Raw genomic sequence first — 115,343 nt, 5'->3', positions numbered from 1 at the left:
CGGTCTCTACAAGCAGGGGAATGGTGGCTTTGACCGTGGCGATGGTTTGAGCGTCGAGCATAGCAGCTTCCTTAAATGTTATCCTATTGATGCATTTAAAATGCATCTTATATAAATAACCCTGCTATGTAAATGGTTCTTTATCACTTTGCCGCAAAGCAGTTACAACATGAAGAATTTGCATCACAAACCTGAAAAGAAATCCGTTGATAATGTTTGATGCGTTATTGCTCAAAGCCTTGTGTGCTGTGGAGCCAATCGTTTGCGTAAAATCCTTTGTCAAGACCTGTTATCACAGAATGATTCGGTTATACTGTGGGCCGCTGTCCATCAGGACCGCCTTTTTAGGCCAAAATTTTATCGTTAGCTGAGTCAGGAGATGCGGATGTTAAAGCGTGAAATGAACATTGCCGATTATGATGCCGAACTGTGGCAGGCTATGGAGCAGGAAAAAGTACGTCAGGAAGAGCACATCGAACTGATCGCCTCCGAGAACTACACCAGTCCGCGCGTGATGCAGGCTCAGGGTTCCCAGCTGACTAACAAATATGCCGAAGGTTATCCGGGCAAGCGCTACTACGGTGGCTGCGAGTACGTGGATATCGTTGAGCAACTGGCTATCGACCGCGCGAAAGAACTGTTCGGCGCCGACTACGCTAACGTGCAGCCGCACTCCGGCTCGCAGGCTAACTTTGCCGTCTATACCGCTCTGCTGCAACCAGGCGATACCGTGCTGGGTATGAACCTGGCGCAAGGCGGCCACCTGACCCACGGTTCCCCGGTTAACTTCTCCGGTAAACTGTACAACATCATTCCTTACGGTATCGATGAGTCCGGTAAAATTGACTACGAAGACATGGCGAAGCAGGCCCAGGAGCACAAACCGAAGATGATCATCGGTGGCTTCTCCGCTTACTCCGGTATCGTTGACTGGGCGAAAATGCGTGAAATCGCTGACAGCATCGGCGCTTACCTGTTCGTCGATATGGCGCACGTAGCGGGCCTGATTGCCGCCGGCGTTTATCCGAACCCGGTTCCGCACGCCCACGTTGTTACTACTACCACCCACAAAACCCTGGCGGGTCCGCGCGGCGGCCTGATCCTGGCGAAAGGCGGTAGCGAAGAGCTGTACAAGAAACTGAACTCCGCCGTGTTCCCAAGCGCGCAGGGCGGCCCGCTGATGCACGTTATCGCCGCGAAAGCGGTGGCGCTGAAAGAAGCGATGGAGCCAGAGTTCAAAGTTTACCAGCAGCAGGTTGCCAAAAACGCCAAAGCGATGGTGGAAGTGTTCCTGAACCGCGGTTACAAAGTGGTTTCCGGCGGTACTGAAAACCACCTGTTCCTGCTGGATCTGGTAGATAAAAACCTGACCGGTAAAGAAGCTGACGCCGCCCTGGGCCGCGCCAACATCACCGTTAACAAAAACAGCGTACCGAACGATCCAAAGAGCCCGTTCGTGACTTCCGGTATCCGTATCGGTTCTCCGGCTGTGACTCGCCGCGGCTTTAAAGAAGCGGAAGTGAAAGAGCTGGCTGGCTGGATGTGCGACGTTCTCGACAATATCAACGACGAAGCTGTTATTGAGCGCGTCAAAGGTAAAGTGCTGGATATCTGCGCTCGTTTCCCGGTTTACGCGTAATCTTGCCGCGTTAAGATAAAAAAGGCCGCGATTGCGGCCTTTTTTGTGTCTGCTGGTTATCGACGGTCCAGCGAAATCGAACCTGGTCCGGTTATCGCCAGCAGCAGGAAGGCCCCGGCGATACTGACGTTCTTATAGAAGTTAATCATATTCGGCAATACCGCATCGCCGGTCATATCCCAGTAATGATGGCCGATAACCGCCGTACCCAGGGTGTAAAAGATAAAGATCACCGCCAGCGGGCGGGTGAAGAAACCTAAAATAATCAGAATAGCGGCGGGTACCTCCATGATGACCGCGATGATCGCCGCCAGCGTCGGCATCGGCGCGCCGGAAGAAGCCATATATTGTACCGTTCCGCTAAACCCCATCAGTTTCGGATAGCCAAAAATAATGAACAGCAGCACGATCGCAATACGTGCGATTAACAGCAGAACAGGGCGGGAAGAGCCAAAGTCAAAATAGCGTAGCGTGTTCATAATCAGTCCTTTATCACAGGCGTGTGATCTAAACGTAATACACATTTTTACTCCCCGCCACGCTGGGAAAATAATATTGTTGCGCCTCGTTGAGCGGCGATTAAGCCGATACGAGGGAAGCGCTCTGATGCCCGGTTATCGGATTTTTTTTCATACTGCCCGCCATGTCGCACACTCATCGCGTGACAAGGCTCACGATTTTAAGAGAAATGTACTTAACGACCATGAAGATAGTGAGACATGGGTTTGCTCAGTATGCGCTTTATCGCCAGACTAGAGCTTCCATTCGGGAGGGAATCATGGTCTTGCACTCCACGCGCTGGCTGGCGCTAAGTTACTTCACCTACTTTTTTAGCTACGGTATTTTTTTACCATTCTGGAGCGTCTGGCTGGCAGGCGTTGGCCTGACGCCCGAAACCATTGGCGTGCTGCTCGGCGCCGGGCTGGTGGCGCGTTTTCTGGGCAGCCTGCTAATTGCGCCGCGGGTCAGCGATCCTTCTCGTTTGATTAGCGCCTTGCGTATCCTGGCGTTGCTGACGCTGCTGTTTGCTCTCGCCTTCTGGGTCGGCGGGCAGGTGGCCTGGCTGATGGTGGTCATCGTCGGATTCAACCTCTTTTTCTCGCCGCTGGTACCCTTAACCGATGCGCTGGCCAACACCTGGCAAAAGCAGATCACCATGGATTACGGTCGGGTGCGGTTGTGGGGATCGATTGCTTTTGTCATCGGTTCTGCGCTGACCGGCAAGCTGGTGAGTCTGTTTGATTACCGGGCGATCCTGTTGTTGTTAAGCCTGGGCACCGCTTCGATGCTGTTGGGCATGCTGCTGAAACCTTCAGTGATGCCGCAGGGGGAGAGCCGCCATCAGGAGGCGGCCGGACTACCGGCGTGGCTTAGCCTGGTGCGGCAAAGCTGGCGTTTTCTAGCCTGCGTCTGTCTGTTGCAGGGGGCGCACGCCGCCTACTATGGCTTCAGCGCGTTATACTGGCAGCAGGCCGGTTATTCTGCCTCCGCCGTCGGTTATTTATGGTCGCTCGGCGTCGTCGCCGAAGTGGTGATTTTCGCCTTGAGTAAAAAAGTGTTCCGTCGGTTTAGCGCCCGCGACCTGCTGCTGCTCTCGGCGGTGTGCGGGGTGGCGCGCTGGACGATTATGGGCTGGACGACCGCGCTGCCATGGCTACTGGTCGCGCAGATCCTCCACTGCGGAACGTTTACCGTCTGTCATCTGGCGGCCATGCGCTATATCGCCGCGCGGCAGGGAAGTGAGGTTATCCGCCTGCAGGCCGTTTACTCGGCGGTGGCGATGGGCGGCAGCATCGCGGTGATGACGGTGTTTGCTGGTTTCCTCTACCAGCACCTGCATCAGGGCGTCTTCTGGGTGATGGCGCTGGTGGCGCTACCGGCGCTGATCGTGCGACCGAAGGCGGTGAGCGCCTAATCCTCAAGCATTTTGCAAATCTGCTGCCGCTGGTGATCGCTAAAATTCTCTTCAGCATGAAACAGCGGCGGCGAAAACAGCGGTAGCGCGGTGGTGTAAGGCGTGACCACTAAGGTCACATCCTTCGGCGCGCCTTGTTGCTGAAACTGAGTCACGCTTAAGTATTTAATATTCAGCGGCAGCAGCGTTAATTCCCGCAATTGCATTTCCAGCGCCTGTTCCAGTTCGCTATTTTCCCGCGTCAGCAGCACCACCTGCTTTTCATGCAGGTCGGCTTTTTGCATCAACCACGCGCCGAAAATCACCGCGATTAAGCTGACCTCTTCCTGATTAAATTGAATATGATAGGCCGTTTCGAAATCGCGTAATGCCTCCTGGGTGGTACGCATCAGGCGCGGATACAGGCGTCCGATCTCCTCCGGTAAAGCGTTATCAATACCGATGGCGAATACGCTGCGGTTCAACGCCTGCGAAAGATGGATATAGAGCTGGTCACTCAACCCTTGTTCATCGCTGAATGGCCGTCCCGCCAGATCCTGGAAACGATGGATCAAGCGGGAGATCGCCAGATGCAGGCGTCTGTCCTGTTGATGACCGTCGTGAATGGGATCCGGGGTTTTCAGTAACATAAACAGCAGGGTCAGGAAAAGTTGTTCGCCGGCGTGGGGCGTGGCGCTGACCCGGCGCTGCCAGTGGCGGACGATTTCGGCGGCGAGGTTAAATTCCGCCGCGGCCTGCGCCCAGTTGCGCTGCTCACGGGTGAAATCCGGCGACTGGCCCAGATGATGTTGTAGCAGGCAGTACTGAAGATACAGGCGCAGGAACTGACCGTCCCGGCAGTCGAACTGCCGATTGAGCGCGCGAGCGCAGCGATTCACCAGCGCCTGAAGATTGGTATCATCATATAAGGTTCGCGCGATACCCTGCTGTTTAAGCTGCGTTTTTAACGCCGGGGTAAAATGGTGATGAACGAAATGCGGGCACAGGCGTAGCCCACGCCGGAGAGCGTGCAGCAGGCACAGGCGTTGATCGAGCGCGGCGCCTTCAATCCGATAGCTGCCGTCCATCTGCGACGCGAGAGTCAGTCGATGATAACGCTGAATTTCGCGCCCCGTCTCCGCGATATCCTGTTGGGCCGTCGCCTCATCCACCTGGTTGAGCCTGACCAGCTGTTGCGGCGTGACGGATTGTCCCGGAAGATAGAACATCAGGAGCACCTGGCTACGGCGCTGTGGACTGGAAAGCGCAGATGGTGGTTCAATCACTGTCATCATCTGGTAAGTTCCAGTTAGGGTTTCAGCTAAGAATAGCCAAAGGATGCAGGGTGAGCAGGGCGGGCCGCGGCCTTTAGATCAGGATTGCTGGCGAAGTTCACAGAATTTTTCACGCGAGGAACAGATGAAGAAAGTGAAACACTGCGTCGGTGCGGCATTTTTCATGGTTTTATCATTGTCAGCCGTTGCGCATCCGCACAGCTTCATTAATTTGCAGAGTGAAGCCGTGGTGAATGACGGTCTGTTGACCGGTTTTAAGATGCGCTGGACGATGGACGAAATAACGTCAGCAGATCTGCTCTATGATGCCGGCAATGCAAAGGCGGGCAGCGAAGTATGGAAAAAACTGGCGGCGGAGGTCATGGCCAACGTACTCGGCCAGCACTACTTCAGCGAGCTGTGGCATAACGGCCAGCGGGTGAAGTTTGCTAACCGCCCGGATGGTTACGGCCTTGCGCGTAGCGGGCTGCAGGCGGTACTTACCTTCACCTTGCCGTTGGCAACACCGCAACCTGTTGCCGGACAAACCTTTACTTTATCCACCTTCGATCCGACCTACTACGTCGATATGTTTTATGAGCAGGATAGCGATTTTTCGTTGCCTGCCGCGCTGCGGGCCTCCTGCAAGGCCACGGTAATGACGCCGAAACCCAACGACAAAATGTTGTCTTATGCGCAGTCGCTCGATAAAGAGGACGCGCCGCCGGAAGATATGGAACTGGGTAACTACTTCGCCCAGAAGGTGACCTTGACATGTCAGTAGTCTTTACGCCGCGAGCGCGGGCGCCGCGCTGGAAATCACTCTGGCCGCTGGCGCTGTTTCTGACGCTGACCGTCGTGGGCGGTATCTGGTTGTGGCTCGCCTGGCCGCAGGTACTGTTGCAAAGCGCGGTCTGGCAGCGTTCACTGAATCTTGAGCTCAGCCAACTGCTGCAGGCGGTGGCGGATAATCCGTCAGCGGCGGGGCTGTCACTGCTCGGGTTCAGTTTTGTCTACGGCGTACTGCACGCGCTTGGCCCCGGTCACGGAAAAATCGTGATTACCACCTGGCTTGCCACCCATCCCTCAAAGTTGAAATCGAGTATTGCGCTGACGCTGGCGGCATCGCTGTTGCAGGGAATGGTGGCGATAGCGCTGGTGGTGGTGGTATTGACGCTGCTGCAGCTTCCGGCGCGTCAACTGCATCTCAGCAGCTTCTGGCTGGAGAAGGGGAGCTATCTGCTGGTCGGCGCATTGGGGCTTTTACTGTGCTGGCGGGCATTGAAAAAACTGCGAGTCTTGCTGCGGCGGCCAACGTTTACCGTTTTTACCCCGCATCACGTCCATGATGAACATTGCGGCTGCGGCCATCAGCACCTTCCGGCGCCGGATCAACTACAGAGTGGCGACGACTGGCGCGCCAGGCTGGCGATTGTACTGTCGATGGGCATGCGTCCCTGCTCGGGAGCGATTATGGTGCTGCTGTTCAGCAAGGTAATCGGCGTCTTTGGCTGGGGCATGGCTGCCGCGCTGGTGATGGCGGCGGGAACGTCGCTGACCATAAGCGGGCTGGCGCTGTTGGTGCATGGATTCCGCCAGTTGGCTATCCGCCTGAGTCGTCATCAGGCGCCGGCGATGTGGAAACAGGTTGGCTGGGCGACGCTGGCGCTGGCCGGCGGCGTGGCGCTATTGACGGCGGCTGTCGTGATGTGGAGTAGCGCGATCCCGCCGGGCGGCGGCTTGCGGCCGTTTTAGGGTATAAAAAAAGGAAGCCGCGGCTTCCTTTTTACATTCAGTGAGAAATTAACGCTTCAGCGCTTCGCTCAGTTGCTCGCGCATGTTCGCCAGCATCGCTTTCACGACGCGCGGGTTACCGGCTACGATGTTGCCGGTCAGCATATAGTTATGACCACCGGTAAAGTCGCAAACGATGGCGCCTGCTTCACGAGCGATCAGTTCACCAGCGGCGAAATCCCACGGTTTGAGGGCGATTTCAAAGTAACCGTCAACGCGGCCAGCGGCAACGTAGGCCAGATCCAGCGCGGCGGAACCAGTGCGACGGAAGTCAGCGCACTCGGTGAACATGTTGCCGAGGATGTTCATGTAAGCGGTAGCGTGCTGCTTCGCTTTGAACGGGAAACCGGTGGCGATGATAGTACCGTCGAGATCGCGAGCGTTGCTGCCGCGCAGACGGTAGCCGTTCAGCTGCGCGCCCTGGCCGCGGGTGGCGGTGAACAGTTCATTACGCATTGGATCGTAAACCACCGCGACTTCAGTACGGCCTTTAATGCGTACGGCGATGGAAACAGAGAAGTGTGGCAGACGTTTAACGAAGTTGGTGGTGCCATCCAGTGGATCGATAACCCATTGAATATCCTGATCTTCACCAGCGTGCTCGCCGCTTTCTTCGGTGATGATGGTGTGCTGTGGGTAAGACTTGCGAATGGTTTCGATAATAATCGCTTCTGCGGCTTTATCGACGTTAGTCACAAAGTCATTGCTGCCTTTCTGGCTGGTTTCTACGGAATCTGGCGTTTCGTAGTGCTTGGCAATTAAATTACCCGCCTTGCGCGCTGCGCGCACGGCAATGTTCAGCATCGGATGCATCGGTATCTCTCACTGGATGTTAAAGAACGGGAAAAAACGGCGCATATAGTAACAGCGAATTCTGCTTATGTCTCCGTTTTATGTTAGCATGCACGAATAATCTTTAGCCGAAGAACCATAATGCTGCAAAATATTCGAATCGTACTGGTAGAAACCTCACACACCGGCAATATGGGCTCCGTTGCCCGCGCGATGAAAACCATGGGCTTAACTAACCTGTGGCTGGTCAACCCGCTGGTGAAACCTGATTCCCAGGCCATCGCGCTGGCCGCTGGCGCCAGCGATGTGATTGGCAACGCGCAGATCGTCGATACCCTCGATGAAGCGCTGGCGGGCTGTAGCCTGGTGGTTGGCACCAGCGCGCGCTCCCGCACGCTGCCGTGGCCGATGCTGGATCCGCGCGAATGCGGTCTGAAAAGCGTCGCCGAAGGCCAACATGCGCCGGTCGCGCTGGTCTTTGGCCGCGAGCGCGTTGGCCTGACTAACGACGAACTGCAGAAATGCCACTATCACGTGGCGATCGCCGCCAACCCCGAGTACAGCTCGCTGAACCTGGCAATGGCGGTGCAGGTTATCGCCTATGAAGTGCGAATGGCCTGGCTGGCGACTCAGGAACAGGCGCAACCGGCGGTTGAACATGAAGAAACGCCGTATCCGCTGGTCGATGATTTAGAACGTTTCTACGGCCACCTTGAGCAGACGCTGCTGGCGACCGGTTTTATCCGCCCGAATCATCCGGGACAGGTGATGAACAAGTTGCGTCGCCTGTTCACCCGCGCGCGTCCGGAAAGCCAGGAGCTGAACATCCTGCGCGGGATGCTGGCGTCTATTGAGCAGCAGAATAAAGGTAAGTAAGCGTGTTAACGCCGGATGGCGCTTCGCTTATCCGGCCTACGAATCTGTTGTAGCCCGGGCGAGGCCTTTGGCCGACCCCGGGAGCGGCTCGAAATCAATAACGGCACGGAAAGCCAAATACCTGACTAAAACAGTCAAGTAAATAGTTGACCAATTTACTCGGGAATGTCAGACTTGGCCCTGCTATGCAATACCCATATTAATAAAAAGCCCGGGCAGGGGCGAGTTTGAGGTTAAGTAAGACATGAGACTGACATCTAAAGGGCGTTATGCCGTGACCGCAATGCTTGACGTTGCGCTCAACTCTGAAACGGGTCCGGTTCCGTTGGCAGATATTTCAGAGCGTCAGGGAATTTCGCTTTCCTATCTGGAACAGCTGTTCTCTCGCCTGCGTAAAAATGGTCTGGTATCCAGCGTTCGTGGACCAGGCGGCGGTTACCTGTTAGGTAAAGAAGCTGGCAGCATCGCCGTAGGCGAAGTGATCAGCGCCGTAGACGAATCCGTTGACGCCACCCGTTGTCAGGGTAAAGGCGGCTGCCAGGGTGGCGATAAGTGTCTGACCCACGCGCTGTGGCGCGATCTGAGCGAACGTTTGACCGGTTTCCTCAACAACATCACCCTGGGCGAACTGGTGAATAACCAGGAAATCCTCGATGTTTCTGGTCGTCAGCACAATCATGAATCTCAGCGTACTACGCGTTCTCAGGACGCCATTGACGTAAAACTGCGCGCCTAGCACGAGGCTTAGTTTCAGCTTGCGGCTTACGGGCTGCAAGGTGAAACGGCAGGGTAGATAGCAATAATAAAGATTTTCAGAATCAGGCCGGGATGTTGAAGCATCTCGTGTACTCGGTCGTACATCAAGCCGGTTGCCTGGTTCCTTGCATTGAGTGATGTACGGAGTTTAAGAGCAATGAAATTACCGATTTACCTCGATTACTCCGCAACAACGCCGGTGGACCCGCGTGTTGCCGAGAAAATGATGCAGTTCCTGACCCTGGACGGGACCTTTGGTAACCCGGCCTCACGTTCTCACCGTTTCGGTTGGCAGGCTGAAGAGGCGGTAGATATCGCCCGTAATCAGATTGCCGAACTGGTCGGCGCCGATCCGCGCGAAATCGTCTTTACCTCCGGCGCAACGGAATCCGATAACCTGGCGATTAAAGGTGCAGCCAACTTTTATCAGAAAAAAGGCAAGCACATCATCACCAGCAAAACCGAGCATAAAGCGGTACTGGATACCTGCCGTCAGCTTGAGCGCGAAGGTTTTGAAGTGACCTACCTTGCTCCGCAGAGCAACGGTATTATCGATCTGAAAGAACTGGAAGCGGCGATGCGTGACGACACCATCCTGGTTTCCATCATGCACGTGAATAACGAAATCGGCGTGGTGCAGGATATCGCTACCATCGGCGAAATGTGCCGCGCCCGCGGTATCATTTACCACGTTGACGCCACCCAGAGCGTGGGCAAACTGCCTATCGATCTGAGCCAGCTGAAAGTTGACCTGATGTCCTTCTCCGGTCACAAAATTTATGGCCCGAAAGGTATCGGCGCGCTGTACGTACGCCGTAAGCCGCGTATCCGCATCGAAGCGCAGATGCACGGCGGCGGTCACGAGCGCGGCATGCGTTCTGGCACCCTGCCTGTCCACCAGATCGTCGGTATGGGCGAAGCTTACCGTATCGCCAAAGAAGAGATGGAAAGCGAAATGGCTCGCCTGCGCGGCCTGCGTGACCGTCTTTGGAACGGCGTGAAAGATATGGAAGAAGTCTATCTGAATGGCGACCTTGAGCAGGGCGCGCCGAACATTCTCAACGTCAGCTTCAACTATGTTGAAGGCGAGTCGCTGATTATGGCGCTGAAAGACCTGGCGGTTTCCTCCGGTTCAGCCTGTACTTCCGCGAGCCTTGAGCCATCCTACGTGCTGCGCGCATTAGGCATGACTGATGAACTGGCGCACAGTTCTATTCGTTTCTCTTTAGGTCGTTTTACTACCGAAGAAGAGATTGACTACACCATCAAGCTGGTTCGTAACTCCATCGGCCGTCTGCGCGACCTTTCTCCGCTGTGGGAAATGTTCAAGCAGGGCGTGGATCTGAACAGCATTGAATGGTCACATCACTAATTCGGCACCGATAAGGAGAATTCATCATGGCATACAGCGAAAAAGTCATCGATCATTACGAAAACCCGCGCAACGTCGGCTCTTTCGACAACAGCGACGACAGCGTCGGTAGCGGTATGGTTGGCGCGCCGGCGTGCGGCGACGTCATGAAGTTGCAGATTAAAGTCAACAATGAAGGTATCATTGAAGACGCGCGCTTCAAGACCTATGGCTGCGGTTCCGCTATCGCTTCCAGCTCCCTGGTCACCGAGTGGGTGAAAGGTAAATCGCTGGACGAAGCGCAGGCTATCAAGAACACCGATATCGCCGATGAACTGGAACTGCCGCCGGTGAAAATTCACTGCTCTATCCTGGCGGAAGACGCGATTAAAGCCGCGATTGCGGATTACAAAAGCAAACGTGAAGCAAAATAATTAAGAGTTGAGGTTTGTTATGTCGATTACCTTAAGCGACAGTGCAGCAGCGCGAGTCAATTCCTTCCTGGCGAACCGCGGTAAAGGCTTTGGCCTGCGTCTGGGGGTAAGAACCTCCGGCTGTTCAGGCATGGCTTATGTACTGGAATTTGTTGACGAGCCGGCGGCAGAAGACACCGTGTTTGAAGACAAAGGCGTGAAAGTCGTGATCGACGGTAAGAGCCTGCAATTCCTCGACGGCACTCAACTGGACTTCGTCAAAGAAGGCCTTAACGAAGGGTTCAAATTTACTAACCCGAACGTGAAAGATGAGTGCGGTTGCGGCGAAAGCTTTAACGTATAATCGGTAATCCCCAACCCCACCGCGGTCACGCCGCGCGTGGGGTTTTCGTTTAGATGCATGACCCTGAGGTTACTATGGACTATTTCACCCTCTTCGGGTTACCAGCCAGCTATACCCTCTCGCTCGAACAACTGGCTGTCCGGTATCAGGATCTGCAGCGCCAGTACCATCCGGATAAATTTGCCAGCGCGCCCGCTGCGGAACAGCTGGCTGCGGTTCAGCACTCCGCCACCATTAACCAGGCCTGGCAGACTCTGCGTCATCCGCTGACCCGTGCGGAATATCTCCTTTCGCTGCACGGCTTTGACCTCGCCAGCGAGCAGCACACCGTCCGCGACACCGCGTTCCTGATGGAGCAGCTGGAACTGCGCGAAGAGCTCGATGAAATCGGCCAGGCGAAAGACGAAGCGCGGCTGGAAGCTTTTATCAAACGGGTAAAAGCGCTGTTTGATACCCGCCATCAACTGATGGTTGAACAATTGCAAAACGAGACCTGGGATGCGGCGGCTGATACTGTACGCAAGCTCCGTTTTCTCGATAAACTGCGCAGCAGTGCTGAAGAACTCGAAGAAAAACTGCTCGATTTTTAATTTTCGGAAGCAATTATGGCCCTATTACAAATTAGTGAGCCTGGTCTGAGCGCCGCGCCGCATCAGCGTCGATTGGCGGCAGGTATCGACCTTGGCACCACCAATTCTCTGGTTGCTACCGTGCGTAGCGGCCAGGCCGAAACTCTGCCCGATCATCAAGGCCGCTACCTGCTGCCGTCGGTCGTGAACTACCACGCCTCGGGGCTGACCGTCGGCTATGAAGCCCGGCTGAATGCCGCTCAGGATCCGGTGAACACCATCAGCTCGGTGAAGCGAATGATGGGGCGTTCCCTCGCCGATATTCAAACCCGCTATCCGCATCTGCCGTATCAGCTGCAGGCCAGCGAAAATGGACTGCCGATGCTCCAGACCGCCGGCGGCTTGCTGAATCCGGTGCGGGTCTCCGCCGATATCCTCAAAGCGCTGGCTGCCCGGGCGACCGAAGCGTTGGCGGGCGATCTCGACGGCGTGGTCATTACCGTTCCGGCCTATTTCGATGATGCTCAGCGTCAGGGAACCAAAGACGCGGCGCGTCTGGCGGGCCTGCACGTGCTGCGTCTGCTCAATGAGCCGACCGCGGCGGCTATCGCCTACGGCCTCGATTCCGGCCAGGAAGGGGTGATTGCGGTTTACGATCTCGGCGGCGGTACCTTTGATATCTCCATTCTGCGCTTAAGCCGCGGGGTGTTTGAAGTGCTGGCGACCGGCGGCGATTCCGCTCTCGGCGGCGATGATTTCGACCATCTGCTGGCCGACTATCTGCGCGAGCAGGCAGGTCTCAGCGACCGTAGCGATAACCGCCTGCAGCGTGAGCTGCTGGATACCGCCATTGCGGCGAAAATCGCCTTGAGCGATGCCGACGTGGCGCACGTTGAGGTCGGCGGCTGGCAGGGCGATATCAGCCGTAGCCAGTTTAACGATCTGATTGCCCCACTGGTAAAACGTACTCTGATGGCCTGCCGTCGCGCGCTGAAAGACGCCGGCGTTGAAGCGCAAGAAGTGCTGGAAGTGGTGATGGTTGGCGGCTCCACCCGCGTGCCGTTGGTGCGTGAGCGCGTTGGCGAATTCTTTGGCCGTACCCCGCTGACCTCTATCGACCCGGACAAAGTCGTCGCCATTGGCGCGGCGATTCAGGCGGATATTCTGGTCGGCAACAAACCGGACAGCGAACTGCTGCTGCTTGATGTTATCCCGCTGTCGCTTGGGCTGGAAACCATGGGCGGCCTGGTAGAGAAAGTGATCCCGCGTAATACCACCATTCCGGTGGCCCGGGCGCAGGAGTTTACCACTTTCAAAGATGGCCAAACGGCGATGTCTATTCACGTGATGCAGGGCGAACGTGAGCTGGTGCAGGATTGCCGCTCCCTGGCGCGTTTTGCGCTGCGCGGTATCCCGGCGCTGCCGGCGGGCGGGGCGCATATTCGCGTGACCTTCCAGGTTGATGCCGACGGTCTGCTGAGCGTCACGGCGATGGAGAAATCGACCGGCGTGGAAGCCTCAATCCAGGTGAAACCGTCTTACGGCCTGACCGACGGCGAAATCGCCAACATGATTAAAGATTCGATGAGCTACGCCGAACAGGATATTCAGGCGCGTATGCTGGCTGAACAGAAAGTCGAAGCCGCTCGCGTACTGGAGAGCCTGGAAAGCGCGCTGGCCGCCGACGCCGCGCTGTTAAGCGCCGCAGAGCGTCAGGTTATCGATGCCGCCGCGGAGCAGGTTCGCACCGCCGCGGCAGGCGAAGATGCCGACGCGATTAAAGAAGCCATTAAAAATATCGACACACAAACCCAGGAATTCGCCGCACGCCGCATGGACCAGTCGGTCCGCGCTGCGCTGAAAGGCCAATCCGTGGACGAGGTTTAAAATGCCAAAAATTGTTTTTCTGCCCCACCAGGACCTGTGCCCGGATGGCGTAGTTGTGGAAGCTGAGAGCGGTGAAACCATTCTGGATGCGGCGCTGCGTAGCGGTATCGAGATTGAACACGCCTGTGAGAAATCCTGTGCCTGCACCACCTGCCACTGCATCGTGCGTGAAGGTTTTGACTCGCTGGCGGAAAGTAGCGAAGATGAAGACGACATGCTGGATAAAGCCTGGGGGCTGGAACCTGATAGCCGTCTGAGCTGCCAGGCGCGCGTCACCGACGAAGATCTGGTCGTTGAGATCCCACGTTACACCATCAACCACGCACGCGAGCACTAATATGGCACTGAAATGGACCGACAGCCGCGAAATCGGCGAAGCCTTGTATGACGCTTACCCGGATCTCGACCCGAAAACCGTTCGCTTCACCGATATGCATCAGTGGATTTGCGACCTGGAAGAGTTCGATGACGACCCAAACGCATCCAATGAAAAAATTCTGGAGGCGATTCTGCTAGTCTGGTTAGACGAAGCCGAATAATTTTCGCCTCAAGCGGAAAAATTTTAACGGGCTGCCATAGGGTGGCCCGTTTGCTAATAAGGATAAAGATAATGACCGAAGCCATGAAGATTACGCTTTCTACTCTGCCTGCCGATGCGCGCTGGGGAGAAAAAGCGACCTGGAGTATCAATAACGACGGTATCGCCTTACATCTCAACGGTAAAGACGACCTGGGGTTAATCCAGCGCGCGGCGCGCAAAATTGACGGCATGGGGATCAAGCACGTCGCCCTGAGCGGCGAAGGCTGGAACACCGATCGCGCCTGGGCCTTTTGGGCCGGCTATAAAGGGCCGAAAGGTCAGCGCCAGGTCGAATGGCCAACCCTGGACGACGCGCAGCGCAGCGAGCTGGATAACCGCCTGACGATCATCGATTGGGTTCGCGACACCATCAACGCGCCGGCAGAAGAGCTGGGGCCAGAACAGCTGGCGCAGCGCGCCGTCGATCTGCTGTGCGGCGTGGCGGGCGAAAAGGTCAGCTATCGCATCACCAAAGGCGAAGATCTGCGCGAGCAGAACTATCTTGGCCTGCATACCGTTGGCCGCGGCTCCGAGCGCCCGCCGGTCCTGCTGGCGCTGGACTACAACCCGACCGGCGATAAAGACGCGCCGGTATACGCCTGTCTGGTCGGCAAAGGCATCACCTTCGACTCCGGCGGCTACAGCATCAAGCAAAGCGCCTTTATGGATTCGATGAAATCCGACATGGGCGGTGCGGCCACCGTGACGGGCGCGCTGGCTTTCGCCATTACCCGCGGTCTGAACAAACGTGTGAAGCTGTTCCTGTGCTGCGCGGATAACCTGATTAGCGGCAACGCTTTCAAGCTTGGCGATATCATTCATTACCGCAACGGTAAAACCGTTGAAATCATGAACACCGACGCCGAAGGTCGCCTGGTGCTGGCGGATGGCCTGATCGACGCCTCGGCGCAGAAGCCGCAGCTGATCATCGATGCCGCCACCCTGACCGGTGCGGCGAAAACGGCGTTGGGTAACGACTACCACGCGCTGTTTAGCTTTGACGACGCGCTGGCGAATCGTCTGTTGGCGAGCGCGCAGGCGGAAAATGAAGCCTTCTGGCGTCTGCCGCTGGCCGAATTCCACCGCAACCAGCTGCCGTCTAACTTCGCTGAACTGAACAACACCGGTAGCGCGGCGTATCCGGCCGGCGCCAGCACCGCGGCGGGTTTCCTGTCCCACTTCGTGGAAAACTACCACCAGGGCTGGCTGCATATTGACTGCTCTGCGACTTACCGTAAAGCTGCGGTTGAACAGTGGTCGGCGGGTGCGACTGGCCTTGGCGTGCGCACTATCGCTAATCTGCTGACGGCTGAGTAATGGCCTTGCCGGGTGGCGCTACGCTTACCCGGCCAGGAAAACCGTAAGCCCGCGCGGACGGGCGATTTTTGAAGTAGCGAATCTATGTCTGATACTAAAAATGAATTAGAAACTCTGCTGGAGAAGGCGGCGACCGAGCCTGCCCATCGTCCGGCATTTTTCACCGCGCTGCTTGAGGCCACCGTGTGGGTGCCGGGTAGCGCGGCTGACGGCGAGCAGATTGTCGAAGATAGCGCCCTCGATCTACAGCATTGGGAAAAAGAAGACGGCACGTCGGTTATTCCGTTCTTTACCTCGCTGGAGGCGCTGCAGCAGGCGGTAGAAGACGAACAGGCTTTCGTGATGATGCCCGCCCGCACGCTGATGGCGATGACGCTGGGCGAATCGCTGTTCCTCAACCCGAAGCTGCCGAGCGGCAAAGAATTTACCCCGCGGGAAATCAGCCATCTGCTGGGTGAAGAGGGCAGTCCGCTCAGTACCCAGACGGTACTGGAAGGCGGTGAAGCGCTGCTGCTGTCTGAAGTCGCCGAACCGCCGGCGCAGATGGTGGATTCGCTGACCACGCTGTTCAAAACGCTGAAGACCGTCAAGCGGGCGTTTCTGTGCTCGATTAAAGAGAGCGCCGACGCGCCGGCTAACTTGTTGATCGGGATTGAAGCGGAAGGAGATATTGAATCCATTATCCAAACCACCGGCAGCGTGGCCACCGATACCTTGCCAGGCGATGAACCTATCGATATTTGCCAGGTGGTAGAAGGCGAGAAGGGCATCAGCCACTTTATGATTGCCCATATTACGCCGTTCTATGAAAAACGTTGGGGCAGCTTCCTGCGCGATTTCAAACAGAACCGGATTATTTAAAGCCTGCCGGGTAGGGCGCAGCCACTACCCGGATATTTTACCTTTACTGCGCCGGCTCGATCGGCAAATCCGTTCTCGCTCCCCATTCACTCCACGAGCCATCGTACAGGCACACGCCGTTGACGCCGAGGGTGGTCAACGCCAGTACCACTACTGCCGCCGTTACCCCGGAACCGCAGCTGGCGATAATCGGTCGGGCAAAATCAACGCCCTGACGCTTAAAGATATCGTTCATCTCATCAACGGTTTTCAGTTCGCCATTAATCACCAGCTCGGTCCACGGGACGTTAAGCGCGCCGGGGATATGCCCGCGGCGTAAGCCTGGACGCGGTTCATCCGCCAGCCCGTTAAAACGCGCCGCCGGACGGGCATCAACGATCTGCGCCGATCCTTCGTGGCTGACCAGCAGTACATCGGTTAAGCGTTTGATCACCTCCGGATCGAAGTTCACCTCAAATTCGCCTTCCGGCAGGTCGGGTTCGCCTTTCTCCAGCGGCAATTCATCACGGCGCCAGCCTTCGAGGCCGCCGGCGACAATTGACACTTTTTCGACGCCGAAGGTACGTAGCATCCACCAGGCGCGCGGCGCTGAGAACAGATTGCCTTCATCATAAACCACCAGGTGCTTATCGCTGTTGACGCCAAGCTCGCGCATCGCCACGGCGAAGGTTTCCGCACGCGGCATCATATGCGGCAGCGGGCTGGTGTGGTCAGACAGCGCTTCGATATCAAAAAAAACCGCGCCGGGGATATGCCCGTCGCGGTATTCCGCCGCCATATCGCGCAGCGCTTCCTGACCCGCCGGCGCCATCCGCGCATCAAGAATTTGAATCTGCGGGTCATCAATATGTTCCGCCAGCCAGTCGGCCGCAACAAAGAATGAGGTGGACATGAGTGCCTCCGTTTTATTATCGATCAATGAATTGTCGGCGTTTTATAAAGGGCTGACAAGTTAAGGTCGCGGGAGTGGGGAGGTGGTCACGTAGTTTCCCGATTCATCGGTGGTTTCTATGCTGGTAGCTGTTGAGAATCGCCGCGATGACGCATAATAGAACGTTATTGATTGCATCAGGCTCTGGGCCGAGGGGTTAGAAGGATGAAACCATTTCGTTTAGCGGCGCTATCGTTAGCGCTCCTTACCGCGCTCTCATTAAGCGGCTGCGATAACAGCGGTGAACCACAGGCCGTATCGGCGGCCGATAAAGGCGCCGCCGATAGCGCGAAAAAGCCGGATAGCGCGCAGCTGGCGACGTTAAAAGAAAAAAGCCAGGGCAAGGCTTTGACGTTGCTCGACGCTTCTGAAGTGCAGCTAGATGGCGCAGCGACGCTGGTGCTGACCTTCTCCATTCCGCTCAAACCGGATCAAGATTTCTCCCACAGCGTCCATCTGGTCGATAAGAAAAGCGGCAAGGTTGACGGCGCGTGGGAGCTGGCGCCGAATCTCAAAGAGCTGCGTCTGCGCCACCTCGAGCCAAAGCGTGAATTGATCGTCACTGTTGACCCAACGCTCATTGCCCTCAATGACGCCACCCTCGGCAGCTCTTTTGAAAAAACCATCGCTACTCGCGATATCGCGCCGAGCGTCGGTTTCGCCAGCCGCGGTTCGCTGCTGCCGGGGAAAGTGGTCGCCGGGCTGCCAGTGATGGCGCTGAACGTCGACAATGTCGATGTTAATTTCTTCCGTATCAAGCCGGAATCACTCTCGGCCTTCGTCAGTCAGTGGGAATACCGTAACTCGTTAAGCAATTGGGAATCTGACGAACTGTTGAAGATGGCCGATCTGGTTTACAGCGGGCGCTTCGATCTCAACCCGGCGCGTAATACCCGTGAAAAGCTGCTGCTGCCGCTTAACGACATCAAGCCTCTCCAGCAGCCGGGCGTCTATGTGGCGGTGATGAATCCGGCCGGTCATTACAGCTACAGTAATGCGGCAACGCTGTTCACCCTCAGCGATATCGGCGTCTCGGCGCATCGCTACCACAACCGGCTCGATGTCTTCACCCAGAGCCTCGAAAATGGCGCCGCGCAGTCGGATATTGAAGTGCAACTGCTAAACGCCAAAGGGCAGACGCTGGCGCAGGCGAAAAGCGATAGCCAGGGCCATGTTACTCTGCAAACCGATAAAGAAGCGGCGCTGCTGCTGGCGCGTAAAGACGGGCAGACGACGCTGCTTGACCTTAAACTGCCGGCGCTGGATCTGGCGGAGTTCTCCATCGCTGGCGCCCCTGGCTTCAGTAAACAGTTCTTTATGTTTGGCCCGCGCGATCTCTATCGCCCGGGGGAAACGGTTATCCTTAACGCGCTGTTGCGCGACGGCGATGGTAAACCGCTGGCGAAGCAGCCGGTGAAGCTGGAAGTGGTGCAGCCGGATGGCCAGGTGATTCGCTCTGTGATGAGCAAACCGGTCAATGGCCTGTATCAGTTTACTTATCCGCTCGACAGCGGCGCGGCCACCGGTATGTGGCACATTCGCGCCAGCACCGGCGATAATCAACCCCGCGAGTGGGATTTCCACGTCGAAGACTTTATGCCCGAACGCATGGCGCTGAATCTGACGCCGCAGGCCGCGCCTATCGCCCCGGATGCCGACGTCGCCTTTAGCGTCAGCGGCGCTTATCTCTACGGCGCGCCGGCCAGCGGCAATCAGCTGCAGGGCAAACTGTTCCTGCGTCCGCTACGCGATGCCGTCGCCGCGCTGCCGGGCTTCCAGTTCGGCGATATCGCGGAAGAAAACCTCTCCCGTAGCCTCGATGAAGTCCAGCTGACGCTGGATGAAAAAGGCCATGGCGAAGTGACCACCGCGAGCCAGTGGCAGGATAGCCATTCGCCGCTGCAGGTCGTGTTGCAGGCTAGCCTGCTGGAATCCGGCGGCCGTCCGGTGACCCGTACCGTACAGCAGCCGATCTGGCCTGCCGAGGCACTGCCGGGGATCCGTCCGCAATTTACGCTGAAGGACGTTTACGACTACCGCACCGATACCACGGTGAAACAGCCGGTAGTCGATGAAAACAGTAACGCCGCGTTTGACATCGTCTATGCCGATGCCAAAGGCGAGAAAAAAGCGGTCTCCGGTCTGCAGGTGCGGCTGATCCGCGAGCGTCGCGACTACTACTGGAACTGGTCCGATAGCGAAGGCTGGCAGTCGCAGTTCGATCAAAAAGATCTGCAGGAGGGCGAAACGTCGCTGGATCTGCAGGCCGGGCAGACCGGTAAAGTGAGTTTCCCGGTAGAGTGGGGCTCGTATCGTCTGGAGGTGAAAGGGCCGGATGACGTTGTCAGCAGCGTGCGCTTCTGGGCGGGCTATAGCTGGCAGGATAACAGCGAAGGCACCGGCGCGGCGCGTCCTGATCGCGTAACGATGAAGCTCGACAAACCTGGCTATAAACCGGGCGACACCATCAAGCTGCATATTGCCGCCCCGGCGGCGGGTAAAGGCTACGCGATGGTCGAATCCAGCGAAGGGCCGCTGTGGTGGCAGGAAATTGACGTCCCGGCGGAGGGCATGGATCTGTCTATTCCGGTGGATAAAGCCTGGAATCGCCACGATCTCTACCTCAGCACGCTGGTGGTTCGCCCCGGCGATAAATCGCGATCGGCGACGCCGAAACGCGCGGTCGGCCTGCTGCATCTGCCGCTGGGCGATGAAAACCGCCGTCTGTCTTTGGCGCTGGAAGCGCCGGAGAAAATGCGCCCGAATCAGCCGTTGACGGTGAAAGTGAAGGCCAGCGTTAAAGAGGGCGAGGTGCCGAAACAGGTTAACGTTCTGCTCTCGGCGGTGGATAGCGGGGTGCTGAATATTACCGATTACGCTACGCCGGATCCGTGGAACGCGTTCTTCGGCCAGAAACGTTACGGCGCGGATATTTATGACATCTACGGTCAGGTGATCGAAGGGCAAGGGCGATTAGCCAGTCTGCGCTTCGGCGGCGATGGCGACGAGTTAAAACGCGGCGGCAAACCGCCGGTTAATCACGTGACGATCGTCGCTCAGCAGGCGCAGCCGGTAGTGTTGGACGATCGGGGTGAAGGCTCGGTGACATTACCCATCGGCGATTTTAACGGCGAGCTGCGGGTGATGGCGCAGGCGTGGACGGCAGACGACTTCGGCAGCAGCGAAGATAAAGTGGTGGTAGCCGCCCCGGTTATCGCGGAACTAAATACCCCACGTTTCCTCGCCAGCGGCGACGCCACGCGTCTGGCGCTGGATCTCAGCAATCTGACCGACAAACCGCAAACCCTGCAGGTACATCTTACCGCCAGCGGGTTGGTCACGTTGACCGAGGGCCAACTGCCGCCGGTACAGTTGGCGCCGGGCGCGCGCAGCACGCTGTTTGTGCCGGTGACCGCGTTAGCGGGGTTCGGCGATGGTCAGGTCAACGCCACTATCAGCGGTCTGAGCCTGCCGGGCGAAACCTTCGCGCCGCTGCAAAAACAGTGGAAAATCGGCGTACGTCCGGCATTCCCGGCACAGACCGTCAATAGCGGCGCGGTGCTACAACCTGGCGAAAGCTGGCAGGCGCCGGCGGCGCAGAGTCAGGGGTTTGCCCCGCAAACGCTGCAGGGCCAACTGCTGCTCAGCGGTAAACCGCCGTTGAATCTCGCCCGCTATATTCGCGAGCTGAAAGCCTATCCTTATGGCTGCCTTGAGCAGACCGCCAGCGGCCTGTTCCCTTCTCTGTACACCAGCGCGGCGCAGCTAAAAGCGCTGGGCATCAGCGGCGATAGCGATGAGAAACGCCGCGCGGCGGTCGATGTTGGTATCTCGCGCCTGCTGCAGATGCAGCTGGAAAATGGCGGCTTTGCGCTATGGGATAAAGCCGGCCCGGAAGAGTACTGGTTGACCGCCTACGCCATGGACTTCCTCGTCCGCGCGGGTGAGCAGGGCTATAGCGTGCCGGTCAACGCGATTAATAAGGGCAACGAGCGCCTGCTGCGCTATCTACAGGAACCGGGTTTGATGACCGTGCGCTACAGCGACGATGCCCAGGCCAGCCGTTTTGCCGCTCAGGCATATGCCGCGCTGGTGCTGGCGCGCCAGCAAAAAGCGCCGCTCGGCGCCTTGCGTGAAATCTGGAGCCGTCACGAACAGGCGCGTTCTGGATTGCCGCTGCTGCAACTCGGTATTGCGCTGAAAACCATGGGGGATGCGCCGCGCGGCGCAGAGGCCATGAAGCTGGCGGTTACCACGCCGCGCCAGGATGAGAATCGCTGGCTGGGCGATTACGGCAGCCAACTTCGCGATGATGCGCTGAAGCTGGCGCTGCTGGAAGAGAATAAGCTGCTGCCAGAGGTGCAAAACCAGCTGTTGAGCAGCTTGTCGGAAGAGGCCTTCGGTCAGCGCTGGCTGTCGACGCAGGAAACCAACGCGCTGTTCCTTGCCGGGCGTACGCTTGCCGACCTGCCGGGCAACTGGCAGGCGCAAACCTCGCTGCAGGCGGAGCCGCTTGCCAGCGACAAAGCGCAAACCCGCAATCTCGACGGCGATCGGCTGGCGGCGCTGCAGGTGACGAATACCGGCAATCAGCCGCTGTGGCTGCGCCTCGATAGCAGCGGTTATCCGCAAAGCGCGCCACAGCCGGGCGGCAACGTGTTGGGGATTGAACGTGCTATTTTCGATACCCACGGTCAGCAGAAATCGCTGACTTCGCTGCGCAGCGGTGAACTGGTGCTGGTCAAGCTGGAGGTGACCGCCAAACGTAACGTTCCTGACGCGCTGGTGGTCGATCTGCTGCCGGCGGGACTTGAGCTGGAAAACCAGAACCTGGCTAATAGCAGCGCCAGCCTGCAGGAGAATGGCGAAGCGGTACAAAACCTGCTTAACCAGATGCAGCAGGCGGATATTCAGCATATCGAGTTCCGCGATGACCGCTTTGTCGCCGCCGTCGCCATCAATGAAGGTCAGCCGGTGACGCTGGTCTATCTGGCGCGGGCGGTGACGCCGGGCACCTATCAGGTTCCGCAACCGCAGGTGGAGTCGATGTATGTACCGCAGTGGCGGGCGACCGGAACGGCCAGCGGCCCGCTTACCGTTACGCCGTAAATGCGCGCATTACCTCGCATAAAACGCCGCTGGCGCTGGCTGGCGGCGTTTATTTTTCTGCTGTGGTTAGCGGTGCTGCTGGCCGATCGTCTGTGGCCGCTGCCGCTGCATGAAGTCACCCCCGCCCGCGTGGTGGTAGCGGAAGACGGCACGCCGCTCTGGCGCTTTGCCGATGCGCAGGGCGTCTGGCGTTATCCGGTCACCATCGCCGACGTTTCGCCGCGCTATCTGCAGGCGCTCATTCAGTATGAAGACCGCTGGTTCTGGAAACATCCGGGGGTCAATCCCTTCGCGGTGCTGCGTGCCGCCTGGCAGGATCTCACTTCCGGGCGGGTGATTTCTGGCGGCAGCACGCTCACCATGCAGGTCGCGCGTCTGCTCGACCCTCATCCGCGCACCTTCGGTGGCAAGCTACGCCAGCTATGGCGGGCGCTGCAGCTGGAGTGGCATCTGTCAAAAAGCGAAATTCTTACCCTGTATCTGAACCGCGCGCCGTTTGGCGGCACCCTGCAGGGGATCGGCGCGGCTAGCTGGGCTTATCTTGGTAAACCGCCCGCTCAGCTTAGCTACGGCGAGGCGGCGCTACTGGCCGTGCTGCCGCAGGCGCCGAGCCGTTTACGCCCGGACCGCTGGCCGCAGCGGGCGCAGGCGGCTCGCGATAAGGTGCTGGAGAGGATGCTCAGCCAGGGCGTCTGGCCGCAACGAGCGGTACAGGAAGCGATGGAAGAGCCGGTGTGGCTTTTTCCGCGGCAGATGCCGCAGCTGGCGCCGCTGTTTGCGCGCCGGGTGCTGGCGACAAGCGGTGATGAAAAGGTGACGACAACGCTCGATGCCGGGCTCCAGCGGCAGCTTGAAGATCTGGCGATGAACTGGAAATCACGTCTGCCGCCGCGCAGCTCACTGGCGATTGTCGTCGTCGATCACACCGATATGAAAGTCCGCGGCTGGGTGGGATCGGCGGATATCCGCGATGATAGCCGCTTCGGCCACATTGATATGGTCTCGGCGGTGCGCTCGCCGGGGTCGGTGCTGAAACCCTTTATCTACGCGATGGCGATGGATGACGGGCTGATTCACCCGGCATCGCTATTACAGGATGTGCCACGGCGCTTTAGCGATTATCGTCCAGGTAATTTCGACAGCGGGTTTCATGGCCCGGTGAGCGCCAGCGAGGCTCTGGTGCGTTCGTTGAATCTCCCGGCGGTGCAGGTGCTCGAAGCCTATGGACCAAAACGCTTTGCGGCTAATTTACGCAATGCCGGGCTCCCTCTGATGCTACCCGCCGGCGCCGAACCGAATCTGTCGCTGATCCTCGGCGGCGCCGGAGCGAGGCTGGAAGATATTGTCGCGGCATATGGCGCCTTCGCCCGCCATGGCAAGGCGGCGCGGCTGCGCATGAAGCCCGACGACCCGCTGGTGGAAAGGGCGCTAATGTCGCCAGGCGCGGCGTGGATCACCCGGCGGATATTGGCAGGCGAAGCCCAGCCATTACCCGATGCGTCGCTGCCGCAGGCGGTGCCGCTGGCGTGGAAAACCGGTACCAGCTACGGTTATCGCGATGCGTGGGCGGTAGGCCTCAACGCGCGTTATTTGATTGGCATCTGGACCGGACGGCCAGACGGTACGCCGGTGGTGGGGCAGTTTGGTTTTGCCAGCGCCGTGCCGCTGTTAAACCAGGTCAATAATATGCTGCTGGCGCGTCCGTTAATGAGCCGCGGCGGGCTGCCGGTCGACCCGCGTCCGCAGTCGGTGAGCCGCGGCACTGTCTGCTGGCCCGGCGGGCAGGATCTGCCGGTTGGCGATAGTAACTGCCGCAGGCGTTTAGCCAGCTGGCTTCTGGACGCCAGCCAGCCGCCGACGCTGCTGCTACCGGGTCAGGAGGGCGTGCGCGGTATCCGCTTCCCGGTCTGGCGTAACGCAGCAGGAGAAAGGGTCGCCGCGGATTGTCCGGGCGCGACAGAAACTTCTGTTGATGTCTGGCCGCTGCCGCTGGAACCCTGGCTGCCGGTTAGCGAGCGCCGCCGGGCGCGGCTGGGTACGGCATCGAAGGCGTGTCCGCCGCTGCAGACTCAGGATGCCGCGCCGCTGGTGCTTTCCGGCATCCGCGAAGGCGCAGTGATAAAACGACTGCCGGGCGAGGCGCGGGTGATGTTACCCGTACAAACGAGCGGTGGGGAAGGGCGACGCTGGTGGTTTATTAACGGCGAACCATTAGAGGCAACAGGCGTAAGAACGACAATTACGCTAGATAAACCCGGCGAGTGGCAACTGGTGGTAATGGATGAGGCAGGGCAAACGGCGGCCGCTAATTTCACCCTACAATAAACAGGGTAAATCTGTTGTTGGCGGTTTGTGTTGCTAATACTCATCTTATTTTAACAAAATGTTACCTTCATCCGTAGGCATCGCCGACGTTGCTCATTATAATGCGCGCCAGGCCATACGATCGTATGTGCAACAACAGAACATTTAATTAGAGGTAATCATGGCTATTGAACGTACTTTTTCCATCATCAAACCAAACGCGGTGGCAAAAAACGTTATTGGCAGCATCTTTTCTCGCTTTGAAGCTGCAGGGTTCAAAATCGTCGGCACCAAAATGCTGCATCTGACCGTTGAGCAGGCTCGCGGTTTCTATGCTGAGCACGAAGGTCGTCCGTTCTTTGACGGTCTGGTTGAGTTCATGACCTCCGGCCCGATCGTGGTTTCCGTACTGGAAGGCGAAAACGCGGTTCAGCGTCACCGTGACCTGCTGGGCGCCACCAACCCGGACAACGCCCTGGCCGGTACCCTGCGCGCTGACTACGCTGACAGCTTCACCGAGAACGGCACCCACGGTTCCGACTCTGTAGAATCCGCTGCTCGCGAAATCGCGTTCTTCTTTGCTGAAGGCGAGGTTTGCCCGCGCACTCGCTAATCTCCTGCGTCTTTCACGCCACCGCTTTGTTGGCTTCATTCGCGCACCCCGGTCACATAGTTATCTATGCTCCCGGGGATTTGCGAACTCGCCGCCTCGCGGTGACCTGAAATACTTTGGAGATACGCCCCTCGTCTTTTCGACCGTCGCGGCGTTGGCCTGACAATCGAAAAGCCTTAGAGGATTAAGTACGCAGTTACAGATTTTTTTATCATTGCTTTGTGCAAACGTGGCAATGATGCGCCAGAATTTGTAGAATATAGCGCCCCCGGACGAGCAGTCGCTCTCCGGGGCGTTTCTTTTTCAACCCACCTGGGGCCATAACGTGTAATAACGAGGCCGGAAAAATTATGTCTGAACAAATTGTCACACCTGATACCGCCGCTCTGACGGTGCCGAATAAAGATGCCAAAATCAACCTGCTGGATTTAAACCGTCAGCAGATGCGCGAGTTTTTCAAAAACATGGGCGAGAAGCCTTTCCGCGCCGATCAGGTGATGAAATGGATGTATCACTACTGCTGCGATGACTTTGATGAAATGACCGACATCAACAAAGTCCTGCGCGGCAAACTGAAGGAAGTCGCCGAGATCCGTGCGCCGGAAGTCGTTGAAGAGCAGCGCTCCAGCGACGGCACCATTAAGTGGGCGATTGCCGTTGGCGATCAGCGCGTTGAAACGGTATACATCCCGGAAGAAGACCGCGCCACGCTGTGCGTCTCTTCACAGGTTGGCTGTGCGCTGGAATGTAAATTCTGCTCCACCGCTCAGCAAGGCTTCAACCGTAACCTGCGCGTTTCCGAAATTATTGGCCAGGTCTGGCGCGCGGCGAAAATCGTCGGCGCGGTGAAGACTACCGGCGTGCGTCCAATTACCAACGTGGTAATGATGGGCATGGGCGAGCCGCTGCTGAACCTCAACAACGTCGTTCCGGCGATGGAAATCATGCTGGATGACTTCGGTTTTGGTCTCTCCAAACGCCGCGTGACCTTGTCTACCTCCGGCGTGGTGCCGGCGCTGGATAAACTCGGCGACATGATCGACGTTGCGCTGGCGATTTCTCTGCACGCGCCGAACGACACCATCCGCGACGAAATTGTACCGATTAACAAAAAGTACAATATTGAGACCTTCCTGAACTCGGTGCGCGGCTATATTTCGAAGTCCAACGCCAACCAGGGTCGTGTGACTATCGAGTACGTCATGCTGGATCACGTCAACGACGGTACCGAGCACGCCCATGAACTGGCGGCGCTGCTGAAAGATACGCCGTGCAAGATCAACCTGATCCCATGGAATCCGTTCCCGGGCGCGCCGTACGGCCGTAGTTCTAACAGCCGTATCGATCGTTTCTCCAAAGTGCTGATGGAATATGGTTTCACCACCATCGTGCGTAAAACCCGCGGCGACGATATCGATGCTGCCTGCGGCCAGCTGGCGGGCGACGTAATCGACCGTACCAAACGTACGCTGCGTAAGCGTATGCAGGGCGAAGCGATCGACGTGAAAGCCGTCTGATAAGTTATGCAGCGCACAGCTTTCGCTGCGCGCTGCATAAATATGTCGAATTGCCAGGCGAAATACGCTGATTCGGTTAATAATTACGGTGCGTTTTTGTCGACTTTGAGGCAGTATGTAGCGGTACAACAACCGCTTAGCATTCAATATTGATAAGTCTCTGTGATAGTCGCCCGGACAGCCTTATACTGTCGGTTGACGTTGAGCAGTGTCTCGCGGCGCAGGCTCTTTCCCGCGCTGAACTTTAAATTTCACGTACCAGTAGTTGTAGCGAATGAATACTGAAGCCACTCAAGACCATCAAGAAGCAAACTCTACGGGCGCGCGCCTGCGTAACGCCCGCGAACAACTCGGACTCAGCCAGCAAGCGGTGGCTGAACGCTTATGCCTGAAGGTTTCCACGGTTCGTGATATTGAAGAAGATAAGGCGCCAGCCGATCTCGCTTCGACCTTCCTGCGTGGCTATATCCGTTCCTACGCTCGCCTCGTACATATTCCGGAAGAAGAACTGCTGCCGATGATGGCGAAGCAAGCGCCGATTCGCGCCGCCAAAGTGGCGCCGATGCAGAGCTTCTCGCTGGGTAAACGTCGCAAAAAACGCGACGGTTGGCTGATGAGCTTTACCTGGCTGATTTTGTTTGTGGTTATCGGCCTGAGCGGCGCATGGTGGTGGCAAGACCACAAAGCGCAGCAGGAAGAGATCACCAGCATGGCCGATCAATCCACCAGCGATCTGAACAGTAGCGATAGCGGCAGCCAGTCAATTCCGCTGGATACCAGCTCGGCGAATAACGCGCCGGATACGACGGCAGCCAATGCCAATAGCGCGCCGGTCGATACCTCCACCGCACCTGCGCCAAGCGCGCCAGCGGCGACCTCCGCGCCGGTGGATAACAACGCCGTGGTCGCTCCTTCGCAGGCTAACGTTGATACCGCCGCCGCCGCGCCGGCTGCGCCAGCCCCGACCTCCGCATTGCCGACCGATCAGGCGAATGCCGCGACGACGGCTTCCGCTCAGGATCTGGTGATGAACTTTAGCGCCGATTGCTGGCTGGAAGTGAGCGATGCGACCGGTAAGAAACTGTTCAGCGGCCTGCAGCGTAAAGGCGGGAACCTGAACCTGAGCGGTCAGGCGCCGTATAAGCTGAAAATCGGCGCCCCGGCTGCGGTACAAATTCAGTATCTGGGCAAACCAGTCGATTTGAGTCGTTTTATCAGAACTAACCAGGTTGCGCGTCTGACCCTTAATGCCGAACAATCACCGGCGCAGTAACAGACGGGTAACGCGGGAGATTTTTCATGCATAACCAGGCTCCAATTCAACGTAGAAAGTCCAAACGCATTTACGTTGGTAATGTGCCGATTGGCGATGGGGCTCCCATCGCCGTACAGTCGATGACCAATACTCGCACCACCGATGTGGCCGCGACGGTAAATCAAATCAAAGCGCTGGAGCGCGTAGGCGCGGACATCGTCCGCGTTTCCGTCCCGACGATGGACGCAGCGGAAGCTTTCAAGCTCATCAAACAGCAGGTCAACGTCCCGCTGGTCGCCGATATCCACTTTGACTACCGTATCGCGCTGAAAGTCGCGGAATATGGCGTTGATTGCCTGCGCATCAACCCTGGCAACATTGGTAACGAAGAGCGTATCCGCATGGTTGTGGACTGCGCGCGCGACAAAAACATTCCTATCCGCATCGGCGTCAACGCCGGTTCGCTGGAAAAAGATCTGCAGGAAAAATACGGCGAGCCGACGCCGCAGGCGCTGTTAGAGTCCGCCATGCGTCACGTCGATCATCTCGATCGTTTGAACTTCGATCAGTTCAAAGTTAGCGTAAAAGCCTCAGATGTCTTCCTCGCTGTTGAATCCTATCGTCTGTTGGCGAAGCAGATCGATCAACCGCTGCATCTCGGGATCACTGAAGCCGGCGGCGCGCGTAGCGGCGCGGTAAAATCCGCGATCGGTTTAGGTCTGCTGCTGTCTGAAGGGATCGGCGATACCCTGCGCGTGTCGCTGGCCGCCGACCCGGTGGAAGAGATCAAAGTTGGCTTCGATATCCTGAAGTCGCTGCGCATCCGTTCTCGCGGTATTAACTTTATCGCTTGCCCGACCTGCTCGCGTCAGGAGTTTGACGTCATCGGTACGGTGAACGCGCTGGAGCAGCGTCTGGAAGATATCATCACTCCGATGGATGTTTCGATCATCGGCTGTGTGGTTAACGGCCCTGGCGAAGCGCTGGTTTCCACTCTCGGCGTCACTGGCGGCAACAAGAAAAGCGGCCTGTACGAGGACGGCGTTCGCAAAGACCGACTGGACAACAACGACATGATCGACCAGCTGGAAGCGCGTATCCGTGCGAAAGCCACCATGCTGGATGAAGCGCGTCGTATTGAAGTTCAGCAGGTTGAAGCAAAATAACGTGTTGGGAAGCAATACGCTTCCCGTGTATGATTGAACCTGCGGGCGCAAGGCGCCGGGGTTCATTTTTATATATAAAGAGAATAAACGTGGCAAAGAACATTCAAGCCATCCGTGGCATGAACGATTATCTGCCGGGCGAAACCGCTCTCTGGCAGCGCATTGAAGGCTCACTGAAGCAGGTGCTCGGTAGCTACGGTTACAGCGAAATTCGTTTGCCGATTGTAGAGCAGACCCCGTTATTCAAACGCGCGATCGGCGAAGTGACCGACGTGGTTGAAAAAGAGATGTATACCTTCGAAGACCGCAATGGCGATAGCCTGACGCTGCGTCCGGAAGGAACGGCGGGCTGCGTACGTGCCGGCATCGAACATGGTCTGCTGTACAATCAAGAACAGCGTCTGTGGTACGTGGGGCCGATGTTCCGCCACGAGCGTCCGCAGAAAGGGCGCTACCGTCAGTTCCATCAGATTGGCGCGGAAGTCTTTGGCCTGCAGGGCCCGGATATCGACGCTGAGCTTATCATGTTGACCGCGCGCTGGTGGCGCGAGCTGGGCATTTCCGATCATGTCAGCCTTGAGCTGAACTCCATCGGTTCGCTGGAGGCGCGTGCCGCCTATCGCGACGCGCTGGTTGCCTATCTGGAACAATTCAAAGATAAGCTCGATGAAGACTGCAAACGCCGCATGTATACCAATCCGCTGCGCGTGCTGGACTCTAAAAATCCGGAAGTGCAGGTGCTGCTGAACGATGCGCCGGCGCTGGGCGATTATCTGGACGACGAGTCCAAAGAACACTTCGCCGGTCTGTGCGCGCTGCTCGACGCCGCTGGAATTCGCTATACCGTCAACCAGCGCCTGGTGCGCGGGCTCGACTATTACAATCGCACCGTATTTGAGTGGGTCACGACCAGCCTCGGTTCGCAGGGTACCGTCTGCGCCGGCGGCCGTTATGACGGTCTGGTAGAGCAGCTTGGCGGACGCGCAACGCCGGGCGTTGGCTTTGCGATGGGCCTGGAACGTCTTGTTTTACTGGTTCAGGCAGTCAATCCGGAATTTAAAGCCGATCCTGTTGTCGATATATACCTGGTAGCCTCCGGTACCGATACTCAGTCCGCAGCAATGCGTCTGGCTGAGCAGGTTCGCGATGCGCTGCCCGGCGTTAAGCTGATGACTAACCACGGCGGCGGTAACTTTAAGAAGCAGTTCGCCCGCGCTGACAAGTGGGGCGCGCGGGTCGCGCTGGTGGTCGGTGAGTCAGAAATTGCTGACGGAAACGTGGTAGTGAAGGATTTACGCTCAGGTGAGCAAACTACCGTAACGCAGGATAGCGTTGCCGCGCATTTGCGCACACTTCTGGGTTAATTTCCCGGAAACTATTAGTCAGGAGAAGGACTGCGTGGAAACTTTCAACAACGAAAACGAGCAGGTCGACGCCCTCAAGCGTTTCTTTGCCGAGAACGGTAAAGCGCTGGCCGTCGGGGTGATTTTAGGGATCGGCGCGCTGGTTGGCTGGCGCTACTGGACTTCCCATCAGCTGGATTCGGCCCGGGATTCCTCTCTGGCCTATGAGAATGCCATTTCCGCGCTGAAGTCAGGTTCGCCTGAAACCCTGACCGCAGCGGAGAAATTCGCCGCCGACAGCAAAAACACCTATGGCGCGTTCGCATCGCTGGAGCTCGCGCAGCGTCTGGTCGATAAAAACGATCTGCAGGGCGCGGAGAAGCAGCTGCAACAAGGGCTGGCGGCCGCCTCTGACGATAACCTGAAATCGGTTATCAATATGCGTCTGGCCCGCGTACAGCTGCAGCTTAAGCAGCCGGATGCGGCGCTGAAAACCCTGGAAGGCATTAAAGGCGAAGGCTGGACCGCTATCGTTGCCGATTTGCGCGGTGAAATTCTGCTGAGCAAAGGCGACAAGCAGGGTGCCCGCGCGGCCTGGGAAGCAGGCGTGAAAAGCGATGCATCGCCAGCGCTCAGCGAAATGATGCGTATGAAAATAAATAATTTGTCCATCTGAGAGGGACTCGATGCAATTGCGTAAATTACTTTTGCCAGGGCTGCTTTCCGTCACCTTACTGAGCGGTTGCTCGCTGTTTAACAGTGAAGAAGATGTGGTGAAAATGTCACCTCTGCCGACGGTGGAAAACCAGTTTACGCCGTCCACGTCCTGGAGCACTTCAGTTGGCGATGGTATCGGTGATTTCTATTCCAACCTGCACCCGGCCTTTGCCGACGGCGTTGTGTATGCGGCTGACCGTAAAGGCACCGTGAAAGCGCTGCACGCTGAAGACGGTAAAGAAGTCTGGTCGGTGAACCTGGCGGAAAAAGACGGGTGGTTCTCGCGCGCCCCGGCGCTGCTCTCCGGCGGGCTGACCGTTTCCGGCGGCCACGTTTATGTTGGTACTGAAAAGGCGCAGCTGTTCGCGCTGAATACCAGCGACGGTACCGTCGCGTGGCAGAGCCGTGTGGCGGGTGAAGCGATTTCTCGTCCGGTCGTTAGCGATGGCATGGTACTGGTGCATACCAGCAACGGTCAGCTGCAGGCGCTGAACGAAACCGACGGCACGGTAAAATGGACCGTGAACCTGGACATGCCTGCGCTCTCCCTGCGCGGTGAGTCCGCTCCGGCCACCGCTTATGGCGCGGCGATTGTCGGCGGTGACAACGGTCGCGTCAGCGCCGTGCTGATGCAGCAAGGGCAGATGATTTGGCAGCAGCGTATTTCTACGGCCACCGGCCCGACTGAAATCGACCGTCTGAACGACGTTGACACCACGCCGGTTATCGTTAATGGCGTTGTTTATACGTTGGCTTATAATGGCAACCTGACCGCGCTGGATCTGCGCAGCGGCCAGATTATCTGGAAACGCGAACTGGGTTCTGTGAACGATTTCATCGTTGACGGCGACCGTATCTATCTGGTCGATCAGAATGACCGTCTGCTGGCGCTGACCACCGATGGCGGCGTAACGCTGTGGACCCAGAGCGATCTGCTGCACCGTCTGCTGACTTCTCCGGCGCTGTATAACGGCAGCCTGGTGGTAGGCGACAGCGAAGGTTACATGCACTGGATTAATCCGGAAGATGGCCACTTTGTGGCGCAGCAGAAAGTCGATAGCTCCGGTTTCCTGACCGACCCGGTTATCGCCGACGGTCGCCTGCTTATCCAGGCCAAAGACGGTACGCTGTATTCGATCACGCGTTAACTCGCGCGGTAGTATCGCTTTAATAAACGGCTCCTGACAGACAGGGGCCGTTTTGACTTTTTAAAAAACCTCGTAAAATGAGGTTGTATTGCAATTTGTATGAGGCATTTAACATGATACCTGTGGTCGCGCTTGTCGGGCGCCCTAACGTTGGAAAATCCACGCTCTTCAACCGCTTAACGCGCACTCGTGACGCGTTGGTCGCGGATTTCCCGGGGCTGACTCGCGACCGTAAGTACGGTCGTGCTGAAGTGGAAGGCCGCGAATTTATCTGTATCGATACCGGCGGTATCGACGGTACGGAAGAAGGCGTGGAAACCCGGATGGCGGAACAGTCTCTGCTGGCGATTGAAGAGGCCGACGTGGTGCTGTTTATGGTTGATGCGCGCGCGGGCCTGATGCCGGCGGATTCCGCGATCGCCAAACATCTGCGTTCTCGAGAAAAACCGACCTTCCTGGTGGCGAACAAAACCGACGGCATCGACGTCGATCAGGCGATGGCCGACTTCTGGTCGCTGGGGCTGGGCGATATTTATCCGATCGCCGCTTCGCATGGTCGCGGTGTTACCAGCCTGCTGGAACACGTGCTGCTACCGTGGGTAGATGAGGTTAATCCGCAGGAAGAAGTGGATGAAGACGCCGCCTACTGGGCGCAGTTTGAAGCCGAGCAAAACGGCGAAGAAGTTGAAGAACCGGAAGACGACTTCAACCCGCAAGATCTCCCGATTAAGCTGGCGATCGTCGGCCGCCCGAACGTCGGTAAGTCAACGCTGACTAACCGCATTCTCGGCGAAGACCGTGTGGTGGTCTACGATATGCCAGGCACTACCCGCGACAGTATCTACATCCCGATGCAGCGCGATGAACGCGAATACGTGCTGATCGATACCGCCGGCGTGCGTAAGCGCGGCAAAATTACCGATGTCGTGGAGAAATTCTCAGTCATCAAGACGCTGCAGGCGATTGAAGACGCCAACGTGGTGATGCTGGTCATTGATGCCCGTGAAGGTATCTCCGATCAGGATCTGTCGCTGCTGGGCTTTATCCTTAACAGCGGTCGTTCCCTGGTTATCGTGGTCAACAAATGGGATGGCCTGAGCCAGGAAGTGAGAGAGCAGGTGAAAGAAACCCTCGACTTCCGTCTGGGCTTCATCGACTTCGCCCGCGTGCACTTTATCTCCGCTCTGCACGGCAGCGGCGTCGGCAACCTGTTCGAATCGGTGCGCGAAGCTTACGACAGCGCCACCCGTCGCGTGGGTACCGCCATGCTGACCCGCATTATGACCATGGCAGCAGAAGACCATCAGCCGCCGCTGGTACGCGGTCGCCGCGTGAAGCTGAAGTATGCGCACGCCGGCGGTTATAACCCGCCGATCGTGGTGATTCACGGCAACCAGGTGAAAGACCTGCCTGATTCCTATAAGCGTTACCTGATGAACTACTTCCGTAAATCCCTGGATGTCATGGGTACGCCGATCCGTATTCAGTTCAAGGAAGGGGAAAACCCGTTTGCCAATAAACGCAATACCCTGACGCCGAACCAGATGCGTAAGCGTAAGCGCTTGATTAAGCATATCAAGAAAAGTAAATAATGCAGAAACCCGCCGCTGGCGGGTTTTTTTTATCTACCCTATTCAACGCTTCGCGGGTCAGCAACGCTGACGTATGACGTGATAAACTCATGCTATTCATTATGAGAAGGAGGCACCATGGAACTCAATTGCCCGATTTGCCATGCCCGGTTGGAAACGCAAGGCAACGGCGCGCATTGCGCGCACTGTGAGAAAGAGTTTGCTGTAGAGGCCCGCTGCCCGGACTGCCATCAGCCGCTGGAAGTACTGAAGGCCTGCGGCGCGGTGGATTATTTCTGCCAGCACGGCCACGGATTGATTTCGAAAAAACGCGTCGAATTTGTGCTCGGTTAATCGCTAACGCAGCCTTCACCATTTCGCCAGAGTTCAACCAGCGCCTCCGGCGCCCGCTCTTCCGGGATGAGAATGATCAGGCTGTGATAGTGCTGGGCGCTGATTATTTGGATGCGAAAGAAACGCTGGTCGCCGCTACCTGGAGAATCCGGCTGCCCCGGCGGCTTGCCGAGCGGCAACGACTGCTGCAGTATTGCGGCGATGCGCTGTTTTTGCTGTTCGTTAAGCTGCGCCACGACAATCTTACGCATGCCGCTCAGCGTCGGGATCCAAGCGACGCCACCTTCGCGGGCCAGCTCAATAATCGCGTCATCGCTGAGGTCTGCCTCGTTCATGATGTGACTCCAACATCCTCCCAGGCCTTTCGAATCGCCTCGGCGGTCTCTTTACCAAAACGTTTTTCGCCATGATGAATCGTCAGTTTGGCAAAGGCCGGGAAATCGGCGTCTTTTGCCAGCGATTTATCACAAACCGCGTCATACCAGGCATATCCCGCTTTTTCCCATGCAAAACCACCCAGCGCGATGGCGGCGAGATAGAAAGCATGATTAGGAATGCCGGAGTTAATATGCACGCCGCCGTTATCCTGCTGGGTATGCACAAAATCTTTCATGTGGGCGGGTTGTGGGTCTTTGCCAAGAATAGGGTCATCATAGGCGGTTCCCGGGTGCGACATCGAACGCAGACCTTGGCCGTGAATACCTTTCGCAAGTAGCCCCTCGCCAATTATCCAGTCTGCTTTGTCTGCCGTTTGCTGGCGCTGATATTGTTTGACCAGCGAGCCAAAAACATCGGAAAGCGATTCATTGAGCGCCCCGGATTGTTCGAAATAGATAAGCCCGGCTTCGCTCTCCGTAACGCCATGGCTTAACTCGTGCGCCACCACATCAATAGCAATAGTAAAACGATTAAAGATCTCGCCATCACCGTCGCCAAACACCATTTGTTGCCCGTTCCAGAAGGCATTTTGATATTCGTGACCATAGTGGACGCTGCCGGTCAGCTTCAATCCGCGGTTGTCCAGCGAATCACGATGATAGCTCTTCCAGAAAAAATCATGGGTGATGCCGAGATAATCATAGGCCTCATCGACGGCGACATCGCCGTTGGAAGGCTGTCCTTCAAAACGCACCTGGCTCCCTGGAAGTTCCTGAGTCTGCCTGGCATCGTAAATGTCGCGCTCAAGCTGGCCTGGCATGGCGACATGGGCGGCAGCGGGGCGGCCCGGCACATGCGCCATGAGGGTTTGTACATGGCTCAGCGTTTGCTGCGCGCAGCGCTGTTGCTGAGCGGAGCCATGATCGACAATGCGGCGTAAAATGTAGGGTGGAATCACGAAACGAGGACGAGTATCTGGCATATCACGCTCCCTGGCCGGATGAACGGTTTTAAAAGGGCATGACAGCAGTATAGTTATCCCCGCATGAAACGGGCGGATAATCAGACTTTTTTGCGGGCGCGCGTTTTCTTCACCGGAGTGATGGCTGTCACTTCGCTTTCGACCCAACCATCTTCCAGCCGGGTAGTCACGACATCGCCAGCCTGCACCTGTTTGATTTTTTTCAATACTTTGCCATCGCCGGCTGAGGTGACGCTGTAGCCGCGAGCCAGCGTCGCCAGCGGGCTGACGGCTTCCAGATGCGTCACGGTATTGCCGAAACGCTCGCGCTGCTCGCTCAGGCGGGCGCGAATATTTTCCGCCAGACGATACTCCAGTTGCTGAATACGCGACTGCGCGCGATGGATGCGCGGCTGCGGGTTTTGCTGATTCAACCGCTGCACGGCGCGCTGCTGGCGCTGGTCGGCACGTTTGAGCTGGCTTTCCAGCGCAAAGCGCATCCGCTGACGCAGGCGCTCCAGTTCGGTCTGCTGACGCGCTAAGCGCAGCTGAGGATGTTGCTGCTGTAAACGGTGAAACAGCTGAGTAAAGCGGCGATGGCGGTTGGCGAGGAAGTAATCCATCGCCATCTCCAGGCGCTGCTGGCCGGACTGTAGCTGACGCAACAGTTCCTGCTGATTGCGGCTGACGATCTCTGCTGCCGCAGAGGGCGTCGGCGCACGCAGGTCGGCGACGAAATCGGCGATAGTGACGTCAGTTTCATGGCCGACGGCGCTCACTACCGGAATGCGGCTGGCGAAAATTGCCCGCGCGACCCGTTCGTCGTTAAAGCTCCATAAATCTTCCAGCGAACCGCCGCCGCGCCCGACGATCAGCACATCGCATTCCTGGCGCTGGTTGGCTAATGCTATTGCGCGCACGATTTGCCCCGGCGCATCATCGCCTTGCACCGCCGTCGGGTAGATAATCACCGGCAGCGAGGGATCGCGGCGTTTCAACACATGTAAGATATCATGCAGCGCGGCGCCGGTTTTGGAGGTGACGACGCCAACGCAGTGCGCGGGAGAGGGGAGCGCCTGCTTGTGGCTTTGATCGAATAACCCTTCTGCCGTCAGGAGCGCCTTGAGCTGCTCATATTTTTGCTGCAACAGGCCCTCACCGGCGGGCTGCATGCTTTCGACGATGATCTGGTAGTCGCCGCGAGGCTCGTAAAGGGTAATGTTGGCGCGAACCAGCACCTGCTGGCCATGCTGCGGGCGAAATGTGACGCGACGGTTGCTGTTGCGAAACATCGCGCAGCGCACCTGAGCGTTATCGTCTTTTAAGGTGAAGTACCAGTGGCCGGAAGAGGGCTGGCTGAAGTTAGAGATCTCGCCGCTTATCCATACCTGGCCCATTTCGCGTTCCAGCAGTAAGCGAACCGTCTGATTCAGGCGGCTGACCGTAAATATTGCAGGGGATTGAGATGGCAACATGTGAGCAAGATCAAATTCTAAATCAGCAGGTTATTCAGTCGATAGTAACGCGCTGAGAGGGGATCGCAAGTATTATTTGCAAAAAAGGGTGGATGCAATCGGTTACGCTCTGTATAATGCCACGGCAATATTTATCCACCCTGGTCGAGATATTGCCCATGCTACGTATCGCTAAAGAAGCCCTGACGTTTGACGACGTCCTCCTTGTTCCCGCTCATTCTACCGTTCTGCCGAATACCGCCGATCTCAGCACGCAGCTGACGAAAACTATTCGCCTGAATATTCCTATGCTCTCCGCGGCGATGGATACCGTAACTGAAGCGCGCCTGGCAATTGCCCTGGCCCAGGAAGGCGGCATCGGCTTTATTCATAAAAACATGTCAATCGAGCGCCAGGCTGAAGAAGTCCGTCGCGTGAAGAAACATGAATCCGGCGTGGTAAGCGATCCACAGACCGTTCTGCCGACTACCACCCTGCGCGAAGTGAAAGAACTGACCGAACGTAACGGTTTCGCCGGTTATCCGGTAGTGACCGAAGACAACGAACTGGTCGGCATTATCACCGGCCGCGACGTGCGTTTTGTTACCGACCTGAATCAGCCGGTCAGCGTTTATATGACGCCGAAAGAGCGCCTGGTCACCGTGCGTGAAGGTGAAAGCCGTGAAGTGGTCTTCGCGAAAATGCACGAAAAACGCGTAGAAAAAGCGCTGGTAGTGGATGATAGCTTCCACCTGCGCGGCATGATCACCGTAAAAGATTTCCAGAAAGCGGAACGTAAACCGAATGCGTGTAAAGACGAGCACGGTCGTCTGCGCGTTGGCGCAGCCGTTGGCGCTGGCGCCGGTAACGAAGAGCGCGTTGACGCGCTGGTTGCCGCAGGCGTTGACGTTCTGCTGATCGACTCCTCTCACGGTCACTCCGAAGGCGTTCTGCAGCGTATTCGCGAAACGCGCGCTAAATATCCTGACCTGCAAATCATCGGCGGTAACGTGGCGACCGGCGCGGGTGCTCGTGCCCTGGCGGAAGCTGGCGTCAGCGCGGTGAAAGTGGGTATCGGCCCAGGCTCCATCTGTACTACCCGTATCGTTACCGGCGTAGGCGTTCCGCAGATCACCGCCGTTTCCGACGCGGTTGAAGCGCTGGAAGGCACCGGTATTCCGGTTATCGCCGATGGCGGTATCCGTTTCTCCGGCGATATCGCAAAAGCGATTGCCGCAGGCGCCGCCGCGGTGATGGTTGGCTCCATGCTGGCCGGTACCGAAGAATCCCCGGGTGAAATCGAGCTCTATCAGGGCCGTTCTTACAAATCCTACCGCGGTATGGGTTCCCTGGGCGCGATGTCCAAAGGTTCCTCCGACCGTTACTTCCAGAGCGATAACGCCGCTGACAAACTGGTACCGGAAGGTATCGAAGGCCGCGTTGCCTATAAAGGCCGCCTGAAAGAGATCATTCACCAGCAGATGGGCGGCCTGCGCTCCTGTATGGGTCTGACCGGTTGTGGTACTATTGACGCACTGCGTACCAAAGCAGAGTTCGTGCGCATCAGCGGCGCGGGCATCCAGGAGAGCCACGTTCACGACGTGACGATCACCAAGGAATCCCCGAACTACCGCATGGGCTCCTGATTTTCATCGCCCGGCTACGCGCCGGGCGATTTTTATTCAATCATCGCTACTTCTCTGGAATTAACGTCAATGACGGATAACATTCATAAACATCGCATTCTTATCCTGGACTTCGGTTCTCAGTACACCCAGCTGGTTGCGCGTCGCGTACGTGAATTAGGGGTCTATTGCGAGCTCTGGGCTTGGGACGTGACCGAAGCTCAAATCCGCGAGTTCAACCCGAACGGCATTATTCTTTCCGGCGGCCCGGAAAGCACCACCGAAGACAACAGCCCGCGTGCGCCGCAGTACGTCTTCGAAGCCGGCGTACCGGTATTCGGCGTATGCTATGGCATGCAGACCATGGCCATGCAGCTGGGCGGCCACGTTGAAGCTTCCAACGAGCGCGAGTTCGGTTACGCGCAGGTGGAAGTGCAGACCGACAGCGCGCTGATTAAGGGCATCGAAGATGCGCTGAGCGCTGACGGTAAGCCGCTGCTGGACGTGTGGATGAGCCATGGTGATAAAGTCACCGCTATCCCTTCCGACTTTGTGACCGTCGCCAGCACTGAAAGCTGCCCGTTCGCCATCATGGCGAATGAAGAAAAACGCTTCTACGGCGTACAGTTCCACCCGGAAGTCACCCACACCCGTCAGGGGCTGCGTATGCTGGAGCGCTTTGTGCGCGATATCTGCCAGTGTGAAGCGCTGTGGACGCCGGCGAAGATCATCGACGACGCAGTTGAGCGTATTCGTCAGCAGGTGGGTGAAGATAAAGTCATCCTCGGCCTGTCCGGCGGCGTTGACTCTTCCGTTACCGCGATGCTGCTGCACCGCGCCATCGGCAAAAACCTGACCTGCGTATTCGTGGATAACGGCCTGCTGCGCCTGAACGAAGCCGAGCAGGTTATGGATATGTTCGGCGACCGTTTCGGCCTGAACATCGTGCACGTTGCGGCGGAAGATCGCTTCCTGACCGCGCTGAAGGGCGAAAACGATCCGGAAGCGAAGCGTAAAATCATTGGCCGTGTCTTCGTTGAAGTGTTTGACGAAGAAGCGCTGAAGCTGGAAGACGTGAAATGGCTGGCGCAGGGCACTATCTACCCTGACGTGATCGAATCCGCCGCTTCCGCGACCGGTAAAGCGCACGTCATCAAGTCTCACCACAACGTGGGCGGCCTGCCGAAAGAGATGAAGATGGGCCTCGTTGAACCGCTGAAAGAGCTGTTCAAAGACGAAGTGCGTAAGATTGGCCTGGAGCTGGGCCTGCCGTACGACATGCTGTTCCGCCACCCGTTCCCGGGGCCGGGCCTTGGCGTTCGCGTACTCGGCGAAGTGAAGAAAGAGTACTGCGACCTGCTGCGTCGCGCGGACGCTATCTTCATTGAAGAACTGCGCAAAGCCGACCTGTATGACAAAGTAAGCCAGGCATTTACCGTGTTCCTGCCGGTTCGCTCCGTCGGCGTGATGGGCGATGGCCGTAAATACGACTGGGTCGTCTCCCTGCGTGCGGTAGAAACCATCGACTTTATGACCGCGCACTGGGCGCACCTGCCGTATGATTTCCTCGGCCGTGTTTCCAACCGCATCATCAACGAAGTTAACGGTATTTCCCGCGTGGTGTACGACATCAGCGGTAAGCCGCCAGCGACTATTGAGTGGGAATAATTCCTGCTGATAGCTGAACCAAACCCTCTGTTTACAGAGGGTTTTTTTTATGTCCTGGTAAATGGCGCTGAGGAAGGATTATTGAGCGTAGTCTAAATATAGTCTATATTAAAACCGAGACATGACCATTAGGCGGACCAACATGAAAGTAGAGACTATCAGCTACGTTAAAAAGAACGCCGCAACGCTTGATCTGTCAGAACCTATCCTGGTCACACAAAACGGTGTGCCTGCTTACGTTATAGAGTCCTATGATCAGCAGCAGGAACGGGAAAACGCCATTGCTTTGCTGAAATTGCTTACTCTGTCAGAGAAAGATAAATCGGAAGGGCGCGTGTTCTCGAAAGACCAGTTGCTGGATGGCCTTGCGGATTAAACGCAGCGCGCTCAACGTTAAGGGACTTCCATGGAACAGCAGGTGACCTTTGAGTACACGCTTACGGTGAAGCACTGCATCGACACAATAGCGGGTTTTCTGAAGCGTGTTGATGTTGAGCCGCGTCCGGTTATCGCAGATATTCTCACCCAGTTTGAGAGCACCGTAGGACAGTTCCCCTTGGGCTGCCAGATTTGCCCCGAATTGCTGAAAATTGGCTGCGCCAAATATCGGGAGTTTAATCACGCTGAAGGCTACCGGGTTTTGTATTCCGTAGACGGAACTTTAGTAACCGCGCATGCGATCCTGGCACATCGGCAGGATGTTCAGCAGCTGCTGTTTAAGCGTCTGATCGTGGCCTGATAGTCCTAAATGTGTGTGTTTTACAGAGGGTTTTTCATACCCTCTCTTCACTTTGTCCATGACTTATCCGCACAACCTGCCGCCGCTGCAGCCAGCCGATTCTCAGCGCCAGCCCCAGTACGACCAGCGATAATAGACCCGAAATAGCAAGGCTCCTTTCTATCCCCAGATGTTGATTTAGCCAGGCATAGGCAAATGGCGAGACGGCGGCCAGTAGTTGCGCTGGGATCAACAGCCGTCCGGTACGCCGCGCGTAATCTTCCGCCGCGAATAGCTGCAACGGTAATGTTGCTTTAAATACCGTCGTCAGGCCGTTAATGGCCCCGTAGGCGAAAACGAAACCGCCAACGGTCCAGCTTAGCGAGGCGGCGTTGAGGCCCAGTAAAAAGCAGAGCGGCAATAGCGCTGTGGTCAACAGCGTTAGCCGGAGTGGGGTGAGTCGCGCTCCTGAAATCACCTCCAGAAATCGGGCGCCGGTCTGTCCGATGCCCCATAGTACGCCTATCGTTACCGGCAGACCGTAGCTGGCGATAAACTCAGGCAGATGGGTGGATGTGCCGTTAGAAATAAAGGTGACCAAAGCGATAAGCGAGGCGTACAGCAGGCCTGTGCGCTGGTCGCGGCGGGAAAGCGGCACTTTCTCCTGATGAGCGCCCCGGTCGGGCAAGCATTGATTAGGCATCCGCCACAGCAGTAGTGCGCTAAGCAGGCCAAACAGGCTGTAGATTACCAGCGCTCCACGCCAGCCCATTAGCGCGAGCAGCGCGGTGCCCAGCGGCCAGAATATCGCTGAGGCCAGTCCTCCAGCCAGGGTCACCCGTGAAATAGTTACTTTGGCGCGTTGACCATACAGGTTAACCAGCGCGGCGAACAGCGCATCGTATAGCGCCAGCCGCATACCGACACCGGCCAGTAGCCATGCGACGTACCAGAAGATCAGGCTGTCTGCCTGCGACATTGCCAGACAGCTTGCCGCGATGGTTAATGAACCGATGAACACCACCCGCTGACCGCCAAACCAGGCCAACAGGCGGGCGATAAAAGGCGAGATCGCCGCCATCATCAGCATGGCGAAGGTCAAACCGAGAAAGATCTCTGTTCCGCCCCAGCCAGTATCATTAGCAATAGCGCCGGCAAAGGTACCGGGCATATAAAAAACGATCCCCCAGTTGATGAGCTGGTTGCCGCCGGCTGCGAGGGTAAGGGAAAGAGGCGCGGTGCCAGGCAAGATTGACGTTTTCATTGAATTCCAGAGCGTTATGCAGTTGTCGGCAGCATATCGCGCGCGCTATTGTGCAGGCAGCACCTGGGGCTTATAGCCTGCATAAGAGAAACTTTGTGATGACGATGCTGAATTTGGTAAATCTGACCACCTTCCGGCTGGTGGCGCAGCGCGGCAGTTTTTCCGCCGCCGCTGATGTACTGGGAATATCGCAGCCGGCGGTAAGCCTGCAGGTTCGCCAGCTTGAGCAGTTCCTGCAGACGCGGTTGGTTGAGCGTACCGGGCGAGGGATCAAGGCTACTGCCGCCGGATTGGCGCTACTGGCCCATAGTGAGATTATTGAGCAGGCGGTGAATACGGCGGTGCAGTCGGTGGCTGAGTTTAACCATGAAGTGCACGGCACGATGAGCTTCGGTACCGGGGCGACGGCCTGTATTCATTTGCTGCCGCCGCTATTGTGCCATCTACGCGAGAAGCATCCGCTATTAACGGTTGGCGTCACGACCGGTAATACGCTTGACATTGTACGTGCGGTGGAAGAGAGCCGGCTTGATTTGGGATTGGTGACCTTACCTGCCAGCGGCCGCAGCCTGGCGGTAACGCCAGTGCTGGAGGAAGAGTTTGTATTTATTACTGCCAACGATGATGAACCGCTAGTGGGGCAATTGACGCCTTCACTGCTACAGGCACTTTCGCTAATAGCATTTGAAGCCGGCAGCGGGACCCGTGAGCTGAGCGATGGCTGGTTTCGCGCTGCCGGGGTAAACTCGGCGCCGGTGATGCAACTCGGTAGCATTGAGGCTATCAAGCGTATGGTGCGTGCTGGTCTGGGATACAGTATCGTACCGAAGATGGCGGTGGCGGCTGAAGATGACCGCACCGGAATACGTGTACAGTCGCTATCGCCGCGGCTCTATCGCCAACTGGGCGTAGTGATGCGTCAGGATAAAGTTATCAACAAAGGGATAGCGGAGATGCTGCGTCTGCTGCACCAACTAAAAATTTTGCCGTAGGCGTTATTCCTGGGCTGGGGTCGTTGGTGTCGCGGGAGCATCAATGGTGATGGTCGATTGCTGCGACTCTTGTTTGTCCTGATGATGGTACCAGGCACCGATAGAGGAGTAGACAAAGCGTCCAAAGAAGAAGAGAAAACTGATAAGTAGTACGATACGGGTCATGCGACGGTTAAATCGATGTCGTTTACGCATACTGGGTGCCTGACTCACAAAAGGTTCCTTGAAGTATACCCGAAGACGGGCGATGGGGGTATTAAGTCATAGTATAGCGGCGGGGTCAATTGTCGGCGGTGTAAAAATCGTCGTGCTAAAACATTACTTAATGTTATATAAGATGAACATCGTATTTACACGGATTTTGATTATTGCACCAGTCCGCAAAAAAATAAGTTTTATTAATATTAGCTAAATAGTTTGTTGATTTGCGTCAATTGCTTGATTCCATTGGCCACTAAAATCGTCCATCTGTTCCGCATCGTTATTACTTTCGCGGTTAGCCTGGTCGGGTTGGATGCCTGTCTGAATATACTCCGCAGGAGTTGGGGTAATCTGTCGAGCATCTATGAGTATTATTAAACTATACAAACGATATCAGGATAAATGGTGGGCGCTACCGCTCATCCTCCCTTCGCTGCTGTTGCCGCTGGCGCGTGCCGCGAATACATTTGCAAATCTTAACGGTCACACCGTCTTTCTGTTTTATCTTCCGCTGGCGTTAGTATTGAGCCTGATGCTGTTTTTCGGCTGGGCGGCGATTCCGGGCATTATAGTCGGCTTGCTGCTGACCATTACGCGCGGAATGACCTTCGAGCAATCTATCGGCGTATTGTTTCATTTTTTGATCCCTTCAGTGCTGTGCTGGGGCGGTTATCGCATTTTCGTTCCACGCCGTCAGCAGATTTCACATGGTAATGTTGCCCTGATGCCGTATCGGCTGTTCTGGCAAATGCTGCTGCCCTCGGTAATTTTTCTCATTATTTCGCAGATTGCTGAGTATCTTGGCCTGCATCCGCGGGCGGCGGAACTGGTGGGGTCAACGCCATTTAGTTTACGTTCGTTAATCACTTTTCAGGCGCTGATGGTGGGGTGCTTGACCGGTGTGCCACTGTGCTATTTTTTGCTGCGTGTTATTCGTAACCCGCTACACTTACGCGGTTTTATATCCCAGGTGCGTTTACAAATCGACCAAAAAATAAAACCGCTGGAAATTATTGTCTGGGCAATAATATTGTTAATAATACTGGCTTTATTATTCATGCCGTTAAATGCCAGCAGCACGATATTTAGCACAAATTATACATTGTCATTACTTATGCCGGTCATGTTGTGGGGAGCGATGCGTTTTGGCTATCGTTTTATTTCCCTGGCGTGGCCGCCGATATTAATTCTGGTTATCCATTTTCATTACAGCTACCTGCCATTTTCCCCGATCTACAATAACCAGCTGGCGATTACCTCCTCCAGTTACCTGGTGTTCTCTTTTATTATCGCTTATATGGCAATGCTGGCGACGCAGCAGCGGATGATCCACCGTCGGGTTCGCCGGATGGCCTTTCTCGACCCGGTCGTTCATATGCCGAATTTACGGGCCCTGAGCCGAGCGCTAAACCACTCGACCTGGTCGGTGCTGTGCTTTTTACGCATGCCAGAGCTGGAGTTGCTTGGGCGGCACTACGGCGTGATGCTACGCATTCAGTATAAGCAGCAGCTGTCGGAATACCTGAGTCACATACTGCAGCCGAACGAAATGGTCTATCACCTTTCGGGCCATGACCTGGTGATACGCCTGAATAGCGACGACCATCAAAAACGCATCGTGATGCTGGATGAGCGGATTAAGCAGTTCCGTTTTATCTGGGATGGTATTCCGCTACAGCCGCCTGTCGGGATCAGCTATTGCAACGTACGTTCTCCTGTCAAGCATCTGTATTTACTGCTCGGCGAACTGAATAATATTGCCGACATGTCATTGACCAGCGGCCACCCGGAAAACGTGCAGCGCCGCGGCGCCGTTCACGTTCAGCAGGGGTTAAAAGAACGTGTGTCAATGATGAACCAGATCCTGCAGGCGCTGGATCAGAATCGTTTTCGGCTGATGGCGCAGCCCATTATCGGCATGCGCGGCGATAGTTATCATGAAGTCCTGTTGCGTATGGTGGGCGAGCAGGGCGAGCTGGTTGCGCCGGATAATTTTTTGCCTGCGGCGCACGAATTTGGCCTGGCTTCGCGCATCGACAGCTGGGTTATCGACAATACGCTGGCGTTTATGAACGCTAATCGCCATACGTTGCCGGGCATGCGTTTGGCCATCAATCTGTCGCCAGTTTCGGTCAGCCGCAGCCGTTTCCCGGACGAAGTCGAGGAAATGCTGCATCATTATAATATTGAGCCCTGGCAGCTTATTTTTGAACTGACGGAAAACCACTCGCTCAGTAATCCGGAGCAGGCGCAACAAACCCTCGCGCGGTTGCAGGAGTTGGGATGCCGGGTGGCGATTGATGATTTCGGTACCGGCTATGCCAGCTATGCGCGGCTGAAAACGCTTAACGTGGATATGCTGAAAATTGACGGTAGCTTTATCCGTAATCTGGTCACCAGTAGTCTGGATTATCAGGTTGTGGTGTCGATTTGCCGGTTGGCGCAAATCAAAAATATGCAGGTAGTGGCGGAGTATGTGGAATCGCCGGAGATCCGCCAGGCGGTGATTTCGCTGGGGATTGATTATATGCAGGGCTTTGACATTGGAATGCCGGTTCCGATAGAACAACTGGCCTGCGCGGCTGACGTCGCATAAAAAACGGCCGGGCGTGTGACCCGGCCGTTTTAGTGAAAGATGTCAGCTTTACGCTTCTTCTTCAGTAATTTTCAGCAGCCATTCCGGCACGCCTTCCCAGTACTGTTGCTCTTTTTCCAGATCCAGCAGCACCAACGCATTCTGGCTAAACCAGTCATGCGGGAAAATTAACGTCCAGTGGTTGGCTTCCGTCTTCAATGTCAGTTTTGGCGGCGTAGTGGTCGCCTGACGCTGATTGTTCAGTAATACGCCCAGACGCAGTAGTTGAATCAGCGGCAAGAACTGTTTTTTCTTGAACAAGGTAAAACGCGGCAAATCATCAAGCTTGATAGCTTTGCGGTGATAGCGTACCAGCGTGGCCATCAGCGTCTGCTGCTCCTGATTAAAGCCCGGCAGATCGCTATTTTGCAGGATATAGGCAGAGTGGCGATGCATGCCGCTGTGGTTAATGTTCAACCCCACTTCATGTAGCATTACCGCCCACTTCAGCAGGGCAGACAGATGCGGGTTAGCCAGTTTCGGGTTTTGCTCCTGCCACTGTTCCAGCATCTGAGTGGTGGTCTCCAGTACCCGGCGCGCCTGTTCGCGATCGATATTGTACTGATTCGCCAGGCTCTGGGCCGTACGGCTGCGAATATCCTGGTGGCGGAAGCGACCTTCCATCTCGTACAACACGCCTTCGCGCAGGGCGCCGTCGGACAGGCGCAGTTCTTTGATCGCCAGCGCGTCGAATACCCCGCACAAAATCGCAAGACCCGGGGCGAATACCGCTTTGCGGTCCTCCGACAATCCCGGCAGGCTTAATGAGTCGAAGTTTTTATTCTTCAGAAGCTCACTGACCAGCATTTCAAGACGTTCCGGGGTAATGAAGCCGTCTTTCTCCCCCATGGCGACCAGCACTTCGTGCGCGGCTTTGATGGTGCCAGAGGCGCCCAGCGCCACGTTCCATCCCTGAATACGGAACTGCCAGGCCAGGGTTTCCAGTTTCTGCACCGCCGCCAGGCGCGCGCGCTGGAAGTTTTCTTTATTGATAACGCCGCCGGCGAAATAGGCCTGCGAGAAGCTTACGCAGCCCATACGTCGGCTTTCAACCAGGCGGGGCTCGAAATCTTCGCCGATGACGAGCTCAGTCGAACCGCCGCCGATGTCAATAACCAGCTTACGGCCGCGCTCCGGTTGCGTATGTTCGACGCCCATAAAAATCAGACGCGCTTCTTCGTTACCGGAGATTATTTCGATGGGATAAGGGATAACTTTTTCCGCTCGTTTGAGAAAATCCGCCGCGTTAGCCGCCTGGCGCAGGGTATGCGTCCCGACGATACAAACGCTGGAAGGGGAGAATCCCTGCAGACGTTCCGCAAACAGCGACAGGCAGTTCAGCCCACGAGTAATCGCTTCTTCGCTCAACACCGAGTTTTCATCCAGGCCATCGGCCAGGTGGACGCGCTGCTTCAGGCGACCGATGATCTGCATTGCCCCGTCGACGACACGGGCGATCACCATATGAAAACTGTTCGAACCAAGGTCGACCGCAGCGAACTCCTGCGGCCGAGGGGTTTTTTCGTTTATTGGCATAGGTTAATCGGGTTGTTCGAGTGATTTGAGATAATCGTAAATCGCTATCTGTGCGCGTACTTTGCGGCGATTGCCGCGCGGCACGTAGCGATTACTCAGTTCTTTATCAAGATAGCGCGCTTTTACGGTATCGTTGAACAGGATATCGAGAATATCCAATACGCGTTGCTTCAGACGCGGGTCCAGCAGCGGTACGGCGACTTCGATACGATAGTCGATGTTGCGCGTCATCCAGTCGGCGGAGGATAACCACACCTGTTTATCACCACCGTTTTCAAAACAATAGACCCTATCGTGCTCAAGGAAACGGTCAACGATACTAATCACGCGAATATTTTCGCTAATTCCCTCAAGACCCGGGATTAGCGAGCACATGCCGCGGATAAGCAGGTTAACCGGCACGCCGGTACTGGAGGCGGCATAGAGTCTGTCCACCAGCCCTTTATCGACCAGGTTATTTAATTTAAGCGTAATTCCGGACGGTTGCCCATTTTGCGCATTGGCGATTTCGCGGTCGATCATTTCATACAGCAGACGACGCGAGTTCTGCGGCGATACCAACAGGTAGTCGAAGCTGACTGGCCGGTAAGGGTTTTCGATAAAATTAAACACGCGACGGACTTCATTAGTGATGCGCGCGTCGGCGGTGAGGAGCGAATAGTCGGTGTAGATACGAGCGGTTTTCTCGTTGAAGTTGCCGGTGCCGATATGCGCATAACGCACTACCTCATCGCCTTCTTTACGCGAAATGAGGAAGAGTTTGGCGTGGATCTTCAGCCCCGGCGCCGAGAAGATAACGTGTACGCCGGCTTCTGTCAGACGTTTGGCCCAGTGAATATTGGCCTCTTCGTCGAAGCGAGCCTGCAGTTCAACCACCACGGTCACTTTTTTACCGTTGTGGGCGGCGTGGATCATCGAATCGATAATCCGTGAATCCTTAGCGACGCGGTAGATATTGATTTTGATTGCCAGCACGCTTGGGTCGAACGAGGCCTGACGCAGCAGTTCAAGCACGTGCTCGAAGGTATGATACGGATAGTAGAGCAGTACGTCGCGTTCGCGGATGGCGTCAAAGCCGTTGCGGAATTTATCGAACCACAGGTGGCGCAGGCGCGGCATCGGTTTATTGACCAGATTGGCCTTGCCAACATTCGGGAAACCGATAAAGTCTTTAAAGTTGTGATAACGACCGCCCGGCAGCATCGAATCGTAGTTCGAGATGGAGAGCTTATCGCGCAGCATTTCGACCATCGCATCCGGCATATCGCGCTGGTAGACAAAACGCACCGGCTCGGCGGTTAAGCGCTGCTTCAGGCTGGAGGACATCAGCTCCATCAGGCTCGATTCCATTTCGTGTACCAGATCGTACTCGGCATCACGGGTCATTTTCATCGAGTATGCATTCAGGGCATCGTAGTCAAAGAAGCCCTTAAAGATATCATCCAGGCAGTAACGCAGAATGTTATCCAGCAGAATCATCGGTTTGCGGCGTCGCGGCGTCTCCGGCGGCAGGTTCACAAAGCGCGGCACCTTATCGGATGGAATCTCCAGCAGCGCATAGTTAATGGTATCGCCGCGGATAATCTCCACCGCCAGATAGGTGTAATCATCTTTCAGGAATTGAACCAGGTCCGTCTCGCGGTTGATCAGAATCGGCGAAATATGCTGGCGCAGATACTGTTTGAAGTAGTTGCGTAACCAGGATTGCTGGTTAACGGACAGCTGGCGTTCGTTAATCAGGAAGATCTGATTACGCGCCATTTCCAGCAGCAGTTCATTATAGAGACCATCAAATTCCTGATCGGCCTTTAGCACGCGGGCCTGGATTTTGCCTAACAGATGACGCGAATGGGCGGTACTACCTTGTTCTTCACTGATAAGAATGCGTCGCTTAAGTTCAGCGAAGCGCACTTTGTAAAACTCATCAAGGTTATTGGAGTAAATTCCTAAGAAGCGCATGCGCTCGATAAGCGGGTTGCTCTTGTCCGCCGCTTCCTGAAGTACGCGCTCGTTAAAGGACAACCAGCTGAGTTCTTTTTCGATGTATAGCTTTTCCTGGCCCATTACAACTCACACTCCGGATCATTGACGTCGCTTTTTCATTATGGCGAGCTTTGCCATTGAATGTCCAACTATGTCAAAGCAATATGACAGTTTTCTTGCAATCAGATGCCGGGAAAAAGCGGACGCGTTTGTTTGCTTACGTTATGTTCAGTCAGGGGCGAAATGGAGGGCGAAACAATGTGGGAAACGCGGGCGCTGGAGCTCAATAATCAGGACATCTGGCACTGGCCGTCGGCCTGTCGGTTGATTGAATACGCAATTGAGCATGATTTTAATACCGTGGTGGTGGGACAGGCCGAGTTATTTGGCAAGCTGGTTTCGCCACAGGGGTATACCCCTTTTGACTATAACGACCGATTGTCGAGCCAACAACGAGCGCGCTGTATCTATCTCAACCGGCTGGCGTTACGCTGCCGTGAGCAGGGGTTGCGATGTTATCTGCAGGCGAAAGAACTTAGCTTCCCGACCGAACTGTTATTAGCGCATCCGGAACTGCTGGATACCCCGCGCGGGGTGCGTTTTGATGTCGATTTCTGGAGCCGCTGGTTAACCGACAAAATCCGCGCCGTGTGTCAAAGCGTACCGGCGCTCACCGGTTTGATTATCGCGCTCTCCAGTACCGATGGATTATTACCGATCTCTCGCCCGCAGTGGGACAGACAACACGACGATCCCCGCCAGCCAGCGCAAAGCTTGATGCTCTACCGCCGCTGTTTTAACGCCCTGAGTCAGGCGGTAGCCGCGCAAAATAAGCATCTGGTACTGCGTGTCTTCCCTGCCAGCAATGACGATCTCAGCGCCGTGCTGGACGCGATTGAACCGCTGCCGCCTGCGGTTTCGGTATCGATAAAACTCACGCCGGAACGTTTCTGGCCTGCTTTCCCTAACAATCCGGCGCTGTTGGCGGTGCAGACGCGAGATGTATGGATCGAGATCGATCTTGCCGGCGAAGAAGTGGGATGGGGAGTCATGCCGTTTTTACGTATTGATGAGCTGCAGGGGCGACTGTTGTGGTGTCAGAGTCGCAACCCGCGCATTACCGGCGCTATCTGTAAAACCAGTTGGGAAAGTATCGATAATCACTGGATCCCTGCGACGTTAAGCGAATGTAATCTCTTCGCCTGTAGTCAGTTGCTGGGCGAAGGGGCGGCGAAAAATCAGCAGCAGTTACTGGTGCAATGGCTGGCGCAGCGTTACGGCTGGTGTCCGCCAGCCGATGTCGCGCAGCAGTTCCAGTCGCTGCTTGAACAGGCGACGCAGACGCTCTATCAGTCAATATATGTGCGAGACCATGTTTTCCATCGCCATAGCCAATTGCCTGAAAGCTACGGCCAGGCGGTGTGGGGCCTTTACGGACAACTGGCGCGCAGTCACTGGTTACCCGGTTCGGCGCAGGATATCCACTTCACCCGCGACGACCCGCAGAAGTCGATGGCTAATCTCACGCAAATCGCGCAAGAAAAAGATGAGGTCGCAGCCAGCGCGCAGCTGCTGGGGAAAGCAGCGCAAGCGTTCGCTCTCACGGCGGATTTTCCCACCGCGCTGGCGCTTCGGTGGCGTGAGGAGTGGCAGGGATTGGCGCTCTATTGTCAGACGTTTACCCACGCGCAAAAGGCCTTCTTTACTCTGCACTTCGCCCGAGAGGTGGAAAACAGCTGGAGCATGCGGGAGATTTGCCATATTAACGTGCAGGCGTTATATCGCTGCGCATCGGAAATGGAAACGCTTTGTCAGCAGACAGGCGAGGCCTCACCGGCGTTTTACGTGATGTTCGATCCTGTACGAGCACGTAATCTGGCGGATAGCCTGAGCACCGAACTGACGGCGCTCAGATAGCCGTATTAAAGCGTGCGGCGTAGCGCTTCAACCAGGCACAGTATCGCCATTGCCTGGCCGTAGGGCATGGCGGTCAGGGGGATGTTACGATAGTGGTCGAGGTCGTTGCCCATCGCCGTGCCAAACGACACCTGCGTTAACTCTCCTTGCGGCGAGATATGTTCGATAATGCCCCGGCAGGCCTTTCCGGCGACCGGCAGAAACGCATCGTCGAGGTAGCCGAGGCGCACCGCCTTGAAAATACCCGCGGCAAAGCCTGCCGTCGCAGAGGCTTCCAGATAACTATCCGCGTCGTTAAGTAGCGTCGGCCATAGGCCGTTTTCGGCCTGGCAGCGGGCAAGGGCGCTGACCTGAATCTGCAGAGTATTTTGCAACTGGCGGTAAAAGGCGTCATGTTCGTCGAGCTCAAGCATCTCCAGCAGTTCCGGTATCGCCAGCGTTATCCAGCTATTGCCGCGGGCCCACAGCGCGCCGGCGAAATGGTGTCTGCCGTCGAAATGCCAACCGTGAAACCACAGGCCGCTTTGGCGGTCGCTTAAATAGTGCAGGTGCTGCAAAAACTGAAATTTCGCCTCTTCTACCCAGCGCGGTTTACCAAACATTTTGCCGAGCATCGCCAGCGGCAGTACCGCCATCATGAGCGTATCGTCCCAGATTTGTTGATGATGGGGATTCTCATAGGTGACGTGCTGAAGGCAGCCCTCCTCGGTACGCGGCATCTGGCGATATATCGCATCTCCCCAACTTTCCAGATAGGCGCGCCAGTCGCTGCGCGGCGTCTGTTGATAGCACAGCGCCAGGGTTAAAAACGGACAAGCGGTGTTGATGTTTTTCTCCGGCGTACCCTCGGCGAAACGGGCGCTAAACCAGCCGTCGATAAGTTCACGAGCCCGAAGCGATCCTGTCAGCTGCTGGTAGCGAAACAGGCCAAACAGGGCGATGCCATGCGTCCACTCCCAACCGTCCCAACCTTTGGTGTCAACCACCCGGCCATCTGCCAGCCGCTGCAAATACTCGCCGCTATCATCGGTAATCGCGGTTAAGTTGCCGATTAGCGCTTCGATGAGTGATTGTAATTCAGGACGGTTGTTTTTCTGCGACATAGTGATTTCCTTGAGAAGAAACGGCGGCGTGTTGCCAGCGATCGTTGCGATGAGGATGGCCGGTCAGTAGCTCGATAGTTTCGCGGGTCTGCGGGCTGGCATCCTGTGGATGACCACCGGCGCGCAGACGCTCCAGTTCGCTAATCAGGATTTGATGTCGCGGCTGGCTCAAGCGAAAACGAAACGCGCCATACATTGCCAATAAGGCCAGCAGGCCGGGGCCAACGAGGAATACCCACCAGATACCATTCAGCGCGGCGGTATTCTGCGTTTCGGCGCCTTTGGTGAATCCAAAGGCTTCCAGCGCCAGGCCGACGATAAACAGCGCCAGCGCCTGGGAGAATTTGCGCGTCAGCATCATTACCCCCGCGTAGATCCCTTCACGCCGCACGCCGGTATAAGCTTCATCGATATCGGGCAGAAAATTGTAGACATTCCATGGGATAAGATAGGTGCCGCCGCGGGCGATGCCCATCACGATTGCGCCGCCGAGTAGCAGCCAGGAAAGATGGCTGAAAGAAGCGGTCAATTGGCTGAACCACAGTAGTGCGCAGAGGATCAGCGCGATGGCGACCTTATAGGCGTTGCCGTTGCCGACGCGGATGCAAAGCCAGGTAAATAAAGGGATCGCGAAGAACTGAAACAGCGTCATCAGACTCATGGCCTGCGAAGCCAGCGAGGTGCCGACACGTAGCACGTAGGTCATATAGTGCATAAACAGCGAGCCGAAAATATCCAACGCCACCGCGCCGCCGACATACATCATGATATGAATACGGAAGGTCCGCAGACGGAAGGTCGAGGCCATTTCCCTATACAGCGAACGTAGCGTTTTGCCTAAACCTTGCTGCGTCTGCGGTGGTGGGAGATGCTCGCGCTCCCAGGTACCGCGCCAGACGAAGATCCACGGCAAGGCAAAAAGCAGGGCGAAGATAATGCCGATATAGAGAAACGCCTGCGATTTATCGGCGACGTGGGCCATGATTTGCCCGGGGATCAGCGCCGCGAGAAAGGCTGTCGCCTGAGCGAATAGCATTCGCGCGCCGGACATTTTCGAGCGCAAATCATAGCGGGTGGTCATCTCTGCAGGCAGCGTATCGTAAGGCACCATCAGCAGGGTGAAGACGGTGCTGAATAGTAGATAGGTACCAAGGTACCAGGCGTAGCCAAAACCACTTATCCACATCAGGGCGAAACAGAGCGATAACGGCGCGCCGAGAATAAAGAAGATCCGTCGCCGCCCCCAACGGGTGCGAATGTTGTCGGTAATGTAGCCCATCACCGGGTCCGTGATGCCGTCCCAAATCTTGGCGATGGCGAAAATAGAGGCCGCAGCGGCGGGCGAGAGCCCGGCGACTTCAATATAAAAGTAGAGCAGCCACAGGCCGGTGATGGTCATCGCGCCGCTGCCGAAAATATCGCCCATCCCCCAGCAGAGGATGTTGCGGGTTTTGACTTCTCGTTGTGGGGAGACTGTCCTCGTCATTGGAATATCTCTTATATGAAGGAAAGCGAGGTTGCACAGTAAAAGAGGGGGAAGGAGGCGAAAATCCCGACAGTCGGTTTTTCGTACCGTTCTGCGAGCAGCATGCCAAAAGGCGACAAAATGAAATAAATCCCGTGACGCTACTCACATATGCAGCGGTTTAAGAGGGCGTTTACTGTGATAACGGCCCTGTTTTCATTTTTTCCGCAGGCAAATTTTGCGCGTAATCTCACGTTTTGCCCCAGATCCTGACGGCGAATGTGAAAGAGTACGCAGATATTTCCGCGGTAGCGATTTCGACCCTACGCTGAGGGTGAGAGAGATGGTGAGATAGTCCCCACGTTGATTTCTAGGACATGCTATGAACATTTATCTTTCGCACCGTCATCCCCATGCGGATGGCGTGACGCCTGATACTGAACTCTTTCAACAGGCGCTGGACGAACTGGCGCAGGCGGGCGGCGGCCGGTTGGTGGTTGATTGTGGCAGGTACGCGCTCGGCGGTTTACGGATAGGCTCGAACACCTGTTTGTGGCTGTCGCCGGGCGCCGAGCTTATCGTTAGCGAAAACTATGATGACTTTGCTCAGGCGACGGCGCTGAGCCGGGCGGAATCTTCAGATCGGGCCTTTCTGTATGCTGTGGATGCACAGAATATTACTATCTGCGGAGGCGGCGAGATTTACGGCAGTGCTGACGGCTGGTTTTCCCGTCAAGTTGATGCCATGGGTTACCGCACGCCAGCCAGGGCGCGCCCGCGGATCATTTTGCTGGAAAATTGCCGTCGCGTCCGGCTGGAGAATATCACCGTACGGCATGCCCCGATGTGGACAATTCATCTGGTCTCCTGCACGGGCGTGGTGGTTGACGGCGTCACCGTCGACAATGATTTGACGATGGCTAATACCGATGCGCTGGATATCGATAGCTGCCAGCAGGTACATATCGCCAATAGCTATTTCAGCGCGGCTGATGATGCCATCTGTCTGAAGACCACCGATAAACCTGAGCGGATCCAGCGACCGTTGCGTCAGGTAACCATCGTTAACTGCACGCTGCGCTCGAAAAGCTGCGCCTTTAAAATCGGTACTGAAACCTGGCAGGATATTGAAGATGTGCTGGTGAGTAACTGCACTATCTTTGACTCCAATCGCGGCATTGGCCTGATATCCCGCGACGGCGGGCGGCTACGGCGGATGATTTTTAGCAGCATTGCTTTTGATTGCGTGAGCGCGCCGGCCTGTCATTGGGGCGAGGCGGACCCTGTTTTCCTTTCCGCGCGCCGTCGCGATCCGGCGATTGAACCCGGCGAAATCTCACAGATCCAGTTCCGCGGGCTGGTTGGCGAGTGCGAAGGCGCGATAAACCTGCATAGTGAAACGCCAGGTCAGATCCGGCGCATTCTGTTTGACGGCGTGCAGCTAACCCAGAAGCTGAACCTGGCAGCGGAGCAGGGGCTTTATGATATCCGCCCGCCGTGCAATCCGATGTCGCCGACCGGGATGGGGATTGATAACGCCTGGTGTCTGAATCCGCAAAGTGGCCGCGTTTGGGGTGTCGAACCTTATCCCGGCGGTTTGCCGGTACTGTATGCTAACGGCGTAGCGGGTCTGACACTGCGCGAATTTGATTATCAGCGCCCGACACCCTTACCGGCAGCCTGGAACCCTAACGCGCTATGTCTGGAAAACGGCGATAATTAGCGAGGAAACAAGAGAGGAAGTTGCCCCGGCGATTGCTCCGGGGCAGGTTGAACTTATTCTTCGGCGGCATAGCCCTGCGGCGGCAGCTTGCGATTATCCAGCCACGCAGAGTTAGCTTCCATACGCAGGCGGCCATCAACAAACCAGCTCACCACCAGCGGGTAGATGTCGTGCTCCTGCGCCTGAACGCGGGCGGTAACGTCATCTTCGCTGTCTTCCGGAAATACCGGCACCCGAGCCTGTAAGATCACCGGCCCGCCGTCGAGTTCGTCGGTGACGAAATGCACCGAGGTGCCATGTTCCTCATCACCATTTTCCAGCGCCTGGCGATGAGTATGCAGCCCTGGATATTTCGGCAGCAGAGAAGGATGGATATTCAGCAAGCGCCCCTGATAGTGGCCAACAAACGCTGGGCTAAGGATACGCATGTAGCCCGCCAGCACCACCAGATCGGGTTGGAAGACATCGATTTGCTGCATCAGCTCGCGGTCGAAGGCTTCGCGGCTATCAAACGCTTTCGGCGAGAGCGCAAAGGCCGGAATACCGGCCTCGCGGGCGCGCTCAAGGCCGAATGCTTCGGCCTTATTGCTGAATACCGCACGCAGGGTGCCGTTGATTTGCTTCCGGGCGCAGGCATCAATAATCGCCTGTAAATTACTGCCGTTACCGGAAATCAGCACCACAATGTTTTTCATTCAATGACCACGCGTTGTTCGGCATCGGATGCCTTGATGTAACCGATTTTCCACGCGTTTTCACCCTGCTCGTTCAGCAGGGCGATGGCTTTATCCGCCTCGGCTGCCGGCAGCGCGACCAGCATGCCGACGCCGCAGTTAAAGGTGCGGTACATTTCGTGGCTGCTGACATTACCGGCGGTTTGCAGCCAGTTGAAGACTTCCGGCCACTGCCAGGAGGACTCGTCGATTACCGCCTGGGTGTTGTCCGGCAGTACGCGCGGGATATTTTCCCAGAAGCCGCCGCCGGTCAGGTGGGCGATGGCGTGGACGTCGACGTTAGCAATCAGATTCAGAATCGATTTGACATAGATGCGGGTCGGCGCCAGCAGGTGGTCGGCCAGCGGTTTGCCGTTGAGGTCGGTGGTCTGCGGATCAACGCCGCTGACTTCGATAATCTTACGCACCAGCGAGTAGCCGTTAGAGTGCGGGCCGCTGGAGGCAAGCGCGACCAGGACGTCGCCGTCAGCCACTTTGCTGCCGTCGATGATTTCTGATTTTTCTACCACGCCGACGCAGAAACCGGCCACGTCATAATCTTCACCATGGTACATACCCGGCATCTCTGCCGTTTCGCCGCCAACCAGCGCGCAGCCGGACTGTAAGCAGCCTTCGGCGATGCCGTTGATGACGCTTGCCGCGGTGTCTACGTCCAGTTTACCGGTCGCGTAGTAGTCGAGGAAAAACAGCGGCTCGGCGCCCTGAACTACGAGGTCATTGACGCACATAGCGACCAGATCGATACCGATAGTGTCGTGACGTTTAAGATCCATCGCCAGACGCAGCTTGGTGCCGACGCCGTCGGTACCGGAGACCAGTACCGGTTCGCGGTATTTCTGCGGCAGAGCGCACAGCGCGCCGAATCCGCCCAGTCCGCCCATCACTTCCGGGCGACGGGTTTTCTTCACCACGCCCTTAATACGGTCGACGAGAGCGTTGCCTGCATCAATATCCACGCCGGCATCTTTATAGCTGAGAGAGGTTTTATCGGTCACTGCGAAGTCTCCACGCGTTTGCGGTAGCAAGAAAAATCGGCGCAATTCTAACAGGGAAAGCAAACGTTTGCGAGCCTGCTTTACACTCGATTTAAAACGGCTAACAGATGAGCAAATTTGATACTGTTCACGAAAATGAAACCGGGTACAGTCTTCTGCTTGCCTCGCCTTTAATGAATGATCATTATGCCAATGAAACCGGTTTCTGTTTGGTGAAAAGCGCATAACGATCGTCTATAGGGAGAGTATATGTCCGGATTCAAAGAAGGTTTTTTGTGGGGCGGCGCGGTAGCGGCGCATCAGCTTGAGGGCGGCTGGCAAGAAGGAGGGAAGGGGATTAGCGTCGCGGACGTGATGACCGCAGGCGCCCATGGGGTGCCGCGAACGATCACCGACGGCGTACTGCCTGGTCATAACTACCCCAACCATGAGGCAATTGATTTTTATCATCGTTATAAAGAAGACGTAGCGCTGTTTGCCGAACTGGGATTTAAGTGTTTCCGTACTTCAATTGCCTGGACGCGAATTTTTCCGCGGGGCGATGAGCTGGAGCCCAATGAGGCGGGCCTGCAATTCTATGACGATCTGTTCGACGAGTGCCTGAAATATGGCATCGAACCGGTGATCACGCTCTCCCATTTTGAAATGCCTTACCACCTGGTGACTGAATACGGCGGCTGGCGCAACCGTAAGCTGATTGATTTCTTTGTCCGCTTCGCGAAGGTGGTGTTTACCCGCTATCAGCACAAAGTGAAGTACTGGATGACCTTTAACGAGATCAACAACCAGGCCAACTTCCATGAAGATTTCGCCCCCTTTACCAACTCCGGCCTGAAGTATCAGCCCGGAGAAGACCGTGAGCCGGTGATGTTTCAGGCCGCCCATTATGAACTGGTGGCCAGCGCGCTGGCGGTAAAGGCGGCACGTGAGATTAATTCGGACCTGCAGATTGGCTGTATGATCGCGATGTGTCCAATCTATCCGCTCACCTGCGCGCCGGACGACATCATGATGGCGATGAACGCTATGCATCGTCGTTACTGGTTTACCGATGTGCACGTGCGTGGCCGCTATCCGCAGCATTTGCTCAACTACTTCGCGCGCCGCGGTTTTACGCTGGATATCACCGACGCCGATCGCCTGGCGTTAAAAGAGGGTTGCGTCGACTATATTGGTTTTAGCTACTACATGTCCTTCGCCACCAAAGCGACTGACGATAATCCGCACCTGGATTACGACGAAAGCACCAGCCTGGTCTCCAACCCTTACGTCAAGAAATCGGATTGGGGCTGGCAGATTGACCCGGTTGGTCTGCGTTACTCGCTCAACTGGTTCTGGGATCACTATCAGTTGCCGCTGTTTATCGTTGAGAATGGCTTTGGCGCCATTGACGTGCGTGAAGCTGACGGCAGCGTGGATGACCAGTATCGTATCGAGTATCTCAGTGCCCATATTGCCGAAATGAAAAAAGCGGTAGTGGAAGATGGCGTCGATCTGATGGGGTATACCCCGTGGGGTTGTATCGATCTGGTCTCCGCCGGTACCGGCGAGATGAAAAAACGCTATGGATTTATCTTTGTCGATAAAGATAACGACGGTCGCGGCACGTTGGCCCGCAGCCGTAAAAAATCCTTTGCCTGGTATCAGCAGGTTATTGCCAGTAACGGCGAAAATCTGTAATCGCCAACAAGCATAGCCTTGTCAAAGATAAAAGCCGAAGGGGAACCTCCGGCTTTTTTTGTTTGTTTTATAATGTGTAACAATCCATAAATCACTTTGTTTGATATACGTCAAGCAAGATGGGTATGGCGCAATCCGCAAAAAGCGGTATAATCCCGCGATTTTTTTTGTGGCTGCCCCTCAGAGGAGAAAGAGAATGAAGATCGTGGAAGTGAAACATCCACTCGTCAAACACAAGCTGGGCCTGATGCGTGAGCATGACATCAGTACTAAACGCTTCCGTGAACTCGCCTCAGAGGTTGGTAGCTTACTGACCTACGAAGCAACCGCCGATCTCGCTACCGAGCGTGTCACTATCGAAGGCTGGAACGGTCCGGTCGAAGTTGAGCAGATCAAAGGTAAGAAAATTACCGTGGTGCCTATCCTGCGTGCCGGTCTGGGGATGATGGAAGGCGTGCTGGAGCACGTGCCTAGCGCGCGTATCAGCGTGGTTGGCATCTACCGTGATGAAGAAACGCTGGAGCCGGTTCCTTACTTCCAGAAGCTGGTTTCTAACATTGACGAGCGTATGGCGCTGGTGGTTGACCCGATGCTGGCAACCGGCGGTTCGATGATCGCAACTATCGACCTGCTGAAAAAAGCGGGCTGTTCGAGCATTAAGGTGCTGGTGCTGGTGGCGGCGCCGGAAGGCATTGCCGCGCTGGAGAAAGCGCATCCTGACGTCGAGCTGTACACCGCCTCCGTCGACCAGGGCCTCAACGAGCACGGATACATTATTCCGGGCCTCGGCGATGCCGGCGATAAGATTTTCGGTACCAAATAAATGATGAAGTGATAAAAAGCCGACTTTGAGAGTCGGCTTTTTTTTGAATAAATCACGCCCACAACAAATAACAAACGACTCTCAGAGGATAACATTATGACGCGCCGTGCAATCGGGGTGAGTGAAAGACCGCCGCTTTTACAGACAATCCCGCTTAGTTTGCAACATCTGTTCGCCATGTTTGGCGCAACGGTTCTGGTGCCTATTCTGTTCCACATTAACCCGGCTACCGTACTGCTGTTTAACGGCATCGGTACGCTGTTGTACCTCTTTATCTGTAAAGGCAAAATTCCGGCCTATTTGGGGTCGAGCTTCGCCTTTATCTCCCCGGTGCTGCTGCTGTTGCCGCTGGGTTATGAAGTGGCGCTCGGCGGTTTCATTATGTGCGGCGTCCTGTTCTGCATTGTCTCCTTTATTGTCAAAAAAGCCGGTACCGGCTGGCTGGATGTGATGTTCCCGCCGGCGGCGATGGGCGCCATCGTGGCGGTTATCGGTCTGGAACTGGCGGGTGTGGCGGCGAACATGGCCGGGCTGCTGCCGGCTGACGGCCAATCGCCCGACAGCAAAACCATTATTATTTCGATGGTGACGCTGGCAGTGACGGTTTTTGGATCCGTACTGTTCCGCGGCTTCCTGGCGATTATCCCGATTCTTATCGGCGTGCTGGTAGGCTATGCGCTCTCCTTCGTGATGGGTGTGGTCGATACGACGCCTATCGCCGAAGCGCACTGGTTTGCACTGCCGACTTTCTACACCCCGCGCTTTGAGTGGTTTGCCATTTTCACTATTTTGCCTGCTGCGCTGGTGGTGATCGCCGAGCACGTGGGGCACCTGGTGGTGACCGCCAATATCGTTAAACGCGATCTGATCCGCGATCCGGGTCTGCACCGCTCGATGTTCGCCAACGGGCTGTCGACGATTGTCTCCGGTTTCTTTGGCTCAACGCCAAACACCACCTACGGTGAAAATATCGGCGTGATGGCGATTACCCGCGTATACAGTACCTGGGTTATTGGCGGCGCGGCGATTATTGCGATTCTGCTCTCCTGCGTCGGCAAGCTGGCGGCGGCGATTCAGATTATCCCGGTACCGGTGATGGGCGGCGTTTCTCTGCTGCTGTACGGGGTGATCGGCGCATCCGGTATCCGCGTGCTGATCGAATCAAAAGTCGATTACAGCAAAGCGCAGAACCTGATTCTGACCTCAGTTATTCTGATTATCGGCGTGAGCGGCGCGAAGGTGCATATTGGCGCGGCGGAGCTGAAAGGCATGGCGCTGGCGACGATCGTCGGTATCTGTCTGAGCTTGATCTTTAAACTGATCAGCGTTCTGCGTCCGGAAGAAGTGGTGCTGGACGCCGCGGATAGCGAAGAAGCGAAATAACGATCCTGATACCGGGCAGCGATCCTGCCCGGTTCTCTCCGGACCTAAAACTGTGTTAAACTCTTCGCGTTTTTCTGTAAGCCTATGTTGAGGTCCATCTGAACGCTCCGGCACAGCTCTCTTTGCCACTGTATCTTCCTGACGACGAAACGTTCGCGAGTTTCTGGCCGGGTGATAATCCTTCCCTACTTGCCGCTCTGCAGAACGTGTTGCGGCAGGAACACAGCGGATACATCTATATCTGGTCTCGTGAAGGCGCGGGGCGTAGCCACCTTTTGCATGCCGCCTGCGCTGAGCTATCCCAGCGTGGCGATGCCGTCGGCTACGTGCCGTTGGATAAGCGCACGTGGTTCGTGCCGGAAGTGCTGGACGGCATGGAGCAACTGGCGCTGGTGTGCATCGATAACATCGAGTGCGTGGCAGGGGACGAGCCCTGGGAGATGGCTATCTTTAATCTCTATAACCGTATTCTCGAATCAGGTAAAACCCGCCTGCTGATCACCGGCGATTGCCCGCCGCGGCAGCTGCATCTCGGCTTGCCGGATCTCGCCTCGCGCCTTGACTGGGGGCAAATCTATAAGCTGCAGCCGCTGTCGGATGAAGATAAGCTGCAGGCGCTGCAGCTACGCGCCAGACTACGCGGTTTCGAGATGCCGGAAGACGTCTGCCGATTCCTGCTCAAGCGGCTGGATAGAGAAATGCGCTCGCTGTTTATGACGCTCGATCAGCTCGATCACGCATCGATTACCGCCCAACGAAAACTGACGATCCCATTTGTTAAAGAGATCCTGAAGCTTTAAGCCGAAAGCGACGCCAGTTCCTGCTCTGCCAGCCCGGTTAGCTGCGCCACCAGCGCGGGGGCGAGACCGCTACGTAACATCGCGGCGGCGATACGCTGTGCTTCTTCTTTCCGGCCTTCTTGCCGGCCCTGAAGCAAACCGCGCTCCAGCCCTTGCTGCTCGAGATATTCTGCAATAGTCATCAGCGTCTCCTTATGTTGCGGCGTCCGGCGCGCCAACTCACGAATAAACTTTATCGGTTCGCGGCTATTTCCCGCGAGCACCAGATAGTGCATTAGCGCCTGCACCTGTGTTTGCGTGGCTAATCCAGTCAATAATAATTCGCTCAGCTTGTCGAGTAACTGCGCCAGATCGCGTTGTCGAATATGTTTTTGCAGTAATTCCAGCGTCGCCATACGTTGATGAGTGGCGATTTCATCATCCGGTATGACGGTGATATCCGCCAGTGGAAATTCGCCGTAGTAGAGCGTGGTCGCCAGCTCCGGCGCGGCAAACTCATCCAGCCAGCGCATTGAAAACGGATAGGGCGTCACCAGACCGTGATAGAAAAGCACCGGGATCACCAGCGGAAGTTTTTCGTGTCCGGCATCAAGGTGGCGCTGCATGACGGCGACGGCGTAGCGCATCAGGCGAAAGGCCATATGTCGGTCGGGGCTACTTTGATGTTCGATTAGCGCGTAAATATAGCCGTCGCCCGCAGTGGTTTGCAGCGAGTAGAGAATATCGGAATAGTAAGGTCTGAGATCTTCTTCGATAAAATTACCTGATTCTAAATGTAGCGTGCGCAGATCGCAGATCTCCTTTAGCGCTTCAGGAAGATACAACCGGAGAAAATCACGCGCAGTATCCGAATGGGAAAGGTAGGTTTTAAATACTGCGTCATGCGGCGTGGAAATAGCTTTTTTCATTGGCAATCCGTCCAGTGGATTCAGGTGACGGACAGACAGTAGCACCACTGTGCGGGCAGGGGGAGTTGGCCTGTATTTTCTGGAAGCGGGCACGAAAAAAATCGCGCCGCGGGCAAGACCGGCGGCGCGTAGGGGTTAGCTGACGATTTCCAGTACCTGTTCCGGCGGGCGGCCGATACGCGCCTGGCCGTGGCTGACCACGATGGGCCGTTCGATGAGCTTCGGGTTCTCGACCATGGCCTGAATCAACGCCTCTTCGCTGAGCTGTGGGTCGGCGAGATTGAGCGACTTATACAGATCTTCTTTCTGGCGCATCAGTTCACGGGCGCTGCTCATATTCAGCATTTTCAACAGCTGGCGCAGCGTCGCGGCATCCGGCGGCGTCTCCAGATACAGCACCACTTCAGGGTCGATGCCGTTAGCTTTCAGCAGGCTGAGCGTGTCACGGCTCTTCGAGCAGCGAGGGTTGTGGTAAATTTTTACCGCGTCAGACATGTGGTCTCCTTACATTTTCTGATAGGGGCGGAATCTTTCCTGCAGCTGGCGCAGCTGGTCGATGCGAGCGTCGTAGCGCGCCTGCTGCAAACTGCCCAATTTTACTTGCGAACTGGCGCTGCTCAGCAGCGAGATGGCCTGGTCAAGCCTACCGGCCAGCGCCATGCCTTCGGCTCGCGCCGCCAGCTCCTGGTCGCGATGACCCAATGCGCCTTCCGCCTGCGCCAACAGGTCCCAACCGTTGCCGTCATCTTTATTGTTAAAGGTGTAGCGGTTGAGAATGGTCGCGGCTTCCGCCGGCTGCCCGCCCTGTACGTAGGCATTGGCCAGGTTCAGTTGCAGGACCGGATCGGTGCGGATCTCTTTGGCGTTTTTCAGGCGGTTAATTGCGTCAGTGGTCTTTTTCTGCCCAAGATCGATATCGGTGGCGAGATCCAGATACCAGGGATTTTGTGGGTCGGCGCTGAGCAGCGGCTGGAGCGCTTTGCGCGCCTGATCGTAGTTATTGCTCTCCATAGCCAGTAGCGCGCGGCCATACTGCGCGGCGTGCTGTTCGCGGATGTTCCCTTTTGACCAGGCGTCAAGCAGATCGCTGCTGAGCTTATTTTCACCGGAGTTGTACATACCGAGGGTACGGGCCTTGGCGAGATAGAAATCCGCCGACGACTGGACTACCACCGGGCGCATCTGATTGGCGCGGTTACGAGCGTCGGCCAGACGGCTTTCCGGCAGTGGGTGTGTGAGCAGCATTTCCGGCGGGCGGCTGGAATAGCGGGATTCGTCGAGTAATTTACCCATAAACGCCGGCATCGCCTGCGGATCGAAACCGGAGCGCTGCAGTACCTGAATACCGATGCGGTCGGCTTCTTCTTCGTTCTGACGGGTGAAGCTAATCATCCCCTGTTGGGTGCCAGCCAGGGTGCCGGTTAATGCCGCCATCCCCGCCTGCGGGCTGGCCATCGCCAGCAGAATAGAGCCCAGCGCGCCAACCCAGGTTAGCGGCGCGCTACGTTTTTGATCTTCCATCGCACGCGCCAGATGGCGCTGGGTGACGTGAGAGATTTCGTGCGCCATTACCGAGGCAAGCTGGCTTTCGTTATCCGCATAGCGGAACAGCGCCGAGTGCAGCACCACGTTGCCGCCGAAGAAGGCAAAGGCGTTAATCTGATCGTTATTAATCAGATAAAAGTGGAACGGCGTACGGACGGAATTAGCGTGAGCGACCAGGCGCATGCCCAGCCCGTTAATGTATTGCACCAACAGCGGGTCGTTTATCAGCGGCGCGCTGCCGCGTAGCTGGCGTACGTAGTAATCCCCCATCTGCATTTCCTGACCGATGGAAAGGGTGCTTCCTGCCGAGGTGCCCATATCCGGCAGCGTATCCGCCGAGTCAGCGGCGGCAGGTAATATCGTCCCCAGCGTCAACGACGCGACGGCGGCGGCCACCAGCGTTTTCTTTAACTGCCTGAACATAACCTCTGTCCTGTAATGTGGGTGTGCCAGTTTGACCGGTTGTGCGGTCCAATGTTCCCATGCCGCAGATTCAGCGAGTTTAGCTGTCGTTGATGGCGTTGAAAATATGATATTCGCACAGTTGTGCAGGTTTGTGTCATCGCCAATAAAAAGCGAAGTCTTTTTTGTGACACTTAGATACAATTCCCCGGATTGTGGCGATTTGCGCTTCAGGGAAGGGTTTATGCTTGAGATGTTAATGCAGTGGTATCGTCGTCGTTTCAGCGACCCGGAAGCGATAGCGCTGCTGGTTATTCTGCTGGCCGGCTTCGGCATTATGTTCTTTTTCAGCGGGCTGCTGGCGCCGCTGCTGGTCGCCATCGTGCTGGCCTATCTGCTGGAGTGGCCCACCGTTCGTCTGGAGCGTATCGGCTTGTCGCGAACCTGGGCCACCTCGCTGGTGCTGGTGCTATTTGTCGGTATCTTGCTGTTAATGGCCTTTGTGGTGATGCCGGTGGCCTGGCAACAGGGCATTTATCTCATCCGCGATATGCCTGGTATGCTCAATAAGCTTTCCGATTTCGCCGCCACGCTGCCGCGGCGCTATCCGGCATTGATGGATGCCGGCATCATTGATGCAATGGCCGAAAATATGCGCAGCCGCATGCTGACCGTTGGCGATTCGGTAGTGAAGTATTCGCTCGCCTCGCTGGTCGGCCTGCTGACGCTGGCGGTGTATCTGGTCCTGGTTCCGCTGATGGTTTTCTTCCTGCTGAAAGATAAACAGCAGATGCTCAATGCCGTACGCCGCGTATTACCGCGTAATCGCGGCCTGGCGGGGCAGGTGTGGAAAGAGATGAACCAGCAGATTACCAACTATATCCGCGGCAAGGTGCTGGAGATGATTGTCGTCGGCGTCGCCACCTGGATAGGCTTCATTCTCTTCGGTCTCAACTACTCGCTGCTGCTGGCGGTGCTGGTGGGATTCTCGGTGCTGATTCCGTATATCGGCGCTTTTGTGGTCACCATTCCTGTGGTCGGCGTGGCGTTGTTCCAGTTCGGCGCGGGTACTGAGTTCTGGAGCCTGTTTGCCGTATACCTGATAATTCAGGGGCTGGATGGCAACCTGCTGGTGCCGGTTCTCTTCTCGGAGGCGGTGAATTTACATCCGTTGGTGATTATTCTGTCGGTAGTGATTTTCGGCGGGCTGTGGGGTTTCTGGGGGGTATTCTTCGCGATTCCGCTGGCGACGTTAATCAAGGCGGTGGTTCACGCCTGGCCTGATGGAATGGTTATTGAAGACGAGTGACGCGCTGATTGACGCAAAAAACGCCGGGCGATTTATTATCCCCGGCGTTTTCATTTAGACGTTATGCGTTTTCTTTCAGCCAGTTCAGCACGACATCATGGTGATTGCTGGTTTTGAAGTTATCAAACACATGTTCAATCTTGCCGTCAGCATCAATGAGGAAGCTAATACGGTGAATGCCGTCGTAGGTTTTCCCCATAAATGATTTTTCGCCCCAGACGCCGAACTGTTCGCAGACCTGATGATCTTCATCAGACAGCAGCGTAAAGTTCAGCAGCTCTTTTTCGGCAAAACGAGACAGTTTTTCTGGTTTATCAGTGCTGATACCCAGTACTTCGACGCCCGCTTTTTTCAGGTCGTCCATATTATCGCGTAAACCGCACGCTTGTACGGTGCAGCCTGGGGTCATGGCTTTCGGGTAAAAATAAACCAGAACACGCTGTCCCTGGAAGTCGGTTAAATTTACTTCCTCGCCGTCCTGGTCCGGTAAGCTAAATTTCGGTGCGATATCACCGGCTTTCAGTGGGGTCATTGGTTAAACTCCATCCTGTTCATCATGCTGTGAATAATTAACGATGTTAATACTGCCTTGTGCGCTCAGTTCTGTACATAGTGCTTTGAACGCTTGCTCGATATTTGTCGTGTTTTGCGAGGCAGGACTGTGTGCGGTGATTTGAATAAATAGCTGAGCGGCGTCTTTATCTTCTCCCGGTTGCGTACGGGAGACCAGTTCGGCGATATTCATATTCCACGTGTCGCACAGCGCGGTAAAGCGCTCAATGATATGCGGCGAGTCCGGCACCTCTACCTGGATCCAAACCGTATTCGGCATCGCCTGCGGTGGGCGGGCGGAGGTGCGCTTCATTACGATCAGCAAATCCAGCTCGGCTCCTTTTAACGGCAGCGTTGATTCGATCAGGTTAATCGCGTTCCACGAGCCGGAAAGCAGCATTATAAACGTGAACTCGTCGCCGAGCATGGCCAAGCGGCTGTCTTCAATATTGCAGCCGCAGCTGCTGACGTGGCGAGTGATTGTGTTTACGATGCCGGGGCGGTCTGCGCCCAGAGCGGTAATCACCAGATAGTGTTGTAATGAGGCTGTCAAACCTGTTCTTCCTTTAAAAAGGTGAGGTAACATTAGGAAAGCATAAAAAAAACCGGCGTACAACATCCCAGATGGCGTTGGGTCTCTTGCTTTTATTGCAGCACCAAACGTAACATTGAGAATCTTGTCCCACTTCTGCTCTGAGGATGGCCCATGTTCACGGGAAGTATTGTAGCGCTTGTCACGCCGATGGATGATAACGGTAATGTCTGCCGGTCAAGCCTGAAAAAACTGATTGATTACCATGTCGCCAACGGAACCTCGGCGATTGTTTCGGTAGGGACTACCGGCGAATCCGCAACGTTGAGCCATGAAGAGCATGGCGACGTCGTGATGATGACCCTTGAGCTGGCCGATGGCCGCATCCCGGTCATTGCAGGTACCGGTGCAAATGCAACCGCAGAGGCGATTAGCCTGACCAAACGTTTCAACGATAGCGGCGTTGTCGGCTGCCTGACGGTCACTCCTTATTATAACCGTCCGACCCAGGAAGGCCTGTTCCAACACTTTAAAGCTATCGCTGAACATACTGACCTGCCGCAAATTCTGTATAATGTGCCGTCCCGTACCGGTTGCGATATGCTGCCGGAAACCGTTGGCCGCCTGGCGGAAATTAAAAATATTGTCGGTATTAAGGAAGCTACAGGGAACTTAAGTCGTGTTCACCAGATCAAAGAGCTGGTTTCAGATGACTTTATTCTGCTGAGCGGCGATGACGCGACCGGCATGGACTTTATCCAGCTCGGCGGCGTCGGCGTTATTTCCGTCACGGCGAACGTCGCCGCCCGTGAAATGGCCGACATGTGCCGACTGGCGATGGCGGGGCAATTCGCGGAAGCTCGCGCGATTAACCAGCGTCTGATGCCGCTGCATACAAAATTATTTGTCGAACCCAACCCGATCCCAGTCAAATGGGCTTGTAAGGCGTTGGGACTTGTAGCGACCGACACGCTGCGCCTGCCAATGACGCCGATTACCGAAGCGGGTACGAAAGCGGTTACCGCAGCGCTGAAGCATGCCGGTTTGCTGTAGAGTTTAGGGAGATTTGATGGCTTACTCAGTACAGAAGTCGCGCCTGGCGAAGGTTGCGGGTGTTTCGCTGGTTTTACTCCTCGCGGCCTGTAGTTCTGACTCGCGCTATAAGCGTCAGGTTAGCGGCGACGAGGCTTATTTAGATGCCGCGCCGCTCAGTGAACTTCACGCCCCGGCGGGGATGATCCTGCCGCTGCAGACTGGCGACTACAACATTCCGGTTGCCGCCAGCACCGGTGCGGTAGGCAAGGCGCTGGATATTCGTCCGCCGGCTCAGCCTTTAGCCCTGGTCAGCGGCGCGCGTACCCAGTTTAACGGCGACACCTCCACCCTGATGGTGGAAAACAGCCGCAGCGGTTCTTTATGGGCGCAGGTGGTTAGCATCGTACAGGCGAAAAACTACACCATCACCAAGCGTGACGATGCAGGCCAGACGCTGAATACCGATTGGGTAGAGTGGAACCGCCTTGATGAAGACCAGCAGTACCGTGGCCGTTATCAAATCTCCGTTAAGCCGCAGGGCTATCAGCAGGCGGTGGTGGTGAAGCTGGTGAACCTGGAGCAGGCGGGCAAGCCCGTGTCTGACCCGGCTTCTCTGCAGCGCTACAGCACCTCAATGCTGAACGTTATCTCTTCCGGTCTTGATTCCAACGCCACTAATGCGCAGAACGCGGCGCAGCGAAGCGCTGGCGCGACCTTCGACGTGCAGAGCGCGGCGGATGACACCGGCTTGCCTATGCTGGTGGTGCGCGCGCCGTTCAACATGGTGTGGCAGAAACTGCCGGCCGCGCTTGAAAAAGTGGGCATGAAGGTAACCGACAGCACTCGCTCTCAGGGCAGCATGGCGGTAACTTACAAGCCGCTGTCTGACAGCAGCTGGCAGGATCTGGGCGCCAGTGACCCGCAGCTGGCCTCTGGCGACTATAAACTGCAGGTCGGCGATCTCGATAACCGCAGTAGTCTGCAGTTTATCGACCCGAAAGGCCACACCCTGACGCAGTCGCAAAATGACGCCCTGGTAGCCGTATTCCAGGCCGCATTTAACAAGTAATAAAAAGGGCTGGAGCAATCCGGCCCTTTTTAATGTATAGTGACGCAAACGTGTGCGTAGCCGCAAAGTCAGGTAATTTGCCTGATTTTGCCTACGGGCGGAAAGGTAATTTTTTGGCTTAATATCACTGGAGTGGTGAAAGATGAAAAAGCAAGCTGAGTTGTATCGTGGCAAAGCGAAAACGGTATACAGCACCGAAAACCCGGATCTGCTGGTACTTGAATTCCGTAACGATACGTCAGCAGGGGATGGCGCCCGCATCGAACAGTTCGATCGTAAAGGTATGGTGAATAACAAATTCAACCATTTCATTATGAGCAAGCTGGAAGAAGCCGGTATCCCGACCCAAATGGAAGCGCTGCTTTCTGATACTGAATGCCTGGTGAAAAAGCTGGATATGGTGCCGGTTGAATGCGTGATTCGTAACCGCGCGGCGGGTTCACTGGTGAAACGCCTGGGTATTGAAGAAGGTATCGAGCTGACTCCGCCGTTGTTCGACCTGTTCCTGAAAAACGACGCCATGCACGACCCGATGGTCAACGAATCCTACTGTGAGACGTTCGGCTGGGTGAATAAAGAAAACCTGGCGCGCATGAAGGAGCTCAGCTACAAAGCGAACGACGTACTCAGCAAGCTGTTTGATGATGCCGGTCTGATTCTGGTCGACTTCAAGCTGGAGTTCGGTCTGTTCAAAGGCGAAGTGGTGCTTGGCGATGAATTCTCTCCGGACGGTAGCCGTCTGTGGGATAAAAACACCCTCGATAAAATGGACAAAGATCGCTTCCGCCAGAGCCTCGGCGGCCTGATCGAAGCTTACGAAGAAGTGGCCCACCGTCTGGGCGTCAAGCTCGACTAATCCCCTCCGCGCCGGAAGAAATCGTCTCTTCCGGCACTCTTATTCGTTGTTTCCTGTGGTAATCCTCCGCTGAACCGCCTACGATCTCTCATATTCGTAACATGATGGAATAGAGGTGCTTATGCGCTGGCAAGGGCGTCGTGAAAGCGACAATGTGGAAGACAGACGTAGTGATTCAGGTTCGCCGCTGGGCGGCGGCGGTGGCGGTTTCCGTATTCCAAGCGGTAAAGGCGGCATCGTCCTGCTCATTATCGTTCTGGTGGCGGGTTACTATGGCGTGGATTTAACCGGCATGCTGACCGGAGAACCGATGCCGCAGCAGCAGACTTCAACCCAGCGTTCGATCAGCCCGAAGGATGATGAAGCGGCGAAGTTCACCTCCGTTATTCTGGCCACTACCGAAGATACCTGGGGGCCTATTTTTGAAAAGATGGGGCGGCAATACGTACAGCCGAAGCTGGTGATGTATCGCGGCGCGACCCGTACCGGCTGCGGCACCGGTCAATCGGTGATGGGGCCGTTCTACTGCCCGGCGGACAGCACGGTCTATATCGACCTGTCATTCTATGACGAGATGAAAAACAAACTCGGCGCTGACGGCGACTTTGCGCAGGGCTACGTGATTGCGCACGAAGTCGGCCACCATGTGCAGAAGCTGCTCGGCATCGAACCTAAGGTCCGTCAGATGCAGCAGCAGGCTTCGCAGACTGAAGTGAACCGCCTGTCGGTGAAAATGGAGCTGCAGGCAGACTGCTTTGCGGGCGTCTGGGGCAATAACATGCAGAAACAGGATGTGATGGAAACCGGCGATCTGCAAGAGGCGCTCAATGCCGCTGAGGCCATCGGCGACGATCGTCTGCAGGAGCAGAGCCAGGGCCGTGTGGTGCCGGACAGCTTCACCCATGGGACCTCCCAGCAGCGCTATACGTGGTTCAAACGCGGTTTCGATAGCGGCGATCCTTCGCAGTGTAATACCTTCGGCAGCGCGCTTCGCTAACGTTTGCCGATGGAAACGCTGCTTGACCTGACCGCGCAGATGGCGCGCGAGGGTATTCGTCGCCTGCTGGTGCTCAGCGGCGACGAACATTGGTGTCTGGCGCAGGCCGTTGAGCTGCGAGAGCGGCTGGGCGGCGATAGTCTGTGGGTCGGCGCGTTGCCGCAGCAGGAACCCAGCGTGGCGCCGGGCGCGCTGAAAACGCTGCTCGGGCGCGAGTTCCTGCATGCCTTCTTCGATGCTCGTCACGGTTTTGACGTGGCGGCTTTTGCTGCCCTCGGCGGTACGCTGCGCGCCGGCAGTTGGTTAGTGCTCCTCGCACCGGATTTTGCCCGCTGGCCTGAGCAGGCGGATGGCGATTCGCTGCGCTGGAGCGATACGTCTGAACCGATTGCCACCCCTAACTTTGTCCATCGTTGTCTTCAACTCTTTAGCGCGGATCCTGAGGTCGCGCTGTGGCGACAGGGCGACGGCTTACGGTTGCCGGAGGCCGCGCCGCGCAGGCACTGGCATGCTGCCGATGGCTACCCGCAGGCCGAACAGGCCGCCATTCTTTCGTCACTACTGTCATCGCCCCCGGAAATTGCCGCCGTCACCGCCGGGCGCGGGCGCGGTAAATCTGCGCTGGCGGGAATGTTGATCCATCAGCTCGCCGGCTCCGCCATCGTCACCGCGCCGACGCGCGACGCGACAGCGGTCATCGCCGCTTTTGCGGGACAGAAGATGTGCTTTATGGCGCCTGATGCCCTGCTGGCAAGCGACGCGAAAGCCGACTGGCTGGTGGTTGATGAGGCCGCCGCTATCCCCGCGCCGACGCTACGCCAGCTGACGGCGCGTTTTCCCCATACGCTGTTAACGACCACTGTTCAGGGCTATGAGGGAACCGGCCGCGGCTTCTTATTGAAGTTCTGCGCCGGTTTCCCAACGCTACGGCGGTATCATCTGTCGTCGCCGATTCGCTGGGCGCCGGGTTGCCCGCTGGAGTCGGTTATCGACCGGTTATTATTATTTAACGATGAGGCGTTTCTCCATGTGCCACATGGGGAACCGCAGCTGGAGACGTTAAGCCAGGATGCCTGGCGCGAACAACCCACGCGCCCATCAGAGGCTTATCAACTGCTTTCCGGCGCGCATTACCGCACTTCGCCGCTGGATTTGCGCAGGATGATGGATGCGCCGGGCCAGCACTTTACCGTGGCTCGCTGCGGGGATGGCGTCGCTGGCGCGGTGTGGCTGGTGGAGGAGGGAGGGCTTGAACCTGAACTTAGCCGTGCCGTCTGGGCTGGATATCGCCGCCCGCGCGGCAATCTTGTGGCCCAGTCATTGGCCGCGCATGGCGGCAGCCCGCTGGCGGCGACGCTGACCGGCAGGCGCGTCAGCCGTATTGCCGTACATCCAGCGCGTCAGCGCGAAGGGCTGGGGCAGCATTTAATCGCCCATGCCGTCAAGCAGACGCACGGCTGTGACTATCTCTCCGTCAGCTTTGGTTATACCCCTGAACTATGGCGCTTCTGGCAGTGCTGCGGTTTTCTGCTGGTGCGGATGGGCACGCATCGCGAGGCGAGCAGCGGTTGCTATACGGCGATGGCGCTTTATCCGCTCAGTGCAGCGGGGCAGCAACTGGCCTGGCGCGAACATCAACGGCTGGCGCGGGATGAACGCTGGCTAAGTCAGTGGCGTGATGAACGCGCTCCGGTGACGGCGGATGAAACAGCTATGCTTACTGAGGAGGACTGGCTGGAGATTGCCGGTTTTGCCTTTGCGCATCGTCCACTGCTGACGGCGGTTGGGAGTCTGAACCGGCTTCTGCAGGTGACGCCGCTGCCGTTAGTGGCGCTTCGTGCGCGATTAGCGCAGCACGATGAGGCAGCGCTGTGCGCAAACCTTGGTTTATCCGGGCGCAAGGCGCTGTTGGGGCGACTGCGGGAAGAGGCGGCGGCGGCGCTGTCAGGCCTCGATCCTGCCCGCACGCAACGGCTGGACGAGTGGGTCAGGAAGCTGCAATTTTTTTAACTAACTCATTCAGTTAAATGGCATGGTCATATTCTCTGCGCGGCGTAAACTGCCTTGCATCAATCAGGAGCCAGATTCCTGCTTATCTGAGACATCAGGAGATAACCATGAAACACGATCACTTTATTGTTCAGAGCCCGGCAACACCTGCGCAACAGTTGCTGCTGCTGTTTCATGGCGTTGGCGATAATCCGGTTTCGATGGGGCAAATTGGTAGCTGGTTTGCGCCGCAATTTCCTAATGCGCTCATTGTCAGTATCGGCGGCGCAGAACCCTGCGGCCCGGCGCCGGCGCGGCAGTGGTTTTCGGTGCAAGGCGTGACGGAAGAAAATCGTCAGCAACGCATCGATGCCATTATGCCGACCTTTATTGAAACGGTGCGCTACTGGCAAAAACAGAGCGGTTTAGGCCCACAGGCGACGGCGCTGATCGGTTTTTCGCAGGGGGCGATTATGTCGCTTGAGAGTATTAAAGCCGAGCCAGGGCTGGCGTCGCGGGTGATTGCCTTTAACGGCCGTTACGCGTCGTTGCCGCAAACGGCGACCACGCAAACCACCGTGCATCTGATCCACGGCGGCGAGGATCGGGTGATCGATCTGGCGTGGGCGGTTTCCGCGCAGGAGCGGCTGCAGGAACTGGGGGGAGATGTCACGCTGGATATCGTTGAAGATCTCGGACATGCCATTGATGACCGGAGCATGCAGTTTGCCCTCGATCGGCTGCGTTATACCGTACCGAAGCACTATTTTGATGAAGCGCTAAGCGGCGGTACGCCGAAAGATGACGATATTATCGAAATGCTGTAATGGCCCCGCGGCACAACGTCGGCTGGTTTAGGTAAATACTGTTATCGGTTTACAACTGTTTTAAGGGTTTTCCCGGATGCGGCGCGTTGCGCCTTCTCCGGGCTACCAAATCGCACAGCGCTGTAGCCCCGGTAAGCGGCAGCGCCACCGGGGAATTTTGAGGCCACCAACACCGGCAGTTTCAGTTGCCTTGGGAACAGAGGTAAAATTGAGAGCTTCATCTCGCAATGGTACGGGCCGTAGCCCGGGTAAGGCGTCAGCCGCTACCCGGGAATGCATCCAGCCTACGCGATGACGGGGAGCGCAGGTTTACTTCTTCGGCTGGTCTTTGTTCGGCCAGTCGTCGTCGTCATCCCACTTGCTATTGAAGTCGCGATGCGGCGGCAGATCCGGTTTGTTATCGAGATATTTTTTCGGGTCGACGCGATTAAGATCTTTAATCACGTTGATCATCACGCCGACTAAAAATACCAACACCAGAATCCACCAGTGGTTGATAAGCCATTCCATGCTGTGTCCTCTTTTTACCCCGCAGCGGCGCTGCAGGGTAATCGTTATTGTCGTCAGGCGACCAGTTGTTCCATGATGCGTTGATACATCCGCGCCAGCAGCTGCAGGTCGGCGGCATTGACGCATTCATTAATTTTATGAATGGTCGCATTCACCGGACCCAGTTCAACTACCTGCGCGCCCATGCGGGCGATAAAGCGTCCGTCAGAGGTACCGCCGGTGGTTAGCAACTGCGGTTTTACTTCATTATAGTGCTCAATGGCGTTCACTACCGCATCGACAAGATTGCCGCGGCCGGTCAGGAATGGCTGGCCGGAAAGCCACCATTCGACGGTATAGCGCAGCTGATATTTTTCCAGCAGCGCGATGATGCGCGCCTTGATCATCTCGTCGGTCAACTCGGTGCTGAAACGGAAGTTGAACTGAACGAACATATCGCCTGGGATGACGTTGTTACTGCCGGTGCCGGACTGCACGTTGGCGATTTGCATGCTGGTCGGCGGGAAGTACTCATTGCCTTTATCCCATTCAATAGCCACCAGCTCCGCCAGCATCGGCGCCGCGCGGTGTACCGGGTTATCGGCGAGGTGCGGATAAGCGACGTGGCCCTGGACACCATGAATCGTCAGGTTACAGGTGAGTGAACCGCGACGGCCATTTTTCACGACATCGCCAACCACTTCGGTACTTGAAGGTTCGCCGACCAGGCAGTAATCAAGGCGCTCGTTACGCGCCATCAGCGTTTCGACCACTTTTACCGTGCCATGGGTGGCGCTGGCTTCTTCATCTGAGGTGATGAGAAACGCCAGACGGCCTTTGTGGTTCGGATACTGCGCGACAAAGCGTTCGGCGGCGACAACCATCGCCGCCAACGACCCTTTCATATCCGCCGCGCCGCGGCCAAACAGCATACCATCGCGAATAGTTGGTTCAAACGGCGGATTGATCCAGCGGTCGGCGTCGCCGGCCGGCACCACATCGGTATGGCCGGCAAAGGCCAGCGTTTCACCCTGTCCACGCCAGGCCCAGAAATTTTGCGTATCGCCGAAGTCCATTGCTTCAACGGTAAAACCGATCGCCCGCAGACGTTCAATCATTAACGCCTGGCATCCCGCATCATTGGGGCTAAGGGAAGGGCGGCGAATAAGCTGCTGAGCCAGCTCAATGACCGGGCAAGACATAGACTACACCTCGTTAATAAATTTTTCGTAGTTTGCTTCGCTAAAGCCCAGCAGCATAGGCTGACCGGGCGCGCAGAGCAATGGGCGTTTGATAATTGCCGGCATTTCCAGCATCAACGCCGCCGCCGCATCGGCATTATCGATCCCAGTGCGGACCGATTCATCGAGTTTGCGCCAGGTGGTGCCGCGGGTGTTAAGCAGCGCTTCCCAGCCTAATTCGGCAATAAAGGTATTCAGCAATTCGCGGTCCAGTCCGTCAACACGATAATCATGGAAGCGATAGTCAATCTGATGGGCTTCCAGCCAGCGGCGGGCCTTTTTAATGGTGTCGCAGTTTTTGATGCCGTACATGGTCAACATAATTAAACCTTCACATTAAAAGAATATGTTTCTCAGCTTTTTCCGAATATATAAGCTTTGTTAAATAATACGTGAATCGGCTGGATAAATATAACTTTTCAGCCTTGTCTGATTAAAATTTGTTCTTTTTCGCGACAGACTAAGATAATGAATTACAGGAATTCTGATATTAACAAAATGTTGCTTAATGTTGCTCTATGTCACATTAAATTTACATGAACCGGCTTATGGTAGCGGCAAGCCAGAGTATTCAAGGCTTGCGGCGACAAGAAAAGCGATTAGAGCGATAGATCGGACGAACTTCTCCTGAGCGGGGAAATTACCTAAAATCGCCATAATAATAAGAGAGGATATTATGATTGAACATGAACTGGGGAACTGGAAAGATTTTATCGAAGACATGCTGCGTAAATAAAATCTGGCTTTGTCGGTACTGAAGACAATGTTTGACCCATGAAAAAGGCGACTATGACAGTCGCCTTTTCTGTTATTTGCAGGTTTATTCCGGCCTCTCTTTCAGCGGGAAGCGGCGGCGCACCAACACGAAGAACAGCGGTACAAAGAAGATGGCCAGCACGGTGGCGGAGATCATCCCGCCCATGACGCCGGTACCGACCGCGTGCTGGCTGCCGGAACCCGCGCCGGTACTGGTGGCCATTGGCAGCACGCCGAAGATAAACGCCAGTGAGGTCATCAGTATCGGGCGTAGACGCTGGCGGCAGGCCGATAGCGTGGCGATCAGCAGATCTTCGCCTTTCTGGTTGAGTTCGTTGGCGAACTCAACAATCAGGATGGCGTTCTTTGCCGACAGGCCGATGACCGTCAGCAGGCCAACCTGGAAGTAGACGTCGTTTTCCAGGCCGCGCATCCAGGTCGCCAGCAGCGCGCCGATAACCCCCAGCGGCACCACCAGCATCACCGAGAACGGTACCGACCAGCTTTCATATAGCGCCGCCAGACACAGGAACACCACCAGCAGCGAGATGGCGTACAGGGCAGGCGCCTGAGCGCCAGACATACGCTCCTGATAGGACATCGCCGTCCATTCCAGGCCGAAACCGTTCGGGAGCTGTTTGGCTAACTCTTCCATGATGGTCATGGCGGTACCGGTACTGACGCCTGGCGCGGCTTCACCGACGATCTCGACCGCTGAGTAGCCATTGTAACGTTCAAGGCGCGGAGAGCCCGTTTCCCAACGCGAAGTGGCGAAGGCGGAGAACGGTACCATGGTGCCGCTACTGTTACGCACATACCACAGATTGATATCGTCCGGCAGCATGCGATATTTCGCCGCCGCCTGAACGTAGACCTTCTTCACGCGTCCGCGATCCATAAAGTCGTTTACGTAGCTCGAACCCCAGGCGGTCTGCAGCGTATCGTTAATATCATCAATAGAGACCCCCAGCGCCTGGGCTTTACGCTGGTCGATATCAACCTGTAGCTGCGGGCTGTCGTCCAGACCGTTGTGGCGAACGCGGGTGAGCTGGTCATTGTTCGCCGCCAGCTCCAGCAGCTTGTCGCGTGCTGACATCAACGCCTCGTGACCATTACCGGCGTGGTCTTCGAGCTCCATATCGAAGCCCGCGGAGCTGCCAAGACCGCTGATGGCCGGTGGGCTGCTGGCAAAAACGCGCGCTTCTTTAATTTTATTGAAGGCTTTGGTCGCGCGCTCAATGATAGCGAACGAGGAACCGGTTGTCGGGTCTCGCTGGTCCCAGTCTTTAAGGCGGACAAACATACGAGCGACGTTCTGGCCGTTGCCGCCGGGGCCGGAGCCGACGGTAGCAAACACCGACTCGACGTTACTCTTCTCGTTATTGAGGAAATAATCTTCCGCTTTCTGCACCACTTTCAGCGTCTGCTGTTGGGTGGAACCGCTCGGAAGCTGTATCGAGGTGGTGAACATACCGCGGTCTTCCAGCGGCAGGAACGAAGTCGGCAGATGCAGGAACAGCAGCACCATGCCGCCGAGCAGCAGGACGTAAATCAAAATCCAGCGCAGCGAGCGGTGGAGAATTTTGCCTACGAAAGTTTCATAGCGGCTGGCGCTGCGGTTGAAGGCGCGGTTAAACCAGCCAAAGAACCCTTTTTGACCATGTACTTCGCCTTTGTGAATCGGTTTTAACAGCGTGGCGCACAGCGCCGGGGTGAGGATCATCGCTACCAGCACCGACAGCACCATTGCTGAAACGATGGTGATGGAGAACTGGCGGTAAATGGCGCCGGTGGTGCCGCCGAAGAAGGCCATAGGGACGAATACCGCCGAAAGAACCATGGCGATACCGACCAGCGCCCCCTGGATCTGCTTCATCGATTTTCGCGTCGCTTCGCGCGGCGAGAGCCCTTCCTCGCTCATAATGCGCTCGACGTTTTCGACCACGACAATGGCGTCATCGACCAGCAGGCCGATAGCCAGCACCGTCGCGAACATCGTCAGGGTGTTAATACTGTAACCGCAGGCGTAGAGCACCGCGAAGGTGCCCATCAATACCACCGGCACGGCGATGGTCGGGATCAGGGTCGCGCGGAAGTTCTGCAAGAACAAATACATGACCAGGAACACCAGCAGAATCGCCTCCAGCAGCGTTTTTACCACATCGGTAATCGAGGCTTTTACAAAAGAGGTAGTCTCGTAGGCGACTTTATACTGCAGCCCGTGCGGAAAATATTGCGACAGTTCATCAAGACGGGCGATAACGCGCTCGGCGGTGGCCATTTCGTTGGCGCCGGAGGCGAGCTTAATTCCCAGTCCCGAAGCGGCCTGACGATTATAGCGGCTCAGATAATCATATTTTTCAGCGCCCATTTCGACGCTGGCGACGTCGCCCAGAGTGACTTCCGAACCATCCTGATTCACGCGCAGGGTAATATCGCGGAACTGCTGCGGCGTTTGCAGCAGCGATTGTGAGTTGATGGTGGCGTTCAGCGCCTGTTTATCAACCGACGGGGTACCGCCCAACTGGCCGACGGCAATCTGCGCGTTTTGCGATTCGATGGCGTCAGTCACATCTTTCGCCGTCATCTGATAGCTGTTGAGTTTCGCCGGATCGAGCCAGATGCGCATCGAGTACTGCGAACCGTAGGCGTCGATATCGCCGACGCCGTTGACGCGGCTTAGAGGATCCTGCACGTTACTGGCGACGTAGTCAGCAATATCCTGCTTATCCATGCTGCCGTCGGTAGAGACAAACGCGAGAGTGAGAATGTTGGTGTCGCCGGTTTTGCGCACCGTGACCCCCTGATTTTGTACCGCCTGCGGCAGTTTACGCATCGCCGATTGCAGCTGGTTTTGTACCTGCTGCACGGCCTCATCCGGGTCGGTACCGGCGGTAAAGCTCAGGGTAACCGTTGCCTGACCGGTGGCGCTACTCTGCGATGACATATACATGAGGTTATCGAGGCCGGTCATATTCTGTTCGATAACCTGGGTCACGGTATTCTCCAGCGTCTGCGCGGAGGCGCCGGGATAATTTGCCGTCACCCGGACGTTAGGCGGCGCCAAATCCGGATATTGTTCTACGGGGAGCGACAAAATTGCCAACGTGCCGGTCAGGACCAACAGAATAGCCAAAACCCAGGCAAAGATGGGGCGATCGATAAAGAAATTCGCCATCGGAATCAGGACCTCATTGTATACATTTTTTGTTATTGCGCAGCTTGTGACACTTTATAGTTAACCCCGCAGGCAATCGTGGAGAAATTAAGGAGATAGTGTAATTTATCATGTGTCTTTTATGAGAGCGTAAAGAAACCTCTGCCGCTCCTCTCTGAATTTATATGCGCTTATCACGTCTTTTCTGTCATTCCGTCAAAGCCGCCTATTATTGCTCAGCTAAATGAAACAAAATTTCATTCAGGTCAATATTTTTGATCTAAACCGGATTCTGGCGAGAAAAGCCGATTTCTGGGCAAATGACCATTGTCCCACGGTCATGATGTCAGGTAATAAACAGTCATACTAAATGAGGGGTTATTAGCGATAAGCCGGAAGGATGTATGAACCACTTTATTATGAGCGATAGTCGCAAATGCATCGGATGCAGGGGCTGCGAAGTGGCCTGCGTGATGGCGCATAATAGCGAACAACATGTCTTGACCCCACAGCGCTTTTTGCCGCGTATTACCGTTATTAAAAACCAGAAACAGCGTAACGCGGTAACCTGTCGTCACTGTGAAGGCGCGCCCTGCGCGCGTAGCTGTCCTAATGGCGCCATTAGCCGGCAGGAAGACAGCGTATTGGTGCAGGAAGAAAAATGTATCGGCTGTAAATCCTGCGTGGTGGCTTGCCCCTTTGGCGTAATGCAAATCGTCGTCACGCCAGACGGCAGGGCAACGGCGCACAAGTGCGACTTATGCCATGAGCGCCAAGCCGGGCCGGCCTGCGTGCAGAATTGTCCGGCGCAGGCATTACAGCTGGCGACCGATTCCGCGTTAAGCGAGATGGCGAAAGCGCGGCGCCTGCGGGCAGCGCGTGCGGATGCGGCGTCGTGGCAACATCGTACTTTGACCGCTTTAGCGTCAACCTCTGGCGATAAGGCCAGCCAGATGGCGGCCACGCCCGCGCGCGGCGAGGCGGATAAACTGGCGGCTGATGCGCGTAAACAGCACTTTGGCGAAATCTATTTGCCCTTCAGCGCCGAACAGGCGCGGCGGGAAACGCAACGCTGTCTGAAATGCGGCGATCGCAGCATCTGCGAGTGGACCTGTCCGCTGCATAACCATATTCCGCAGTGGATCGAGCGGGTAAAAGCCGGCGACATCGCCAGCGCCGTTGAGCTTTCCCATCAAACTAACTGTCTGCCGGAAATCACCGGCCGCGTCTGCCCGCAGGATCGCCTGTGCGAAGGCGCCTGTACGCTGCGCGATGAGAGCGGCTCGGTGACCATCGGCAACATTGAACGCTATATCTCCGACCAGGCGCTGGCCGACGGCTGGCGCCCGAACCTTTCGGCGGTAAAAGCCAGCGGCAAGAAGGTTGCCATCATCGGCGCCGGGCCTGCGGGCCTGGCCTGCGCCGACCTTCTGGCGCGTAGCGGCGTGGCGCCGGTGGTGTTCGATCGCCACCCGGAAATCGGCGGCTTGCTGACTTTCGGTATTCCGCCTTTCAAGCTGGATAAATCATTGCTGGCCCGTCGGCGCGAGATTTTCAGCCAAATGGGCATCCGCTTTGAACTGAACTGCGAGGTGGGCAAAGACATCGAACTCGCTCAACTGCTTGCAGACTATGACGCGGTTTTCGTCGGCGCCGGTACCTATCGCTCGATGAAAGCCGATCTGCCCAATGAGGAGGCGCCGGGCGTGTATGAAGCGCTGCCGTTCCTTATCGCCAACACTAAACAAGTGATGGGGCTGGAAGCGCTGGCCGATGAACCTTATATCGATACCGCCGGGCTGAATGTTGTCGTGCTGGGGGGCGGCGATACGGCGATGGACTGCGTGCGTACCGCGCTGCGCCACGGCGCGCAACGGGTCACCTGCGCCTATCGTCGGGATGAAGCTAACATGCCGGGGTCGAAAAAAGAGGTCAAAAACGCCCGCGAAGAGGGGGCGAGCTTTGAATTCAATGTTCAGCCGATCACCCTTGAGCTCGGTGAGGACGGCCGGGTCAGCGGCGTGCGTTTTCTGCGTACCCAGCTTGGCGAACCGGACGCACAGGGCCGCCGCAGCCCGTCGCCAATCCCCGGCAGCGAATTTGTGATGCCTGCCGATGCGGTCATTATGGCGTTTGGTTTCCACCCGCATTCGATGCCGTGGCTGGAAGCCGCAGGGGTACAGCTGGACAGTCGCGGGCGGATCAAGGCGAACGTGGAGAGCCGCTATCGTTACCAGACCAGTAATCAGAAGATCTTTGCCGGCGGCGACGCGGTACGCGGCGCGGATTTGGTGGTGACGGCGATGGCGGAAGGGCGGCATGCCGCGCAGGGGATCATGGACTATCTTGGTGTCGCTTCCGCACTGCCGCACTAACGACAAAGCAGGCTCCGCGGCGTAGTATGACTGGGTTATTTCACGCTGCGGAGTTTGCATGTCACTTAATATTCACGTCATTAAAGATAAAATCCTTTCCGAAAACTACTTTCTGCTGCGCAACATGACCTATGAGTTGACGCGCCGCGACGGCAGCGTCGTGCGTCACAAACGCGAAGTGTACGATCGCGGCAACGGCGCCACGGTTTTGCTTTACAACCCCAACAAGCAGAGCGTGGTACTGGTGCGTCAGTTCCGCGTCGCCACCTGGGTTAACGGCAACCCTGATGGCATGCTGATTGAAACCTGCGCCGGACTGCTGGATAACGACGCGCCAGAGGTATGCATCCGCAAGGAGGCGATTGAGGAGACCGGCTATCAGGTCGGCGAGGCGCGCAAGGTCTTCGAACTCTATATGTCGCCCGGCGGCGTGACCGAACTGATTCACTTTTTTATCGCCGAATACAGCGAAGCGCAGCGCGCTAACCGGGGCGGCGGCGTGGATGATGAAGATATTGAGGTGCTGGAACTGCCGTTCGTCCGGGCGCTGGAGATGGTCGCCAGCGGTGAAATTCAGGATGGCAAAGCGGTGATCCTGCTGCAATACCTACAAAATTCCGGCCTGATGTCGCGGGATCTCTGATAAATCTGATTGAGCAAAACCCCGCCAGTGCTGATGATAATGATGAATTAGAAATCACTCTGTCAGTCATACTTCGGGATTGTGCCGCTCATGTTTCATCGGGTTTTAATGCTGCTTTTTTTCGGTTTTCTGCCGACGTCGTTGGCGTGGGCGGCGCCAGCCCAGCAGTTGTTTGGAGACTGGCTTGTCACCTGCAACAATCAAAATTATTGCGTCACGCGTAATGTCGGGCTGCATCATGGATTGGTGATGACGTTAAGCCGCAGCGCGGGGGCGGCCACCGATGCCGCTTTACGCATCGAACTTGGCGGCGTTGGTAATCCGGTCGCCGCGCTGGCGGCCATCGGCCCGCGGCTGCAGCTAGATGGAAAACCGCTGCATTTTGACGGTAAACATTGGCAGATTGCCGATAAGCTGATTAAAACCGGTGATAGCGTCAGTATCGACGCTTTCCTGCAGCAGGCCCAGGAGGGGAAAGAGATTACCCTGCAAAACGGTCTGCAAAGCATTTCATTGAAGGGCCTGAAGGCCGCGCTGCTATTTATTGATAATCGGCAAAAGCGGGTCGGCAGCGAAACCGCGTGGGTCGGCAAAGGTGAAGAACCACCGCTCAGCGTACCGCCAGCGCCGGCGTTGCGCACCGTAGGCAAAGCGGAGGTGGCGCAGTCGCCCCTCAGCCGCGACGAACTAAATGAGCTTATCGATTACGGCAATGAGCGGATGAACGCCAGCCCCTGTTCGCTCGATCCTTTCCGCCGGGAAATCCGCGTCACCGCGCTGACCGATGAGAAAGTTCTGCTGATGACCAGTTGCGAAGCGGGCGCCTACAATACCGTTTGGCTGGCGTGGCTGGTGTCGCGCAAAACGCCGCATCTTGCCCGCCAGGTGCGCCTGGCGCTGCCTTTCCAGCCGCCCGGCAATGCGCCGCGTGATATTGAGTTGATTAACGCCAGCTTTGACGAGCAGCGTCATGAACTGGTGACCTTCGATAAAGGCCGCGCGCCGGGCGATTGCGGGATCCAAACCCGCTGGCGTTATGACGGCCAGCGGTTCAATTTGACCCGCTACGCTCAGCAACCGCAGTGCGATAACTGGCAGGGGCCAGACGCCTGGCCCACACTATGGATCACCCGTTAAGCACCTTACGGCTGACTTCGACAATATGTTCAGCGGTAAAGCCGAAGAACGGGAACAGCTTGTCGGCGGGCGCCGATTCCCCGTAGCGGGTCATACCAACAATTGCGCCTTTCAGGCCGACATATTTATACCAGTAGTCGGCGATACCGGCTTCGATAGCGACGCGGGCGCTAACATCGGAAGGCAGCACCGACTCGCGCCAGGCCTCATCCTGAGCATCGAAAACGTCGGTGGAAGGCAGCGACACCACCCGCACGTTTATGCCGCTGGCCAGCAGCGTCTCCGCCGCCTGAACGGCGATCTCGACTTCCGAACCGGTGGCGATCAGGATGAGATCCGGCTTGCCGCCCGCATCCTTCAGAACGTAACCGCCGCGAGCAATTTCCTGCACCTGTTCCGGCGTACGGGCCATTTGCGCCAGATTCTGTCGCGAAAGGATTAATGCGGTAGGGCCGTCCTTGCGCTCAATGGCCGCCTGCCAGGCGACGGCGGTTTCCACCTGATCGCACGGACGCCAGGTACTAAAATTGGGCGTCAGCCGCAGGCTTGCCAGCTGCTCTACCGCCTGGTGCGTTGGGCCATCTTCGCCAAGGCCGATTGAATCATGGGTATAGACCATAATCTGATGCGCCTTCATCAGCGCCGCCATGCGTGCGGCGTTACGCGCGTATTCGACGAACATCAGGAAAGTCGAGGTATAGGGAATAAAACCGCCGTGCAGGGCGATGCCGTTAGCCACCGCGGTCATACCGAATTCGCGTACGCCGTAGTGGATATAATTACCCGCCTGATCCTCTTTGATCGACTTCGAGCCGGACCAGATCGTCAGGTTACTGGGCGCCAGGTCGGCGGAACCACCGAGCAGCTCAGGCAAATCCGGGCCGTAGGCGTTAAGCGCATTTTGTGAAGCCTTACGGCTGGCGATCTTCGCCGGTTCCGACTGTAGCTTCGCTACATAATCGCGGGCCGTTTTTTGCCAGTTATCCGGGAGCTCGCCTTCCATGCGCCGTTTAAGCTCAGCCGCCAGTTCTGGATACTGCTGCTGATAAGCGGCGAATTTTTCATTCCACGCATGTTCTGCTTTCTCGCCGCGCGGCCGCGCATCCCAGCCCTGATAAATTTCTTTCGGGATTTCAAACGGCGGATATTTCCAGCCCAGCTGTTCGCGGGCCAGCGCGACCTCTTTTTCCCCCAATGCCGCGCCGTGCGACTCTTCGGAACCGGCTTTATTTGGTGAACCAAAGCCGATTATGGTGCGGCAAATAATCAGCGAGGGTTTGTCTGTTACCGCCTGCGCCTCCTGGATTGCCTGCTTCACCGCCTGGGGGTCGTGACCGTCGATATCGCCAATCACGTGCCAGTGGTAGGCGCGAAAGCGCTCGGCGGTATCGTCGGTGAACCAGCCTTCAACGTGGCCGTCAATAGAGATACCGTTGTGATCGTAGAACCCGATCAGCTTGCCTAATCCCAGGGTGCCCGCCAGCGAACTGGCCTCGTGAGAAATCCCCTCCATCAGACAGCCATCGCCCATAAACACCCAGGTGTAGTGATCGACGATGTCGTGGCCGGGACGGTTAAACTGCGCCGCCAGCGTACGTTCGGCGATAGCCATCCCGACGGCGTTAGCCAGCCCCTGGCCGAGCGGCCCGGTGGTGGTTTCCACGCCGGGGGTATAACCATGTTCCGGGTGACCCGGCGTTTTCGAATGCAGCTGGCGGAAGTTTTTCAGCTCATTCATCGGCAGATCGTAGCCGGTCAAATGCAGTAGGCTATACAGCAGCATCGAAGCATGGCCGTTAGACAAAATGAAACGATCGCGATCGTACCAGTGCGGATTTGTCGGGTTGTGCTTGAGAAAATCGTTCCACAGCACTTCGGCGATATCCGCCATCCCCATCGGAGCGCCGGGGTGGCCGGAATTGGCTTTCTGGACGGCGTCCATGCTCAGGGCGCGAATGGCGTTAGCAAGCTCTCTTCGGGACATAGTCGTTTACTCCGTGACAAAGGATGACAGTTTTGCTGCTAGCAGATCTTCCAGTTTGCGTTGATCGACGGCGAACTGGCGAATACCTTCCGCCAGTTTTTCTACCGCCATCGGATCCTGGTTATGCTCCCAGCGGAATTCCGCTTCGCTCATCGGAACCGGGCGTGGCAGTATCTGATGAGCGGGGATGAGTTTGCGTATTACCGGCGCGTCGCTGGCCTGCAGCTCTTGTAACAAGGCTGGGGAGATGGTGAGGCGGTCGCAGCCGACCAGCGCGAGGATTTGTTCGGTGCGGCGGAAGCTGGCGCCCATCACGATGGTGTTGTACTTATGGAGTTTGAAATAGTCGTAGATATTGCGCACCGATTTCACCCCCGGGTCTTCATCAACCACGTAAGGATCTAACGGCTGACGCGCCTGATACCAATCGTAAATACGCCCGACGAAGGGCGAAATCAGAAACACGCCGGCTTCAGCGCAGGCGCGAGCCTGGGCGAAAGAGAACAGCAGCGTCAGGTTGCAGTGAATCCCTTCTTTTTCCAGCACCTCCGCGGCGCGGATCCCTTCCCAGGTGGAGGCTAGTTTGATCAGGATCCGCGACTTATCGATCCCCATTTCCTGATAGAGAGCGACCAGATGGCGCGCTTTCTCGATACTTTTTTCACGATTGAAGGAGAGACGGGCATCGACTTCTGTGGAGACGCGCCCTGGGATGCTTTTGAGTATTTCCGCACCAAAATTGACCGCCAGTTTATCGCAGGCATTGGCGACCTGCGTCTCGCGGTTGCCGCCCTGTTTTGCAGCCCAGGCGAGGGCATCATCGATAAGCCCGGCGTAGTTATCCAGTCCGGCAGCCTTTAAGAGCAGCGAAGGGTTGGTGGTGGCATCTTCAGGCTGATAGTAGCGGATAGATTCAATGTCGCCGCTGTCGGCGACTACGGTGGTGAATTGTTTGATACTGTCTAGCTGGTTCATTAAAAAGTACTCCTGGAACAATAAGTTGCATGAGTTCTTGTCGTTATGCGGTAGAGGTCGTGATGAGGTACATAACTAAAAAGCATAGCAGACGGGGCTATCATTGACCGTGAAACTAGGTTACATAAATATTATAAATTGATAACAACCAGACCTTTGTGATGGCAAGAGTATGGCGGCCTTCAAAGTTTAAACCGCCGTCAGGCGCGATACTAAGCCTCGCCTTAAGGCGGGCCGACGGCTCGCCATCACGCTTCACCCCCTACGATTCGATACGTGAAAGGAACCATAAAATGGATGAGCAGTTGAAACAAAGCGCCCTCGATTTCCACGAGTTCCCGGTGCCCGGGAAAATTCAGGTGTCGCCGACTAAACCCCTGGCGACCCAACGCGATCTGGCGCTGGCATATTCGCCGGGCGTTGCCGCGCCGTGCCTGGAAATTGAGAAGGATCCTTTGGCCGCTTACAAATACACCGCTCGCGGCAACCTCGTGGCGGTGGTCTCCAACGGTACCGCCGTCCTCGGTTTAGGCAATATCGGCGCGCTGGCCGGAAAACCGGTAATGGAAGGAAAGGGCGTTCTGTTTAAAAAGTTCGCCGGTATCGATGTGTTCGATATTGAAGTTGATGAGCTGGATCCTGACAAATTCATTAATGTCGTTGCCGCCCTGGAGCCGACGTTTGGCGGCATCAACCTCGAAGATATTAAAGCGCCGGAATGTTTCTACATTGAGCAGAAACTGCGTGAGCGCATGAATATTCCGGTGTTCCACGACGATCAGCACGGCACGGCGATTATCAGCACTGCGGCGATTCTCAACGGTCTGCGGGTGGTTGAGAAGAATCTCTCTGATGTGCGGATGGTGGTCTCCGGCGCGGGAGCGGCGGCTATCGCCTGTATGAACCTGCTGGTGGCGCTGGGAATGCAGAAACACAATATCGTGGTCTGCGACTCGAAAGGCGTTATCTATAAAGACCGTGAAGCCAACATGGCGGAAACCAAAGTGGCCTACGCGGTGGAAGACGACGGGAAACGTACCCTCGACGATGTCATCGATGGCGCGGACATTTTCCTTGGCTGCTCCGGGCCGAAAGTTCTGACCCCGGAGATGGTCAAGAAAATGGCGCGCTCGCCGCTGATCCTCGCTCTGGCGAACCCGGAGCCGGAAATCCTGCCGCCGCTGGCGAAGGAAGTGCGCGACGACGTGATTATTTGTACCGGCCGTTCCGACTATCCAAACCAGGTCAACAACGTGCTGTGCTTCCCGTTCATCTTCCGCGGCGCGCTGGATGTTGGCGCGACGGCGATAAACGAAGAGATGAAGCTGGCGGCGGTTCATGCTATCGCCGAGCTGGCGCATGCCGAACAGAGCGAAGTCGTGGCTTCCGCCTATGGCGACCAGGATCTCAGCTTTGGCCCGGAGTACATTATTCCGAAACCGTTCGATCCGCGCCTGATCGTCAAGATTGCGCCAGCGGTCGCTAAAGCGGCGATGGAATCAGGCGTGGCGACCCGGCCGATTGCCGACTTCGATGCCTACATCGAGAAACTGAGCGAGTTTGTCTATAAAACTAACCTGTTTATGAAGCCGATCTTCTCCCAGGCGCGCAAAGAGCCGAAGCGCGTGGTGCTGGCGGAAGGTGAGGAGACTCGCGTGCTGCACGCCACGCAGGAGCTGGTTTCTCTGGGGCTGGCGAAGCCAATCCTCATCGGTCGTCCGAGCGTGATTGAAATGCGTATCCAGAAACTGGGTCTGCAGATCAAACCGGGCGTGGACTTTGAAATCGTCAATAATGAATCCGATCCGCGCTTTAAAGAGTACTGGAGCGAGTACTATCAGCTGATGAAGCGCCGCGGCATTACCCAGGAGCAGGCGCAGCGGGCGGTCATTAGCAACACTTCGGTCATTGGCGCGATCATGGTTCATCGCGGTGAGGCGGATGCGATGATCTGCGGAACCATCGGCGATTATCATGAGCACTATCGCGTGGTTCAGCCGCTGTTTGGCTTCCGCGACGGCGTCAGCACCGCCGGGGCGATGAACGCGCTGCTGCTGCCTAGCGGCAACACCTTTATCGCCGACACCTACGTCAATCACGATCCATCGCCGGAAGAGCTGGCGGAGATCACCCTGATGGCGGCGGAAAGCGTGCGTCGTTTTGGTATCGAACCGCGCGTGGCGCTGCTGTCGCACTCTAACTTCGGTTCAGCTGATTGCCCGTCCGCCAGCAAAATGCGCAAAACGCTGGAATTGGTGAAAGCGAGCGCGCCGGATCTGATGATTGACGGCGAAATGCACGGCGACGCCGCGCTGGTGGAGAGCATCCGCAACGATCGTATGCCGGATAGCCCGCTGAAAGGGGCGGCTAATATTCTGGTGATGCCGAATATGGAAGCCGCGCGTATCAGCTACAACCTGCTGCGCGTCTCCAGTTCGGAAGGGGTAACCGTCGGGCCGGTACTGATGGGTATCGCTAAGCCGGTGCATATTCTGACGCCTATCGCCTCCGTGCGCCGTATCGTCAACATGGTGGCGCTGGCGGTCGTGGAAGCGCAGACCCAGCCGCTGTAAGCACAATAAAAAAGTAAGCCCCGGTAATCCGGGGCTTTTTTGTCTCAGGAGACCTAAATCAGATCCACTCTTTCACTTTGATGAACTCGCTCAGCGCGGCTTCCGGGCTGCCTTCCTGCGGATGGTAGTCATACTCCCAGCGCACCAGCGGCGGCATCGACATCAGAATAGACTCCGTACGACCGCCGGTCTGCAGGCCGAACAGCGTGCCGCGATCCCACACCAGATTGAATTCCACATAACGCCCGCGGCGATAAAGCTGGAAATCGCGTTCGCGCTCACCGTAAGGCGTGGTTTTTCGACGCTCAACGATCGGCAGGTAAGCGTCGGTAAAGCCGTTGCCCACTGCCTGCATAAAGGCGAAGCAGTGGTCGAAGTCCGGGGTATTTAAATCATCAAAGAACAGACCGCCAATGCCGCGCTGTTCGTTGCGGTGCTTAAGGAAGAAGTAATCATCGCACCACTTTTTGTAGCGCGGATAGACCTCGTCGCCGTACGGCAGGCATAAATCGCGGGCAGTACGATGCCAGTGAATGGCGTCTTCTTCAAACCCATAATAAGGCGTTAGATCAAACCCGCCGCCGAACCACCACACCGGGTCGGCGCCGGGCTTCTCGGCAATAAAAAAGCGAACGTTAGCGTGGCTGGTCGGCACATAGGGGTTGCGCGGATGCACCACCAGCGAAACCCCCATTGCTTCAAAGCTGCGCCCGGCCAGTTCCGGGCGGTGGGCGGTAGCCGAGGCGGGCATCGCATCGCCGTGGACGTGAGAAAAGTTAACCCCGGCCTGCTCAAAGATGCCGCCGTCGCGTAAAACCCGGCTGCGTCCGCCGCCGCCGCCTTCGCGCTGCCAGCTATCTTCAACAAAATCCTTGCCGTCAACGGCGGAGAGTTTGGCGCAAATGGCATCCTGCAGCTGAAGAAGGAAGGCTTTGACCTGCTGTACATCGGGTTTCATTAACGTCTCTTCGAATGCGCTTTCTGGTTATCGAACCAGTGGAAATAACTAATAATGCCGGAAGCGATAGCGTTAGCAATCTTCTGGCGGAAAGCGGTTGTGCCGAGTAGCTTCTCTTCATTTGGGTTGGTAATGAACGACGTTTCGACCAGCACCGAGGGAATCGAAGGGGACTTCAGCACCACAAAGGCCGCCTGCTCTGTATTGCGGCTGTGCAGTTTATGCACCGGCTTAATCTTTTTCAGAATATGCGAGCCGAGCGTCAGGCTGTTCTTAATGGTGTCGGTTTGCACCAAATCGAACAATACCTGCTGCAGCAGATGGTCCTTATCCGTCGCTTTTTTACCGGCGACCTCATCGGCGCGGTTTTCGCGCTCGGAGAGATATTTCGCCATGGCGCTACTGGCGCCGCGGTTGGAGAGCGCAAAGACGGAGGCGCCGGCCGCACTCGGGTTGGTAAAGCCGTCGGCGTGAATCGACATAAACAGATCGGCGCCGTGCTGGTGGGCGATCTCAACGCGATCGTACAGCGGAATAAAGGTATCGCCGCTACGCGTCAGACGGGCATCGATGCCGTTGCTGCGTAAAATGCTGCGCACATTTTTAGCAATGGCCAGCACGACGTGTTTTTCTTTCGAACCGTTGTGGCCAATTGCCCCCGTATCGATGCCGCCATGACCGGGGTCAAGCATCACCAGACGCCTGCTGCCTGCTTTCTTTGCGACGGGTTTGCTGTGTCCATTGGAAGTTTTTAGCGGCTGCTCTTTGGCAGTGGCTTGGGAAGCGACGCCGGTTAGCGTCATCGCAGCCAGTCCTGCTTTCAGCACCTGACGGCGCGAAGCAAGTATTTTTAATGGTTTAAAAGTGCTCATTCGGCCTGAATTGTAAACAAGTGATGTCCAATGTTATATCGTATCGCGTTTCCCGTTACGACCACTCAAAATAAGAATTGTTTTACTTTTCATTTCAATACATGACAAAGCGATATTATGCCATTTTTTGCTGATGATTTCGCCTGATATTGGCTATCAGTCATATTCGCGCCATAATCACTGTTTTTAACCGTAAATGGTGGGGAATACCATGGAGATTCGCGTTTTTCGCCAGCAGGATTTCGAAGAAGTGATCACCCTTTGGGAGCGCTGCGATCTTCTGCGCCCATGGAACGATCCGGAAATGGATATCGAGCGTAAGCTCAACCACGACGTGAGCTTGTTTCTGGTCGCTGAAGTGAACGGTGAAGTGGTGGGGACGGTGATGGGCGGTTACGACGGCCACCGCGGCTCCGCTTACTATCTTGGCGTACATCCGGAATACCGCGGCCGCGGTATCGCTAATGCGCTGCTCAATCGGCTGGAAAAGAAGCTGATCGCCCGCGGTTGCCCGAAAATTTCAATTATGGTGCGTGACGATAACGATGTGGTGCAGGGGATGTACGAGCGTCTCGGTTACGAGCACTCGGATGTACTCACCCTGGGTAAACGCCTGATTGAAGATGAAGAATACTGAATTTATTCCTGCCGATTATGATACCCAGGGTCGTTTACGGCTGCCGCTGTTGTTTTGGGGTGTGCTGTTGCTGCAGGCGCGCACCTGGGTGCTGTTCGTCATGGCCGGCGCCTCCCGCCAGCAGGGGGATGCGCTGCTGAGCCTGTTCTATCCCGATCACGATAACTTCTGGCTGGGTTTGCTGCCCGGCGTACCGGCGGTCGCGGCATTTCTGCTTAGCGGTCAGCGTCAGCGTTTCCCGCGTCTCTGGCCGCTGATGCGCTGGCTGCTGATTGCTTCACAGGCGCTATTGCTGGCCTGGCAGCCGTGGCTGTGGTTCACCGGCGAGGCGCCTTCCATGCTGACCATCGCCCTGCTGGCGGCCGATATTTATGCGCTATGGTGGCTGATAACCAGCCGCAGGTTGCACGCCTGTTTTCGCCTTGAAGCGCTTTAATGGCACTTTTTGCCGATCGCGCACTCCAACATGCGTTGAATGAATCAGAAAGGATTGAGTTATGAAATCGCTACGTCTAATGCTTTGCGCGCTTCCGCTGGCGCTAACCGGCTGCTCAACGATGAGCGCGGTGAACTGGTCGGCTGCCTATCCATGGAACTGGTTTGGTTCCTCCAACGAGGTCACCGAGCAGGGCGTGGGTAAACTGACGGCGTCGACGCCGCTCAATGAACAGGCAATTAGCGATGCCCTCGGCGGCAGCTACCGTCTGCGCAGCGGAATGAAAACCGCGGATGGCAAAATCGTTCACTATTTTGAAGCGCTAAAGGATGACAAGCTGGCGCTGACTATCAACGGCGATGGCGGTACGGTGAGCCGCATTGATGTGCGCGATAGCGCGATTCCCGCCGCCAGCGGCGTGAAAATCGGTACCCCGTTTAGCGAGCTGTACGGCAAAGCGTTCGGCAACTGCGAGAAAGGCGTTCCCGACAACGGCGCGGTGGTGGAATGTAAAGCGCCTGGCAGCCAGCACATCAGCTACGCCTTTACCGGCCACTGGAGCGGCCCGGACGAGCTGATGCCGTCCGACGATACCCTGAAGAACTGGAAAGTCAGCAAAATTATCTGGCGTCGCTAATTTGATCTGAAGAGACACGTGGGCGGATAAAAACGGTTACAATGGCGCGTTAGCAACGTCATAGCGTTGTGGTTGCATCATTTCAGGAGGAGCGATGTCTCAGGTTCAGAGCGGCATTTTGCCGGAACATTGCCGCGCGGCGATTTGGATTGAAGCCAATGTAAAAGGGGACGTTAACGCCCTGCGCGAAGCGAGCAAAATTTTTGTCGATAACGTGGCCACCTTCCAGGCTAAATTCCCTGACGCCAAACTCGGCGCGGTGGTCGCTTTCGGCAATACCGTCTGGCGTCAGCTGAGCGGTGGTGAAGGTGCGGAAGAGTTAAAAGATTTTCCGGTTTACGGCAAAGGGCTGGCGCCATCCACGCAGTATGACGTGTTGATTCATATTTTATCCGCCCGTCATGAAGTGAACTTTTCCGTCGCCCAGGCGGCGGTGGCCGCTTTCGGCGACGCCATTGAAGTGAAAGAAGAAATTCACGGTTTCCGCTGGGTGGAAGAACGCGATCTGAGCGGCTTTGTCGACGGCACCGAAAACCCGGCAGGCGAAGAAACCCGCCGTGAAGTCGCGGTGATTAAAGACGGCGTTGACGCGGGCGGCAGCTACGTATTCGTGCAACGCTGGGAGCACAATCTTAAGCAACTGAACCGCATGAGCGTGCCGGATCAGGAGATGATGATTGGCCGTACCAAAGAAGCCAATGAAGAGATCGATGGCGACGAGCGCCCGATTACTTCGCACCTGAGCCGCGTGGACTTAAAAGAAGATGGCAAAGGGCTGAAAATCGTCCGCCAGAGCCTGCCATACGGTACTGCCAGCGGCACTAACGGCCTGTACTTCTGCGCCTACTGCGCTCGCCTGTATAACATTGAGCAGCAGTTGCTGAGTATGTTCGGCGATACCGACGGTAAGCGCGATGCCATGCTGCGCTTCACTAAACCGGTGACTGGCGGTTATTACTTCGCGCCGTCGCTGGAGCGTATTCAGGCGCTGTAATTTTTCCCCTCACCCTAATCCTAACCCAGAGGGTTAGGGTGTAAGCGAATCCAGCATACGTACAGCCGCTTTCAGCAAAGCTTTGCCAGTTGCTTATTCTCTTTTCTACTTCCAAATCGCCAAACGGTATATAAAACCGTTACTCCTTTCGTACTCGTTATAAATATGATGATCATCAGTAAATGATCATTTTTGATAAGGGTGCGCAATGGCCGTTAAATCACTGAAAAAAGGATATCTGGCGCTGGCAGCTTCCATGCTGCTGGTGGCGCAGGCGCAGGCGACTGAACTGCTGAACAGTTCCTATGATGTTTCCCGCGAGCTGTTCGCCGCCCTTAATCCGCCTTTTGAACAGCAGTGGGCAAAAGAAAACGGCGGCGACAAGCTGACCATTAAGCAGTCACATGCGGGCTCCTCCAAGCAGGCGTTGGCGATTCTGCAAGGTCTGAAGGCTGACGTCGTGACCTATAACCAGGTGACGGACGTCCAGATTCTGCATGATAAAGGCAACCTGATCCCGGCAGACTGGCAGAGCCGTCTGCCGAATAACAGCTCGCCGTTCTATTCGACCATGGCGTTCCTGGTGCGTAAGGGCAATCCCAAAAATATTCACGACTGGAACGATCTGGTGCGTTCTGACGTGAAGCTGATCTTCCCGAATCCTAAAACTTCAGGCAACGCGCGCTATACCTATCTTGCGGCCTGGGGGGCGGCGGACAAAGCCGATGGCGGCGATAAAGCCAAAACCGAACAGTTCATGACCCAGTTTCTGAAGAACGTCGAGGTATTCGATACCGGCGGTCGCGGCGCGACGACCACCTTCGTCGAGCGCGGGTTGGGCGATGTGCTGATTACTTTTGAATCGGAAGTTAACAACATCCGTAAACAGTATGAAGCGCAGGGGTTCGAAGTCGTTGTGCCGAAGGTCAATATCCTCGCCGAATTCCCGGTCGCGTGGGTAGACAAAAACGTTAAGGCCAACGGTACTGAAAAAGCGGCGAAAGCCTACCTGAACTATCTCTATAGTCCGCAGGCGCAGACCATCATCACCGATTACTACTATCGCGTGAACGATCCGAAAGTGATGGCGTCGCTGAAAGATAAATTCCCGCAGACCGAACTGTTCCGCGTGGAAGACCAGTTTGGCAGCTGGCCTGAAGTGATGAAAACCCACTTCGTCAGCGGCGGCGAGCTGGACAAACTGCTGGCAGCGGGGCGTCAGTAATGTTGGCTGTATCGTCCAAGCGCGTGCTGCCGGGCTTTACCCTGAGCCTTGGCACCAGCCTGCTGTTTGTGTGCCTGATTTTACTGTTGCCGCTCAGCGCGCTGGTGATGCAGCTGGCGCAGATGAGCTGGGCGCAGTATTGGGAGGTGATTACCAACCCTCAGGTGGTCGCCGCCTATAAAGTCACGCTGCTGTCGGCTTTTGTGGCCTCGATTTTTAACGGCGTGTTCGGCCTGCTGATGGCGTGGATTCTTACCCGTTATCGTTTTCCAGGCCGTACGCTGCTCGATGCCCTAATGGACCTGCCGTTCGCGCTGCCGACGGCGGTGGCGGGTCTGACGCTGGCCTCGCTGTTCTCGGTTAATGGCTTGTACGGCGAGTGGCTGGCGAAGTTTGATATCAAAGTGACCTATACCTGGCTTGGCATCGCGGTGGCGATGGCCTTTACCAGCATCCCGTTTGTGGTGCGTACCGTGCAGCCGGTGCTGGAAGAGTTAGGGCCGGAATATGAAGAGGCGGCGGAAACCCTTGGCGCGACGCGCTTACAGAGTTTCCGCAAAGTGGTGCTGCCTGAACTGTCGCCAGCCCTGCTGGCGGGGATTGCGCTGTCGTTTACCCGCAGCCTTGGCGAGTTCGGTGCGGTGATCTTTATCGCCGGCAACATCGCATGGAAAACGGAAGTGACTTCGCTGATGATTTTCATTCGTTTGCAGGAGTTTGATTACCCGGCGGCGAGCGCGATTGCCTCGGTGATCCTCGCGGCTTCGCTGCTGCTGCTGTTCTCTATCAACACCCTGCAGAGTCGCTTTGGTCGACGCGTGGTAGGTCACTAATGGCGGAAGTTACTCAATTGAAGCGCTATGACGCGCCCCGGATCAACTGGGGCAAATGGTTTCTGATCGGCGTCGGGATGCTGGTATCCGCCTTCATCCTCGTGGTGCCGATGATTTATATTTTTGTCCAGGCTTTCAGTAAAGGGTTAATGCCGGTGCTGGAAAACCTGGCCAATCCGGACATGCTGCACGCCATCTGGCTGACGGTGATGATCGCGTTGATTACCGTGCCGGTGAATCTGGTGTTCGGGACGCTGCTGGCCTGGCTGGTAACACGCTTTACCTTCCCTGGCCGCCAGCTGCTGCTGACGATGCTGGATATCCCGTTCGCCGTCTCGCCGGTGGTGGCAGGTCTGGTTTATTTACTCTTTTATGGCTCCAACGGCCCACTCGGCGGCTGGCTTGATGAGCACAACCTGCAGATCATGTTCGCCTGGCCGGGCATGGTGCTGGCGACTATCTTCGTCACCTGTCCGTTTGTGGTCCGCGAGCTGGTGCCGGTCATGATGAGTCAGGGAAGCAACGAAGATGAAGCGGCGATCCTGCTCGGCGCTTCCGGTTGGCAGATGTTCCGTCGGGTGACGCTACCCAATATTCGCTGGGCGCTGCTGTACGGCGTGGTGCTGACCAACGCCCGCGCGATTGGCGAATTCGGCGCGGTGTCGGTCGTTTCCGGCTCGATCCGCGGCGAAACGCTGTCGCTGCCGCTGCAAATTGAATTACTGCAGCAGGACTACAACACCGTCGGTTCGTTTACCGCCGCGGCCCTGCTGACGTTAATGGCTATTTTGACCCTGTTTTTAAAGAGTATGTTGCAATGGCGTCTGGCCAATCAGGAAAAACGCGCGCAACAGGAGGGAAATCATGAGCATTGAGATTGCCAATATTAAGAAATCGTTTGGTCGCACCCAGGTGCTGAATGATATCTCGCTGGATATCCCTTCCGGGCAGATGGTTGCGCTGTTGGGGCCGTCCGGCTCCGGTAAAACCACCTTATTGCGGATTATCGCCGGGCTGGAGCATCAATCCAGCGGCCATATCCGTTTTCACGGTACCGACGTGAGCCGAATGCACGCGCGCGATCGTAAAGTGGGCTTTGTTTTCCAGCACTATGCGCTGTTTCGACATATGACGGTATTCGATAACATCGCCTTTGGCCTGACCGTGCTGCCGCGCCGTGAGCGTCCCAATGCGGCGGCGATCAAAGCCAAGGTGACCAAACTGTTGGAGATGGTGCAACTGGCCCATCTTGCCGACCGTTATCCGGCGCAGCTTTCCGGCGGCCAGAAGCAACGCGTGGCGTTAGCGCGCGCGCTGGCGGTCGAGCCGCAAATTCTGCTGCTGGATGAACCCTTTGGCGCGCTGGATGCGCAGGTGCGTAAAGAACTGCGCCGCTGGCTGCGCCAGCTACATGAAGAATTAAAATTCACCAGCGTGTTTGTTACCCACGACCAGGAAGAGGCGATGGAAGTCGCCGATCGGGTAGTGGTAATGAGCCAGGGCAACATCGAACAGGCCGATGCGCCTGAACGCGTCTGGCGTGAACCTTCGACCCGTTTTGTGCTCGAGTTTATGGGCGAAGTTAACCGCCTGCAGGGCACCATTCGCGGTGGCCAGTTCCACGTCGGCGCCCACCGCTGGCCTTTAGGCTATACCCCGGCATACCAGGGGCCGGTCGATCTGTTCCTGCGGCCGTGGGAAGTAGATATCAGCCGCCGTACCAGCCTGGATTCGCCGTTGCCGGTGCAGGTGCTGGAAGCCAGTCCGAAGGGGCACTACACCCAATTAGTCGTCCAGCCTCTTGGGTGGTACGACGAGCCGCTGAGCGTGGTGCTGGCGGGCGATGAGGCCCCGTCCCGCGGCGAACGCCTGTTTGTCGGCTTGCAGAATGCGCGCCTGTATAACGGAACAGAGCGCATCGAGCCGCGCGGCGAACTTGCTCTGGCAGAGTCGGCCTGATAGCTTAAATCTACGTGCTTTTGCCGGGCGGCTCAGCGCTGCCCCGGCTGACAGCCCGGAGCGCATGACGCGGCCGGGCTTTTTATTGGACAGCTGAAGTGAACACATTAGAACAAACAATTGGCAACACGCCGCTGGTGAAATTACAACGTCTGGGGCCGGACAACGGCAGCGAAATTTGGCTCAAGCTTGAGGGCAACAACCCGGCGGGCTCGGTAAAAGATCGCGCCGCGCTGTCGATGATTGTCGAAGCGGAAAAGCGCGGCGAAATTAAACCCGGCGATGTATTGATCGAGGCGACCAGCGGTAATACCGGTATCGCGCTGGCGATGATTGCGGCGTTAAAAGGCTATCAGATGAAACTGCTGATGCCGGACAACATGAGCCAGGAGCGCCGTGCCGCGATGCGCGCCTACGGCGCTGAATTGATTCTGGTCACCAAAGAGCAGGGGATGGAGGGCGCTCGCGATCTGGCCGCCGCGATGGCCGAGCGTGGCGAGGGTAAGCTATTGGATCAGTTCAATAATCCGGATAACCCTTACGCCCATTACACCACCACCGGCCCGGAGATCTGGCGCCAGACGGACGGGCGTATCACCCACTTTGTTTCCAGCATGGGCACCACCGGTACCATTACCGGCGTATCGCGTTTTCTGCGCGAACAGGCGAAGCCGGTAAGCATCATTGGGCTACAGCCGGAAGAGGGCAGCAGCATTCCGGGGATCCGCCGCTGGCCGCAGGAATATATGCCGGGCATTTTTAATGCCTCGTTGGTGGATGAGGTGCTGGATATCCACCAGCAGGATGCGGAAAACACGATGCGCCAGTTGGCCGTACAGGAAGGGATCTTCTGTGGCGTCAGTTCCGGCGGCGCGGTTGCCGGGGCGCTGCGTATTGCTCGCGCCAATCCGGGCGCGGTGGTGGTGGCGATCATCTGCGATCGCGGCGATCGCTATCTCTCAACCGGCGTGTTCGGCGAAGAACACTTCAGCCAGGGGGCGGGTATCTAAACGCGCTATCACGGCCCCCATGCCAGGCTTGGGGGTCGGTTAACTAAAGTGCGTGTTTCGCTACCAGCTTATCCAGAAACGCCCATAGTTTTTGATTCATCTCGCGATAATCCCATAGCCTCATTTCATCTTCGCTGCGAATAAAGCGCCTGCCTTTTGCGGCGGCAAGTTCATGTTGCGAATGCGTAATTAGTAACTCGATGACCTCCGCGTCAAACTCCATATGGCACTGAAAACCGTAGACCCGATCGCTATATTTGACGATTTGCCGCGGGCACCCTTCGCTGGAAGCCAGGACTTCCGCCGCAGGCGTCAGGCCCGGCATATCGTTGTGCCAGTGACCGACTACCACCGATGGTCCGAAATGGGCGATGTTGTCATCCTGCAGTCCGGCGGTGGTCAGGATGATAGGATAGTGGCCAATCTCTTTTTCCGGGCTTTGCATCACCGGCGCCCCCAACGCTTCGCCGATGAGCTGCGATCCGAGACAAATCCCGACCACGATACGCCCGGCGGCAATCGCCTGGGCAATCAGGTTTTTCTCGGCATGGGCATCAAACCATGGGCACTCGGCAAGCGTGGTGCGTGGTGATTGCGGGCCGCCAAGTACCACCAGCATATCAAAACCTTCGGCATTCGCCGGCAGCGGATCCCCGGCATAAACTCGCGACCAGCTGGCCTGATAGCCGCGCGCGTTAACCCAGCGCAGATAGGCGCCAGGCGCTTCAAAAACTTCATGAACGATAAAGTGGATCCGCATAACAACTCCCGTGTTTAACAAGGTAAGACCAGCGATAAATCGTGTGCAAGTTGTTCAATTTGCGCCTCGGTTAAGGCGCCCAGCGACAGGCGCAGGCCGTGCGCCGGTGTTTTCACGCCAAAGGCTTCACCTTCACGCACCAGCCAACCGGCCCGCGCCAGACGCAACGCCAGCGGCTGGCTGGCGGCTGATAGCGGCAGCCAGAAGTTAAGACCATCGCCAGGCGGATAATCGCCAGCGCCGTGGCGGGCCAACGCGGCGGCGAGCCGCTGATTTTGCTGCTGATAATGGCGCTGGCTCGCAGTCAGAGAAGCGGCAAAAGCGCTATCATTCAGGCAGGCGAACGCCAGCTCTTGTAGTAAATGGCTGACCCACTGGCTACCGGCGTTCAGGCGCAGGCGCAGCGCCGCCGAGGTTGTCGGGTCGCTGGCGACTATCGCCAGCCGCAAATCCGGGCCGAGGGTTTTGGACATTGAGCGCACCAGCGCCCAACGCTGAATGCCGTCAGGTAGCGGATTGTGCCAGCATGTCGCTGAGAGCAGGGCGAAGTGATCGTCAACGATCGCCAGCGTCTGCGGATAGCGGGCGAGCACGGTGCGAATCGCTTGTGCGCGCTCCGGCGTCAAACTGCAGCCGGTCGGGTTGTGGGCGCGTGGAGTCAGTATTACCGCGCGGGCGCCGTTGCGCAGTGCTTCTTCAAGCCGCTCCGGGTCCATGCCTTCACCGTCGACGGCGACAGGGCTGGGCTGGAAACCGGCGTAACGCAGCATATTGATGCTGCTCAGAAAGCAGGGGTCTTCTACCGCGACGCTGTCGCCGGGGAGCAGCAGCGCGCAGAGCAGGCGTTCCAGAGCGTCAATCGCGCCGCTGGTCAAGTTGATGTCAAATTCCTGGCCGATATCGCGGCTGACCCACTCCCGGGTCCAGTCAGCCAGCCGTGGCTCAACGGCGGCATCGCCGTATAAGTGCGGGGTCTGCGCCAGCTGCGGAAGAAAACGGCCAATATCCGGCAGACATCGTGGATCCGGATTGCCGCCGGAAATATCAATCAGCGATGTCGTTGGATCGCCACCCTCGACCGCATTAAGCGTATTGCGCGCCTTAATGGCCGTGCCGTTGCGCCCCTGGCTGACGGCGAGCCCTGAAGTCACCAGCCGCTTGTAGGCCGCCGCCACCGTATTGCGGTTGACTGCCAGTTCGCCTGCCAGTTCGCGCACTGGCGGCAGCGCCTCGCCGGGTTGCAACGCGCCGCTCTGCACCAGATGACGGATGTTATCGAAAATCTCGCTTGCGGTTTTTCCGGTGAACATTATTGACCTATGACAAAATGAATTTTAGCATAGGACGAATGATAATCAGAGTATGACCCGCTGTCCAGCGGGGGGAGAAAGGATGAGTCAGCAAGACGAAATACAGTCCGTGCTCTTTAACGACCACAGCCGGGCACTGGAGGTTGATATTGTGGCGGTGCAATCGCAGGTGGTATACGGCAGCGTCGGCAACAGTATCGCGGTACCGGCAATCAAGCAGCATGAATTACGCGTGATGGCGGTGCCGACGGTGTTATTCAGCAATACCCCACATTACGATACTTTCTACGGTGGAGTGATCCCGGAAGAGTGGTTTAGCGGCTATCTGCGGGCGCTGGAGGAGCGTGATGCGCTTCGCGAGCTGCGGGCGGTAACCACCGGCTATATGGGCAGCGCCGGGCAAATTGCGCTGCTGGCGCAGTGGCTGCAGCGGATCCGCGTGCACCATCCCGACCTCTGTATTCTGGTTGACCCGGTGATTGGCGACGTGGATAGCGGCATTTACGTAAAAGCGGAGATCCCCGAGGCTTATCGCCGCCATCTATTGCCGCTGGCGCGGGGTATCACGCCAAATCTGTTCGAGCTCGAAACCCTCAGCGGCATGCCGTGCCACAACCAGCAGGAAGCGGTGGTCGCCGCGCGAAGTCTGCTTTCCGATACGCTAAAGTGGGTGGTGATTACCAGCGCGCCTGGACCGGATGCTTCGACTATTAACGTGCTGGTGGTCACCGACGACGCGGTCGAAGTGGTCGTCCATCCTCGCGTCGAAACCGACCTCAAAGGCACCGGCGACCTGTTCTGCGCCGAGCTCATCAGCAACCTGGTGCGCGACATGCCGTTGGGCGACGCTACGCGCGCCGCCGCTCAGCGCGTGCTGGCGGTAATGACCTGGACCGAGAGTCAGGGCTGCGATGAACTCATTTTACCGCCGTCTGGAGCGCAATAACGATGCATAACTATCGGTTAGTGGTACGCAGGGAGGGAAGAACCGTCGGCCATTTCGAGACAACGGGAATGAACGCGCTGGAAGATGCCTGTAGGGCGAGGTCGTTGTTTGAAAGCGATCCTGGCTACCAGTGCGAGCTATGGGTCGCGGATAGCGAACGGCGGATTCTGGAAAGTAGCTCGCAGGGGATGAAAATCCTGGCGAGTGAAAAGTGCTACCGCCCAGCATAAAAAAATGGCGCCTTCAGGCGCCATTTTCTCGGCAAGCAAGAATTACTTCTTGATGCGGATAACCGGAGTTTCACCAACGGTGACGCTACCGGACAGTTTGATCAGCTCTTTTATCTCATCCATGTTGGAGATAACAACCGGAGTCAGGGTAGACTTGGCTTTTTCTTCCAGCAGCGGCAGATCGAATTCGATAACCGGGTCGCCGACTTTCACGCGCTGACCTTCTTCAGCGATGCGCTTGAAGCCTTCGCCTTTCAGTTCAACGGTATCGATACCGAAGTGAACAAACAGCTCAATGCCGCTATCGGATTCAATAGAGAAAGCATGGTTGGTTTCAAAAATTTTACCGATGGTACCCTCTACCGGCGCAACCATTTTGTTGCCAGTAGGTTTGATGGCAATGCCATCACCCACAATTTTCTCCGCAAAAACCACATCCGGCACGTCTTCGATGTTGACGATCTCGCCAGAGAGCGGAGCAACAATCTCAATAGTTCCGGTGTCTTTTTTGTCATCAGAAACCAGAGATTTCAGTTTATCGAACAAACCCATGATCTTCTCCTAAGCAGTAATTTGGGCCGCGCATCTCGTGGATTAGCAGATTGTTTTTTCTTCAATGAACTTGTTAACCAGCGTCATTAACTCGTCCGTTGTCGGTTGAGCAAGAGCCTGCTCTGCTAATACTTTCGCATCTTCGAAGTTCGTGTTACGAATAATCTTCTTGATGCGCGGGATGGAAATGGCGCTCATAGAGAATTCGTCCAGCCCCATACCCAGCAACAGAAGTGTAGCACGTTCATCGCCCGCAAGCTCACCACACATACCAGTCCATTTGCCTTCTGCATGAGAAGCATCAATAACTTGCTTGATCAGAGTCAGCACAGACGGTGACATCGGCTGGTAAAGATGCGAGATCATATCATTACCACGGTCAACTGCCAGAGTATATTGCGTTAAATCATTGGTTCCGATACTAAAGAAATCAACTTCTTTGGCTAAATGACGAGCAATAGTCGCGGCTGCCGGGGTTTCCACCATCACGCCGATCTCAATTGATTCGTCAAAAGCTTTACCTTCGTCACGCAGTTCCTGTTTGTAGATCTCAATCTCTTTCTTCAGTGCGCGCACTTCTTCAACAGAGATGATCATCGGGAACATGATGCGCAGCTTACCGAAAGCGGAGGCACGCAGGATAGCGCGAACCTGGTCGCGGAGGATCTCTTTACGATCCATCGCGATACGCACGGCACGCCAGCCGAGGAACGGGTTCTCTTCTTTCGGGAAGTTCATGTACGGCAGCTCTTTATCGCCGCCGATGTCCATGGTGCGAACGATAACGGCCTGTGAGCCGCACGCTTCAGCCACCGCTTTATAGGCTGCGAACTGTTCTTCTTCAGTCGGCAGAGAATCGCGGTCCATGAACAGGAATTCGGTACGGTACAGGCCCACGCCTTCCGCGCCGTTGCGCTCAGCGCCGTCTACGTCGCGAACGGTACCGATGTTAGCGCAAACTTCAACCTGATGACCGTCGAGGGTGATGGCCGGCAGATCTTTCAGTTTCGCCAGTTCCGCTTTTTCTTCAGCAACCTGCGCCTGCAGCGCACGCAGCTCTTCAATTTTTTCGTTGCTCGGGTTAACCAGAACCTGGTTGTTAACCGCATCGAGAATCAGATAGTCGCCGTTTTTCACCTGGGAGGTGACGCTTCCGGTACCGACAATTGCCGGCAGCTCAAGGGAGCGCGCCATGATAGAGGTGTGGGAAGTACGGCCGCCCGCGTCGGTGATGAAACCCAGCACCTTATTCAGGTTCAGCTGTGCGGTTTCTGACGGGGTCAGATCGGCGGCAACGAGGATGACTTCATCCGCGATAGCGCTCAGATCGATGATTGCCAGGCCCAGAATGTTGCGCAGCAGACGTTTACCGATATCGCGTACGTCAGCGGCACGCTCTTTCAGGTATTCGTCATCCAGCTCTTCCAGTGCAGTTGCCTGACCTTCGATAACTTCATTGGCTGCCGCATCGGCAGTCATGTGCTTATCTTTAATCAGGGCTATGATTTCCTGCTCAAGCTCCTCATCTTCCAGCAGCATAATATGCCCTTCGAAGATGGCTTCTTTTTCTTCACCGAAAGTTTCACCAGCTTTGGTTTTGATGACCTCCAGCTGGGCGGAGGCCTTGGTGCGGCCGTTCAGGAAACGTTCAACTTCCTGATCAACCTTATCGGCAGAAATTTTCTTCCGGTCGATGACAATTTCATCTTCTTTCAGCAGGAGAGCCTTGCCGAAAGCGATACCCGGGGATGCTAAAATGCCTGAAATCATAACCCTACCTTACTTGTGACTGATATTAAAAAGAACCCGTGAACTTACTCGAGTTCAGCCATCAGTTTAACCAGATGCTCAACTGCTTTTTGCTCATCTTCGCCTTCAGCGGAGATGGTCACAACGGTACCCTGAGTCAGGCCCAGAGTTTGCAGTTTGAACAGGCTTTTTGCGCTGGCGCTTTTGCCGTTGGAGGTTACAGTGATCTCAGAAGTGAAGCCTTTCGCTTCTTTAACAAACTGAGCAGCAGGGCGGGTGTGCAGACCGTTCGGAGCGGTAATGGTAACTTCTTGCTGGAACATTATATTTCCCCAACTTATAGGTTTAGTGTTGTGGACCTAAAGTCTAGCCTAACGACCAAACTTTAGCCTGTATTGTTAGCGCCGGCGTTACGTGTGTGGCTAAGGCGTCAGCAGCGGAACCGCTGAGAGGACCTTAAGTCCGTTGACGTCTAGCACTTCATTAAACATTATGCCGCGAAAGGAAGACTTGAACCAAATCATAAAATCGATTCAGCCTGCGGAAATCCAAATCTGAATAATTTCGCGCTTCAAAATAAATGTGCTGGTTAAATACCAGACCCTACGAGGTGAATCAATGCCAGGAGGGGTAAAACTTTGACGTATGCCACAAAAAAGCACCCGAAAAGGTGCTTTTTTACACGGTTTTTACAAACTGGCACTACTGTTGCAATTCTTTCTCGGTGAAGAGATCTGCGAACAGCGCCGTGCTTAAATAACGCTCACCAGAAGACGGTAGGATAACCACAATATTCTTATTGGTAAAGGCTTCATCTTCCTGCAGCTTTAACGCCGCGGCAACAGCAGCGCCGGAAGAGATACCGGCCAGAATACCTTCTTCTTCCATCAGGCGACGAGCGGTGGAGATGGCTTCTTCGTTGGTGATGGCGACCACTTTATCGACCAGTTTCAGGTCGAGGTTGCCCGGGATAAAGCCGGCGCCGATGCCCTGAATTTTGTGCGGGCCAGGTTTCAGCTCTTCACCAGCCAGCGCCTGGGCGATAACAGGCGAGTCGGTCGGCTCAACGGCGACGGTAATCAGATCTTTTTTACCTTTAGTGCCTTTAATATAACGAGAAACACCGGTCAGGGTACCGCCGGTACCGACGCCGGAGATAAAGACGTCAACCTGGCCATCGGTGTCTTCCCAGATTTCCGGGCCGGTGGTCTTTTCGTGAATTTCCGGGTTAGCCGGGTTACTGAACTGCTGCAGCAGCAGATATTTTTCCGGGTCGCTGGCGACAATCTCTTCCGCCTTCTGGATGGCGCCTTTCATGCCTTTCGCGCCTTCGGTCAGCACCAGATTAGCGCCCAGCGCTTTCAGCAGCTTGCGGCGTTCCACGCTCATGGTTTCCGGCATGGTCAGCGTCAGTTTGTAGCCGCGAGCGGCGGCGACGTAGGCGAGGGCGATACCGGTGTTGCCGCTGGTTGGTTCAACCAGTTCCACACCCGGTTTCAGTACGCCGCGCTTTTCAGCATCCCAAATCATATTGGCGCCGATACGGCATTTAACGCTAAAGCTCGGGTTACGAGATTCTACCTTGGCCAGGATTCGGCCATTACCGATGCGGTTCAGTCGTACCAGCGGCGTATGACCGATTGTCAGGGAGTTGTCTTCAAAAATCTTACTCATGGCCCGTCCTTAACTGTATGAAATTTGGGGGTACGGCTTCAGCATACCCGCTTAAACAATATCCGGAAGTAAGGATTTAGCATATCTATATGCTGAAGGGAAATAATGATGAGCAAGAAGGAATAAGACGGAAATAAGGGGCGGCGTGAACCGCCCCGAAAGAGAGAGCTAAGCGCACTATTTCCACATCGCGTGCTTATCGCGATAGCAATCCACCCACATCGCCGTCGCGCCGCAGATAGCGACTGGCAGAATAACCAGGTTGAGAACCGGGATCATGGTGAACAGGCTGGTCAGCGCGCCAAACTGCATGTTGATGACCTTCCGCGAACGCAGCGCCTCGCGCATGGTTTTAAACGGCACTTTATGGTTATCGAACGGATAGTCGCAATACTGAATGGCCAGCATCCAGGCGCTAAACAAGAACCACAGTACCGGCGCGACGGTTTGGCCAATGCCGGGGATAAAGTACAGCAGTAACAGAACGATGGCGCGCGGCAGGTACCAGGCAAACTTTTGCCATTCGCGTTTCATGATGCGCGGGACATCTTTCATGATGCCGAATATGCCAACGTCGGGCGGCGTCGCGCCGGTCAGTCGCGCTTCGAGCTGTTCCGCCAGCAGGCCGCTAAACGGCGCGGCAATCCAGTTGGCGATGGTCGAAAAGAAGTAACCAAATACCAACAAAATAGAGATAACCGCCACCGGCCACAGCAGGTAGTTTAACCACTGAAGCCATTCAGGCACATGGCTCATTAATGAAGGGATCCAGCTATCGAGGCGGGTAAACAGCCACCAGAACGCGCCGCCCATCAGAATCACGTTAACTAATAAAGGCAGGAACACGAAACGTCGGATCCCTGGCAGCCTGATGAGTTTCCAGCCTTGTGAAAAATAGTAGACGCCGCTACGTGGGGTAGTTGCGGATGATGAAACCATAGTCAGGCGATGCTCCTTTTTTAACATTCAGTGTGAATGCCCGCTTATTTTATCGGGTTGTCAGACAATAACCAGTTAGGAAATGTTCGAAAAAACAGCAAAAAGCACGATTTAGTTCATCTTTATGGGGTGAAAGGGGCAGACGCACTTGCACTTGATGTAATCGGCAAATACTCTTAGTGAGTAAATGTTTGCCGTGGTGGCAAGGTGTTAGAACAACAGAGAATATAATGATGCAGGATTTGCGTCTGATATTAATCATTGTTGGCGCGATCGCCATAATCGCTTTACTGGTACATGGTTTCTGGACCAGCCGTAAAGAGCGTTCCTCGATGTTCCGCGATCGCCCACTGAAACGTATGAAGTCTCGCGACGATGAAACATCGGAAGGCGATGACTTTGATGACGATGTTGAAGGCGTAGGTGAAGTTCGCGTTCACCGGGTTAATCACGCCCCGAACGGCGCATATGGGGAGCAAGAAGCACCTCGTCAGGCGCCGCAACACCAGTATCAGCCTCCTTATGAGCGTCAGGTGCAGCAGCCTGTGCGTCAGGACGAGCCGGTTCATCAGGCGCCGCCGCACGTGTCGCGCCCGCAGCAGCCTGTTGCTCCGCAGCCGCAGGCCCAGCCGCCGCATCATGTTGCCCCTGCTCAGCCGGTACATCCAGCGCAGCCGGTCCATCAGCCGCAGCCGGTACCGCCGCAATATCAGCAGCCGGTGCAGCCAGCTCCGCAGCAGCCTGTAGCTCAACAGTCGGCACCAGTCCCACAACCTGTTGCTCAACAACCTGCGCCGGTTCAACAGCCTGCCGCGCCGCAGCCGCAACCGGCCCCTGAAGCGCCAGCCGCTGAACCTCAGCAGCCGGCCGCCGCGCCGCAGCCGAAAGAGCGCAAAGAGACGGTCATCGTGATGAACGTCGCCGCGCATCACGGTTCGCAGCTTAATGGCGAACTGCTGATCAACAGCATCCAGCAGGCCGGCTTTAAGTTTGGCGATATGAATATTTTCCATCGTCATTTAAGCCCGGACGGTAGCGGACAGGTATTGTTCAGCCTGGCGAACATGGTTAAACCTGGCACCTTCAATCCGGATGCGATGGTGGATATGACCACGCCAGGCGTGACTATCTTTATGCAGGTGCCGTCGTTTGGCGACGAGCTGCAAAACTTTAAACTGATGCTGCAATCGGCGCAGTACATCGCCGATGAAGTTGGCGGCGTGGTGCTTGACGACCAGCGTCGGATGATGACGCCGCAGAAACTGCGTGAGTACCAGGATCGTATTCGCGAAGTAAAAGAGGCTAACGCCTGATCTACGCGCTAGCGTGTCGTCTGCTTAATCTGAACCCCCGCCCGTCGGGGGTTTTTTATCATTGATGGTGCGATATGGAACCAATCGAACAAAAACTGACTGAACTGCGAACCACCCTTCGCCATCATGAATATCTGTATCATGTTATGGACACCCCGGAGATTCCCGATGCGGAATATGACCGGCTGATGCGCGAACTGCGCGAACTCGAAGCGCAACATCCTGAGCTGATTACCCCAGACTCGCCGACCCAACGCGTTGGCGCGGCGCCATTGGCCTCTTTCAGCCAGATTCGCCATGAAGTGCCCATGCTGTCGCTGGATAACGTCTTTGATGAAGAGAGTTTCCTCGCCTTTAACAAACGCGTGCAGGACCGTTTAAGCGATACGGCGGATCTGACCTGGTGCTGCGAGCTCAAGCTCGATGGCCTGGCGGTCAGTATCCTCTATGAAAACGGCGTGCTGATGCAGGCGGCGACCCGTGGCGATGGCACCACCGGCGAGGATATTACCTCCAACGTGCGAACCATTCGCGCTATTCCGCTGAAGCTACGCGGCGACAATATCCCGGCGCGGCTGGAAGTGCGCGGAGAAGTATTCCTGCCTCAGGCCGGATTTGAAAAAATCAATGAAGAAGCGCGCCGCACCGGCGGCAAAGTATTTGCTAACCCGCGCAATGCCGCCGCGGGTTCGTTGCGCCAGTTGGATCCGCGTATTACCGCGAAGCGACCGCTTACTTTCTTCTGCTACGGCGTTGGCGTGCTGGAAGGCGGCGAACTGCCGGCCAGCCACTCCGCGCGTTTGCAGCAGTTTAAGCAGTGGGGGCTACCGGTGAGCGACCGCGTGAAGCTGTGTCATTCTCCAGAGGAAGTGCTTACTTACTATCGCCAGGTTGAAGAAGACCGTCCGAAACTTGGTTTTGATATTGACGGCGTGGTGATTAAAGTCGATTCGCTGGCGCTGCAGGAGCAGCTTGGTTTCGTCGCCCGCGCTCCGCGCTGGGCGGTGGCCTTTAAATTCCCGGCCCAGGAGCAGATGACTTTTGTCAACGATGTGGAATTCCAGGTTGGCCGTACCGGAGCGATTACGCCGGTAGCGCGCCTTGAACCGGTGCACGTGGCCGGGGTGCTGGTCAGTAACGCCACCCTGCATAACGCCGACGAAATCGAACGTTTAGGTCTGCGTATTGGCGACAAAGTGGTGATTCGCCGCGCGGGGGACGTGATCCCGCAGGTCGTCAACGTGGTGCTTTCTGAACGCCCGGAACATACGCGTGAAATCATCTTCCCCACACATTGCCCGGTATGTCATTCCGATGTTGAACGGGTGGAAGGGGAAGCCGTGGCGCGCTGTACCGGCGGGCTTATCTGCGGCGCACAGCGTAAAGAAGCGCTGAAGCACTTTGTCTCCCGACGGGCGCTGGATGTCGACGGTATGGGCGATAAAATCATCGATCAGCTGGTTGAGAAAGAGTACGTCCATACGCCAGCCGATCTGTTCCGCCTCAGCGCCGGTAAGCTTACCGGGCTGGATCGCATGGGACCGAAATCGGCGCAAAATGTGGTCAACGCGCTGGAGAAAGCGAAAGAGACGACTTTCGCCCGCTTCCTGTATGCGTTAGGTATTCGCGAAGTCGGTGAGGCGACCGCCGCGGGACTGGCGGCGCATTTTGGCACTATTGAAGCGCTGGAACAGGCTTCGATTGAGGAGCTGCAGAAGGTTCCTGACGTCGGGATTGTCGTCGCCACGCATACTTTTAACTTCTTCGCCGAAGAGAGCAATCGCGAGGTCATCGCGCAACTGCGCGCTGAAGGCGTTCGCTGGCCGGCGCCGGTGGTGGTGAAGGCGGAAGAAATTGACAGTCCGTTTGCTGGTAAAACCGTGGTATTAACCGGTAGCCTGAGCCAGCTGTCGCGCGATGATGCCAAAGCGCGGCTGGTCGCGCTGGGGGCGAAAGTCGCCGGCAGCGTGTCGAAGAAAACCGATCTGGTGATTGCCGGCGAAGCGGCGGGCTCTAAGCTTGCGAAGGCGCAGGAGTTAGGCATTGAGGTTATCGACGAAGCCGAAATGATGCGCCTGCTGGGAGAATAACGTGGATAAAGCGCAGCTCATCGAGATTGCTAATACCGAGATGCCATTTGGCAAATATAAGGGGCGCCGTTTGATCGACGTCCCGGAAGAGTATTTGCTGTGGTTTGCCCGTAAGGATCAATTCCCTGCTGGGCATCTCGGCGAGCTGATGGCGTTGACCTTATTAATCAAGACCGAGGGGCTGACGCAACTGGTGCAGCCCCTTAAACAACCGCGTTAACCTGCCGTAGCGCGGGATTTCTCCTGCGCCTGTTGGGCGTCTGTTTGCGCTTTATAGCGACGAGCCAGTACAGCGCAGACCATCAGTTGGATCTGATGGAAGATCATTAGCGGCAGCACCATTATCCCCAGAATCGATGCCGGGAACAGGATATTCGCCATCGGTATCCCGTTCGCCAGGCTCTTTTTCGAGCCGCAGAAGACGATGGTAATTTCATCCGGCTTGCTAAAGCCGCAGCGGCGGGCGACAAAAACGTTGATCGCGATGACAATAGCCAACAGCACCAGGCTGACAACGACGATAAACAGCAGCGATCCCACGCCCACTTTGTGCCAGATTCCATTGACGACGGCTTCGCTGAAGGCGGAGTAGACCACCAGCAAGATCGAGGTCTGATCGGTTTTGCCAATCCATTTTTTATGTTTCGCCACCCAGCTACCGATCCACGGGCGCGACAAGTGTCCAAGAACAAACGGCAGCAGCAGTTGCAGCATAATCTTACCAACCTGTTCCAGATCGCCGCCAGCGCCATGCAAATGCATTAGCAGCCCTACCAGCAATGGCGAGACAAAAATACCGAGCAGACTTGATGCTGAAGCGGAACAGACCGCCGCGGCGACGTTACCGCCGGCGAGCGAAGTAAAGGCAATTGCTGACTGTACGGTCGCCGGCAATATGCAAAGGTAAATAAAACCGCTATAGAGCATCGGGTCGACCTTAATCGGCGCCCACCACGCAAACAGAACCCCCAGAACCGGAAAAACAATAAAGGTGCTGCACATCACCCACAGGTGTAAACGCCAGTGGCTGCCACCGGCGATAATTGCTTCACGCGACAGCTTGGCGCCGTGCATAAAGAATAACAGCGCGATGGCGGCGGTGGTGAGATGCTCGACGAAAGGGACGAATTCGCCGCGCGCCGGAAAGAACGAGGCCAGCAGAACCACGGTAATCAATGTCAGTGTAAATGGATCAAGAATGCGGAAAAGTTTCATAAACGCTCCTGAAATTCGATGCCGCTATTGTGCTTTCTTTGTTTTGAGAAATAAAATTGATTTATTGCATCTATTCATGAATAAAACAGATGAATTACTCGTTACGTCAGTTAAAGGTCTTTGTCACCGTCGCCAGGGCGCGCAGTTTTAGCCGTGCCGGGGAAATTATTGGTCTTAGCCAGTCGGCAGTGAGCCATAGCGTTAAGGAGCTGGAGCACCAGACCGGCGTACGTTTGCTCGACAGAACGACGCGTGAAGTGGTGCTCACCGAAGCAGGCCATCAGTTGGCGGGCAAGCTTGAGCGTTTGCTTGATGAACTCCATGTGACCCTGCGTGAAGCGGGGCGGGTAGGGCAGCAGTTGACGGGGACCGTGCGCGTCGCCGCCAGCCAGACCATCTCGGCGCATCTGATCCCGCAATGCATCGCTCATAGCAATCGCCGCTATCCGGATATTGATTTCGTACTGCATGACAGGCCGCAGCAGTGGGTGCTGGAAAGTATCCGTCAGGGCGAGGTTGATTTTGGTATCGTTATCGATCCGGGGACGGCGGCAGACTTGCAGTGCGAGTCCGTGTTGGCGGAACCTTTTCTGTTGTTATGTCGTGAGGATCACCGTTTTTCCCGGCAGTTATCGGTCAACTGGCAGGAGTTGCAAGGGGAGAGGCTGGTATTGCAGGACTATGCTTCCGGCAGCCGGCCGCTGATTGATGCCGCGCTGGCGCGTTTTGCCATCAAAGCCGATATTGTGCAGGAAATTGGTCATCCGGCGACGCTGTTCCCGATGGTGGAATCGGGGATTGGCATTAGCGTACTGCCGGCGCTGGCTTTACCCTTGCCGCAGGGCAGCCGTTTGCAGGTAAAAAGATTAACTCCGGTTGTGGAGCGCCAATTGATGCTGGCGCAGCGTAAAAATCGCTCGCTGTCGACCGCGGCGCAGGCGCTATGGGAGATCGTGCGTGAAGAGGGGGCAAACCTGACATCAGCCAGGATCGAGGACCCGCTTTATCAGCGCTAAGCGTCATTCTTAATGCTGGTGGGGAACGCTACTTTTTATACTGCACAATCGTAGATATTTCCTTTTCTCATGCCTGATGAAAACCCTGCTTTAGTCGGTTCAGAAATCAACAGCCCCAATTTGAATCATTGTTTAAATACACTACGTTCGATCAACTTGTTTACACTATACAGAGAATAGAGCGGAGCGTGTCATTGTCGGGCGGCCGAGCTGTTGAATTTTCCACACGCTATTTGAGAATGGTAAAAAATGGAATTATCAGTCCCTTTTATGCTCGTTATTATTTCCATTGCTTCGCTGCTTGCTCAGTGGTTGGCGTGGCGATTACGTATACCTTCTATCCTGCCGCTGTTGCTCATCGGCGTACTACTTGGCCCCGGGGTGCATTTATTGCAACCGGATATATTATTTGGTCCTCTACTTTTCCCACTGGTATCGCTGTCGGTGGCCATCATTCTGTTTGAAGGGGCCCTAACGCTACGCTTTGATGAGATTCGCGGCTTGGGTGGTATTGTGCGCAATTTAGTCACAGTTGGAATGTTGATTACCTTCGCCGTTATCTCACTAACCTGCTGGGGAATTTTAGGCCTCACGCCGCAGATTTCAGCGCTGATCGGGGCGGTCACGGTGGTTACAGGGCCGACAGTGATTTCTCCACTCATGCGAGTGGTTCGCCCAACAGCCTCTATTAATCAGGTACTGCGCTGGGAAGGGATCGTCATTGATCCGGTGGGAGCGATTTTTACCCTATTAGTATTTGAGTTTATTACTTTGCAGGAGCAAACGGGCACATGGCTTCATTTGCTGATCATGCTTACAAAAACGGTCGTTATAGGGCTGGTGAGCGGGGCGGTGTTTGGCGTTTTCTTAGGGAATGCGCTCAGGCGTGGTTGGATCCCGGGTTATCTGCAAAACTTCGCTGTTTTATCCTTCGTTCTATTGACGTTTGGCGTGTCCAATACGCTGGCGGATGAATCTGGTCTGCTTGCGGTAACGGTCCTGGGGATCTGGCTGGCTAATATGCGAGAGGTTGAGACCTCGGATATCGTTGAATTTAAAGAAGAGCTATCCGCCATCTTACTTTCAGCGCTATTTATCATCCTGGCGGCCCGTCTTGATATCCATGCACTCTGGGCGATGGGCTGGCCGCTGCTGATATTGATGCTTATCGTCCAGTTTGTGGCCCGTCCACTATGCATTCTTGTTTCGACATGGCGTTCCAGCTTGCATTGGCGTGACAGGCTGATGTTATGTTGGATCGCCCCGCGCGGAATCGTTGCTGCCGCTGTCAGTTCCCTGTTTGCTTTGACGCTGCAAAAAAAAGGCTATGAGAACGCGGATCAGCTGGTAACCGTCGTTTTCGCAATCATTATAGGTACGGTAGTTTTGCAAAGCCTTACCAGCAGTCAATTGGCGCGCTGGCTTGGCGTGCAGCAACGTAGGCCTCGAGGAGTGCTGATTGTCGGGGCGAATACGGTCGCCAGAATCCTGGCCCAGGCGCTCAGAAAACTCGATATTCCGGTTCAGCTGAGCGATAACAGCTGGGAATACTACCGGCTGGCAAGAATGGAAGGGTTACCAACATATTATGGCAATGTCTGGTCTGAACATGCGGAAAACTACCTGAATCTGAGTGAGATTCGTCAGGTGATCGCCTTGTCGCCAAATCGTCACCAGAATGCGCTGACCACCCTGCATTTTCAGCATATATTTGGTAATAATCGCGTCTTCTCAATCCGTACGGGGCCTGTGACTAAAGGACGTAGTGAGAAAGAAACGCGTCACGAACAGCTTTTCGATACTGATATGACCTGGGCACGGCTTAGTAGCCTGATAGCGAAAGGCGCAGTCATGAAAGTCACTCGCCTGAATAACAATTTTGGCTGGCCGGAGTATCTCAGCACCAACCCCGGTGCAACACCGCTGTTTGCGCAAAGAGAGGATGGCAATCTGATAGCGATTAATAATGGAATCATGCCGCCGCCACCCTGTACCGTCGTGGCGATTATCGAACCTGGAGTGGAAAGTGAAAAAATTCCGTCAGAAGCGTATTGATAGCCTGTTCTTCATTGTTGGCTGTCGTTGCAGGCCGTTCCGCTATCTGGCGTTCTGCGCATAGCAAAAAGGCGCCTTTAGGGCGCCTTTTTACATTGGTGGGTCGTGCAGGATTCGAACCTGCGACCAATTGATTAAAAGTCAACTGC

General features: G+C 56.1%; 102 protein-coding genes and 1 pseudogene (1 of these 103 running past the window's edge). 66 read left to right on the top strand and 37 right to left on the bottom strand.

Annotated elements, in window-relative coordinates; translation table 11 throughout:
• Positions 1-61, bottom strand: partial view of an NO-inducible flavohemoprotein gene (hmpA, locus tag ABLV07_RS17625; protein WP_015370304.1) — the 5' end (the start) only. 1,130 nt of this gene lie to the left of the window's left edge; 61 of the gene's 1,191 nt are visible here — the first part of the coding sequence; the start codon lies at positions 59-61; its stop codon lies beyond the left edge, outside the window.
• Positions 62-385: 324 nt separating this feature from the next.
• Between hmpA and glyA the strand changes: the two genes are divergently transcribed.
• Positions 386-1,639 carry a serine hydroxymethyltransferase gene (glyA, locus tag ABLV07_RS17620; RefSeq protein WP_015370305.1) on the top strand — a complete coding sequence of 418 codons (1,254 nt, stop codon included), beginning with the start codon at positions 386-388 and terminating at the stop codon, positions 1,637-1,639.
• 56 nt (positions 1,640-1,695) lie between these two features.
• Here glyA and ABLV07_RS17615 read toward each other — a convergent pair whose 3' ends face one another.
• Positions 1,696-2,118 carry a DoxX family protein gene (locus ABLV07_RS17615; RefSeq protein WP_015370306.1) on the bottom strand — a complete coding sequence of 141 codons (423 nt, stop codon included), beginning with the start codon at positions 2,116-2,118 and terminating at the stop codon, positions 1,696-1,698.
• A 299-nt stretch (positions 2,119-2,417) separates the two neighbouring features.
• On the opposite strand from ABLV07_RS17615, the gene ABLV07_RS17610 reads away from it, so the two are divergent.
• Positions 2,418-3,554: a 3-phenylpropionate MFS transporter gene (locus ABLV07_RS17610; RefSeq protein WP_015370308.1), complete on the top strand. Its 1,137-nt coding sequence runs from the start codon at positions 2,418-2,420 to the stop codon at positions 3,552-3,554.
• On the opposite strand, the gene csiE is transcribed toward ABLV07_RS17610, so the two are convergent.
• On the bottom strand, positions 3,551-4,828 hold the full coding sequence (csiE, locus tag ABLV07_RS17605; protein WP_015703176.1) for a stationary phase inducible protein CsiE: 1,278 nt from the start codon (positions 4,826-4,828) through the stop codon (positions 3,551-3,553). The two genes, ABLV07_RS17610 and csiE, sit on opposite strands and share 4 nt — an antisense overlap.
• Positions 4,829-4,952: 124 nt before the next feature.
• On the opposite strand from csiE, the gene ABLV07_RS17600 reads away from it, so the two are divergent.
• Both ABLV07_RS17600 and ABLV07_RS17595 read left to right on the top strand, forming a co-directional pair.
• The gene (locus ABLV07_RS17600) at positions 4,953-5,591 is read left to right on the top strand and encodes a DUF1007 family protein (protein ID WP_015703175.1); all 639 of its coding nucleotides are present in this window, start codon (positions 4,953-4,955) and stop codon (positions 5,589-5,591) included.
• On the top strand, positions 5,582-6,562 hold the full coding sequence (locus ABLV07_RS17595) for a nickel/cobalt transporter (protein WP_348853626.1): 981 nt from the start codon (positions 5,582-5,584) through the stop codon (positions 6,560-6,562). The genes ABLV07_RS17600 and ABLV07_RS17595 overlap by 10 nt, the downstream gene beginning before the upstream one ends.
• Positions 6,563-6,610: 48 nt before the next feature.
• On the opposite strand, the gene suhB is transcribed toward ABLV07_RS17595, so the two are convergent.
• Positions 6,611-7,414, bottom strand: a complete 804-nt coding sequence (gene suhB, locus ABLV07_RS17590) for an inositol-1-monophosphatase (RefSeq protein WP_015370312.1) — start codon at positions 7,412-7,414, stop codon at positions 6,611-6,613.
• A gap of 120 nt (positions 7,415-7,534) precedes the next feature.
• Here suhB and trmJ point away from each other — a divergent pair, with 120 nt between their 5' ends.
• The 11 genes from trmJ (at position 7,535) to sseB (ending at position 16,367) form a co-directional block, all read left to right on the top strand.
• Positions 7,535-8,269: a tRNA (cytosine(32)/uridine(32)-2'-O)-methyltransferase TrmJ gene (gene trmJ / locus ABLV07_RS17585; RefSeq protein ID WP_015370313.1), complete on the top strand. Its 735-nt coding sequence runs from the start codon at positions 7,535-7,537 to the stop codon at positions 8,267-8,269.
• A gap of 244 nt (positions 8,270-8,513) precedes the next feature.
• Complete coding sequence (iscR, locus tag ABLV07_RS17580) at positions 8,514-9,005, top strand: Fe-S cluster assembly transcriptional regulator IscR (RefSeq protein WP_015370314.1); 492 nt, start codon at positions 8,514-8,516, stop codon at positions 9,003-9,005.
• A gap of 177 nt (positions 9,006-9,182) precedes the next feature.
• A complete protein-coding gene (iscS, locus tag ABLV07_RS17575) occupies positions 9,183-10,397 on the top strand; it encodes a cysteine desulfurase (protein WP_015703173.1) in 1,215 nt (404 codons plus the stop codon).
• 26 nt (positions 10,398-10,423) lie between these two features.
• The gene (gene iscU, locus ABLV07_RS17570; RefSeq protein ID WP_004866383.1) at positions 10,424-10,810 is read left to right on the top strand and encodes a Fe-S cluster assembly scaffold IscU; all 387 of its coding nucleotides are present in this window, start codon (positions 10,424-10,426) and stop codon (positions 10,808-10,810) included.
• Positions 10,811-10,829: 19 nt separating this feature from the next.
• On the top strand, positions 10,830-11,153 hold the full coding sequence (iscA, locus tag ABLV07_RS17565) for an iron-sulfur cluster assembly protein IscA (RefSeq protein ID WP_012540868.1): 324 nt from the start codon (positions 10,830-10,832) through the stop codon (positions 11,151-11,153).
• Positions 11,154-11,227: 74 nt separating this feature from the next.
• The gene (hscB, locus tag ABLV07_RS17560) at positions 11,228-11,743 is read left to right on the top strand and encodes a co-chaperone HscB (RefSeq protein WP_012540869.1); all 516 of its coding nucleotides are present in this window, start codon (positions 11,228-11,230) and stop codon (positions 11,741-11,743) included.
• A 15-nt stretch (positions 11,744-11,758) separates the two neighbouring features.
• Entirely contained in the window at positions 11,759-13,609 is a 1,851-nt protein-coding gene (hscA, locus tag ABLV07_RS17555) for a Fe-S protein assembly chaperone HscA (protein WP_020078179.1), read from the top strand.
• Position 13,610: 1 nt separating this feature from the next.
• Positions 13,611-13,946 (top strand): ISC system 2Fe-2S type ferredoxin, encoded by a 336-nt coding sequence (fdx, locus tag ABLV07_RS17550; protein WP_012540871.1) that lies wholly within the window; start codon positions 13,611-13,613, stop codon positions 13,944-13,946.
• A 1-nt stretch (position 13,947) separates the two neighbouring features.
• On the top strand, positions 13,948-14,148 hold the full coding sequence (gene iscX, locus ABLV07_RS17545; protein ID WP_002913954.1) for a Fe-S cluster assembly protein IscX: 201 nt from the start codon (positions 13,948-13,950) through the stop codon (positions 14,146-14,148).
• Between the two features lie 71 nt (positions 14,149-14,219).
• Positions 14,220-15,506: an aminopeptidase PepB gene (gene pepB / locus ABLV07_RS17540; RefSeq protein ID WP_015370317.1), complete on the top strand. Its 1,287-nt coding sequence runs from the start codon at positions 14,220-14,222 to the stop codon at positions 15,504-15,506.
• Between the two features lie 84 nt (positions 15,507-15,590).
• On the top strand, positions 15,591-16,367 hold the full coding sequence (gene sseB / locus ABLV07_RS17535) for an enhanced serine sensitivity protein SseB (RefSeq protein WP_015370318.1): 777 nt from the start codon (positions 15,591-15,593) through the stop codon (positions 16,365-16,367).
• Between the two features lie 43 nt (positions 16,368-16,410).
• Here sseB and sseA read toward each other — a convergent pair whose 3' ends face one another.
• Positions 16,411-17,259, bottom strand: a complete 849-nt coding sequence (sseA, locus tag ABLV07_RS17530) for a 3-mercaptopyruvate sulfurtransferase (protein ID WP_015370319.1) — start codon at positions 17,257-17,259, stop codon at positions 16,411-16,413.
• Between the two features lie 204 nt (positions 17,260-17,463).
• On the opposite strand from sseA, the gene ABLV07_RS17525 reads away from it, so the two are divergent.
• The 11 genes from ABLV07_RS17525 to ABLV07_RS17475 all read left to right on the top strand — a co-directional run bounded on the left by ABLV07_RS17525 (position 17,464) and on the right by ABLV07_RS17475 (position 34,395).
• Entirely contained in the window at positions 17,464-22,407 is a 4,944-nt protein-coding gene (locus ABLV07_RS17525; protein ID WP_045367518.1) for an alpha-2-macroglobulin, read from the top strand.
• Positions 22,408-24,732: a peptidoglycan glycosyltransferase PbpC gene (pbpC, locus tag ABLV07_RS17520; RefSeq protein WP_015370321.1), complete on the top strand. Its 2,325-nt coding sequence runs from the start codon at positions 22,408-22,410 to the stop codon at positions 24,730-24,732.
• Between the two features lie 160 nt (positions 24,733-24,892).
• Complete coding sequence (ndk, locus tag ABLV07_RS17515) at positions 24,893-25,324, top strand: nucleoside-diphosphate kinase (RefSeq protein ID WP_004866348.1); 432 nt, start codon at positions 24,893-24,895, stop codon at positions 25,322-25,324.
• 350 nt (positions 25,325-25,674) lie between these two features.
• Positions 25,675-26,841, top strand: a complete 1,167-nt coding sequence (locus ABLV07_RS17510) for a bifunctional tRNA (adenosine(37)-C2)-methyltransferase TrmG/ribosomal RNA large subunit methyltransferase RlmN (protein ID WP_015370322.1) — start codon at positions 25,675-25,677, stop codon at positions 26,839-26,841.
• 274 nt (positions 26,842-27,115) lie between these two features.
• The gene (rodZ, locus tag ABLV07_RS17505) at positions 27,116-28,114 is read left to right on the top strand and encodes a cytoskeleton protein RodZ (RefSeq protein WP_015370323.1); all 999 of its coding nucleotides are present in this window, start codon (positions 27,116-27,118) and stop codon (positions 28,112-28,114) included.
• Positions 28,115-28,140: 26 nt separating this feature from the next.
• The gene (gene ispG / locus ABLV07_RS17500) at positions 28,141-29,262 is read left to right on the top strand and encodes a flavodoxin-dependent (E)-4-hydroxy-3-methylbut-2-enyl-diphosphate synthase (RefSeq protein ID WP_015370324.1); all 1,122 of its coding nucleotides are present in this window, start codon (positions 28,141-28,143) and stop codon (positions 29,260-29,262) included.
• A gap of 89 nt (positions 29,263-29,351) precedes the next feature.
• A complete protein-coding gene (gene hisS / locus ABLV07_RS17495) occupies positions 29,352-30,626 on the top strand; it encodes a histidine--tRNA ligase (protein ID WP_047063701.1) in 1,275 nt (424 codons plus the stop codon).
• A 34-nt stretch (positions 30,627-30,660) separates the two neighbouring features.
• Complete coding sequence (locus tag ABLV07_RS17490; RefSeq protein WP_045377550.1) at positions 30,661-31,281, top strand: YfgM family protein; 621 nt, start codon at positions 30,661-30,663, stop codon at positions 31,279-31,281.
• A 10-nt stretch (positions 31,282-31,291) separates the two neighbouring features.
• Positions 31,292-32,470, top strand: a complete 1,179-nt coding sequence (bamB, locus tag ABLV07_RS17485; RefSeq protein ID WP_063443143.1) for an outer membrane protein assembly factor BamB — start codon at positions 31,292-31,294, stop codon at positions 32,468-32,470.
• Positions 32,471-32,583: 113 nt separating this feature from the next.
• A complete protein-coding gene (gene der, locus ABLV07_RS17480; RefSeq protein ID WP_015370328.1) occupies positions 32,584-34,062 on the top strand; it encodes a ribosome biogenesis GTPase Der in 1,479 nt (492 codons plus the stop codon).
• A gap of 117 nt (positions 34,063-34,179) precedes the next feature.
• A complete protein-coding gene (locus tag ABLV07_RS17475; RefSeq protein WP_015703165.1) occupies positions 34,180-34,395 on the top strand; it encodes a zinc ribbon domain-containing protein in 216 nt (71 codons plus the stop codon).
• Here ABLV07_RS17475 and ABLV07_RS17470 read toward each other — a convergent pair.
• The 3 genes from ABLV07_RS17470 to xseA form a co-directional block, all read right to left on the bottom strand.
• Positions 34,392-34,730: a protealysin inhibitor emfourin gene (locus ABLV07_RS17470; protein WP_015703164.1), complete on the bottom strand. Its 339-nt coding sequence runs from the start codon at positions 34,728-34,730 to the stop codon at positions 34,392-34,394. The two genes, ABLV07_RS17475 and ABLV07_RS17470, sit on opposite strands and share 4 nt — an antisense overlap.
• Complete coding sequence (locus tag ABLV07_RS17465) at positions 34,727-35,755, bottom strand: M4 family metallopeptidase (protein ID WP_046883457.1); 1,029 nt, start codon at positions 35,753-35,755, stop codon at positions 34,727-34,729. The genes ABLV07_RS17470 and ABLV07_RS17465 overlap by 4 nt, the downstream gene beginning before the upstream one ends.
• A gap of 80 nt (positions 35,756-35,835) precedes the next feature.
• Positions 35,836-37,209 carry an exodeoxyribonuclease VII large subunit gene (gene xseA, locus ABLV07_RS17460; RefSeq protein ID WP_020078184.1) on the bottom strand — a complete coding sequence of 458 codons (1,374 nt, stop codon included), beginning with the start codon at positions 37,207-37,209 and terminating at the stop codon, positions 35,836-35,838.
• 158 nt (positions 37,210-37,367) lie between these two features.
• On the opposite strand from xseA, the gene guaB reads away from it, so the two are divergent.
• The 4 genes from guaB to ABLV07_RS17440 all read left to right on the top strand — a co-directional run bounded on the left by guaB (position 37,368) and on the right by ABLV07_RS17440 (position 41,220).
• Entirely contained in the window at positions 37,368-38,834 is a 1,467-nt protein-coding gene (gene guaB / locus ABLV07_RS17455) for an IMP dehydrogenase (RefSeq protein ID WP_015370334.1), read from the top strand.
• A gap of 69 nt (positions 38,835-38,903) precedes the next feature.
• Positions 38,904-40,481, top strand: a complete 1,578-nt coding sequence (gene guaA / locus ABLV07_RS17450; protein ID WP_015703162.1) for a glutamine-hydrolyzing GMP synthase — start codon at positions 38,904-38,906, stop codon at positions 40,479-40,481.
• 142 nt (positions 40,482-40,623) lie between these two features.
• Positions 40,624-40,857: a type II toxin-antitoxin system Phd/YefM family antitoxin gene (locus ABLV07_RS17445; RefSeq protein ID WP_015370385.1), complete on the top strand. Its 234-nt coding sequence runs from the start codon at positions 40,624-40,626 to the stop codon at positions 40,855-40,857.
• Positions 40,858-40,887: 30 nt separating this feature from the next.
• Positions 40,888-41,220 (top strand): hypothetical protein, encoded by a 333-nt coding sequence (locus tag ABLV07_RS17440; RefSeq protein WP_015370386.1) that lies wholly within the window; start codon positions 40,888-40,890, stop codon positions 41,218-41,220.
• A gap of 34 nt (positions 41,221-41,254) precedes the next feature.
• On the opposite strand, the gene ABLV07_RS17435 is transcribed toward ABLV07_RS17440, so the two are convergent.
• Positions 41,255-42,463, bottom strand: a complete 1,209-nt coding sequence (locus tag ABLV07_RS17435; RefSeq protein WP_015370387.1) for an MFS transporter — start codon at positions 42,461-42,463, stop codon at positions 41,255-41,257.
• A gap of 98 nt (positions 42,464-42,561) precedes the next feature.
• Here ABLV07_RS17435 and ABLV07_RS17430 point away from each other — a divergent pair, with 98 nt between their 5' ends.
• Positions 42,562-43,455, top strand: a complete 894-nt coding sequence (locus ABLV07_RS17430; protein WP_126027674.1) for a LysR family transcriptional regulator — start codon at positions 42,562-42,564, stop codon at positions 43,453-43,455.
• Positions 43,456-43,458: 3 nt separating this feature from the next.
• Here the strand turns inward: ABLV07_RS17430 and ABLV07_RS17425 are convergent, their stop codons facing one another.
• On the bottom strand, positions 43,459-43,650 hold the full coding sequence (locus tag ABLV07_RS17425) for a YfgG family protein (protein ID WP_015370389.1): 192 nt from the start codon (positions 43,648-43,650) through the stop codon (positions 43,459-43,461).
• A gap of 370 nt (positions 43,651-44,020) precedes the next feature.
• On the opposite strand from ABLV07_RS17425, the gene ABLV07_RS17420 reads away from it, so the two are divergent.
• Positions 44,021-46,252: an EAL domain-containing protein gene (locus ABLV07_RS17420; RefSeq protein WP_045410929.1), complete on the top strand. Its 2,232-nt coding sequence runs from the start codon at positions 44,021-44,023 to the stop codon at positions 46,250-46,252.
• 48 nt (positions 46,253-46,300) lie between these two features.
• On the opposite strand, the gene ppx is transcribed toward ABLV07_RS17420, so the two are convergent.
• Complete coding sequence (gene ppx, locus ABLV07_RS17415; RefSeq protein ID WP_020078189.1) at positions 46,301-47,827, bottom strand: exopolyphosphatase; 1,527 nt, start codon at positions 47,825-47,827, stop codon at positions 46,301-46,303.
• 3 nt (positions 47,828-47,830) lie between these two features.
• Positions 47,831-49,891 carry a polyphosphate kinase 1 gene (ppk1, locus tag ABLV07_RS17410; RefSeq protein ID WP_015370393.1) on the bottom strand — a complete coding sequence of 687 codons (2,061 nt, stop codon included), beginning with the start codon at positions 49,889-49,891 and terminating at the stop codon, positions 47,831-47,833.
• 177 nt (positions 49,892-50,068) lie between these two features.
• On the opposite strand from ppk1, the gene ABLV07_RS17405 reads away from it, so the two are divergent.
• The gene (locus ABLV07_RS17405) at positions 50,069-51,727 is read left to right on the top strand and encodes a hypothetical protein (protein WP_348853635.1); all 1,659 of its coding nucleotides are present in this window, start codon (positions 50,069-50,071) and stop codon (positions 51,725-51,727) included.
• Positions 51,728-51,732: 5 nt separating this feature from the next.
• Here ABLV07_RS17405 and ABLV07_RS17400 read toward each other — a convergent pair whose 3' ends face one another.
• Entirely contained in the window at positions 51,733-52,830 is a 1,098-nt protein-coding gene (locus ABLV07_RS17400) for a glycoside hydrolase family 88 protein (RefSeq protein WP_045387019.1), read from the bottom strand.
• A complete protein-coding gene (locus tag ABLV07_RS17395) occupies positions 52,805-54,256 on the bottom strand; it encodes an MFS transporter (RefSeq protein WP_015703155.1) in 1,452 nt (483 codons plus the stop codon). Before ABLV07_RS17395 ends, ABLV07_RS17400 begins: the two co-directional genes overlap by 26 nt.
• 421 nt (positions 54,257-54,677) lie before the next feature.
• Between ABLV07_RS17395 and ABLV07_RS17390 the strand changes: the two genes are divergently transcribed.
• Complete coding sequence (locus ABLV07_RS17390) at positions 54,678-56,018, top strand: glycosyl hydrolase family 28 protein (protein WP_047044698.1); 1,341 nt, start codon at positions 54,678-54,680, stop codon at positions 56,016-56,018.
• Between the two features lie 53 nt (positions 56,019-56,071).
• On the opposite strand, the gene purN is transcribed toward ABLV07_RS17390, so the two are convergent.
• Both purN and purM read right to left on the bottom strand, forming a co-directional pair.
• Positions 56,072-56,713: a phosphoribosylglycinamide formyltransferase gene (gene purN / locus ABLV07_RS17385; protein ID WP_015370398.1), complete on the bottom strand. Its 642-nt coding sequence runs from the start codon at positions 56,711-56,713 to the stop codon at positions 56,072-56,074.
• Complete coding sequence (purM, locus tag ABLV07_RS17380; RefSeq protein ID WP_045392672.1) at positions 56,710-57,747, bottom strand: phosphoribosylformylglycinamidine cyclo-ligase; 1,038 nt, start codon at positions 57,745-57,747, stop codon at positions 56,710-56,712. Before purM ends, purN begins: the two co-directional genes overlap by 4 nt.
• Positions 57,748-57,996: 249 nt before the next feature.
• Here purM and ABLV07_RS17375 point away from each other — a divergent pair, with 249 nt between their 5' ends.
• From ABLV07_RS17375 to ABLV07_RS17360, 4 genes are all read left to right on the top strand, one after another.
• Positions 57,997-59,427: a 6-phospho-beta-glucosidase gene (locus ABLV07_RS17375; protein WP_015703152.1), complete on the top strand. Its 1,431-nt coding sequence runs from the start codon at positions 57,997-57,999 to the stop codon at positions 59,425-59,427.
• A 196-nt stretch (positions 59,428-59,623) separates the two neighbouring features.
• A complete protein-coding gene (gene upp / locus ABLV07_RS17370; RefSeq protein ID WP_015370402.1) occupies positions 59,624-60,250 on the top strand; it encodes a uracil phosphoribosyltransferase in 627 nt (208 codons plus the stop codon).
• 96 nt (positions 60,251-60,346) lie between these two features.
• Positions 60,347-61,633, top strand: a complete 1,287-nt coding sequence (gene uraA, locus ABLV07_RS17365) for a uracil permease (RefSeq protein WP_015370403.1) — start codon at positions 60,347-60,349, stop codon at positions 61,631-61,633.
• Between the two features lie 98 nt (positions 61,634-61,731).
• Positions 61,732-62,433: a DnaA inactivator Hda gene (locus ABLV07_RS17360; RefSeq protein WP_026612247.1), complete on the top strand. Its 702-nt coding sequence runs from the start codon at positions 61,732-61,734 to the stop codon at positions 62,431-62,433.
• On the opposite strand, the gene ABLV07_RS17355 is transcribed toward ABLV07_RS17360, so the two are convergent.
• The 3 genes from ABLV07_RS17355 to bepA all read right to left on the bottom strand — a co-directional run bounded on the left by ABLV07_RS17355 (position 62,430) and on the right by bepA (position 65,309).
• A complete protein-coding gene (locus ABLV07_RS17355) occupies positions 62,430-63,341 on the bottom strand; it encodes an Rpn family recombination-promoting nuclease/putative transposase (RefSeq protein ID WP_032708871.1) in 912 nt (303 codons plus the stop codon). The two genes, ABLV07_RS17360 and ABLV07_RS17355, sit on opposite strands and share 4 nt — an antisense overlap.
• Before the next feature lie 135 nt (positions 63,342-63,476).
• Complete coding sequence (gene arsC, locus ABLV07_RS17350; RefSeq protein WP_015365459.1) at positions 63,477-63,836, bottom strand: arsenate reductase (glutaredoxin); 360 nt, start codon at positions 63,834-63,836, stop codon at positions 63,477-63,479.
• Positions 63,837-63,845: 9 nt separating this feature from the next.
• Positions 63,846-65,309: a beta-barrel assembly-enhancing protease gene (bepA, locus tag ABLV07_RS17345; RefSeq protein ID WP_047056018.1), complete on the bottom strand. Its 1,464-nt coding sequence runs from the start codon at positions 65,307-65,309 to the stop codon at positions 63,846-63,848.
• Positions 65,310-65,532: 223 nt separating this feature from the next.
• Between bepA and ABLV07_RS17340 the strand changes: the two genes are divergently transcribed.
• Positions 65,533-66,597, top strand: a complete 1,065-nt coding sequence (locus tag ABLV07_RS17340; RefSeq protein ID WP_015365461.1) for an AI-2E family transporter — start codon at positions 65,533-65,535, stop codon at positions 66,595-66,597.
• A 61-nt stretch (positions 66,598-66,658) separates the two neighbouring features.
• On the opposite strand, the gene bcp is transcribed toward ABLV07_RS17340, so the two are convergent.
• Positions 66,659-67,129: a thioredoxin-dependent thiol peroxidase gene (bcp, locus tag ABLV07_RS17335; protein WP_015365462.1), complete on the bottom strand. Its 471-nt coding sequence runs from the start codon at positions 67,127-67,129 to the stop codon at positions 66,659-66,661.
• Positions 67,130-67,132: 3 nt separating this feature from the next.
• Positions 67,133-67,702 (bottom strand): glycine cleavage system transcriptional repressor, encoded by a 570-nt coding sequence (locus tag ABLV07_RS17330; protein ID WP_015365463.1) that lies wholly within the window; start codon positions 67,700-67,702, stop codon positions 67,133-67,135.
• 153 nt (positions 67,703-67,855) lie between these two features.
• Here ABLV07_RS17330 and dapA point away from each other — a divergent pair, with 153 nt between their 5' ends.
• The 6 genes from dapA to ypfH all read left to right on the top strand — a co-directional run bounded on the left by dapA (position 67,856) and on the right by ypfH (position 74,454).
• Positions 67,856-68,734: a 4-hydroxy-tetrahydrodipicolinate synthase gene (gene dapA / locus ABLV07_RS17325; RefSeq protein ID WP_015365464.1), complete on the top strand. Its 879-nt coding sequence runs from the start codon at positions 67,856-67,858 to the stop codon at positions 68,732-68,734.
• A 16-nt stretch (positions 68,735-68,750) separates the two neighbouring features.
• Positions 68,751-69,785, top strand: a complete 1,035-nt coding sequence (gene bamC, locus ABLV07_RS17320) for an outer membrane protein assembly factor BamC (protein WP_108429425.1) — start codon at positions 68,751-68,753, stop codon at positions 69,783-69,785.
• Between the two features lie 142 nt (positions 69,786-69,927).
• Entirely contained in the window at positions 69,928-70,641 is a 714-nt protein-coding gene (purC, locus tag ABLV07_RS17315; RefSeq protein ID WP_015703148.1) for a phosphoribosylaminoimidazolesuccinocarboxamide synthase, read from the top strand.
• 121 nt (positions 70,642-70,762) lie between these two features.
• Complete coding sequence (locus ABLV07_RS17310) at positions 70,763-71,638, top strand: neutral zinc metallopeptidase (RefSeq protein WP_015365467.1); 876 nt, start codon at positions 70,763-70,765, stop codon at positions 71,636-71,638.
• Positions 71,639-71,647: 9 nt separating this feature from the next.
• Positions 71,648-73,648: a GNAT family N-acetyltransferase gene (locus tag ABLV07_RS17305; protein WP_348853627.1), complete on the top strand. Its 2,001-nt coding sequence runs from the start codon at positions 71,648-71,650 to the stop codon at positions 73,646-73,648.
• 107 nt (positions 73,649-73,755) lie between these two features.
• Positions 73,756-74,454, top strand: a complete 699-nt coding sequence (gene ypfH / locus ABLV07_RS17300; RefSeq protein WP_015703146.1) for an esterase — start codon at positions 73,756-73,758, stop codon at positions 74,452-74,454.
• A gap of 309 nt (positions 74,455-74,763) precedes the next feature.
• Here ypfH and ABLV07_RS17295 read toward each other — a convergent pair whose 3' ends face one another.
• From ABLV07_RS17295 to ABLV07_RS17285, 3 genes are read right to left on the bottom strand one after another with little or no spacing between them, the layout of a single operon-like run.
• Positions 74,764-74,964, bottom strand: coding sequence for a YpfN family protein (locus tag ABLV07_RS17295; RefSeq protein ID WP_015365470.1), 201 nt, complete (start codon positions 74,962-74,964; stop codon positions 74,764-74,766).
• Between the two features lie 53 nt (positions 74,965-75,017).
• Positions 75,018-76,145 (bottom strand): succinyl-diaminopimelate desuccinylase, encoded by a 1,128-nt coding sequence (dapE, locus tag ABLV07_RS17290; RefSeq protein ID WP_015365471.1) that lies wholly within the window; start codon positions 76,143-76,145, stop codon positions 75,018-75,020.
• A 3-nt stretch (positions 76,146-76,148) separates the two neighbouring features.
• Positions 76,149-76,505 carry an ArsC family reductase gene (locus tag ABLV07_RS17285; RefSeq protein WP_015703145.1) on the bottom strand — a complete coding sequence of 119 codons (357 nt, stop codon included), beginning with the start codon at positions 76,503-76,505 and terminating at the stop codon, positions 76,149-76,151.
• Between the two features lie 355 nt (positions 76,506-76,860).
• Here ABLV07_RS17285 and ypfM point away from each other — a divergent pair, with 355 nt between their 5' ends.
• Complete coding sequence (ypfM, locus tag ABLV07_RS17280) at positions 76,861-76,920, top strand: protein YpfM (protein WP_087867655.1); 60 nt, start codon at positions 76,861-76,863, stop codon at positions 76,918-76,920.
• A gap of 84 nt (positions 76,921-77,004) precedes the next feature.
• On the opposite strand, the gene acrD is transcribed toward ypfM, so the two are convergent.
• On the bottom strand, positions 77,005-80,118 hold the full coding sequence (gene acrD / locus ABLV07_RS17275; protein ID WP_063444888.1) for a multidrug efflux RND transporter permease AcrD: 3,114 nt from the start codon (positions 80,116-80,118) through the stop codon (positions 77,005-77,007).
• Between the two features lie 383 nt (positions 80,119-80,501).
• On the opposite strand from acrD, the gene aegA reads away from it, so the two are divergent.
• The 3 genes and pseudogenes from aegA to ABLV07_RS17260 all read left to right on the top strand — a co-directional run bounded on the left by aegA (position 80,502) and on the right by ABLV07_RS17260 (position 84,252).
• Positions 80,502-82,472, top strand: coding sequence for a formate-dependent uric acid utilization protein AegA (gene aegA / locus ABLV07_RS17270; RefSeq protein ID WP_348853628.1), 1,971 nt, complete (start codon positions 80,502-80,504; stop codon positions 82,470-82,472).
• Between the two features lie 58 nt (positions 82,473-82,530).
• Positions 82,531-83,128 (top strand): annotated as a pseudogene (gene nudK, locus ABLV07_RS17265) (GDP-mannose pyrophosphatase NudK).
• Between the two features lie 77 nt (positions 83,129-83,205).
• Positions 83,206-84,252, top strand: coding sequence for a DUF1176 domain-containing protein (locus tag ABLV07_RS17260; RefSeq protein ID WP_015365477.1), 1,047 nt, complete (start codon positions 83,206-83,208; stop codon positions 84,250-84,252).
• Here ABLV07_RS17260 and tkt read toward each other — a convergent pair.
• Both tkt and tal read right to left on the bottom strand, forming a co-directional pair.
• Positions 84,242-86,236 (bottom strand): transketolase, encoded by a 1,995-nt coding sequence (tkt, locus tag ABLV07_RS17255; protein WP_015365478.1) that lies wholly within the window; start codon positions 86,234-86,236, stop codon positions 84,242-84,244. The genes ABLV07_RS17260 and tkt overlap by 11 nt on opposite strands.
• Before the next feature lie 6 nt (positions 86,237-86,242).
• The gene (gene tal / locus ABLV07_RS17250; RefSeq protein WP_348853629.1) at positions 86,243-87,211 is read right to left on the bottom strand and encodes a transaldolase; all 969 of its coding nucleotides are present in this window, start codon (positions 87,209-87,211) and stop codon (positions 86,243-86,245) included.
• 293 nt (positions 87,212-87,504) lie between these two features.
• Here tal and maeB point away from each other — a divergent pair, with 293 nt between their 5' ends.
• Entirely contained in the window at positions 87,505-89,784 is a 2,280-nt protein-coding gene (maeB, locus tag ABLV07_RS17245) for an NADP-dependent oxaloacetate-decarboxylating malate dehydrogenase (protein ID WP_348853630.1), read from the top strand.
• Positions 89,785-89,842: 58 nt separating this feature from the next.
• Here the strand turns inward: maeB and hemF are convergent, their stop codons facing one another.
• Both hemF and amiA read right to left on the bottom strand, forming a co-directional pair.
• Positions 89,843-90,742, bottom strand: coding sequence for an oxygen-dependent coproporphyrinogen oxidase (gene hemF / locus ABLV07_RS17240; protein ID WP_015365482.1), 900 nt, complete (start codon positions 90,740-90,742; stop codon positions 89,843-89,845).
• On the bottom strand, positions 90,742-91,614 hold the full coding sequence (gene amiA / locus ABLV07_RS17235) for an N-acetylmuramoyl-L-alanine amidase AmiA (RefSeq protein WP_015365483.1): 873 nt from the start codon (positions 91,612-91,614) through the stop codon (positions 90,742-90,744). The genes hemF and amiA overlap by 1 nt, the downstream gene beginning before the upstream one ends.
• A 211-nt stretch (positions 91,615-91,825) precedes the next feature.
• Here amiA and ABLV07_RS17230 point away from each other — a divergent pair, with 211 nt between their 5' ends.
• From ABLV07_RS17230 to cysM, 9 genes are all read left to right on the top strand, one after another.
• Positions 91,826-92,251 (top strand): GNAT family acetyltransferase, encoded by a 426-nt coding sequence (locus ABLV07_RS17230; RefSeq protein WP_015365484.1) that lies wholly within the window; start codon positions 91,826-91,828, stop codon positions 92,249-92,251.
• Positions 92,238-92,687 carry a DUF2919 domain-containing protein gene (locus ABLV07_RS17225; protein WP_015365485.1) on the top strand — a complete coding sequence of 150 codons (450 nt, stop codon included), beginning with the start codon at positions 92,238-92,240 and terminating at the stop codon, positions 92,685-92,687. Before ABLV07_RS17230 ends, ABLV07_RS17225 begins: the two co-directional genes overlap by 14 nt.
• Positions 92,688-92,748: 61 nt before the next feature.
• A complete protein-coding gene (locus ABLV07_RS17220; RefSeq protein WP_015703137.1) occupies positions 92,749-93,324 on the top strand; it encodes an RpoE-regulated lipoprotein in 576 nt (191 codons plus the stop codon).
• A 94-nt stretch (positions 93,325-93,418) separates the two neighbouring features.
• On the top strand, positions 93,419-94,318 hold the full coding sequence (locus ABLV07_RS17215) for a Dyp-type peroxidase (RefSeq protein WP_032715067.1): 900 nt from the start codon (positions 93,419-93,421) through the stop codon (positions 94,316-94,318).
• Positions 94,319-94,526: 208 nt separating this feature from the next.
• Complete coding sequence (locus ABLV07_RS17210; RefSeq protein ID WP_015365488.1) at positions 94,527-95,543, top strand: sulfate ABC transporter substrate-binding protein; 1,017 nt, start codon at positions 94,527-94,529, stop codon at positions 95,541-95,543.
• Positions 95,543-96,376, top strand: a complete 834-nt coding sequence (gene cysT / locus ABLV07_RS17205) for a sulfate/thiosulfate ABC transporter permease CysT (protein ID WP_015365489.1) — start codon at positions 95,543-95,545, stop codon at positions 96,374-96,376. The genes ABLV07_RS17210 and cysT overlap by 1 nt, the downstream gene beginning before the upstream one ends.
• Positions 96,376-97,251, top strand: a complete 876-nt coding sequence (gene cysW / locus ABLV07_RS17200; RefSeq protein ID WP_015365490.1) for a sulfate/thiosulfate ABC transporter permease CysW — start codon at positions 96,376-96,378, stop codon at positions 97,249-97,251. Before cysT ends, cysW begins: the two co-directional genes overlap by 1 nt.
• On the top strand, positions 97,241-98,335 hold the full coding sequence (cysA, locus tag ABLV07_RS17195) for a sulfate/thiosulfate ABC transporter ATP-binding protein CysA (RefSeq protein WP_015365491.1): 1,095 nt from the start codon (positions 97,241-97,243) through the stop codon (positions 98,333-98,335). The genes cysW and cysA overlap by 11 nt, the downstream gene beginning before the upstream one ends.
• A gap of 98 nt (positions 98,336-98,433) precedes the next feature.
• Complete coding sequence (cysM, locus tag ABLV07_RS17190; RefSeq protein ID WP_015365492.1) at positions 98,434-99,345, top strand: cysteine synthase CysM; 912 nt, start codon at positions 98,434-98,436, stop codon at positions 99,343-99,345.
• Positions 99,346-99,388: 43 nt separating this feature from the next.
• Here the strand turns inward: cysM and ABLV07_RS17185 are convergent, their stop codons facing one another.
• On the bottom strand, positions 99,389-100,105 hold the full coding sequence (locus ABLV07_RS17185; protein ID WP_063444482.1) for a type 1 glutamine amidotransferase: 717 nt from the start codon (positions 100,103-100,105) through the stop codon (positions 99,389-99,391).
• A gap of 14 nt (positions 100,106-100,119) precedes the next feature.
• On the bottom strand, positions 100,120-101,415 hold the full coding sequence (gene ptsJ / locus ABLV07_RS17180) for a transcriptional regulator PtsJ (protein WP_348853631.1): 1,296 nt from the start codon (positions 101,413-101,415) through the stop codon (positions 100,120-100,122).
• Positions 101,416-101,497: 82 nt separating this feature from the next.
• On the opposite strand from ptsJ, the gene pdxK reads away from it, so the two are divergent.
• Positions 101,498-102,361, top strand: coding sequence for a pyridoxine/pyridoxal/pyridoxamine kinase (gene pdxK / locus ABLV07_RS17175; RefSeq protein ID WP_020078203.1), 864 nt, complete (start codon positions 101,498-101,500; stop codon positions 102,359-102,361).
• 2 nt (positions 102,362-102,363) lie between these two features.
• A complete protein-coding gene (locus tag ABLV07_RS17170) occupies positions 102,364-102,591 on the top strand; it encodes a hypothetical protein (RefSeq protein WP_020078204.1) in 228 nt (75 codons plus the stop codon).
• 42 nt (positions 102,592-102,633) lie between these two features.
• Here the strand turns inward: ABLV07_RS17170 and crr are convergent, their stop codons facing one another.
• The 5 genes from crr to cysZ form a co-directional block, all read right to left on the bottom strand.
• Positions 102,634-103,143 (bottom strand): PTS glucose transporter subunit IIA, encoded by a 510-nt coding sequence (gene crr / locus ABLV07_RS17165; protein WP_015365497.1) that lies wholly within the window; start codon positions 103,141-103,143, stop codon positions 102,634-102,636.
• A gap of 42 nt (positions 103,144-103,185) precedes the next feature.
• Positions 103,186-104,913: a phosphoenolpyruvate-protein phosphotransferase PtsI gene (gene ptsI / locus ABLV07_RS17160; protein WP_015365498.1), complete on the bottom strand. Its 1,728-nt coding sequence runs from the start codon at positions 104,911-104,913 to the stop codon at positions 103,186-103,188.
• Between the two features lie 44 nt (positions 104,914-104,957).
• On the bottom strand, positions 104,958-105,215 hold the full coding sequence (gene ptsH / locus ABLV07_RS17155) for a phosphocarrier protein Hpr (RefSeq protein ID WP_000487600.1): 258 nt from the start codon (positions 105,213-105,215) through the stop codon (positions 104,958-104,960).
• A gap of 379 nt (positions 105,216-105,594) precedes the next feature.
• On the bottom strand, positions 105,595-106,566 hold the full coding sequence (gene cysK, locus ABLV07_RS17150) for a cysteine synthase A (RefSeq protein ID WP_013878168.1): 972 nt from the start codon (positions 106,564-106,566) through the stop codon (positions 105,595-105,597).
• A 177-nt stretch (positions 106,567-106,743) separates the two neighbouring features.
• Positions 106,744-107,505: a sulfate transporter CysZ gene (gene cysZ / locus ABLV07_RS17145; protein WP_013878167.1), complete on the bottom strand. Its 762-nt coding sequence runs from the start codon at positions 107,503-107,505 to the stop codon at positions 106,744-106,746.
• Positions 107,506-107,735: 230 nt separating this feature from the next.
• On the opposite strand from cysZ, the gene zipA reads away from it, so the two are divergent.
• The 3 genes from zipA to ABLV07_RS17130 all read left to right on the top strand — a co-directional run bounded on the left by zipA (position 107,736) and on the right by ABLV07_RS17130 (position 111,128).
• Entirely contained in the window at positions 107,736-108,818 is a 1,083-nt protein-coding gene (gene zipA / locus ABLV07_RS17140; protein ID WP_046883442.1) for a cell division protein ZipA, read from the top strand.
• Between the two features lie 74 nt (positions 108,819-108,892).
• Entirely contained in the window at positions 108,893-110,908 is a 2,016-nt protein-coding gene (ligA, locus tag ABLV07_RS17135) for an NAD-dependent DNA ligase LigA (protein WP_013878165.1), read from the top strand.
• 1 nt (position 110,909) lies between these two features.
• Positions 110,910-111,128, top strand: coding sequence for a DUF3820 family protein (locus tag ABLV07_RS17130; RefSeq protein ID WP_013878164.1), 219 nt, complete (start codon positions 110,910-110,912; stop codon positions 111,126-111,128).
• Here the strand turns inward: ABLV07_RS17130 and ABLV07_RS17125 are convergent.
• Positions 111,125-112,123 (bottom strand): bile acid:sodium symporter family protein, encoded by a 999-nt coding sequence (locus tag ABLV07_RS17125; protein ID WP_013878163.1) that lies wholly within the window; start codon positions 112,121-112,123, stop codon positions 111,125-111,127. The two genes, ABLV07_RS17130 and ABLV07_RS17125, sit on opposite strands and share 4 nt — an antisense overlap.
• Positions 112,124-112,212: 89 nt before the next feature.
• Between ABLV07_RS17125 and ABLV07_RS17120 the strand changes: the two genes are divergently transcribed.
• The gene (locus ABLV07_RS17120) at positions 112,213-113,139 is read left to right on the top strand and encodes a LysR family transcriptional regulator (RefSeq protein ID WP_020078207.1); all 927 of its coding nucleotides are present in this window, start codon (positions 112,213-112,215) and stop codon (positions 113,137-113,139) included.
• Positions 113,140-113,388: 249 nt separating this feature from the next.
• A complete protein-coding gene (locus ABLV07_RS17115) occupies positions 113,389-115,194 on the top strand; it encodes a sodium:proton antiporter (protein WP_348853634.1) in 1,806 nt (601 codons plus the stop codon).
• The last annotated feature ends 149 nt before the right edge of the window (positions 115,195-115,343 follow it).

Source organism: Klebsiella sp. CN_Kp097, assembly GCF_040064495.1.
Taxonomy (GTDB): Bacteria; Pseudomonadota; Gammaproteobacteria; order Enterobacterales; family Enterobacteriaceae; genus Klebsiella; species Klebsiella aerogenes.
Note: the sequence above shows the minus strand (reverse complement) of the source record. Positions and strands in the feature narration are given on the sequence as shown.

Excerpts from the sequence above, each read along its gene's own strand:
- fdx (WP_012540871.1), top strand. The coding sequence starts at position 13,611 with ATGCCAAAAATTGTTTTTCTGCCCCACCAGGACCTGTGCCCGGATGGC.
- ligA (WP_013878165.1), top strand. The coding sequence starts at position 108,893 with ATGGAACCAATCGAACAAAAACTGACTGAACTGCGAACCACCCTTCGC.
- ABLV07_RS17420 (WP_045410929.1), top strand. The coding sequence starts at position 44,021 with ATGAGTATTATTAAACTATACAAACGATATCAGGATAAATGGTGGGCG.
- ABLV07_RS17375 (WP_015703152.1), top strand. The coding sequence starts at position 57,997 with ATGTCCGGATTCAAAGAAGGTTTTTTGTGGGGCGGCGCGGTAGCGGCG.
- glyA (WP_015370305.1), top strand. The coding sequence starts at position 386 with ATGTTAAAGCGTGAAATGAACATTGCCGATTATGATGCCGAACTGTGG.
- ABLV07_RS17210 (WP_015365488.1), top strand. The coding sequence starts at position 94,527 with ATGGCCGTTAAATCACTGAAAAAAGGATATCTGGCGCTGGCAGCTTCC.
- cysZ (WP_013878167.1), bottom strand. The coding sequence starts at position 107,505 with ATGGTTTCATCATCCGCAACTACCCCACGTAGCGGCGTCTACTATTTT.
- dapE (WP_015365471.1), bottom strand. The coding sequence starts at position 76,145 with ATGTCTTGCCCGGTCATTGAGCTGGCTCAGCAGCTTATTCGCCGCCCT.
- cysK (WP_013878168.1), bottom strand. The coding sequence starts at position 106,566 with ATGAGTAAGATTTTTGAAGACAACTCCCTGACAATCGGTCATACGCCG.
- tkt (WP_015365478.1), bottom strand. The coding sequence starts at position 86,236 with ATGTCCCGAAGAGAGCTTGCTAACGCCATTCGCGCCCTGAGCATGGAC.
- ppx (WP_020078189.1), bottom strand. The coding sequence starts at position 47,827 with ATGCCAATAAACGAAAAAACCCCTCGGCCGCAGGAGTTCGCTGCGGTC.
- hemF (WP_015365482.1), bottom strand. The coding sequence starts at position 90,742 with ATGAAACCCGATGTACAGCAGGTCAAAGCCTTCCTTCTTCAGCTGCAG.
- ABLV07_RS17285 (WP_015703145.1), bottom strand. The coding sequence starts at position 76,505 with ATGTTGACCATGTACGGCATCAAAAACTGCGACACCATTAAAAAGGCC.
- ABLV07_RS17610 (WP_015370308.1), top strand. The coding sequence starts at position 2,418 with ATGGTCTTGCACTCCACGCGCTGGCTGGCGCTAAGTTACTTCACCTAC.
- cysA (WP_015365491.1), top strand. The coding sequence starts at position 97,241 with ATGAGCATTGAGATTGCCAATATTAAGAAATCGTTTGGTCGCACCCAG.
- ABLV07_RS17390 (WP_047044698.1), top strand. The coding sequence starts at position 54,678 with ATGAACATTTATCTTTCGCACCGTCATCCCCATGCGGATGGCGTGACG.
- purC (WP_015703148.1), top strand. The coding sequence starts at position 69,928 with ATGAAAAAGCAAGCTGAGTTGTATCGTGGCAAAGCGAAAACGGTATAC.
- ABLV07_RS17215 (WP_032715067.1), top strand. The coding sequence starts at position 93,419 with ATGTCTCAGGTTCAGAGCGGCATTTTGCCGGAACATTGCCGCGCGGCG.
- ABLV07_RS17405 (WP_348853635.1), top strand. The coding sequence starts at position 50,069 with ATGTGGGAAACGCGGGCGCTGGAGCTCAATAATCAGGACATCTGGCAC.
- iscU (WP_004866383.1), top strand. The coding sequence starts at position 10,424 with ATGGCATACAGCGAAAAAGTCATCGATCATTACGAAAACCCGCGCAAC.
- iscS (WP_015703173.1), top strand. The coding sequence starts at position 9,183 with ATGAAATTACCGATTTACCTCGATTACTCCGCAACAACGCCGGTGGAC.
- ABLV07_RS17115 (WP_348853634.1), top strand. The coding sequence starts at position 113,389 with ATGGAATTATCAGTCCCTTTTATGCTCGTTATTATTTCCATTGCTTCG.
- guaA (WP_015703162.1), top strand. The coding sequence starts at position 38,904 with ATGACGGATAACATTCATAAACATCGCATTCTTATCCTGGACTTCGGT.
- ABLV07_RS17225 (WP_015365485.1), top strand. The coding sequence starts at position 92,238 with ATGAAGAATACTGAATTTATTCCTGCCGATTATGATACCCAGGGTCGT.
- ABLV07_RS17465 (WP_046883457.1), bottom strand. The coding sequence starts at position 35,755 with ATGCCAGATACTCGTCCTCGTTTCGTGATTCCACCCTACATTTTACGC.
- pbpC (WP_015370321.1), top strand. The coding sequence starts at position 22,408 with ATGCGCGCATTACCTCGCATAAAACGCCGCTGGCGCTGGCTGGCGGCG.
- ABLV07_RS17355 (WP_032708871.1), bottom strand. The coding sequence starts at position 63,341 with ATGAAAAAAGCTATTTCCACGCCGCATGACGCAGTATTTAAAACCTAC.
- purN (WP_015370398.1), bottom strand. The coding sequence starts at position 56,713 with ATGAAAAACATTGTGGTGCTGATTTCCGGTAACGGCAGTAATTTACAG.
- guaB (WP_015370334.1), top strand. The coding sequence starts at position 37,368 with ATGCTACGTATCGCTAAAGAAGCCCTGACGTTTGACGACGTCCTCCTT.
- ptsI (WP_015365498.1), bottom strand. The coding sequence starts at position 104,913 with ATGATTTCAGGCATTTTAGCATCCCCGGGTATCGCTTTCGGCAAGGCT.
- ABLV07_RS17475 (WP_015703165.1), top strand. The coding sequence starts at position 34,180 with ATGGAACTCAATTGCCCGATTTGCCATGCCCGGTTGGAAACGCAAGGC.
- ispG (WP_015370324.1), top strand. The coding sequence starts at position 28,141 with ATGCATAACCAGGCTCCAATTCAACGTAGAAAGTCCAAACGCATTTAC.
- suhB (WP_015370312.1), bottom strand. The coding sequence starts at position 7,414 with ATGCATCCGATGCTGAACATTGCCGTGCGCGCAGCGCGCAAGGCGGGT.
- tal (WP_348853629.1), bottom strand. The coding sequence starts at position 87,211 with ATGAACCAGCTAGACAGTATCAAACAATTCACCACCGTAGTCGCCGAC.
- cysW (WP_015365490.1), top strand. The coding sequence starts at position 96,376 with ATGGCGGAAGTTACTCAATTGAAGCGCTATGACGCGCCCCGGATCAAC.
- ABLV07_RS17470 (WP_015703164.1), bottom strand. The coding sequence starts at position 34,730 with ATGAACGAGGCAGACCTCAGCGATGACGCGATTATTGAGCTGGCCCGC.
- ABLV07_RS17440 (WP_015370386.1), top strand. The coding sequence starts at position 40,888 with ATGGAACAGCAGGTGACCTTTGAGTACACGCTTACGGTGAAGCACTGC.
- ptsH (WP_000487600.1), bottom strand. The coding sequence starts at position 105,215 with ATGTTCCAGCAAGAAGTTACCATTACCGCTCCGAACGGTCTGCACACC.
- ABLV07_RS17435 (WP_015370387.1), bottom strand. The coding sequence starts at position 42,463 with ATGAAAACGTCAATCTTGCCTGGCACCGCGCCTCTTTCCCTTACCCTC.
- ABLV07_RS17525 (WP_045367518.1), top strand. The coding sequence starts at position 17,464 with ATGAAACCATTTCGTTTAGCGGCGCTATCGTTAGCGCTCCTTACCGCG.
- ABLV07_RS17395 (WP_015703155.1), bottom strand. The coding sequence starts at position 54,256 with ATGGGCGATATTTTCGGCAGCGGCGCGATGACCATCACCGGCCTGTGG.
- hscA (WP_020078179.1), top strand. The coding sequence starts at position 11,759 with ATGGCCCTATTACAAATTAGTGAGCCTGGTCTGAGCGCCGCGCCGCAT.
- crr (WP_015365497.1), bottom strand. The coding sequence starts at position 103,143 with ATGGGTTTGTTCGATAAACTGAAATCTCTGGTTTCTGATGACAAAAAA.
- ABLV07_RS17510 (WP_015370322.1), top strand. The coding sequence starts at position 25,675 with ATGTCTGAACAAATTGTCACACCTGATACCGCCGCTCTGACGGTGCCG.
- iscX (WP_002913954.1), top strand. The coding sequence starts at position 13,948 with ATGGCACTGAAATGGACCGACAGCCGCGAAATCGGCGAAGCCTTGTAT.
- bepA (WP_047056018.1), bottom strand. The coding sequence starts at position 65,309 with ATGTTCAGGCAGTTAAAGAAAACGCTGGTGGCCGCCGCCGTCGCGTCG.
- ABLV07_RS17430 (WP_126027674.1), top strand. The coding sequence starts at position 42,562 with ATGACGATGCTGAATTTGGTAAATCTGACCACCTTCCGGCTGGTGGCG.
- ptsJ (WP_348853631.1), bottom strand. The coding sequence starts at position 101,415 with ATGTTCACCGGAAAAACCGCAAGCGAGATTTTCGATAACATCCGTCAT.
- ABLV07_RS17220 (WP_015703137.1), top strand. The coding sequence starts at position 92,749 with ATGAAATCGCTACGTCTAATGCTTTGCGCGCTTCCGCTGGCGCTAACC.
- ypfH (WP_015703146.1), top strand. The coding sequence starts at position 73,756 with ATGAAACACGATCACTTTATTGTTCAGAGCCCGGCAACACCTGCGCAA.
- upp (WP_015370402.1), top strand. The coding sequence starts at position 59,624 with ATGAAGATCGTGGAAGTGAAACATCCACTCGTCAAACACAAGCTGGGC.
- ABLV07_RS17260 (WP_015365477.1), top strand. The coding sequence starts at position 83,206 with ATGTTTCATCGGGTTTTAATGCTGCTTTTTTTCGGTTTTCTGCCGACG.
- ABLV07_RS17185 (WP_063444482.1), bottom strand. The coding sequence starts at position 100,105 with ATGCGGATCCACTTTATCGTTCATGAAGTTTTTGAAGCGCCTGGCGCC.
- cysT (WP_015365489.1), top strand. The coding sequence starts at position 95,543 with ATGTTGGCTGTATCGTCCAAGCGCGTGCTGCCGGGCTTTACCCTGAGC.
- der (WP_015370328.1), top strand. The coding sequence starts at position 32,584 with ATGATACCTGTGGTCGCGCTTGTCGGGCGCCCTAACGTTGGAAAATCC.
- iscR (WP_015370314.1), top strand. The coding sequence starts at position 8,514 with ATGAGACTGACATCTAAAGGGCGTTATGCCGTGACCGCAATGCTTGAC.
- ABLV07_RS17305 (WP_348853627.1), top strand. The coding sequence starts at position 71,648 with ATGGAAACGCTGCTTGACCTGACCGCGCAGATGGCGCGCGAGGGTATT.
- sseB (WP_015370318.1), top strand. The coding sequence starts at position 15,591 with ATGTCTGATACTAAAAATGAATTAGAAACTCTGCTGGAGAAGGCGGCG.
- hscB (WP_012540869.1), top strand. The coding sequence starts at position 11,228 with ATGGACTATTTCACCCTCTTCGGGTTACCAGCCAGCTATACCCTCTCG.
- ABLV07_RS17170 (WP_020078204.1), top strand. The coding sequence starts at position 102,364 with ATGCATAACTATCGGTTAGTGGTACGCAGGGAGGGAAGAACCGTCGGC.
- amiA (WP_015365483.1), bottom strand. The coding sequence starts at position 91,614 with ATGAGCACTTTTAAACCATTAAAAATACTTGCTTCGCGCCGTCAGGTG.
- dapA (WP_015365464.1), top strand. The coding sequence starts at position 67,856 with ATGTTCACGGGAAGTATTGTAGCGCTTGTCACGCCGATGGATGATAAC.
- ABLV07_RS17295 (WP_015365470.1), bottom strand. The coding sequence starts at position 74,964 with ATGGAATGGCTTATCAACCACTGGTGGATTCTGGTGTTGGTATTTTTA.
- arsC (WP_015365459.1), bottom strand. The coding sequence starts at position 63,836 with ATGTCTGACGCGGTAAAAATTTACCACAACCCTCGCTGCTCGAAGAGC.
- ABLV07_RS17595 (WP_348853626.1), top strand. The coding sequence starts at position 5,582 with ATGTCAGTAGTCTTTACGCCGCGAGCGCGGGCGCCGCGCTGGAAATCA.
- xseA (WP_020078184.1), bottom strand. The coding sequence starts at position 37,209 with ATGTTGCCATCTCAATCCCCTGCAATATTTACGGTCAGCCGCCTGAAT.
- bcp (WP_015365462.1), bottom strand. The coding sequence starts at position 67,129 with ATGACCCCACTGAAAGCCGGTGATATCGCACCGAAATTTAGCTTACCG.
- pepB (WP_015370317.1), top strand. The coding sequence starts at position 14,220 with ATGACCGAAGCCATGAAGATTACGCTTTCTACTCTGCCTGCCGATGCG.
- csiE (WP_015703176.1), bottom strand. The coding sequence starts at position 4,828 with ATGATGACAGTGATTGAACCACCATCTGCGCTTTCCAGTCCACAGCGC.
- pdxK (WP_020078203.1), top strand. The coding sequence starts at position 101,498 with ATGAGTCAGCAAGACGAAATACAGTCCGTGCTCTTTAACGACCACAGC.
- ABLV07_RS17125 (WP_013878163.1), bottom strand. The coding sequence starts at position 112,123 with ATGAAACTTTTCCGCATTCTTGATCCATTTACACTGACATTGATTACC.
- ABLV07_RS17425 (WP_015370389.1), bottom strand. The coding sequence starts at position 43,650 with ATGCGTAAACGACATCGATTTAACCGTCGCATGACCCGTATCGTACTA.
- ABLV07_RS17615 (WP_015370306.1), bottom strand. The coding sequence starts at position 2,118 with ATGAACACGCTACGCTATTTTGACTTTGGCTCTTCCCGCCCTGTTCTG.
- iscA (WP_012540868.1), top strand. The coding sequence starts at position 10,830 with ATGTCGATTACCTTAAGCGACAGTGCAGCAGCGCGAGTCAATTCCTTC.
- ABLV07_RS17310 (WP_015365467.1), top strand. The coding sequence starts at position 70,763 with ATGCGCTGGCAAGGGCGTCGTGAAAGCGACAATGTGGAAGACAGACGT.
- ABLV07_RS17230 (WP_015365484.1), top strand. The coding sequence starts at position 91,826 with ATGGAGATTCGCGTTTTTCGCCAGCAGGATTTCGAAGAAGTGATCACC.
- trmJ (WP_015370313.1), top strand. The coding sequence starts at position 7,535 with ATGCTGCAAAATATTCGAATCGTACTGGTAGAAACCTCACACACCGGC.
- aegA (WP_348853628.1), top strand. The coding sequence starts at position 80,502 with ATGAACCACTTTATTATGAGCGATAGTCGCAAATGCATCGGATGCAGG.
- rodZ (WP_015370323.1), top strand. The coding sequence starts at position 27,116 with ATGAATACTGAAGCCACTCAAGACCATCAAGAAGCAAACTCTACGGGC.
- ndk (WP_004866348.1), top strand. The coding sequence starts at position 24,893 with ATGGCTATTGAACGTACTTTTTCCATCATCAAACCAAACGCGGTGGCA.
- ABLV07_RS17445 (WP_015370385.1), top strand. The coding sequence starts at position 40,624 with ATGAAAGTAGAGACTATCAGCTACGTTAAAAAGAACGCCGCAACGCTT.
- maeB (WP_348853630.1), top strand. The coding sequence starts at position 87,505 with ATGGATGAGCAGTTGAAACAAAGCGCCCTCGATTTCCACGAGTTCCCG.
- ABLV07_RS17340 (WP_015365461.1), top strand. The coding sequence starts at position 65,533 with ATGCTTGAGATGTTAATGCAGTGGTATCGTCGTCGTTTCAGCGACCCG.
- bamC (WP_108429425.1), top strand. The coding sequence starts at position 68,751 with ATGGCTTACTCAGTACAGAAGTCGCGCCTGGCGAAGGTTGCGGGTGTT.
- ABLV07_RS17400 (WP_045387019.1), bottom strand. The coding sequence starts at position 52,830 with ATGTCGCAGAAAAACAACCGTCCTGAATTACAATCACTCATCGAAGCG.
- bamB (WP_063443143.1), top strand. The coding sequence starts at position 31,292 with ATGCAATTGCGTAAATTACTTTTGCCAGGGCTGCTTTCCGTCACCTTA.
- zipA (WP_046883442.1), top strand. The coding sequence starts at position 107,736 with ATGATGCAGGATTTGCGTCTGATATTAATCATTGTTGGCGCGATCGCC.
- ABLV07_RS17120 (WP_020078207.1), top strand. The coding sequence starts at position 112,213 with ATGAATTACTCGTTACGTCAGTTAAAGGTCTTTGTCACCGTCGCCAGG.
- uraA (WP_015370403.1), top strand. The coding sequence starts at position 60,347 with ATGACGCGCCGTGCAATCGGGGTGAGTGAAAGACCGCCGCTTTTACAG.
- ppk1 (WP_015370393.1), bottom strand. The coding sequence starts at position 49,891 with ATGGGCCAGGAAAAGCTATACATCGAAAAAGAACTCAGCTGGTTGTCC.
- ABLV07_RS17600 (WP_015703175.1), top strand. The coding sequence starts at position 4,953 with ATGAAGAAAGTGAAACACTGCGTCGGTGCGGCATTTTTCATGGTTTTA.
- acrD (WP_063444888.1), bottom strand. The coding sequence starts at position 80,118 with ATGGCGAATTTCTTTATCGATCGCCCCATCTTTGCCTGGGTTTTGGCT.
- sseA (WP_015370319.1), bottom strand. The coding sequence starts at position 17,259 with ATGTCCACCTCATTCTTTGTTGCGGCCGACTGGCTGGCGGAACATATT.